The sequence below is a fragment of the Pseudomonas sp. HB05 genome (assembly GCF_016756915.1).
In the GTDB taxonomy this organism is placed as follows: domain Bacteria; phylum Pseudomonadota; class Gammaproteobacteria; order Pseudomonadales; family Pseudomonadaceae; genus Aquipseudomonas; species Aquipseudomonas alvandae.
On the sequence record NZ_JAESPG010000001.1, the window covers coordinates 56,309 to 169,562 of the forward strand.

Here is a 113,254-nt window from a genome sequence, read left to right on the forward strand (position 1 = left end):
TATCATTACCCTTACTTCAGTTGGACTCGGGCAGCAGCGTCAACGGACGGCCAGGATGGCGATGCGAAGTCGTGCTGCTGCCCCCGTATAACGTCACCCGAGCGCCCACGACGGCTCACTGGCAGGCGAAAAAAGGCGCAACTATTGCCACGCGAGGGGGGATCGTCTAATGCCGTAACCGCCTACCCCATGCCGAATCGGCATGAGATTTCCCAAGTGAAACGTGCGCCCCAATCGGTTCGAAAGCGCCACTTCAGCAGGCATAAACGCCGTCAGCCGGCCATTTCAGCGTGGCCGTGCGTTGCTCTGATTGCTGGAGCGTCGATGAAAGGATCGAGCGTTGGAGTCCACTCGGGAAGAGAAATGGCGGGCGCATTCTCCGATATACGGTCAGCGTTGGAACAGTGACATTCGTCCATCAGGACAATATGCCGCAGCGCCTGGCGGGTTCTGTCAGGAAAGACAGCCAGCCGCTCTAACGTGAGCATCAAGCTCTCCGCAAGTTCGCCAAGCCATCGAGACTTCGCGAACTTGCGTCGCAGCTTTTACCTGACCCGGCCCTTTCGCAGGCACCCCTTGTGCCCGTAGGTCACTCCGACCCTTTTTGGTCAGAGCGTCCCAGCCCCCTGGTCATGCTTCGGCCCTCCTCGGGCCTCGCAGAGAGAAAAGCAGGGCTGCCTTTCCCGTTCTCAAGTCTCAGTACCAATTCGGATCTTTTTTCAGCTGTTCCATTAACAGTTCTTGCATACCTTCGTCGGGATTACCGAGGAAGCGATAGTCCGCATGACGGGTTGGCGACTTGTCTGCCGGCAGCCCCGCGGGCACTTCGACCAACAAGGCATAGGCCTCGTCTTTGTCGAAACTGAACGCCACGAACAGGCGTTTGCTCCGGCAAGTTGCCTGGGTTTCGCACAGCGGTCCTACCAGATACTTGTCGCCATCCTCTTCGACGGCATTCATCTGTTCGGCATCGCCCGTCAGGTTCATCACCCATTCGGGCAGACGCTCTTCCTTTTTGACCACTTGCTGCCAGGTCTGGCGGTACTGCGGGTCGGCCTCAAGCAGTTGATTGACCCGCATCTGTCCGTCATTGGCAGCCAATGCCATGGCACTGCCGCCCAACAGCAGGGCGGCGGCCAGTCCTTTTAATGACGCGTTCATGGTCAGCCTCGGCCGCGACGACCAAAAAAGAACGAAGCGATGAACATCACCAGGAACACGACAAAGAGAATCTTGGCGATGCCCGTGGCGGTGCCTGCGATACCACCGAAGCCCAATACCGCGGCGATGATGGCAATGATCAGGAAGGTAATTGCCCAGCTCAACATGATGATTCTCCTTACGCTTTTCTACTTAGTTGGGGTGTAGCGGTGTTGGTTCCGGCTCGACGGACGACCGGTCCATCGGGTTTAGAACACCCAGCGCTCCTCACGAGGCATGTCGGTAAGGGGCTGCGTTTGGTCGACCTCCATCATTCGCATCGAGGCGGACGCCTCGGCGACGCTGCTGACCGCACTGAAATGCGTTTGGGGAGCTCGTTGAATCGACACCAGCGGCGCTTCCGGCTGTTGGCTTCCATGCCACAACATCAGTTGTTGGCCCGCCACAAGCGTGATCAGCAGTGCGACGACAGCCCACAGCCCTTGTTGGATGGACAGGGCAGTGATGCGAAATTGGGCGGCACGTTGACGATTCATCCTGGAATTCCTCCCCACCCTTGCGGTGATCTGGTTGAGGCGCTTTAACGCCATGTTGATCTGGATATTGCAGTCCGCATGCCAGAATTATAACCAGCTAAAAACCGTTCAAAATCAAATAGTTACCATGTGAAGCCAAAGCATGCGGGGCGCATCCTGCACGATGGGCCCGAGCGGAGTCGTGCGTAATGCACGAATCGGAGAAAGCGAAGCGCAAGATTCTTTTTTTGAATTGAAGGTGGGAAACGGCTGTCGGAATGAGCGAACCGAACCGAAGGCTACAGGCGGGGCGAAAAAAAAGATGAAAATCAGGCTTTTAGACGCCAGAGGTCCACAGAAGCCTGTTCGGTGAGTAATATTCGACCAGAATGAACCATGCAACTTGCCCGATTTTTCTGACACTAATCATCATCATTCATTAAGGAGCGTAGGAAAAATGGAATCCGCCACTGAGCATCAAGGCCGCATTCTGCTGGTGGACGATGAGTCCGCCATCCTGCGTACCTTCCGTTATTGCCTTGAAGACGAAGGCTATTCCGTCGCCACCGCCAACAGCGCCGCCCAGGCCGAAGCGCTGCTGCAACGCCAGGTGTTCGACCTGTGCTTTCTCGACCTGCGACTGGGCGAGGACAATGGTCTCGATGTACTGGCGCAGATGCGGATCCAGGCGCCGTGGATGCGGGTCGTGATCGTCACCGCCCATTCCGCCGTGGACACCGCTGTCGATGCGATCCAGGCCGGGGCCGCCGACTATCTGGTCAAGCCTTGCAGCCCGGATCAACTGCGCCTGGCGACGGCCAAGCAATTGGAGGTACGTCAGTTATCCGCCAGGCTCGAAGCCTTGGAAGGCGAGATCCGCAAGCCGAAGGACGGCCTCGACTCCCACAGTCCGGCCATGAAAGTCGTGCTTGAAACTGCCCGCCAGGTCGCCAGCACCGATGCCAACATTCTTATCCTGGGGGAATCCGGCACCGGTAAGGGTGAGCTGGCGCGGGCCATCCATGGCTGGAGCAAGCGCGCGAAGAAATCCTGCGTCACCATCAACTGCCCGTCGTTGACCACCGAGTTGATGGAGAGCGAGTTGTTCGGCCACAGCCGTGGCGCATTCACCGGGGCCAGCGAGAGCACACTGGGGCGGGTCAACCAAGCCGATGGCGGGACGTTGTTTCTTGACGAAATCGGCGATTTTCCCCTCGCGTTACAACCTAAGTTGCTGCGTTTTATTCAAGACAAGGAATACGAGCGGGTAGGCGACCCAGTCACCCGTCGCGCCGACGTACGGATCCTCGCAGCGACCAATCTCAATCTCGAAGACATGGTGCGCGATGGACGTTTCCGCGAAGACCTGCTGTATCGCCTGAACGTCATTACCTTGCACCTGCCGCCATTGCGCGAGCGGGCCGAGGACATCCTGACCCTCGCTGATCGCTTCCTGGCGCGCTTCGTCAAGGAATACGCCCGCCCAGCCCGGGGCTTCAGCGACGAAGCGCGCGAGGCACTGCTGGGTTATCGCTGGCCGGGCAACATTCGCGAACTGCGCAACGTGGTCGAGCGGGCCAGCATCATTTGTCCGCAGGAAAAAGTCGAAATCAGCCACTTGGGCATGGCCGAGCAACCGGTCAACAACGCCCCGCGAATCGGCGCCGCGCTGAGTCTCGACGAACTGGAGAAGGCCCACATAGGCGCGGTGTTGGCCACCGCCGATACCCTCGACCAAGCGGCAAAGACCCTGGGCATCGATGCGTCTACGCTGTACCGCAAACGCAAGCAATACAACCTGTGAGCGCCACCTTATGAAACTGGCGATGAAGCTGCGCACACGGCTGTTCCTCAGTATCTCGGCACTGATTACCGTGGCGCTGCTGGGGCTTTTGCTGGGCCTTGTCAGCGTCATGCAGATGGCCAATACCCAGGAAAAGTCCGTGCGCGACAACTTTATCCTGCTCGACCTGGGTCTCAAGTTGCGCCAGACGCTGGGCGATCAGTTGATGATCATGCTCGATGAAAAACCCGATCTGGCGGCGCTAGAAGAATCCAAGCGCCAATATTTCGAGTTGTTGGATGAGGGCATTGCCCATGAGCGAGAACAGGACGATTCAGCCGCCCGCTTCAGCCACGCCAAAGCCGATTACATCAGTTTTATCCAGGCTTTCGACGCGTCTCTCCAACAATCGACGCCACTGAGCAGCAATCAGGACCTCACAGAGAAGTTCAACGTGCTGCGCGGCGGCTTGATCGATGGCTATCGACACGCACTGAACAAAATCAGCGATACACAGGACCGCGCCCGTGAACGGGCTCTCCTGATTTCCAGCTTGCTGGGCCTGGTGGGCCTGGCGGTACTGATCATCGGGTTCGTGACCGCGCACGGCATAGCCAGGCGTTTCGGCGCGCCGATCGAGGCCCTGGCGGCCGCGGCGGACGATATCGGGCAGGGCAAGTTCGAGGTGACGCTGCCCATCTCCTCAGCGGCGGAACTGAACCTGCTGACGCGGCGTTTCGGCATCATGGCCCAGGCGTTGCGCGAACATCAGGCCACCAATGTCGATGAACTGCTCGCTGGCCAGCAACGCCTGCAAGCGGTGCTCGACAGCATTGACGACGGCCTGCTGATGATCGACCGCCAGGGCCGGCTGGAGCACCTCAATCCGGTGGCCCAACGGCAACTCGGCTGGGACCAGGAACGCCTGGGCCAAGGATTGGGCGAGGCGCTTGGACGTATCGAGCTGGATGACGAGCTGCAAGTGGTCCTGCGCGGCGGTTCCCAAGAGCGCGCGCCAGACGACCTGAGCATTGAGGTAGATGGCGAATCCCGCGTGCTGACGTACAGCCTGACGCCGGTCATCCATACCCAGGGCCAGATTCTCGGGGCTGTGATGGTATTGCATGACGTCACCGAACAGCGCGCCTTCGAGCGCGTACGCAGCGAATTCGTATTGCGGGCGTCTCATGAGCTGCGCACCCCCGTGACCGGCATGCACATGGCATTCGGGCTGCTGCAGGAGCGCGTGCATTTCCCCGAGGACTCTCGCGAGGCGGACCTGCTCAATACGGTCAATGAAGAAATGCAGCGGCTGATGCAGCTCATCAACGACCTGCTCAACTTTTCCCGCTATCAGAACGGCTTGCAGAAACTCACCCTGGCGCCTTGCTCCATCGAGCAAATGCTGGACGCGGCCCGGCTGCGGTTTGCCGAGCAGGCCGAAGCGAAGGGCGTCGAGCTGTTGGTGGAGATCCAGGGACCGTTGCCGCGCCTGCATGCCGACGCCGCGCAGTTGGACCGGGTCTTGGACAACTTGATCGACAATGCGATGCGTCATACCAACGATGACGGCCAGATCCGTTTGCAGGCCCGACGCCACGGCGAACGGGTGATTATCAGCGTTGAAGACAACGGCGAGGGTATCGCCTACGGCCAGCAGGGCCGGATCTTCGAACCCTTCGTCCAGGTCGGACGCAAAAAGGGCGGCGCGGGGCTCGGCCTGGCGCTGTGCAAGGAGATCGTCCAGCTGCATGGTGGACGCATGGGCGTGTATTCCAGGCCAGGGCAGGGCACCCAGTTTTATATGGCCCTGACGGTCTGAAACCGCCTCAAGCTTCGTCGTCCAGGCGTCGTCCGAGCAAGCGCCGACCGCGGGTGATCAACTCTATGAGCTGCACCGCACTGAGCGCGTGGGCGAACAGCCAACCCTGACCGAACTTAACGCCTTCGCTGCTCAGGTATGACGCCTGGGCCTCATGTTCGATGCCTTCGGCAATCACCTTTAGCTGTAACGCATGAGCCATGCGGATAATGTGCGGCGCCACGCCACTGCTGGCTGCATCATGGCCCAAGGCGTCGATGAAGGCCTTGTCGATCTTCAGGCAATCCACCGGCAGCGTCTGCAGGTAAGCCAGGCTGCAATAACCGGTGCCAAAATCGTCGATCAGGACCTGATGCCCCAGGTCGCGCAGCGATTGCAGGTTATCCCGGGCCACCAGCACATCAACCAACCCACGCTCGGTAACTTCGAACGCAATCTGGCGCGCCGACACTCGATGCCGCGCCAGCAGGCGGGTAATCACTTCCCCAATGCGCGGGACCATCACATCGCAGGCCGCGAGGTTCACCGAGATGTACAGGTGTGGGTTGGCGCGCAACAACTGGCCCAACTGGTCGAACAGCCGCTGCAGGACGAAGTCGGTAATCTGGCGAATCTGCCCGGTGTTCTCCGCCATGGGAATGAACAGGTCCGGGCTGGTCAGCGTACCGTCTGGTCGTCGCCAACGCAGCAACGCTTCGGCGCCGACACAGTTGCGGCTGCGCAGATCGAAAATCGGCTGATAGAGCACCTGTAGCTCGCCGCGCCGGATGGCCCCGTGCAGCTCGGCGTCCATGGATTGGCGCTGACGCGCCAGCAAAAACACTTGGAAGCCGATGCCAAGGCCCAGCATCAAGCTGATCGGCAGCATCCACCAGGCGTTGGCGGGAATGCGAAGGCCGTTGCGCGGCGCAATCAGCACCAGTTGATATTCCGGGTTGTCGGTCGGCATCCGATAGATCAGCCGGGTCTGGGTCACTTGCAAGGCGTCCCGGCTTTTTGGCGGCCACGGCTCCGCCGGCGGCCAGCGTTGCTCGGTGCCGAGGACTGGAATGGCCCGCTCGCCCTCGTCCAGGACCACAAGGAGGCTGCTGCCTGGGGGCAGGTCGACGACATCGGTCAGGTGACCGCGAGACGTAGCGACCCGGAAATTGCCGCGCCCCAACATCAGGGCGGCACGATTTTCGTCGGGCTCCGTGGTGGTGTTGAGCCAGTAACTGTAGGCCGGGCCTCGCAAGTCGGGTGGGCGGGCCAACGATAAGCCGCTCTGGCGCGGGCGATTGGAACATACGCCGTGACTATCGATGTAAGCGGCTTCATAGACAAAACGGTAATTGAAGCTCACCTGTTGCAGCGTCGCGATCATGTCGTCATCACAGCCGCGCAGAGGTTGGGCCTGAAGATCATCGAGGCTTTCGCGCAGTTGGCCGAAAAGCTGTTCCAGGCGCTGCAGGAAACGCTCGCCCTGGGCATTCATCTGGTCGCTTTCGCGCTGCTGGATCTGTTGCATCACCACGAACAGGCTTCCCGCGAGCAACAGCACGGTACTCAGGGCAGCCGCGACCATCGCCAGGAAAACAGGGCGATGGAGCCAGCTTTGCAGGGTTTCTCGGGCAGCCGTCATCGTTGGTAATCCGAAAGTTACCAATGAGTTATAGCTTCTGTTTTGGAATTGGCCCGCGCAGTCGGACGGGCGTCATTATTTTGTCTGGTTGAGGACCGTCAGGATCGCCGCACTTTGGGCGTCTGGCGCGCCATCGAACCGGGCCGGTCGATAGTGCATCTGGAACGCGGCCAGGACCTGATGAGTGGTGACGTCCCATTCGCCGGTGCGCGGCGTGGGGTAGCCAAGGCGCGCCAGCTCGGCCTGGAACCAACTGGCGCTGGGAAGCTGATCCACATAGGCGGCCTGCTGGCGAGCGACTGCCCGTTCGTCTGGCCAAACCCCCAAGCCGGCCTCGGCCAGGCGTTTCCAGGGAAACAACGGCCCGGGGTCCAGTTTGCGCATGGGCGCGATATCGCTGTGACCGATGATGTTCACCGGATTGATCGCGTTACGCCGGGTGATGTCCTTGAGCAGGACGATCAGGGACTGGACTTGAGCTTCGCTGTAGGGATACCAGAGACGTCCGGTGGGCGTATCGATATAGCCCGGGTTGACGATTTCGATACCGATCGAGCTGGAGTTGAGCCAGGTCCGGCCTTGCCATTCACTTTCGCCGGCATGCCAGGCACGTCGGCTTTCGTCCACCAGCTTGTAGATGGTTGCGTTCTTGTCATCGCCGATCAAGTAATGGGCACTGACTTCGCCATGGGTCAGCAGGGACAAGGAGCGTTCCAGGGACGCCGAGGTGTAATGCACGACAACGAACTGGATTCGACTGTCGTGGTTGACCGAGGGATGGCTGGTGTCGAGTCGGGGACCGCTCGCGCAACCGGCCAGGAGAAGCAACGAAGCAAGAAGCGGGGCAAATTTCATGGCGATAGGGTGTATGCAGAAAAATAATGCAACAGTGTAACGTATCGCCCAGCAATGATCCGATTGGACCGCGACATTAAATAATTTGGAACAATTGAAGCCTCAGCCTAGCTCCACGCGATTACGTCCTGCATTTTTAGCCCGATATAGCGCCTGATCGGCTCTTTTAAGCACCAGATCGCTATGTTCTCCCGGTTTGAATGCCGTCATGCCCATGGACACCGTGACCGTGACCGGTTCGCCTTTGAAGTGAAACGGACAGGATTCGATGGCCACGCGCAACGCCTCGGCCAGTTTTGCACCAGCGGCCAGGGGCGTATCGGGGACCAGCAGGACGAACTCCTCGCCGCCGAAGCGGGCAATGAAATCGCCACCGCGTATACGCTTGCGCAGCACCGAGGCGATGAGCTTCAGCACACGGTCGCCGGCCAAGTGGCCATAGTTGTCATTGATCCGCTTGAAATGATCCAGATCGAGCATAGCAATCAGCAAGCTGTTGCCATGCCGCTGCCATTGCTCGACTTCCCGTTCGAGACGTTCGCTCCAGGCGGCGCGGTTGGGCAAGCCGGTCAGCGGATCGACCAACGCCTTTTGCCGCTGCTCTTCCAGGTTCTCCCGAACGATCAGGGCGTCCTGCTCCATCAATGCAACGCGCTCGGCCAGGCTTTTCAGGCGAGCCGACACTTCCTGCTCGCGCAAATCCCGTTGTTTCTGGTGCTGATCCATCGTGCCGAGCAAACCTTCAAGGTGGTTTTCCAGCACGTGCTTGAGGCTCTCCAGGTCATCGGCCTGCTGCACGCTGTTTTGCAAGCCATCGACCTGCTCGCGGATCTGGGTGTCCATCTCCCTGGAGGCCGACGAATGATCGGCATGGTCTTCGCTGGCCGCCCGCAGGGTGTTTTGAAACGACTCCAGCCGATCGTTCAGCCGCTGAAGATAAGCTTCGAATTCGTGCTGGCCGCTGTCGGTGATCGCCAGCATGAGCACAGCCAGGTCGTCGAGAACCGGCAGCAACTCGTACCAGTTCAAGCCGTTTTTCAGCCGTTCCCGCATGGCCTCGGCTTGAGGACGATGCCGCTCCGGCAATGTCAGGTCGCCCAGCAACCCCAGCAAGGTGTCTTCGATGTGGCGAGCGACCGAGCTGTAGGACGGCTCCGGGGAATCAGGCAGATTATAGGGAGACTCATCCGGATCGATCGCCGCGGGAAGCTCGGCAGGTTCTTCCGGAACCGCTGTAGCCTCGAGGATGGGCTGGGGCGGTTCCTCTGGCGTCAGCTCGTCGGGATTCTCGGCAGCGGGGGCCGGCTCGGTGGGTTCATCGGGGGTCGGCGCCGACTCGATGCTCGGCTGGGCAGGCGACACGACGGGTGCTGGTGCTGGTGCTGGTGCTGGTGCTGGTGCTGGACCAGGCTCGTCCACTGTTTCAATGGATGCCACCGGCTCGGGCGTCATGTCCGGTGCGTGGACTTGTTCCGCTTTGGATAGCGGCGGCGCCGGTGCCGCGGCTGCAGTATCAATGGCTTGGGGTTGGGAGGGCAGCGGGGCCGCTTCGGCTTCAGCCGTCAGGGCGGGCGCGGGTGTCGCTTCCGAGTGATCGTGGCCGCCAAACAGTCGTTGAAGCAGGCCGGGACGGCTCGGCTCCTCCGGCGTGTCCAGTGCCCTGATCGCCTGCCCTTGCAATTGGCTCAGTTCACTGAGCAACAGCGGGATTTCCCGCGCCTGGTCGGCCCGGGCCTCCAGTTGCTTGGAGAATTTCTTCAGGGGCCGGCTGACTTCCTTCGGCAGCGGCAGGCTCTGCAACTGGGCGACCAGGGCCGTCAGCGCCGCGCTCACCTGTTCCGCGCGGGTCTCGCGACGCTGTTCGGAATCAAGTACGGCTTTCTCCAGGCGTGGAAGCAAGGCGGCGAGGGCGGCGTCCATGTTGTCGGTACGCACCACTTCGCGCATTTCCTTCATGCACTGGTCCACGGCCCGATCGGTACCCTCGGCGGCGAGGGTGCTGCGCACCAGGCCACGACGCAACAAGTCGAGCCGAGCGTCCCAGCGGCGCTCGAGCTTTTCCTGTTGTTCGATGCTCTTGAGGTATTTTTCTCTCCAGCGTTCGGCGTCGTCGCTCATTCATCGGATCCGCGAGGGGCAGGACTCAGCGCGGGGAATGCATCAGCCGTGAGCGAACCCGGCAAACGTATTTCGACCGCGACGGGCAGGTGATCGGAAATGGGCTGGGCCAGCACCTCGACCCGTTCGAGGGTCAGGGTCGGGCTCAGCAGGATATGGTCCAGGCAGCGTTGAGGACGCCAGCTGGGGAATGTCGCTTCAAGTTGCGGAGCCAGCAGACCAAGGTCGCGCAGGGGGGAGGTCTGCAACAGGTCGGTGGCATGGGTGTTCATGTCGCCCATCAGCACCTGATGCTTGTAGCCGCCAATCAGCTCGCGAATGTACGCCAATTGCATCGTGCGGGTACGCGCCCCGAGCGCCAGGTGCATCATGACCACGATCAGCGCCTCCGGACCTTCGCCGAAACGCGCGAGGATCGCGCCGCGGCCCTTGGGGCCCGGCAGCGGATGGTCTTCGATCGCCCACGGTCGCAAGCGGCTCAACACACCATTGCTGTGCTGGCCGAGACGTCCGAGGTTGCGATTGAGTTGCTGGTACCAATAGGGAAACGCGCCCAGTTGGGCAAGGTGCTCGACCTGGTTGACGTAGCCGGACCTCAGGCTTCCGCCGTCGGCTTCCTGCAAGGCCACCAGATCGAAATCCTTCAACAGGTCGCCGATCTTCTGCAGATTGCCGGCGCGTCCCGTATGGGGCAGCACATGTTGCCAACCCCGGGTCAGGTAATGCCGGTAACGTTCGGTGCTGATACCGACCTGGATATTGAAGCTGAGCAGCCGCAAACGACTGTCGGCAGGCAGGCCCGTGGACGCGACATGATGCTCGTTGACCCGTGCTTCATGCAGGCCAACAACGCGTTCGGTGCTCCAGCGGGCCATGGCAGGCGCTACGCTTAGTTGGCAGCGGTCTTGGTCGCCGCCCGCTCTTTGGCGATCAGCTTGTCGGCCAGTTGCAGTGCTTCGTTCGCGCCGCCAGCGGAGCCGATGTCAAAGCGGTATTTGCCATTGACGATCATGGTCGGTACGCCAGTGATTTCGTATTTCTTCGCCAGCTCACGAGCCTTTTTGATCTGCCCCTGGATAGCAAAGGAGTCAAACGTGGCCAGGAACTTGTCCTTGTCGACGCCCTGGGTCGCGAGGAACTCGGCCATGTCTTCTTTCTTGGTCAGCTTCTTGCCTTCTTTCTGGATCGCATTGAACACCGCTGCGTGAACCTGGTGCTCGACGCCCATGGCTTCGAGGGTCAGGAACATCTGGCCGTGGGCGTCCCATGGGCCGCCGAACATGGCCGGAATGCGCACGAAGTTCACGTCCGAAGGCAGTTTTTCAACCCATGGGTTGATGACTGGCTCGAACGCATAGCAATGCGGGCAACCGTACCAGAACAGTTCCACCACTTCGATCTTGCCAGGCACAGCCACCGGAACGGGGTTGGTCAACTCGACGTAAGGGGCCTTCGATTCCTCGGCGTTGGCTTGGGCAGCCATGCCGAACAGGCTGGCGGCGACGAGCGCGGCGCTGATGATCAGATTACGCATGCTTTACTCCTGGACAATGAGGTGGCCTCGCGAGACCTGTTTCTAAGACAGACCGTGGCGGGTTCAAGTTCGCTAGTGTAACGGCAGCGGCCACAAAAAAGGGCGGCCAAAGCCACCCTTTTGATGTTTGCATCGACAGATTAATCGAGTGTTAACGTTGCGGGGAATGCAAACCTCACAACGCCTGGCCAACGGTCTTAATGCAGACCCTGGATATAACTCGACACAGCGGCGATGTCTTCGTCGCTCAGCTTGCGCGCGATGGTGCGCATGGTCATCGCGTCGCCGTCGTTGGCACGACCACCTTCTTCCTTGCGGAAATCGGTCAATTGCTTGGTGACGTATTGCGCGTGCTGGCCGCCCAGGTGTGGGAAGCCTGCGGCGGCGTTGCCGCTGCCATTCGGCGAGTGGCAGCCGGTGCAGGCGGGCAGGCCCTTGTCCAGGTCGCCGCCGCGGAACAGCGCTTCACCGCGAGCCACGAGTTTTGGATCAGCGGCGCCGACGCTGCCCTTCTGGCTGGCGAAATAAGCGGCGATGTCCGACAGGTCCTGATCGCTCAGGTTGGTCAGCAGGCCGGTCATTTCCAGGACGACACGCTTGCCGTCCTTGATGTCATGCAATTGCTTGGTCAGATAACGCTCGCCCTGGCCCGCCAGTTTCGGAAAGTTGGGCGCCATGCTGTTGCCATCCGGGCCGTGGCAGGCCCCGCATACGGCCGCTTTTGCCTGGCCGGCGGCGGCATCGCCTGCGGCGTGGGCTACGCCGGACATCCCCAAGGTCAACAGCAGACTCACGATCAGTTTGTTCATCAGCTAATCCAACTACGGCTAAGGGTTAAAGAGTTATGGACCGGGTTTACTCGCTCATCCACTGGATGATGGCTTGGTAATCCTCGGCACTGCAGTCCATGCACAAACCACGCGGCGGCATCGCCTTGAAACCCTGGGTCACGTGTTGCACCAGCGTCCCCATACCTTTCGCCAACCTTGGCGTCCAAGCTTCCCGGTCACCCTTGCGGGGTGCCGTGGGCAGTTGGCCGGAATGACAAGCACCACAAACACGGTTGTACACAGCTTCCGGATCCTGTGTAGCCTGAGCGCTGTAAAGCGGCATCAAGACACCGGCAGCTAGCAGCCATTTCGTCATAAAACGACCTTTTCAGGGTTGAGAGCGAGCTGCGTTCTAGTGCGCAATTTCGGTCGGTCGCTCCCGTGAGCCTCATCCTACGCTGGGACAAAGCGCACACAAAATCTGCGGCATTATATACTGGCGTCACTGAAACGGAAACGACACAGCTTGCCGCGTCCATTCCCGACGCCGCCCACATCGGAAATCCCATGCAACTGAAGAACCCTATCCTCGGCCTGTGCCAACAGTCCACCTTCATGCTCAGCGCTGCCAAAGTCGATCAATGCCCTGACGACGAAGGCTTCGAAGTGGCTTTCGCCGGGCGTTCCAACGCCGGTAAGTCCAGCGCGCTGAACACCCTGACCCATGCGAGCCTGGCCCGTACTTCGAAAACTCCGGGCCGCACACAGCTCTTGAACTTCTTCAAGCTAGACGATGAACGCCGTTTGGTCGACCTGCCCGGCTACGGTTATGCCAAGGTGCCGATTCCGCTCAAGCAGCACTGGCAACGCCACCTGGAAGCCTACCTGGGCAGCCGAGAAAGCTTGAAGGGTTTGATTCTGATGATGGACATCCGCCATCCGATGACTGACTTCGACTTGCTGATGCTCGATTGGGCAGTCGCCAGCGGCATGCCGATGCACATTCTGCTGACCAAAGCCGACAAACTCACCTACGGCGCCGCGAAGAACACGCTGCTCAAGGTGCAGTCGGAGATTCGCAAGGGCTGGGGCGATACGATCACCATCCAGTTGTTCTCGGCCCCCAAGCGCATGGGGTTGGAAGAAGCCTACACGGTGCTGGCCGACTGGATGGAGCTGGCGGACAAGGGCAGCGACGCGGCTGAATAAGCCAAATCGCAGGCAAAAAAAACCCCGGACTTCGTATGGGGAGGGGGAAGTTCGGGGTCCAAGTTCCGGACCGCTAGGGCGGGGTCCAGATATCTGCCAACACTTAACACAACATAGGAGCATTGAAGGGCTTCACCAGCCATTCAGAATCTCTGAGTGGGATTTCACGGGTTTAGTTCAGATTTTTTTGGAAATAACTGTAGGAACTTTCAGAGCTGATGCTCCCGACGCTGCATTGCGGTGACTCCCTCGCCACAAGAGCACTCGACCTAGGTTTGCGATCAGTGCGCCTCATCCCAGTTATTGCCCACACCTACTTCTACCAACAGCGGCACGTCCAGCGTGGCGGCGGCGCTCATGTGCTGGCGGATTTCCCCGCTCACCTGATCGACCAGGTCTTCGCGCACTTCCAGGACCAGTTCGTCGTGGACCTGCAGGATCACCTTCGCATCCAGCCCTGAGGTCGCCAGCCAGCGATCCACGGCCACCATGGCTTTCTTGATGATGTCAGCCGCGGTGCCTTGCATCGGCGCGTTGATGGCGGTGCGCTCGGCGCCTTTGCGCAGGGCCGGGTTCTTCGCGTTGATGTCCGGCAGGTACAAGCGACGACCGAAAATGGTTTCGACGAAACCTTGCTCGGCCGCCTGGGCGCGGGTGCGCTCCATGTATTCCAGCACACCCGGGTAACGGGCGAAGTAGCGGTCGATGTAGGCCTGGGACTGCTTGCGATCAACGCCGATCTGCTTGGCCAGGCCAAACGCGCTCATGCCGTAGATCAAGCCGAAGTTGATCGCCTTGGCGCTGCGACGCTGATCATGGGTGACGGCTTGCAGTTCGACGCCGAACACTTCGGCGGCGGTGGCACGGTGCACATCCAGGTCGTTGCGGAACGCATGGAGCAGACCTTCATCCTTGGCCAGGTGCGCCATGATCCGCAGCTCGATCTGCGAATAGTCCGCCGCCAGCAGCTTGTAGCCTTTCGGCGCGACGAAGGCCTGGCGGATGCGCCGACCTTCGGCCGTGCGGATCGGAATGTTCTGCAGGTTCGGGTCGATGGACGACAGGCGTCCGGTCGCAGCGACGGCTTGCTGGTAGTTGGTATGGACGCGTCCGGTGCGGCTGTTGATCTGCTCCGGCAGGCGATCGGTGTAGGTGCTCTTGAGCTTGCTCAGCGAGCGGTACTGCATCAGCACCTTGGGCAGCGGGTAATCCTGTTCCGCCAGCTCGGCGAGCACCGCTTCGGCGGTGGACGCCTGGCCCTTGGCGGTTTTGCTGAGCACCGGCAGGCCAAGTTTTTCGTACAGGATGACGCCCAATTGCTTCGGCGAGCCCAGGTTGAATTCCTCGCCGGCAATGGCAAACGCCTCACGCTCCAACGCCACCAGTTTCTCGCCCAACTCGACACTCTGCGCGCCCAGCAGGTTGGCATCGACCAGCGCCCCTTGGCGCTCGATCCGCGCCAGGACCGGCATCAATGGCATTTCAATCTCGCTGAGTACCTTGCCCAGGCTCGGCGTGGCGGCCAGTTTTTCCTGCAAGGCCTGGTGCAGGCGGAAAGTTACGTCGGCGTCTTCGGCGGCATAAGGCCCCGCCAGCTCCAGGGATATCTGGTCGAAGGTCAGTTGCTTGACGCCTTTGCCCGCGATGTCCTGGAAGTCGGTCTTGCTTTGGCCCAGGTACTTGAGCGCCAGGCTGTCCATGTCGTGGCGAGTCGCGGTGGAATCCAGCACGTAGGATTCAAGCATGGTATCGAAGGCAATGCCTTGGACCAGGATGCCGTTGTCTTGGTCGCCACCGATGGCGCAGTTGGCCAGGATATTGGTTTCGAACTTGGCGTGCTGGCCGACCTTGAGCTTGTTCGGATCTTCCAGCAGCGGCTTGAGCGCCTTGAGCACCGTGTCGCGGTCCAACTGCTCGGGCACGCCCATGTAGGAATGCGTCAGCGGGATATACGCCGCTTCGAAAGGCGCCACGGCAAACGACAACCCAACGAGTTGCGAGTGCTGGGCATCGCCTCCGTTGGTTTCGGTGACGAAGGCAAACAGCGGCGCCTTGTCGAGTTTCGCCAGCCACGCGTCGAAGCGCGCCTGGTCAAGGATGACTTCGTACTTGGCCTCGGCAGCGCCGGGCTGTTCTTCGGCAACTTCGACGATCTCCTGGCCGGCACGCTTGGCGTCCCGCTGGTTTTCTTCAAACCAGCTCTTGAACTCCAGCAAGGTGTAAAGCTCGGCCAGTTTCTCGTGATCCGGCGCGCCCATCTGCAGGTCGTCGAGGCCGACATCCAGCGGCACGTCGGTCTTGATGGTCGCCAGCTCATAGGAGAGGAAGGCCATTTCCTTGTGCTCTTCGAGCTTGGCGGCCAGGGTCTTGGCACCGCGAATTGGCAGCGTGGCGACAATATCCAGCTGTGAATACAGTTCGGTCAGGCCGCCATTGACGCCCACCAGCAGGCCGGAAGCGGTCTTCGGCCCGATGCCCGGAACGCCCGGGATGTTGTCGGACGAATCGCCCATCAACGCCAGGTAATCGATGATCTGCTCCGGAGCGACGCCAAACTTCTCCTTCACGCCAGCCACGTCCAAGGCGCTACCGGTCATCGTGTTGACCAAGGTAATGTGCCCATCGACCAACTGCGCCATGTCCTTGTCGCCGGTGGAGATCACCACCGGACGGTCAGCCGCCGCGCTGCTGCGCGCCAGGGTGCCGATCACGTCATCGGCCTCGACGTTGTCCACGCACAGCAGCGGGAAGCCCAGGGCCTTGACGCTGGCGTGCAGCGGCTCGATCTGCACCCGCATGTCGTCGGGCATGCTCGGGCGATTAGCCTTGTATTCGGCGTACAGCGCATCGCGAAACGTCCCACCCTTGGCGTCGAACACCACGGCGAACGGACTGTCCGGGTACTGCTTGCGCAGACTCTTGAGCATGTTCAGCACGCCCTTGACCGCGCCTGTCGGCAGGCCTTTGGACGTGGTCAGCGGCGGCAGCGCGTGAAAGGCGCGGTACAGATAAGAAGAACCGTCCACCAGGACGAGGGGGGCTTGGCTCATGAGCAGGATCAACCTTTTCGGCGGGTCCAAGGCTAGAATAGCGGGACCGTTGACGACAAAGGGACAAGGTTATCATGCGTACACTAAATCGCCTGTTACTCGCTGGCTTGTTTGCATTCACCCCGATAGCCGTCATGGCGGCGGACGACGCACCCTCGGCGGACCCGGATGTCACCATCCGCACCGAAGGCGACAAAACCATCCAGGAATATCGGCAAAACGGCTTTCTGTACGCGATCAAGGTCACGCCCAAGAACGGCAAGCCTTATTTCCTGGTACGCGCCGACGGCACTGATGCAAACTTCATCCGCTCGGACCAGCCGGATATGCTGATCCCTTCGTGGAAAATCTTTGAGTGGTGATGCCGCTCCCGACTTCAACCGGCGCCCGCTGAAGGGCGCCCGTACTGGCAGTTTTAACCATGTCTGTGTTCACGCCCCTGGCTCGGCCCGAGCTGGAAACCTTTCTCGCCCCTTATGGGCTTGGCCGTCTACTTGATTTCCAGGGGATTGCTGCCGGCAGCGAAAACACCAATTTTTTCATCAGCCTGGAGCAGGGTGAATTCGTCCTGACCCTGGTCGAACGTGGCCCGGTGCAGGAAATGCCGTTCTTCATCGAACTGCTGGACGTTCTGCACGACGCCAATCTGCCGGTGCCTTACGCCTTGCGTACGACAGACGGCGTTGCGCTGCGGGAACTGGCGGGCAAACCGGCGCTGCTGCAACCGCGCCTGGCCGGCAAGCACATCAAGCAGGCCAACGCCCAGCACTGCGCCCAGGTCGGCGAATTGCTCGCGCATCTGCACTTGGCGACCAAGGACAACATGATCAAACGCAAGACCGATCGTGGCCTGGACTGGATGGAGGAGGAGGGCGGCAAACTGCTGTCGCACCTTGATACCGAGCCACGTCAGTTGCTGGAAGCTGCGCTGGAGGAAATTTCGCTGAAGAAAGTCGGCATCCTGGCGCTGCCCCGGGCCAACATCCATGCAGACCTGTTCCGTGACAACGCGATGTTCGAGGGCACGCACCTGACCGGACTGATCGACTTTTACAACGCCTGCTCCGGGCCGATGCTGTACGACGTCGCCATCGCATTGAATGACTGGTGTTCGGATGACGACGGTGTGCTCGATGGCCCACGGGCGAGGGCATTGCTGGGCGCCTATGCGGCGCTACGGCCGTTCACCGCCGCCGAGGCGCAATTGTGGCCGACCATGCTGCGTGTGGCATGCGTGCGGTTCTGGTTGTCGCGGCTGATCGCCGCCGAGTCGTTCGCTGGTCAGGATGTGTTGATCCACGATCCGATGGAATTCCAGCAGCGGTTGGCGCAGCGGCAGAAGGTCCACGCGTTGTTGCCTTTCGCCCTATAACAGCAGGCGACGCGAAGGCTTTTGTGGCGAGGGAGCTTGCTCCCGCTCGGTTGCGCAGCGACCGCAAGATTTTTAGGGCCGCTTCGCAGCCCAGCGGGAGCAAGCTCCCTCGCCACAGGTTCTGCGTTGACAGGCTATAGCGACTCCAAACACCCCGCCAAATCATTCCCCAACTTCTCCAACAACTGCTCATACCCCTGCGCCGTCGCCGGGGTGTAGCCACCCAGCGCGTCCAGCTCCGCCAGTTTCACCGGCAACCCGGCCACCAGGGTTTCGGCCAGGCGCGGGCGCAACGGTGGTTCGCTGAAGACGCAGGTCTTGCCCACCGCCTGCAAGCGCGTGCGCATGGCCGCCACGTGCTGGGCGCCGGGCTGGACTTCGGCGGCCACGGCGAACACCCCGGCGTGCTTGAGTCCATAGTTGTCTTCGAAATAATCGAATGCTTCATGGAAGACGAAATACGGCTTGCCCGCGATCCCGGCCAAGCGTGTCTTGAGGCGCGCGTCCAAGGCATCGAGGCGCTGGTTGAAACCCTTGAGGTTGCTTTGATAACGGGCAGAATTCGCCGGATCCGCTGCGCTCAGGTCAGCCGCCATCCTGGCGGCGATCACGCGCGCATTGTGCGGCGACAGCCACAGGTGGGCATCCACGGTGCCGGGGCGATGATCATGATCGTGCTCATCGCCGCCATCGTCATGATCTTCGTGGGACGCGCTGTCCTCGGCGAAATGACGCAACGTGAGCCCCGGTAGGTCCTGCACCGCAACCGATGGCAACGTACGACCGTTCAGCACACGCGGTAGGAAACCTTCCATGTCCGGCCCGATCCAGTACAGCAGGTCCACCGATTGCACCTTGCGCACATCGGAGGGCCGCAACGCGTAGTGATGGGGCGAAGCGCCCGGCGGCAGCAGCACTTCCGGAACGGCCACGCCGTCCTGCACGGCGGCGGCAATCAATTGCAACGGCTTGATGCTGGTGAGCACCTTGACGTCGGCCTGGGCCGAGCCAATCAGCAGGAAACTTGCGACAAAAGCGACAAAGAGCGAAAAAAATCGGGACACGATGACCACTCGAAGAGGCGAGACCGGGTAACATAATAACGTCTCTCACTGAACACGTCGCTGCCCATGCCTATTACACCCCTTGCCAGTCGTCCCCATGATCACTCCCACTGCGTGCACAGCGCGCTGTCCGAGGCCGATGCCATTTGCGCGCGCCAAGGGTTGCGCCTGACGGCCCTGCGTCGGCGGGTGCTGGAATTGGTCTGGCAAAGCCACAAACCGCTGGGCGCCTACGACATCCTCGCCGTGCTCAGCGAGCAGGATGGCCGTCGTGCCGCGCCGCCAACCGTCTACCGTGCCCTGGATTTCCTCCTGGAAAATGGCCTGGTGCATCGCATTTCGTCGCTGAACGCCTTCGTCGGCTGCAACCATCCGGAACACGCCCACCAAGGCCAGTTCCTGATCTGCCGCGATTGCCACGCCGCCATCGAGCTGGAACAGAAATCCATCAGCGATGCGATCGTCGCGAGCGCCAAGGACGTCGGCTTCGTGGTCGACACCCAGACCGTCGAAGTGGTCGGCCTCTGCTCCGGCTGCCAGGGGGCCTGATGAGCAACGCGCTGATCCGCCTCGAGCAGGTGGCCGTGACGTTCGCCGGGCAGAACGTGCTGGATAATATCCATTTAAGCGTCGAACCGGGGCAGATCGTGACGTTGATCGGCCCCAACGGTGCCGGCAAGACCACCCTGGTGCGCGCCGTGCTGGGGCTGCTCAAGCCGGACAGCGGTAGCGTGTGGCGCAAGCCTCGGTTGCGCGTCGGTTACATGCCGCAAAAACTCCATGTCGATCCAACGTTGCCGCTGTCAGTCCTGCGGTTCCTGCGTTTAGTGCCGGGCGTGGATCGTGAACGCGCCTTGGCAGCGCTGAAAGAAGTCGGCGCCGAGCAGGTGATCGACAGCCCGGTCCAGAGTGTTTCCGGCGGCGAGATGCAGCGGGTATTACTGGCCCGTGCCCTGTTGCGCGAGCCCGAACTGCTGGTGCTCGACGAGCCGGTGCAAGGGGTCGACGTAGCCGGACAGGCCGACCTGTACAGCTTGATTACCCGTTTGCGCGACCGCCATGGCTGCGGCGTGTTGATGGTGTCCCACGACCTTCACCTGGTCATGAGCACCACCGACCAGGTGGTCTGCCTGAACCGTCACGTCTGCTGTTCCGGGCATCCTGAACAGGTCAGCGGCGATCCGGCTTTCGTCGAGCTGTTCGGAAAGAACGCACAGAGCCTGGCGATTTATCATCACCACCATGACCATGCCCATGACCTGCACGGTTCGGTGGTCAACGCCCCTTCTGCTTCAAAACATGTTCATGGAGACGGCTGCAAGCATGGCTGATTTTCTGTTGTACGCCCTGCTTGCAGGCTTGGCGCTCGCGCTGGTGGCCGGTCCACTGGGGTCGTTCGTGGTCTGGCGGCGCATGGCCTATTTCGGCGACACCTTGTCCCACGCGGCGCTGCTTGGCGTGGCCATGGGTTTTCTGCTGGACGTCAGCCCGGCCATCGCGGTGACGGTTGGCTGCCTGCTGCTGGCGGTGGTGCTGGTGACCTTGCAACAACGCCAGCCGCTGGCGTCCGACACGCTGCTGGGCATCCTGGCGCCGAGCACGCTGTCGCTCGGGCTGGTAGTGCTGAGCTTCATGCGGGACGTGCGGATCGACCTGATGGCCTATCTGTTCGGCGACTTGCTGGCGATCAGTCCGACGGACCTTGCCTGGATCCTCGGCGGCAGCGCGGCGGTGCTGCTGTTGCTGGTGGCGCTGTGGCGTCCGTTGCTGGCGGTCACCGTCCATGAAGAGCTGGCGCGAGTCGAAGGTTTGCCCGTGGTGGGCCTGCGCTTGGCACTGATGCTGTTGATCGCGGTGGTCATCGCCGTGGCGATGAAAATCGTCGGTGTCTTGCTGATTACCTCATTGCTGATCATTCCTGCGGCTGCGGCACAGCGTCACGCCCGCTCACCCGAGCAGATGGCCTTGGGTGCGAGCCTGCTGGGCATGCTCGCGGTGTGTGGCGGGCTGGCGCTGTCCTGGTTCAAGGACACCCCGGCCGGCCCATCGATCGTGGTCAGCGCCGCTGCGTTGTTTCTGCTGAGTTTTGTCCTGCCCCGTCGAGGGGTGTAGACTTGCTCGCTTTTTGCGCAAATAGAGAGTCGCAGGAATGAAGCCGTTCGCCTCCCGTTATCTGCTCCTTGTCGCGTTTTCCCTGCTGCTGGGTGCCTGCCAGAGCACGCCGCCAGTCGTCGAGGCCCCTGATACAAGGGCTCCGGCCATCGCCCAGCTCGAACAAAGCCTGGCCAGCAATGAGCTGGCCACCGCTGAAGACCAATTGGCCGCTTTGCAAAGCCAGGCGCCCGAAGATCGCTCGCTGGAGCCCTACCAACGGCAACTGGCCGAGGCGTACCTGCGCCGCAGCCAGATCGATCTGCAAAAAGGCGATGTAAACGCCGCCGCCACTGCCCTGAGCCGTGCCCGGGCGTTGATGCCAAAGGCTCCAGCGCTGACCGGCGAAGTCAACAGTGCCATTGCCGAGGCCCGCAAGGCCGAGCTGGATAAAGCCGAAGCAGACCTCAAGGCTGCCGAAGCAAAACCCGTCGCCAAGGTGATCGACCCGAGCGCGCCGAGCACCACCGTTGCGCTTAACCTCGCTGATATACAGCAAATGCGTCGGCAATTAGACGCCATCGCCGCCGATGTGGTGAGTTATCAGTGTGACGTCAGCATCCAGGCGCCACGCACCAATGACTATCCATGGCTGGCGACGTTGCTGACAAAGCGGGTCAAGAAGCTTGATCCGGGGTTTGACTTGAAACTGCAGAAGCAGATTTTGCGCAGTGTGCCGGCACAGCTGGTGCTGACGCCGCGTAAGCCCTAAAAGCATCGCGAGCAAGCTCGCTCCCACAGTGGTTTGTGTCGATCACGAAACCCCATGTGGGAGCGAGCTTGCTCGCGATAGCGCCCTACCAGACAACAAATCTCTTTAGGCCGGAACCGCCTTGGCCTTCGGCTCCCGCGCCCAAACCCGATGCTGGGCAATCGCCGCAAAAAACCGCGAAAAACCGCTCGCATCCGCATCTTCGATCAACCCCGCATCCACCTCCAGCTTCAACTCCACCAACAGCTGCCGGGCCTCACCATGAAGCCCAATGGCTTTCAGATGCTTGTAGGCCTCCAGCACGTAATGCAACGCCACGCCGTCGCGACTCAAGGCCTTGATCGACTCCGCACCGCCCGGCACGAACACCGCGTCAAAGGCAATCGACGGCAGGCCTTCCATGGACGCATCCACCGCCAGCGTCTGCCCATCCGCCGTGGCGACCGGCGCCGAGGTCGGCCCCAGCACTTTGGCGTGGGCACCTTCGGCCTCCAGGGCTTGCTTGAGTGCATCAATGATCGACCCATCAACACCGTTGGCGACCAATACCGCCACTTTGCGCGTCTTGATGTCGCCAGAGAGCAGGTTCGCCTGGCTCAGGGCGGGGGATTGCTCCAGCGATGGCGTCGGAACATCAACCGTACCGGCGATCGGTGCCGGCAAGCCAAGGTTCTTGGCAACTCGCCCGGCCAGTTCCAGGTCGATGTTGGCGAGGATCTCGTTCACCTGCCGCGCCCGGATGAATTCACGCTCCACTTTTCCCAGTTCAAAGCTGTAGGCCGCAATGATGTGTTCTTTTTCGTGGGGGCTCATGCTTTTGTAAAACAGCCGTGCCTGGGAGAAATGATCGCCAAACGAATCGCTGCGCTGGCGAATCTTGTGAGCGTCGATACGCTCCGGATAGCTTTCAAAACCGCCATCCTGTGGGCCGGGCGGCGTCTCTTTTGGCCAACCGCCATCGATGGAGTTCGGCTCGTAGGACGCGCGTCCCTTGTCGATGGTTGTGCGGTGCATGGCATCCCGCTGGCCGTTGTGCACGGGCGTGATCGCGCGATTGATCGGCAACTCATGAAAATTCGGCCCACCGAGTCGGCTGATCTGCGTATCGGTGTAGGAAAACAGCCGGCCTTGCAGCAACGGATCATTGGTGAAATCAATGCCCGGCACGATATGCCCGGGGCAGAACGCAACCTGCTCGACTTCGGCGAAGAAATTATCCGGGTTACGGTTCAGCACCATCTTGCCCAGCGGCGTGATGGGCACCAGCTCTTCGGGAATAATCTTGGTCGGGTCGAGCAGGTCGAAGTCGAACTTGTGCTCGTCTTCCTCGGCAACGATTTGCACACCGAATTCCCATTCCGGGTAATCGCCCATCTCGATGGACTCCCAGAGGTCGCGACGGTGGTAGTCGGTATCCTTGCCTGCAAGCTTCTGGGCTTCGTCCCACACCAAGGAACAGGTCCCAGCCTTGGGTCGCCAGTGGAATTTGACGAAGCTGCTCAGGCCTTCGGCGTTGATCATGCGGAAGGTGTGCACGCCAAAACCCTGCATGGTGCGCAGGCTTTTTGGAATGGCCCGGTCAGACATCGCCCAAATCACCATGTGAGCCGATTCCGGCACCAGTGAGACAAAATCCCAGAACGTGTCGTGGGCCGAGCCGCCGGTGGGAATCTCGTTGTGGGGCTCGGGTTTAACCGCGTGGACGAAGTCTGGAAACTTCACCGCGTCCTGGATGAAAAACACCGGCATGTTATTGCCCACCAGGTCGAAGTTGCCTTCGTCGGTGAAGAACTTCACGGCAAAGCCACGCACGTCCCGCACGGTGTCACCGGAACCCCGCGGACCTTGCACAGTGGAAAAACGCACGAACACTGGCGTCTTTTTACTCGGGTCCTGTAGGAAACCGGCCTTGGTCAGGGCCGAATGCGCTTCATAGCTTTGGAAATAACCATGGGCGCCAGTCCCGCGGGCATGAACGATGCGCTCCGGGATGCGTTCGTGGTCAAAGTGCGTGATTTTCTCACGCATGATGAAATCTTCCAGCAGCGACGGCCCACGCGCACCCGCCCGGAGCGTGTTCTGGTTATCAGCGATTTTTACGCCCTGGTTGGTACGCAACGCCTGTTCGGTGGCGTCGGAGCGAAACTGCTCCAGGCTCTCGAGTTTGGCGTTGGTATTGCTGCGGTCCAGGGTATCGGTCCCGGCCAATTGGCTGGGGCCGGCAGGTTTGTTAATGCTCATCAGGCATGACTCCTCGTTGCGATCCCCGCCATGGCCAGGACCCATGAGTTCGATGCGCCAGGCACGGCACCTGGGCATGTTTTGAGTTGCTTAATGAGTGACCGATGGCGTTTCGCTGTGTTCCTTTTATCTGTCCTTTGATCGCCTTATTGCCAAATCACTGGTTCATTCTCAAATAAATGCTAAGAACCTCTATACGGACAGGCTAAAATGCGCGCCCGGCTAACCGCTGATCCTTTTTCAACGCGCCCCACAAGGTTCGCTACGTGATCGAGTTTCAAAATGTTCATAAAACCTACCGAGTCGCCGGTAGGGATATCCCCGCCCTGCATCCGACCAGTCTGACGATTGAGAACGGCCAGGTCTTCGGCCTGATTGGCCATTCCGGTGCAGGAAAAAGTACCCTGCTGCGCCTGATCAATCGCCTTGAAGATTCCACGGGCGGAAAGATCATCGTCGACGGTGAAGAAGTCACCGCCCTGGACGCCAGCGGCCTGCGCCGCTTCCGCCAGCAAGTAGGAATGATTTTCCAGCACTTCAACCTGCTGGCGTCCAAGACCGTGGCCGACAACGTCGCGCTGCCGCTGACGCTGGCTGGTGAATTGTCCCGCAGCGAAATAGACCAACGCGTCGCCGAGCTGCTGGCGCGGGTAGGGCTGTCCGACCACGCCCGCAAATACCCGGCGCAACTGTCCGGCGGCCAGAAGCAGCGCGTCGGCATCGCCCGCGCCTTGGCGACCAAACCCAAGATCCTGCTGTGCGACGAGGCCACCAGCGCCCTCGACCCGCAGACCACCGCTTCGGTGCTGCAACTGCTGGCGGAGATCAACCGCGAGCTGAAGCTGACCATCGTGCTGATCACCCATGAAATGGACGTGATCCGCCGCGTTTGCGACCAAGTGGCCGTGATGGATGCCGGCGTGATCGTCGAGCAAGGCCCGGTGGCCGAGGTGTTCCTGCATCCGAAGCACCCGACCACCAAGCGTTTTGTCCAGGAAGACGAGCAGATCGACGAAAGCGAACAGCGCGACGATTTCGCCCACGTCCCAGGGCGTATCGTGCGTCTGACGTTCCAGGGCGAAGCGACCTACGCGCCATTGCTCGGCACCGTCGCCCGGGAAACCGGTGTGGACTACAGCATCCTGGCCGGTCGCATCGACCGCATCAAAGACACCCCCTACGGGCAACTGACCCTCGCCATCACCGGCGGTGACATGGAGGCGGCATTCGCCCGCTTCACCGCGGCCGATGTCCACATGGAGGTGCTGCGCTGATGGAATTTTTTGCAAACGTCGACTGGCTGGAAATCTGGCTGGCAACCGGCGACACCTTCCTTATGCTGTTCGGCTCGCTGCTGTTCACCGTCCTGCTCGGCTTGCCCCTGGGCGTGTTGCTGTTCCTCTGCAGCCCGCGCCAACTGCTCGAAGCCCGCGGCGTCTATGCGCTGCTGTCGCTGATCGTGAACATCCTGCGCTCGCTGCCGTTCATCATCCTGTTGATCGTGATGATCCCGTTCACGGTGTTGATCACCGGCACCTCCCTAGGCGTGGCCGGCGCGATCCCACCGCTGGTGGTCGGCGCCACACCGTTCTTCGCCCGCCTGGTGGAAACCGCCTTGCGCGAAGTCGACCGCGGCATCATCGAAGCGACCCAAGCCATGGGCGCGACCACGCGGCAGATCATCGTCAACGCCTTGCTGCCGGAAGCCCGCCCGGGCATTTTTGCAGCGATTACGGTGACAGCGATTACGCTGGTGTCCTACACGGCCATGGCCGGTGTGGTCGGCGCCGGTGGTCTGGGCGACCTGGCAATCCGCTTCGGCTACCAGCGTTTCCAGACCGACGTCATGGTCGTCACCGTGGTGTTGCTGCTGGTGCTGGTTCAGGTCCTGCAAACCGTGGGCGACAAGCTGGTTGTGCATTTCTCTAGAAAATAAGGCCTCGCGCCCATAAACATGAGCCGGCCATTCGCTGGCAGGCGCCGAGAGCAGGCGCCTCAAAAGGAGTTAGCTGAATGAAAAAACTACTGGTTGCCTTCGCTGCCGCCGCCGCGTTCTCCGCCCACGCCGACACCCTGACCGTCGCGGCCACGCCCGTGCCCCACGCGGAAATCCTCGAATTCGTCAAACCGGCGTTGGCGAAGGAAGGCGTGGATTTGAAGGTCAAAGTCTTCACCGACTATATCCAGCCGAACGTGCAGGTCGCGGAAAAGCGCCTGGACGCCAACTTCTTCCAGCACCAGCCGTACCTGGATGAGTTCAACAAGGCCAAGGGCACGCATCTGGTGAGCGTGGCCGGCGTGCACCTGGAACCCCTGGGTGCTTATTCCAGCAAGTACAAGGCACTGACCGAATTGCCGGGCGGCGCTAACGTGGTGATCCCGAACGACGCTACCAATGGCGGTCGTGCGCTGTTGTTGCTGGCTAAGGCTGGGATTATCAAGCTGAAGGACTCGGGCAACATCCTGTCCACTACCAAGGACATCGTTGAGAACCCAAAGGATCTGAAATTCCGTGAGCTGGAAGCGGCGACTATCCCGCGGGTGCTGACCCAGGTGGATCTGGCGTTGATCAATACCAACTATGCGTTGGAGGCCAAGCTTGATCCTTCCAAGGATGCGTTGGTGATTGAAGGTAACGACTCGCCTTATGTGAACATCCTGGTGGCTCGTGAGGATGACAAGGACAGTGAGGCGATGAAGAAGCTGGTCGCCGCGCTGCATACGCCGGAAGTGAAGGCTTTTATTCTTGAGAAGTACAAAGGCGCGGTTTTGCCGGCGTTTTGAGCTGATTGGGTGTGAAAAGAACGGGGCTGCGTGGGAACGCAGGCCCGTTTTTTTTTGCAGCGTTTGTCCATCGTTCGGGCCGAATAAACCCTGGGATCTGCTTCATTGTTCCACAACCCTCATGATAAATTCGCGCCGCGACCTCTAATCAATAGAGGGCATTCAGGGAGAGAAGTAAGTGATCAAGTCTTTGTTGGTTGGGGCATTGCTGGCAATGGCATCCGCATCGGCGTCTGCGATGAGTTGCGACAACCCTAGGAACGCCTATGACAGAACCTATTGCGCGTCGCTGAAAATGGTTCAGTCGGATCAGGACATCAATGATCAATACAAGAAGACGATGAGTGCCCTGAACCCGGATCAAAAGAAAAAGGTGAAAGCCGCTCAAATCCAGTGGATCAAAAATCGTGACAGCGCCTGCTCCAACGATGGCCTGCTCTACCTGGACTGCGCCAATGAGAAGACCGAGGCGCGTATCGTCATACTCAAGGCTGTGGAGCGCGAGTGCCGTGCTGCCGGTTGCGACGACGCCAAGCTGTCGCAAGTCGAGTAATCCGATAAGCACGTCGAACTTGCAGTCGTACCCACGAAGAACCCGACGTAAAGCGTCGGGTTTTTCTTTTTTATCAGCGCTACGCGGCGCCACGCTCGACCATCGCGCGCCATGCCCGGACGCTGGGGCGCTCCTGCATCCTGGCGTGCCAGGCTCGAAGTGCTAGGCACTCTCCAGGCACGGGGAGCTGCACCAGCGAGGCGAAGATCATCCCGCCCAGTACCGCAATGTCTGCCATCGAGAATTTCTCGCCCGCCACAAAGGGCTGGTCTTTGAGCAGGCTGTCGAAATAGCGCATGCCTCTGATCGCCTTGTCGCGCATCCGGCCGCCCCACTCGGCGTTCTGGTACAGCTCGACATCTGGGCCGAGGCCCGGCGTGGCATGGTGGAAGTACACACTGACGGCGTCGAGAAATTCGAGCTCGGCACGCTTGGTCATCATGTGGATAAGGCCTTTTTCCAGAGGCGTTTCGCCCGTCAGCGTCGGTTCGCCGACGAGGCTATCCAGGTATTGGGTAATCGCCGTGCATTCGGCGATCAGCGTCCCATCGTTCAGCTCCAGCACGGGCAGTGTCCCGGAGTAATTGATGGCGAGGAATTCCGGTTTCTTGTGCTCACCGGTCCAGAGATTCACCGGAATGAATTCGATTTTCGGCAACAAGCCTTTTTCCGCCAGTGCAATGCGCACGCGGGCGGGGTAGGGGCCGTTGAACCAATCGTAGATTTTCATTTCAGGAACCGTTGAAACGTCAGCGCGCTGTTGTGAAGAAGACATGATTCGATCACCTGCCTGTCAATTGGTAGGTAAAAGATTGAGCTGATATTTTAACCGCGTCAATCCCCTACCTGACAATTGGCAGGTAAGCGGATCCGGGCGTAGAATCGCGTCCAACTGACGGAATCAAATCTCGAAACGAGGCGGTAACGTGAACGAAAATGCTCGAGAAGCCATCTTGGCGGCAGCGAAATCCGCTGCCCAACTGCACGGTTACAGTGGGATCAATTTCCGTAGCATTGCCGAAGCGGTGGGCATCAAGAACGCCAGCATTTACTACCACTTTCCGAGCAAGGCCGGGCTGGCTGCCGCGGTTGCCGAGCGCTACTGGCAAGACGTGCAGCAGGTGCTTGAAGGGATACGCGCCGCCAACCCCGAGCCGAAGGCGTGCGTTCAGTTGTATCCATCCATTTTTCGAAAGTCGCTTGAGGACGGGAACAGGCTATGTCTGTCCAGCTTCATGGCCGCCGAATACGAAGATCTTCCCGATGAAGTCTTGCGGGAGATCCGCGCGTTTGCGGACGTTAACGTGACATGGCTTGCCCAGGTGTTGGCCGATGTCGAAGTGGGCAGCGCGGCAGAATGTGAGCGCCGAGCCCGTGCCATCTACACCGCTGTTGCGGGTGCCCAGTTGATCGCGCGGACTCGGGCGGATGTCGGTCTGTACGATGATTTGATATTGAGTTACCGGGAGACAGGGTTGATTCCAGCCTGATCCTGGTTGTCGTCAGGAAGGAATGGTTGGGGCGTCTGACGTTTTGCTAAATCCCCTCGCCACAGTAATTCAGTTGTTTGCATTGGTGGCAGGGTGCCACAATCGCCGTTTTCGTTGCGTCACGATCAGGTGGATCAAATGGATGGCCCAAGATCTCGGAACGGCCAGGATTGCTTCATAGCCGAGCAAGTGCGAACTGACCGACTGCAACAACTGTTTCGCCAATCCGTTTCTGCGGTTTTCGGCAGTTACCTGGCTGCCATCATGCTGAGCTGGCTGTGTTGGGATCGGTTTGAGCACAGCGTTATTTTTTGGTGGCTGGCCATCCTGACCGCATCGACACTGTTGCGTATCGCAATGTTCGTTGCCTATTTCCGCAGCGACGAAAGTAAGCGCACGCCTCAACGTTGGGAGCGCAAATACTGGATCACACTGGTGTTATCCGCCGGTATCTGGGGCGGCGGCGCGTTTGTGATCATGCCGGCGGACGATCTGTTGTCCCAGGCATTGGTCATGCTCTTTACGGTCGGGATGTCCGTCAGCGCGGTGTCCTGCTACTCGGCCTACCGCGATATGACCCTGGTCTCCATTGGCCTGGTGCTGTTTCCCTGCACCGCCTGGCTGCTGTTTCAACCGTCCTCGATTCAAGTCGGCATGGCCCTTTCGATCCTGGTGTTTGCGGCCTTTGCGGCCCGCGCCACGCACAAGATGTCCCAGGCACTGGAAATCGCCTTTCGTCTTACTCGCGAAATGGAACAGGCGAACAGCATTTCGACCCGTGCCGCACAAACCGATGAACTGACCGGCCTGAAGAGTCGGCGGGCTTTTTTCGAGCATGCCCAGCAACTCTACAACGAGTGCAAGAGCAAACGATTGGGGTTGTGTGCGGTCATGTTGGACATGGATCACTTCAAGCACATCAACGACACCTACGGCCATCAGGTGGGGGATCAGGTTTTGCGCGAGGTGGGGGTGGTGATCAGTTCGTCGTTTCGGGCAACCGATATCCACGGGCGGCTCGGCGGGGAAGAGTTCGCCATTCTGCTTCCGGACACTTCCATCGAAGTCGCTACCCAGATTGCAGAACAGCTCATCGATACGATCGCGGGTTTGATGATCGAGCCTGTCCACGGCATATCGGCCAGCCTCGGCGTCGCATCGACGGGGGCCTGTAATAAGGATCTTCACAGCTTGATGAACGATGCGGATAAGGCCCTGTATCGAGCGAAGGCGTTGGGGCGTAATCGAGTGGCTGTCGCTTAGTCGGGTTGATTTGTATTAACAGTCGGAATTTGACTGGGCCTGCCTTTGTCGATGTCGGCTACGCGGATCGAGCTCCGGCTCCAGACAGGTCTACGGAAGCTCTGATGGCATCAATTGCGTCTTGAGCGAGCGCCATAACGATCGTTGTACTGGTTTCAATCCGACTGATGATGTCTTCTCTCGGACCCTGCTTCCAGGCAACGCTTGCGTAAAAAACTGCTTGAGATACCTGGCGATGGCTTTCGCTTTCATAGGAGCGAATCAGGTGATAGTTGTCACTATCATGTAATGAGCAGCCATAAGAAACGACATCCATGCCCGCCTCCAGGTGAAGCGGAACACTGACATTCTGCATTACTTTGTGAAAATCCAATCCCGATCCTGGCCTCAAGGTGTACGTCAGGATTTCAATAATTCGAGTCATTCCAAATCTTCCATGTGGCATTTCCACGGGAGCATCCGCGCAGCTCAGCTTACGCCATCAGGGCGAGTTGCGTTACGGCACGCGTTGGACGATCGAGAAGCCCATCATCGGTGCGAATTTCCCTCCCTTTGAGAGCCTGCAATTGCGCGGGTCCTGCTGATTCCCCAGGCGCGTCCTTCCCCTGGCCTCACCTCGCGGCTCACGCGGGCTGGCGATATTGCAAAGCCTAAAAATAAATTTCCTTTCATATCAACTGGTTAATTCAAAGACGAAAAATTTTTCAAAATTTATCTTGCGCGCTAATTATTCATCCGTTAACTTTATCGCAACTGGTTAGCGCGCAAACATTTAGCGCAAACCAAAACAACTCAAACCCATCAGCAAAAGAGGAAACACCATGAACGTTCTCTACACCGCAGTCGCAACCTCCACCGGTGGCCGTGATGGCCGTGCTGTTTCCAGCGACAAGATTCTCGACGTGAAACTGGCCACTCCAAAAGCCCTGGGCGGCGCCGGTGGTGAAGCCACCAACCCTGAGCAGTTGTTCGCCGCCGGCTACTCGGCCTGCTTCATCGGCGCGTTGAAATTTGTCGCCAGCCAGAGCAAACGTAGCATTCCGGCTGACGCCTCGATCACGGCCCACGTCGGCATCGGCCAGATCCCTGGTGGTTTCGGTCTGGACATCGACCTGCACATCAGCCTGCCAGGCCTGGATCAAGCCGATGCCCAAGCGCTGGTCGATGCGGCTCACCAGGTTTGCCCGTACTCCAACGCGACACGCGGCAACGTCGAAGTCCGTTTGCACGTCACCGTCTAACTCACTCTATCTACGAATAAAAAGGATCAGGACATGAACACTCTCGGCAAAACACTCATTGGCTCGCTTCTGGCACTGTCCCTCGGCAATGCGTTCGCGACTTCCTATGTTCAACCTACGTTCGCCGAGGGTGGCTCGGATCGACTGATCGAGAACCGTGTCGCTGAAGGCGGCTCGGATCGACTGATCGAAAACCGTGTAGCCGAAGGTGGCTCGGATCGACTGATCGAAAACCGCGTAGCCGAAGGTGGCTCGGATCGACTGATCGAAAGCCGTGTAGCCGAAGGTGGCTCGGATCGACTGATCGAAAATCGTGTAGCCGAAGGTGGCTCGGATCGACTGATCGAAAATCGCGTAGCCGAGGGCGGTTCGGACCGACTGATGGAAAATAGAGTGGGCTAAACAATCCCTCCACCGCCCCAAGAGCTGGTCGAATCAACCCATGTTGTTTCCAGCCACAAACGCCGCTTATCTCTCACGAGGAAGCGGCGTTTTTTTTTGCAACATGTTCCGGGGTCCTAAACGATGCTATCCACCACACCGCCATCGACACGCAGTGCCGCGCCAGTGGTGGCCGAGGCCTGTTCCGAGCTGGCGTAGATGATCATGTTGGCGACTTCCTCGACGCGCGCCGCGCGCTGGATGATCGAGGTGCTGCGATGCTCGTTGACGAAATCTGCCGCGACCTTTTCCAGGCTTTCCCCGCTGCGCTCGACGTCGGCCTGGAGCATCTGGGCAACGCCTTCGGAAAGCGTCGGCCCCGGCAACACCGAGTTCACCGTCACGCCCGTGCCAGCGAGGCGCTTGGCCAGGCCACGAGCGATTGAAAGTTGGGCGGTTTTGGTGAAGCCGTAGTGGATCATGTCGGCAGGAATGTTCACGCCCGATTCCGACGAGATAAACACAATCCGCCCCCAACCGCGCTCGACCATGCCCTGCGCATAGGCCCTGGAAACACGCACGCCGGACATTACGTTGGTTTCGAAGAAGCGCTGCCACTCACTGTCCGGCGTTTCGAAGAAGTCTTCCTGTTTGAAAATGCCCAAGTTGTTGATGACGATATCGAAGCTGGGGTGCTGGGCGATGAGTGCCTGGCAGCCAGGCGCGTGACTGAGATCACCGACAAAGCCAGTCGCCCTTGAAGCAAGGGCGCCCAAGCGCTGCAGCGCGTCCTCCACACTGCTCTCGCTGCGACCGTTGATAACCACTTGAGCGCCAGCTTCAAGGAAGCCTTTGGCAGTCGCGAAACCGATACCGCTGGTGGACCCGGTGACCAGGACATGACGTCCGGTGAAATCGATATTCATGAGGGGACTCCTTGATTAACGAACCAGAGGAAGTGCGATATTTCTGGCTGAACGGTCGTCCGACGGATCTAGAAAGGCTTTGCCGTCCAACGTCGCCGATATCGCAGGCCCTTAATCATGGACACGATTGAGGCTTTGCGCCTCTTTGTGACGGTCTTTTCCGCGGATGCCCGTTGCTACTTCCTTGGCAGGTTGGGGAACAAGCAAGGTTAGGGCATCAGCCGACATCGATGTGAAGTTGCCGGCCTCTTCGCGAGCAAGCTCGCTCCCACAGGGTTGGTGGGGGTTCTTGGTCATGGGGAGGGGCTGCTGCGCAGCCCAGCGGGAGCAAGCTCCCTCGCCACGGGGTTCGGTCGACCCAGCTTTCAGGCTTGCGCGCTGAATCGCTGCGCAGCACGCCGCTCAAGCATTGCGGCTTCCGTCTCTCGCGTCGCCCGTTCGCCTTTGTACGCCAGTTGGTTGAAAAACAACCCGTCCGAAAACTCCTGGGGAGGGACCGAGCCGGCGCGTTTGAGCATCGGCGCCAGATCGATGGTGCTGGCGAAGTTTTCCTGGGTCAGGTTGTAGCGGCCCAGGTAACTGCCGGACCAGGGCGAGTCGGCGTCGACCATGTCGATAGAGGCGTCACGGAACGCAACGGCGGCGGCTTTCAGGTCAGTGGACTCATTGAGCAGATCGGTCAGCCGCTGGGTGTCCGCGCTGCTGAGTTGGCCGGCCGTGTCGAGCACCTTCAGGCGGCCATCGGCCTCGACGGTGAAGCCATATTTCTTGCCGGCCAGGTCCGGATGGGTTGCCGACAGCATTGACTGGAACGTCTCGAAAGAGCTTCTCAGGGTGTTTTTCGCGCTCTCGGTAATCGCGGCGAATCGAGGGAAGTCTGGCGATTGGGAGCGACCGATCCAGGTTTCGATGATGACCGGCGATTGCACCATGGTCTGGGTTTCTTCACTGGGGTGAAAGATCGCTGCAGGGCCGGCACTTGTCAGCTGCTTTACGGCGTCCGCAGGAGGATTGGTTACCAGCTTCTGGTCGGAGCGGGTGAGGTTAGTGTTGGCGGGGGAGATAGCGGCAGAGCTAACAGAGAATTCCATTTCATCGGTCCATGATTGGCGGATACATCGGGTTATCGACAACCGGAGACCGAGCTTTAGGGGCGGGGGCTGCTGCGCAGCCCAGCGGGAGCAAGCTTCCTCGCCACAATCAGGATCCTTGCCGGATTTAATGCCCTGCCTTCAGTACCACCGCGCCTCGCCCGGCGGGCGTTTCTTGAAGCGTTTCATGCTCCACATGTACTGGCTCGGGTAGGCGCGTACGTAACGCTCGACCACCTTGCTCATGGCGGCGCAGGCGGTTTCGGTGTCGGTGCTGTACATCTCGTCCGGGGCGGCTTCGAGGATGACTTTGTAACCCGAGCCGTCCGGCAGGCGTAGGGCGTGGAGGAACACGCCGACTGCTTTACCGCCAGCGAGCATGTTCGGCACGAACTTGCTGGTCAGGGCCTGGGTGGCGAAGAAGGGCACGAAGATACCGGCGGATTCGGACGGTTCCGGGTCGGCGGGGATGCCCACTTGGCCGCCTTTGCGCACTTCCTTGATGACGCTGAGGATGCCTTCCTTGGTCGACGCCGCGACTTTGTTGCCCAACTGTACGCGTTGCTTTTGCAGCAGTTCATCTACCGCCTTGAGCTTGGGCGGACGGTAGAAAATGATCGGTTTGCACTGGCTGCAATAGAAGTGGTTGAGCACTTCCCAGTTGCCCAGGTGGCTGGTGATGCCGACCACGCCTTTGCCGGAGGCCAAGGCTTCTTTCAGCACCTCCAGGCCTTCGACTTCGCGCACCAGTTCGATGGAGCGCTGGGCCGGCCAGATCCAGGCGCAGGCGCTTTCGGTCAGGGATTTGCCGATGTCCTTGAGGCTCTGGCCTACCAGGCGCTCGCGCTCGGCCGGGTCCATCTCGGGAAAGCATTTGGCAAGGTTGATCCGCACCACGTCGCGGGAACGGTTGGGCAATTTCCACATGAGCCAGCCGATGGCCGAGCCCACCGCTTGCACCGCTCGCCAGGGCAGCAGCGCAAACAACCGCAGAGCGCCGACCAGCAAGGCGCCTTTCAACTTATCCACAGGTCACTCCTGAATGTATGGGCCGTGTTGCGAGCCGGCTATTCTAACCACCGTTTACCAACTCGGCGTAGCGGTCACAGTCCTGGGTGTGGTCCATGACCATGCCGGAGGCCTGCATCAAGGCGTAGCAGATGGTTGGCCCGACGAAGGTGAACCCGGCTTTCTTCAAGCCTTTGCTCATCGCCAGCGCCTCGGGCGTAATGGCCGGCACTTCGGTGCGATCCTTGAAATGATTGATGATGGGTTTATCGCCGACGAACGACCAGAGGAACGCCACCGGGTCTTCCAGCGCCAGCCAGGCCTGGGCATTGCGGCGGGCGGCCTTGAGCTTGAGACGGTTGCGGATGATGCCGGGGTCGAGCATCAGCTCATCGATTTCCGCGTCACTCATTTGCGCCACGCGCTGCACGTCGAAGCCGTACAACACTTCCCGGTAGCGCTCGCGTTTGCGCAAAACGGTGATCCAGGACAGCCCGGCCTGGAACCCTTCGAGCAAAAGCAACTCGAACAAACCCTGCGCATCGCGCAGCGGCGTGCCCCACTCCTGATCGTGATAAGCCATGTACAAAGGATCGTCAGAACACCAAAAGCAGCGTGGCATAAGGCTCCAGGGGGCGTGCGCACGAACGAATCGGGTATACTCCCGCTCTTTAAATCGCAGCCCAAGAAACAGGTGAATTTCGTGAGCCAGCCTACGCCAGCCGTGCGTACCTTCCAAGACTTGATCCTCGCCCTCCAGCAATACTGGGCCGAGCAAGGTTGCGTGGTACTTCAGCCCTACGATATGGAAGTAGGCGCCGGCACTTTCCACACTGCCACGTTTCTGCGTGCCATCGGCCCGGAAACCTGGAACGCCGCTTATGTGCAGCCCAGCCGCCGCCCGACTGACGGCCGCTACGGCGAAAACCCGAACCGCCTGCAGCACTACTACCAGTTCCAGGTGGTTCTGAAGCCGAACCCGGAAAACTTCCAGGAACTGTACCTGGGCTCCCTCAAGCATGTCGGCCTCGACCCGCTCGTGCACGACATTCGTTTTGTCGAAGACAACTGGGAATCGCCAACCCTGGGCGCCTGGGGCCTGGGCTGGGAAGTCTGGCTCAACGGCATGGAAGTGACCCAGTTCACCTACTTCCAGCAGGCGGGCGGCATCGAGTGCTACCCGGTCACCGGCGAGATCACCTATGGCCTGGAACGCCTGGCCATGTACCTGCAGGGCGTGGACTCGGTCTACGACCTGGTGTGGGCCGACGGCCCGTTCGGCAAAGTGACCTATGGCGACGTGTTCCACCAGAACGAAGTGGAGCAGTCGACCTACAACTTCGAACACGCCAACGTCGAGAAGCTGTTCGAACTGTTCGACTTCTATGAAAGCGAAGCCAAGCGCCTGATCGAACTGGACCAGCCGCTGCCGTTGCCGAGCTATGAAATGGTGTTGAAGGCGTCCCATACCTTCAACCTGCTGGATGCACGCCGGGCGATTTCCGTGACCGCGCGCCAGCAATACATCCTGCGTGTACGCACCCTGGCGCGCTCCGTTGCGCAAGCCTACCTGCTGGCCCGTGCCAAGCTGGGCTTCCCGATGGCGACCCCGGACCTGCGTGATGAAGTGTTGGCTAAGCTGGAGGCTGCACAATGAGTGCTCAAGATTTTCTGGTTGAACTGGGCACCGAAGAACTGCCACCCAAAGCCCTGAACACTCTGGCCGACGCGTTCCTGGCCGGTATCGACAAGGGCCTGCAAGCCGCCGGCCTGAGCTACGAAGCCAAACAGGTCTACGCCGCGCCGCGCCGCCTGGCCGTGCTGATCACCGCCCTGGCGACCCAACAGCCGGACCGCAGCATTAACCTCGATGGCCCGCCACGCCAGGCTGCGTTCGATGCCGACGGCAACCCGACCCAGGCCGCCCTGGGCTTCGCCAAGAAGTGTGGCGTGGACCTGAGCGAAATCGACCAGAGCGGTCCGAAGCTGCGCTACAGCCAGAGCATCAAGGGCAAGCCGACCGCCAGCCTGTTGCCGACCATCGTCGAAGACTCCCTCAATGACTTGCCGATCCCCAAGCGCATGCGCTGGGCGGCGCGCAAGGAAGAGTTCGTGCGTCCGACCCAATGGCTGGTGATGCTGCTCGGTGACCAGGTCATCGATTGCACGATCCTGGCCCAGACGGCCGGGCGTGATTCTCGCGGCCACCGCTTCCATCATCCGCAAAGCGTACGCATCACCTCGCCGGCCAACTACCTGGCCGACCTGCGTGCCGCCTACGTGCTGGCCGACGCCAACGAGCGCCGCGAGCTGATCAGCAAGCGAACCGAAGAGCTGGCCACCCTGCAGGAAGGCACCGCTATCGTGCCGGCCAACCTGCTGGACGAGGTGACCGCGCTGGTGGAATGGCCAGTGCCGCTGGTGTGCTCGTTCGAGGAACGTTTCCTTGAAGTGCCGCAGGAAGCGCTGATCACCACCATGCAGGACAACCAGAAGTACTTCTGCCTGCTGGACGCCGAAGGCAAGTTGCTGCCGCGCTTCATCACGGTCGCCAACATCGAAAGCAAGGACCCGCAGCAGATCATCGCCGGTAACGAAAAAGTCGTTCGCCCGCGCCTGACCGATGCCGAGTTCTTCTTCAAGCAAGACAAGAAACAGCCCCTGGAAAGCTTCAACGAGCGCCTGCGCAACGTGGTGTTCCAGGAGAAACTCGGCAGCGTCTACGACAAGGCCGAGCGCGTTTCGAAACTGGCGGCGTTCATCGCCCCACGCATCGGCGGCGATGCCCAGCGCGCAGCCCGTGCCGGCATCCTGTCCAAGTGCGACCTGTCGACCGAGATGGTCGGTGAGTTCCCGGAGATGCAAGGCGTCGCCGGTTACTACTACGCCCTCAACGATGGCGAGCCGCAAGACGTGGCCCTGGCCCTGAACGAGCAGTACATGCCCCGCGGTGCCGGCGCTGAACTGCCCACCACCCTGACCGGTGCGGCCGTGGCGATCGCCGACAAGCTCGACACCTTGGTCGGCATCTTCGGCATCGGCATGCTGCCCACCGGCAGCAAGGACCCGTATGCCTTGCGTCGCGCGGCGCTGGGTGTGTTGCGGATCCTAATCGACAAGCAATTGGACCTGGACCTGAACGACGCCGTGGCCTTCGCCGTCAATGCGTTCGGCAGCAAGGTCAAGGCTGCCGGCCTGGCCGATGCAGTGTTGGAGTTCATCTTCGACCGCCTGCGTGCGCGTTATGAAGACGAAGGCGTCGACGTTGCGACCTACTTGTCGGTGCGTGCCCTGAAACCGGGTTCGGCCCTGGACTTCGACCAGCGCGTACAAGCGGTGCAAGCATTCCGCAAATTGCCGGAAGCGGCAGCACTGGCGGCGGTGAACAAGCGGGTTTCGAACCTGCTGGGCAAGGCCGAAGGCAACATCGCGGCCACCGTCGAAGCCAAGTACTTCGACAATGCCAACGAGTTCTCCCTGTACTCGGCGATCCAGCAGGCGGACCAGGCGGTCCAGCCAATGGCGGCGGCGCGTCAGTACAGCGAAACCCTGGCGCGCCTGGCGGCGTTGCGTGAGCCGGTGGATGCGTTTTTCGAAGCGGTGATGGTCAACGCTGAAGATGCCAACGTTCGGGCCAACCGCTATGCACTGCTGGCGCGCCTGCGTGGGTTGTTCCTCGGTGTTGCCGATATTTCGCTGCTGGGGTAAATCTTGAAACTGCTGATTCTCGATCGGGATGGGGTGATCAATCACGACTCCGACGCTTACATCAAATCGGTGGAGGAGTGGTTGCCGATACCCGGTTCCATCGAGGCCATCGCGCAGTTGAGCAAGGCCGGCTGGACGGTGGCGGTGGCCACCAACCAGTCGGGCATTGCACGCGGTTACTATGAACTCGCCGTCCTCGATGCCATGCATCAGCGCTTGCGCGACCTGGTGGCAGAGCAGGGCGGGGAGGTCGGCTTGATCGTCTATTGCCCGCACGGGCCGGACGAGGGTTGCGATTGCCGCAAACCCAAGCCAGGCATGTTGAAAACCATCGCCGCTCATTACGGCATCGCGCTGTCGGGTGTGTGGTTTGTCGGCGACAGTCTCGGTGACCTGGAGGCGGCCAAGGCCGTCGATTGTCAGCCAGTTTTGGTAAAGACCGGGAAAGGCGAGAAGACTCTGGGCAAGACCCTACCGGTGGGCACCATGATTTTTGACGACCTGGCGGCGATTGCCGCTGAACTTATCCACAATTAGAGCTCCCAGACATCCTGATCAAGGATCGTTCGGGAAGCGCTTAAGCAGGCGGGCCTTGCCCGCAATGGTAAACGCCGCTATGTCGATACTGCAGGCCATCAGAACCTTTCTCTTTTACCTGCTGTTGGGCACCAGCTCCTTGCTGTGGTGCACCTTGAGTTTTTTTGTCGCGCCATTCATGTCGTTCAAGACGCGCTACCGCTTCATCAACGTTTACTGGTGCCGCTGCGCCTTGTGGTTAAGCAAGGTATTCCTGGGTATCAGTTACGAAGTGAAGGGTGCCGAGAACGTGCCTGACCGGCCCTGTGTCATCCAGTCCAACCACCAAAGCACTTGGGAAACATTCTTTCTCTCCGCCTACTTCGAGCCGTTGAGCCAGGTGCTCAAGCGTGAACTGTTGTTCGTGCCGTTCTTCGGCTGGGCCATGGCGATGCTGCGTCCGATTGCCATTGATCGCGACAATCCCAAGGTTGCACTCAAGCAGGTCGCGCAAAAAGGCGACGTGCTGCTCAAGGACAACGTTTGGGTGCTGATCTTTCCTGAGGGTACTCGTGTGCCTTATGGGACGATCGGCAAGTTTTCCCGCAGCGGTTCCGCATTGGCGGTAAACGCGTCCCTGCCGGTGCTGCCGATTGCACACAATGCGGGCAAATTCTGGCCAAAGGCTGGCTGGATCAGAAAACCGGGTGTCATCACAGTGGTTATCGGCCAACCCATGTACGCAGAGGGTACTGGGCCCCGCGCCATCGCTGAGCTCAACGATCGCGTACAGGCTTGGAATGAGCAGACGCAAAGGGAACTGGGTTCGCTTCCGCCAGCGCCTGCCGCACCCGCAGCACCGGACCAGCTCGCTGTTTGAGAACTGTGGATAACCTGTGTACCGTTTTATCCGATTTCGTTGCTTTTATTTTTTAACTCTTTGTTTTTAAAGCATATTTCTTAAGCACATAAAACAGCTAAAAAGGTGCATAAGTTTTTATACCCGCCAAATCGCAGCTTCGCCATTCCGTCGAAGACTGCGATTTTTCGCTCAGCTCAACAGTTGAAACCGCAAGCTGAACGTCGTTCCTTTCCCAACCTCACTATGACATCCGATCTGGCCATCATGACGATCCACGACCGCCTTGACCATGGACAGTCCAAGGCCGATGCCGTCTACGCCGTGGGCGGAGGAGAAGCGTCGATACTGGCTGAACAACTCCGGCAGTTCCTCAGCGCCAATGCCTTTGCCCTGGTCGACGACGTCGCACATCAACCATCCCTCCACGCAGCGAACGTTTAGCGAAACGCGCGTTTCGCGCGGGCTGTATTTGATTGCGTTCTCCAGCAAGTTGAATATCGCGCGGGTCAGCAGCGGCTGATCGGCGCTGACCATGGCTTCGTCATCTTCCAGTTCGTGTTCCAGCTGGATTTTTTTTGCCCGGGCAAGGGGCAATGCCTGATCGATCACGTCCAGGACCAGCATGGCAAACAAGGTCGGTCGGAATTGGTAGGCCTCTGACTCCGCCTTCGCCAGTTGCACGAAACCGTCGGTTAGATCCAACGCACGGCGCACCTGGTGCTCTATCTGATCGAACAATGGATTGTCCGCGCCAGCCTCATGTCGCTGCACGTCGAGCAGCGCGAGTATCGCCGAATGTGGCGCGCGCAGGTCATGCGACAAAAACCGGAGCATCACGCCGCGCTGTTCTTCTGCCTCGCGCTCGGCACTCAGGTCAGTCAGGCTCAGCAACCAGCCAATGGGCACGTCACCCTCGACCGGCAGCAGTGCCGCACGTTCGAGGCGCAGGCTGCGCTCTCGGATATCGCGAAACTCAGTCAACGGCAAGGTAGACAGGCGATGCACAGGGCTGTGGTCCAGTGGCGGATACCCCAGGCGGGCCAGTTCCTCGATCACGTCACCGCCTACCAAGGTGTGGCCGAACAACTCACGGGCCTTGCGGTTGCCAAGCAGTATCTTGCCTTGCGGATCACTGATCATGGTGGCCACCGGCAGGTACTCCAAGCCATCGGCGATAAAACGACGGGTATCACGCGTCCGGCCCATGGCTTGTTCCAGTGCCATGATTTGCCCCTGCAAACGGTCACTTCCGGTATAGGAGGCTCGGCGCCGCTCGGGGAATACTTTCGGCTCGGCATCCAGCCGGGCCAACTCCCAACCGAAATAAGCCAACACCACGCTCAATCGTCGCCAGTTCCAGATCAGGTAGCCACAGAGCATTCCCATCAAGCTGGCCACCGGCGACCACCACCATCCCTGAGCGCCCAACAGTGCGCTGGTCAACAGGGCCACGCTCATGCCCCCTAGCGTGACCCCCAGTGCAAGGCGGGGGCGCAACAAGAGCAAACCGAGCACGGCTCCAACCAGACACATAGACAGCAATGCGGCTTCTGGTCCATTGGGGGCCGTTTGCGTGCTGAACGAAATCAGCGCCGTCAGCGGTAACAGAAGCAGGCTTATCCAAAACCACTCCCGCATCAATTGCCGAAACAATTGTTGTACCTGAGTCGGTTCACGGCTTTCACGGCGACGCGGATTGCTCATAAGGGCCCTGGCGGAACATGAGGAAGAAAATTGCCAACACTCGGTCTTGGAATGCAAGCCCGAGGACCGAGACTATAACGGACTCGATGGACGGCGTGCGGCTGCCTTTCCCTGCGCGTTGCGAGCCGGTATTGTCTCAGCCAGCGATGGGAGGATGGACGATTCAGCTATCGGGTTGGGCGTTCATGTCCGCCTGGAAGATGTCCGTTATTTTTCGAGTTCAAGGAATCGCGTCATGCGTATCGCCATACTGGATGACGAACCGGCCGAGCTGCGCCGGGTGGAACAGACACTGCAGCAAATCCCCGGCAGGGGCGAACAAGCCTGGACCCTGCACAGTTTCGAACGCACCGAAGACCTGCTGCGCCAACTGCGGCGTGAAACCTTCGACCTGTTGATCCTCGATTGGCAGTTGCCTGATATCAGCGGACTTGCCTTGCTGCGCTGGACGCGCGAGCACATGGACTCGCCGCCAGCCGCCATCATGCTCACCAGCCGCGACGGCGAGCACGACATCGTCCAGGCCCTCAACGCCGGTGCGGACGATTACGTCAGCAAACCGTTCCGCCCCAACGAACTCAAGGCCCGGGTCACCGCCGTGCTGCGCCGCCACAACTTGCAACGCACTCCGGCCAGCGAGGTGCTGGTGTTCAATGACCTGGAATTCGACGATGCCGAACTGACCGTCACCCGTGCCGGCATTCCCATCAGCCTCACCGAGCGGGAGTACCGCCTGGCCCGCTGCTTGTTCGCCAACCTGGGCCGGCCGCTGTCGCGTGAATATTTTTATGAGCGCTTCTGGACCCACGAGGAAATGACCTCGTCCCGTCCGCTCGACACCCATATCTATCGCCTGCGCAACAAGCTCGGGCTGACGGCGGATCGGGGTTGGCAGTTGCTGACGATCTATGGCTATGGGTATCGATTGGAGAGTGTGGCGGCGGGGAGTGAGGCGTCTGTCGCGAGTTAGGGAATAGCTCGGTATATCCGTGGCGAGGAGTTTCGTCCGGCTTTAGCTGGCTGGCGCTACAGTGCGAAGCGTTCGCGAGAAAAGCGGGGCCGCTACGCAGCCCATTGGGAGCAAGCTCCTTCGCCGCGGATTCCCACAATAAGCTTCGTGGGGCAGCAGGACGAGATAAGTAAATAGAGGAAGGCCAACGCACGAGCGTTGGCCTTTTTCGTTGGGGCAGCGTGAACCGGATGCATATCCTTAACCAGCAATTTGAAAGGATTGGCGAAAGCGAAAATTCTCGCTTCCAAAATGATGGGTTCCACGTGGAACAAGCAAATGCAGCCATGATTGCCGGGGCGACGTGGATGACATTATCAATATGGAATGGAATGATGCATCTACCTGCTCCAGAATCAATGCGCCATCCTGAATATATATACACGCTGTTGTTGCATACAGGTATTGATTAATGACAAGATATATTTGAGTGAATCGTCGGGTATGTACTAGGCGACAATCGATCTGACATATATGGGGTATGTGTGGAAAGTCTACCGAACATGCTTGGTATCGTACTGGGCGTGGCACCAGCATTTATAATCCTGGGTGCAGTGAAAGGCATGCAGCCGTGGCGCATTTGGACATTGATAGCTGGACTTGCCTTGGTCATACACGCAACACTGATGGTAGGGATCATGACTGATTTCGTATCTCTCTTTGAAGCTTTGCAGGTGCAAGGCAAATTGACCGGAGAAATAGCATCGAACGCCCAAAAGCATCTTGCCCTCTGGACCATTATGTTCCCGGCAATTGTCGGTGCTATCGGTGCAAACTATCTAACGGCTTGGTTTCAATCAAACAAACCATAAGCGTTCCTGCCAAACCCGTGGATTAGCGCTCACGAGTGCTTGGATAGCTATATCTAGGCACTACCTAATCAAGGGCCGAAGGCGTTTACAACATTATCGACGAATCCACGGAAGGAAATGGATATGCAAAAAATATCAGAGCCGGAATTCAACCCACGCCTTTACATTGAGAGCTATTATTCTGCGCTAGAGATTGATAAGGATAATAATCCCTTTCCACGCCTGATGGCTTGGGAGTTTCTCTATGAATATATATGGGGTAAGGAGCGTCCTTGGAGTTCGCTGACCGATTCGACCAACCTCGACACTACCGCATTGCACGTGGGATTCTATCTGGCCAATTGGGGAATGTTTCGAGGCCGCTCGGAGCTGCTGCGCAACAGCAATCTCGACCTGATGAAGGAACTGGTAATGCGTCTTTTCCAAGGCCGGGGTCCTGAGCTATTTGACCTTAGCGCTAAGGACTTCATACCGGGAGCACCCAACCTTGAGCACAATCAGGCTCTACTGGACGAGGTGGTTCAGATCTTTCACGACATGCCTGGAAACGTGTCTTGGACCGACACCTTGATCAGTAAAATTTTACTAGGCGTCTGGGGTGAGTTCCCTGCACTCGACCGCTACTACAAACTTGGTATACGGTCATTCTACCCGCACCGCGGCCTAACCGAAGTCAGTGGTCGCTCACTCACGTCGTTGATGGAACTGGTCAAGACGGAGAAATTCGACCTTCCAACCATCGAAACCAAGAACTTACGACTTGCCTACCCAAAAGGACGCTTGTTAGATATGGCTTTTTTTCAAGCTGGCCTCAGAGGTAAAGGACACGCTTTTACGCTATGAGAATGGCGTCAACGTTGGATCTCGTCTTATACGCCGCCCTTTTATCACTTCGATCTAAAAATAATAAAAGCGTTATTCTTCATAGTGAATGAGGGCCGGCAAAAATTTGCTCGGGTAGCGAGATGGCAAATATGACTTATCCATATTCAATTCCGTCAGATTTTAAGCTGAATCTAACCTTCCATTTGCAAGGGTGTATGAGCCGATGAACGATGCCATAAAGCGTTACATAAGCAAAAAGACTCAAGATATGATTATGATGCCTCCTCTGAAGCGCGAGGCTTTTCGTCTGATAATTTGTTGCGCGTTTGCATTTAACTCAACGTGATTCTTTATACCGGTATTGAAACCGACGGCACTGTCAAGGGGTGGGCAGAAGGGCCATTGCAATTATTAGCCTCGACGACGATGCTCCTGTTTATGATTAAATTTTTCTTACCCGTGCTTGGTTGGACGATACTCAAAGCGGTACTTCTGAGTGCTAATAATACTTTCAGCGGAATTCTTAGCTTTCTGGCAAATCAATTTACCGGAGCGATGTATTGCGCAGGCCTTGTTCTAGGTTCAATCACACTAAAGCAGTACCTATTATCCAAATCGTTGGATGCAGAAATGGCCACCTTGTCAGCCTTCATGTTCCTGGCAGGTTTCATTTACTTCTATCTGTTTCAATGCGCGATCCAAAAAAACCCATTGCCTGCTCTTCTTAACCAGCCGATGCGCCGCCGATAGATCGACACTCTAATCGCCGTATGTACCAATTGAACTGGCTCGTTACTCTTAGCCCTGCGGCCTGTACCTCTGGATTTCTATCGAGCGATCGCAACGTCACATTCCTTTTGATCGGCGATGGCTCTGCTAGCTCTGGCTCGCATGCGTGAAGGCGAGCCTTGGCCCGCCAGCAGGTAATCAAGCAGCCTTTTCGGCACCTTTTCATCTCGCAGCTAAAGTCTCGGTGACAGATAGAGACATTTTGGTCGCAGGTTGAATGACATCGTCGACGGACGGAAGGGTGATCCAGTGAAGCACGAGGCCGGCCAATATGCTTGAGATAGTGTTGATTGAAAATGCGGCGATCGTATTACGCATTTTGAAGCGTCCATTTATTTTAGGTGGACCTCTATTAAATGCGCACAGGCGGTGTGGCACCACCACCTACAGAAAATTTCGTCGCACCCCAGAATGAGAACTCACAATCGGGAACCCACAACCGGATGAGGAGTGCATCCGCGACGAGGATTGCTCCAGCGCGCCAACAAAAAGGCCAACCCGCGCGGGTTGGCCTGTTCCTGGCGCAAAGCAGCATATTGGGAAATACACCAGCTTTTCTGGGATCCTACAACCGGATCAGAAATCCAGGTTAGACACCGCCAACGCATTGCTTTCGATGAAGTCACGACGTGGCTCGACCGCATCACCCATGAGGGTGTTGAAGATCTGGTCCGCGCCAATGGCGTCTTCGATGGTGACTTTCAGCATGCGACGCGAGCCCGGGTCCATGGTGGTTTCCCACAGCTGATCCGGGTTCATCTCACCCAGCCCTTTGTATCGCTGGATAGTGTGGCGCTTGGTGCTTTCGGCCATCAGCCATTCAAGGGCTTCCTTGAACTCGGTTACCGATTTCTTGCGCTCGCCACGTTGGATGTACGCACCTTCGTCCAACAGCGTGCTCAATTGCGCGCCGAGGGAAACGACAGTCTTGTAGTCGTTGCTGCCGAAGAAGTCGCGGTTGAAAGTGACGTAGTTCGACAGGCCGTGGGAGATCAGTTCGACCTCCGGCAGCCAGACGTTACGTTCACGGTCTTCGCGCAGGCTGGCCTTGTAGACCAGGCCGGATTTTTCCACGGTGCGCAGGCGTACTTCGTACTGGGCCAGCCAATCCTGCATCGCAGCGTGATCGGATAATTGCTCCAGGCTGACGGCCGGCAGGTAGATGAAGTGCTCGGTCAGTTCCTGTGGGTACAGGCGCGACAGGCGCTTGAGGGTCTTCATCACCAGGCGGAAGTCATTCACCAGGCGCTCAAGGGCTTCACCGGAAATGCCAGGGGCATCTTCGTTCAGGTGCAGGCTCGCGTCTTCCAGGGCCGACTGCGTCATGTACTCTTCCATGGCGTCGTCGTCTTTGATGTATTGCTCTTGCTTGCCTTTCTTGACCTTGTACAGCGGCGGCTGGGCGATGTAGATGTAGCCGCGCTCGATCAGCTCCGGCAACTGACGGAAGAAGAACGTCAGCAGCAGGGTACGGATGTGCGAACCGTCGACGTCGGCGTCGGTCATGATGATGATGTTGTGATAGCGCAGCTTGTCGATGTTGTACTCTTCGCGACCGATACCACAGCCCAGCGCAGTGATGAGCGTGCCGACCTCCTGGGAGGAAATCATCTTGTCGAAGCGTGCTTTCTCGACGTTGAGGATCTTGCCCTTCAACGGCAGGATGGCCTGGGTGCGGCGGTTGCGGCCCTGCTTGGCGGAACCGCCAGCGGAGTCACCTTCCACGAGGTACAGCTCGGACAGGGCAGGGTCCTTTTCCTGGCAGTCGGCCAATTTGCCCGGCAAGCCAGCGATGTCCAGCGCGCCTTTGCGGCGGGTCATCTCACGAGCCTTGCGCGCGGCTTCACGGGCACGTGCGGCGTCGATCATCTTGCCGACCACTAGCTTGGCTTCGTTCGGGTTCTCCAGCAGGAAGTCGGAGAAGTACTTGCCCATTTCCTGTTCGACAGCGGTCTTCACTTCGGAAGACACCAGCTTGTCCTTGGTCTGGGAGCTGAACTTCGGATCCGGCACCTTCACCGAAATGATCGCGGTCAGGCCTTCACGGGCATCGTCACCGGTAGTGGCGACTTTGTGCTTCTTCGCCAGGCCTTCCTGTTCGATGTAGTTGTTCAAGTTACGGGTCAGCGCCGAACGGAAGCCCACCAGGTGGGTACCGCCATCACGCTGTGGAATGTTGTTGGTGAAGCACAACAGGTTCTCGTTGAAGCTGTCGTTCCACTGCAGGGCGATTTCCACGCCGATGCCGTCTTCACGCTGGACGTTGAAGTGGAACACTTGGTTGACCGGGGTCTTGTTGGTGTTCAGGTACTCAACGAACGCACGCAGGCCACCTTCGTATTTGAATAGCTCCTCCTTGCCGCTGCGCTCGTCCTTGAGGACGATGCCGACACCGGAGTTGAGGAAGGACAGTTCACGAATCCGCTTGGCCAGGATGTCCCAGCTGAAGTGGATGTTCTTGAAGGTTTCGCTCGAAGCCTTGAAGTGGATCTGCGTGCCGGTGGTCTCGCTGTCGCCGACAATCGCCATCGGTGCCTGAGGCACGCCGTGGACATAGGTCTGTTCCCAGATCTTGCCGCTGCGGCGAACCGTCAGAACCAGTTCCTCGGACAGCGCGTTCACCACCGAGACACCTACGCCGTGCAAGCCGCCGGATACCTTGTAGGAGTTGTCGTCGAACTTACCGCCAGCGTGGAGGACGGTCATGATGACCTCGGCGGCGGAAACACCTTCCTCTTTATGCACATCTACCGGGATACCACGGCCGTTGTCGCGAACGGTGATGGATTCGTCCGGGTGGATGATGATGCTGATATCGTCGCAATAACCGGCGAGGGCTTCGTCGATGGAGTTGTCGACCACCTCGAACACCATGTGGTGCAGGCCGCTACCATCGTCGGTGTCGCCAATGTACATACCGGGACGTTTGCGTACGGCATCCAGGCCTTTCAGCACTTTAATGCTCGTTGAGTCGTACGTATTTTCTTCGCTCAATGCCTTCACTCCCGATGGTCGTGGGTCTGGGTGATACGGCCCTGTTCCACGTGGAACAGAGCGACTGGCGTTTCCGTCTGCCAGCCTTCCCTCAATAATTCGTGGTCTACACAGGTAATGAATACCTGGCAGCGTAAGTCTTCCAGCAAGCGGCACAGCGCACGGCGGTGGGCCTCGTCCAGCTCGGACGGCAAGTCATCCACCAGATAAATACACTGACCGCGACGGGCCTGGCTGACCAGATGCCCTTGGGCGATACGCAAGGCGCACACCACCAACTTCTGCTGACCCCGGGACAAAATGTCCGCGGCGTTATGTGCGCCCAATCTAAGACGCAAGTCAGCGCGTTGTGGTCCAGCCTGGGTGTGTCCCATCTGCTGGTCCCGCTGCAACGAGCCAGCCAGCACGGCACTCAATTCCCGGTCCTTGTCCCAGCCTCGGTAATAGCTGAGCGTCAGTCCCTCAAGCTCAACCAGTTCGCTCAAGGTCTGCTCGAAGACCGGTTTCAAGGCTTTGATATAAGCGCGGCGGTATTCATCGATTTCAGCGCTGGCCTGGCACAGTTCCCTGTCCCAAACCGCTTGCGAAACGGCGTCAAGTGTACCATGTCGCAGCCAAGAGTTACGCTGGCGCAGCGCCTTCTGCAGACGTTGCCAAGTCGCCATGAAACGCGGTTCCACGTGGAACACGCCCCAATCCAGGAACTGCCGACGGATCTTCGGTGCGCCTTCCAATAGACGGAAGCTATCCGGATTTATCAGCTGCAACGGCAGAATCTCTGCTAGCTGCGCAGCACTGCGGGCGTTCTGCCCGTCGATGCGAATCTGGAACTCGCCTTGGCGATCCCGGGAAATCCCCAGGGCGCTGTGGCCACCTTCCGCCAGTTCCACCTGCCCGAACACCGTGCACGCCAGTTGATCGTACTGGATGACCGGTAAGAGGCGGGTGCTGCGAAACGAACGGGCAAGCCCTAGCAGGTGCACGGCTTCCAGAACGCTGGTTTTGCCGCTGCCGTTGGCGCCGTAAAGGATATTGATGCGGGGGGAAGGGGAGAAGGTCACCGGGTGCAGATTGCGCACCGCGGTGACCGAGACGCGACTTAAGGACATCTAGCTGGTTACAGACGCATCGGCATGACAACGTAAGCCGAATCGTCGTTATCGGACTCCTGCACCAGCGCACTGCTGTTGGAGTCGGACAGGATCAGACGCACTTGCTCGGTGGTCATCACGCCCAGCACGTCCAGCAGGTAGCTGACGTTGAAGCCGATTTCCAGGGAGCCGCCGTTGTATTCAACGCCGACTTCTTCTTCCGCTTCTTCCTGCTCCGGGTTGTTCGCCTGGATCTTCAACTGACCGTTGGCCAGTTGCAGACGGATGCCGCGGTACTTCTCGTTGGAGAGAATTGCGGTACGGCTGAAGGCTTCGCGCAGCGCTTGGCGATCGCCCAGCACCAGCTTGTCGCCACCTTTTGGCAATACGCGTTCGTAGTCTGGGAACTTGCCGTCCACCAGTTTCGACGTGAAGGTGAACTCGCCGGTGGTGGCGCGGATGTGGTGTTGGCCCAACACGATGCTGACATTGCCATCCGGCTCGGTCAGCAGGCGGGCCAGCTCCAGGATGCCTTTACGCGGCACGATCACCTGGTGGCGATCCGGTTGACCGATATCGGCCTGCATCGAGCACATGGCCAGGCGGTGACCGTCGGTGGCGACGGCGCGGATAACGCCGGCAGACACTTCCAGGAGCATGCCGTTGAGGTAGTAACGCACATCCTGCTGGGCCATGGCGAAACTGGTGCGTTCGATCAGGCGACGCAATTTGCTCTGGTCCAGGCTGCAGGTCAGCGAACCCGGGCCTTCTTCCACAGTCGGGAAGTCATTGGCGGGCAATGTGGACAGGGTGAAGCGGCTGCGCCCGGCCTTGACCACGAGCTTCTGTTCATCGACCTTGATGTCGATCAGCGCATCGTTGGGCAAGCTCTTGCAGATGTCCATCAGCTTGCGCGCCGGCACGGTGATGGAACCCGGATCGGCCGGCTCTTCAAGTTGCACACGACCGACCAGCTCGACTTCCAGGTCGGTACCGGTCAGCGACAATTGCTGGCCTTCGACAACCAGCAGCACGTTGGAAAGTACCGGCAAGGTCTGGCGGCGTTCGACGACGCCCGCGACCAGTTGCAGGGGTTTCAACAGGGCTTCGCGTTGAATGGTGAAATGCATGGTCTAGTCCCTTGCCTTAATAAGCTGCGCTGGTGGTCATCAAGTGGTCAGTGTACGCAGCAGGTTCTTGTAGTCCTCGCGGATGTCCGCGTCGGATTCCTTAAGTTCGTTGATCTTGCGGCAGGCGTGCAGCACGGTGGTGTGGTCGCGTCCACCAAACACATCGCCGATTTCCGGCAGGCTGTGGTTGGTCAGTTCCTTGGACAAGGCCATGGCCACTTGGCGCGGACGTGCCACCGAACGCGAACGGCGTTTGGATAGCAGGTCGGAAATCTTGATCTTGTAGTATTCAGCAACAGTACGCTGAATGTTATCCACAGATACCAGCTTGTCCTGCAGCGCCAACAAGTCCTTCAAGGACTCACGGATAAGCTCGATAGTGATATCGCGCCCCATGAAGTGCGAGTGAGCGATCACCCGCTTGAGGGCACCTTCAAGCTCACGCACGTTCGAGCGAATACGCTGTGCAATAAAGAAAGCGGCGTCATGAGGCAGTTCGACCTTGGCCTGGTCGGCCTTCTTCATCAGGATCGCGACACGGGTTTCCAGCTCCGGCGGCTCGACGGCAACCGTCAGGCCCCAACCGAAGCGTGACTTGAGGCGTTCCTCGAGGCCTTCGATCTCTTTCGGGTAGCGGTCACTGGTAAGAATGACCTGCTGCCCGCCCTCAAGCAAGGCGTTGAAGGTGTGGAAAAACTCTTCTTGGGAACGTTCCTTGCGAGCGAAGAATTGAATGTCATCGATCAACAAGGCGTCCACCGAACGGTAGAAACGCTTGAACTCGTTGATCGCGTTCAGTTGCAACGCCTTGACCATATCGGCCACGAAACGCTCGGAATGCAGGTACACAACCTTGGCATTCGGGTTCTTCTTTAATAGATGGTTGCCCACCGCATGCATCAAGTGGGTCTTACCCAGGCCGACGCCGCCATACAGGAACAGCGGGTTGTAGCCGTGCTTGGGGTTGTCCGCCACCTGCCAGGCCGCCGCGCGAGCCAACTGGTTGGATTTACCTTCGACGAAATTCTCGAAGGTAAATGTCCGGTTCAGGTAGCTGGTGTGCTTGAGAGCGCCTTCGACCTGGACAGTGCGCTGTTCGGCCCGCACCGGTGCCTGCTGGGAGCTGGCGCCGGCCATTGGGTCGAAGCTGTCCCGGGAGGGCTCTTCGCTGACTTCGGCAACCTTTTGCGCGTTGCGTTTGCTCGGGGCGGGCGTGGGCGCCGTGGCGGTATGGTTGTTGACCTGTGCCGGGGCTGCCTGCTGGGCCTGGGAAGCTGCGGCAGCAGCCAGCGGCGCGTTGGGCGCGGCGCGAGGTGCCGAGCTGCGCTTGCTGCCTATTAATAAGGACAACGCAGGCGCCATGCCATTGCCATGCTCGTCGAGCAGTTCCATGACTCGGCCCAGGTACTTTTCATTGACCCAGTCTAGGACGAAACGGTTTGGCGCATAGACGCGCAATTCGTCGCCTTCGGCTTCGACCTGTAGCGGACGGATCCAAGTGTTGAATTGTTGGGCAGGCAGCTCATCGCGCAAAAGCTCCACGCACTGCTGCCAAAGTTCCACTGACACGGACATCCCCTAAGTTGAAAGCCGGTGAGGCAAAAACAAGCGGCCATTGTAGCGATCAGTCGCTCACTTATCCACATGCAGCTTGTCGGTCGCCCATGATTTATCAATGCGTTAAGTGAACGAAAGACGACGGGCGGTCAGTGGATAAGCCTTGTGGATAACCATGCCTGAGGTCGTTGCACAAGTGAGGGGGCAACTCGGTGGATAAACCCTCTGTGGATAACTGGCCATTCCACCCACAGCTTATCCGACAGTGCAGCACAGGCTGGACACTGCTTTCCCGCGTAGTTGTCATTCTCTGTACATGGCGGATTACAAGGCCTCAACGCTGTTATCCACAGATAGGTGGCAGCCTTGCTTTTATAAGCTTTACAGAAAAGCTTTAAATAATTCCTTCTTTATTTTTATATCTAGCGCTGTCTGACGAATCAGCCGAAAGCACCTGGACATCTATTTAAAGGAAACGCTGGTTGGAAATTGACCTAGAGGCTTGCTTTCTCTAGAATCCCCGGTCTCTTAAAACGGGGGCCATTCCGGCCCGTTGTGGACGAACCAGGTAACACGACATGAAACGTACTTTCCAACCAAGCACTATCAAACGCGCTCGTACCCACGGTTTCCGTGCTCGCATGGCTACCAAGAACGGTCGTGCCGTCCTGTCGCGTCGTCGCGCCAAAGGTCGTGCGCGTCTGGCAGTTTGATAATCCGGCACTGGAGGTGAGTCAGGACTTCAGTCGGGAAAAGCGTCTGCTTACACCCCGGCATTTCAAGGCAGTCTTTGACTCCCCTACCGGCAAGGTTCCGGGGAAAAATCTCCTGCTCCTTGCGCGCAGCAACGATCTCGATCACCCCCGACTCGGGCTGGTTATCGGGAAAAAGAGCGTAAAGCTCTCCGTTCAGCGCAATCGCCTCAAACGTCTGATGCGCGAATCGTTTCGCCTGAACCAGGATTCACTGGTCGGTTGGGACATCGTTATCGTCGCGCGCAAAGGTTTGGGTGACGTAGAAAACCCCGAATTGATTCAGCATTTCGGCAAGCTCTGGAAGCGACTGGCCCGTAACAAGCCGGTACCAGCAGTCAACACCGAAACTGTAGGGGTAGACAGTCACGATGCGTAAACTGGCGCTCGTTCCGATCCAGTTTTATCGCTACGCCATTAGTCCTTTGATGGCCAGTCACTGTCGTTTCTACCCCAGTTGTTCCTGCTACGCGTACGAAGCCATAGAAAATCATGGCCTCCTGCGCGGTGGCTGGCTGACCTTTCGTCGTTTAGGTCGCTGTCATCCGTGGAATCCCGGCGGTTATGACCCGGTTCCGCCTATCCCTACCTCCCGTTCTTCTTCGATGGCCGAGTAATCATGGATATCAAACGCACGATCCTGATCGTCGCCCTGGCAATCGTGTCCTACGTCATGGTCCTTAAATGGAACCAGGACTATGGCCAGGCTGCCCTGCCGACTCAGAATGTTGCAGCCAGCAATACCGCACCGAGCCTGCCGGATGCTCCAGTTGGCAACAACGCTGCCAGCAATGACGACATCCCACGTGCGGCAAGCGATACCAGCGCTCCTGCCGAAGCCCCAGTGGCCGTAAGCAAAGATCTCATCCAGATCAAGACGGACGTGCTCGAGCTGGCAATCGATCCACAAGGTGGTGACGTCGCCCAGCTGAAGCTGCCGCTGTACCCACGTCGCCAGGATCATCCGGAAATCCCGTTCCAGTTGTTCGACAACGGTAACGAGCGCACCTATCTGGCCCAAAGTGGCCTGATCGGTACCAACGGTCCGGATTCGAACCCGGCCGGTCGCCCGATCTACTCTGCCGAGAAGAAGACTTATCAACTGGCTGATGGTCAGGACCAACTGGTCGTGGACCTGAAGTTCAGCAAGGATGGCGTCAACTACATCAAGCGTTTCACAGTGAAACGTGGCATGTACGACGTAACCGTCTCTTACCTGATCGACAACCAGAGCGCCCAGCCTTGGTCCGGTGCGATGTTCGCGCAACTCAAGCGTGACGCCAGCGACGATCCTTCTTCCAGCACCGCCACCGGCACCGCGACTTACCTGGGCGCTGCCCTGTGGACAAGTTCGGAACCGTACAAAAAAGTGTCCATGAAGGACATGGACAAGGCTCAGCTGAAGGAAACCGTCCAAGGTGGCTGGGTTGCCTGGCTGCAGCACTATTTTGTAACAGCCTGGATCCCGCAGAAAGGCGACAGCAACGTCGTCCAGACACGTAAAGACAGCAAAGGCAACTTCATCATCGGTTACACCGGTCCGACATTGACTGCCGCCCCCGGTGCAAAAGCCGAAACGAGCGCCGTTCTGTATGCCGGTCCAAAAAGCCAAGCCGTGCTGAAAGAGCTGTCCCCAGGCCTGGAACTGACCGTTGACTATGGCTTCCTGTGGTTCATTGCACAGCCGATTTTCTGGCTGCTGCAACATATCCACAGCATCGTGGGTAACTGGGGTTGGTCGATCATTTTCCTGACCATGCTGATCAAGGGGATCTTCTTCCCGTTGTCGGCCGCCAGCTACAAGTCGATGGCGCGCATGCGTGCAGTGGCACCGAAACTGGCCGCTCTGAAAGAACAACATGGCGATGACCGGCAGAAAATGTCCCAGGCCATGATGGAGCTGTACAAGAAAGAGAAGATCAACCCGCTGGGTGGTTGCTTGCCGATTCTTGTACAGATGCCGGTTTTCCTCGCGCTTTACTGGGTTCTGCTGGAAAGTGTGGAGATGCGCCAGGCGCCGTTCATGCTGTGGATTACCGACCTGTCGATCAAGGATCCGTTCTTCATCCTGCCGATCATCATGGGCGCGACCATGTTCATCCAGCAGCAGCTGAACCCAACGCCTCCGGATCCGATGCAGGCGAAGGTCATGAAAATGATGCCAATCATCTTCACCTTCTTCTTCCTGTGGTTCCCGGCAGGTCTTGTGCTGTACTGGGTTGTGAACAACGTGTTGTCCATCACTCAGCAGTGGTACATCACGCGTAAGATCGAAGCGGCGACGAAAAAAGCCGAGGCGTAACTTGCTCTGTGGATAACCACACAAAACGCCCCCTAGTGGGGCGTTTTGCTATCTGCCACTTTTGTCTGGATACCGGTTTATGAGCACTCCGCGTGAAACCATCGCCGCTGTTGCCACCGCCCAAGGTCGCGGGGGGGTCGGCATCGTCCGTATTTCCGGGCCGTTGGCCAGTGTCGCGGCCCAGGCTATCAGCGGCCGCGTACTCAAACCGCGGTTCGCTCACTACGGGCCGTTCTTCGATGCGCAGCAGCAGGTGCTTGATGAAGGGCTCGCCTTGTATTTTCCAGGGCCCAACTCATTTACCGGTGAGGATGTGTTGGAGTTGCAGGGGCACGGCGGCCCAGTCGTCCTGGACATGCTGCTCAAGCGTTGCCTTGAACTGGGTTGCCGCCTGGCGCGACCGGGGGAGTTCAGCGAACGGGCGTTTCTGAATGACAAACTCGATTTGGCCCAAGCTGAGGCGATTGCCGATTTGATTGAAGCGAGCTCTGCGCAAGCGGCACGTAATGCGTTGCGCTCGTTGCAAGGGGCGTTTTCACAGCGTGTGCATAACCTCACGGAGCAACTGATCGGCCTGCGCATCTACGTCGAGGCAGCAATCGATTTCCCGGAAGAGGAAATCGACTTCCTCGCCGATGGCCACGTATTGAGCATGCTCGATAAGGTGCGCGAGGAGTTATCCACAGTATTGCGCGAAGCAGGGCAGGGCGCATTGTTGCGCGATGGGATGACCGTGGTGATTGCCGGCAGGCCGAATGCCGGCAAATCCAGCCTGCTTAACGCGCTGGCCGGGCGCGAGGCAGCGATCGTCACGGAAATCGCCGGCACTACTCGCGACATCCTGCGTGAACATATCCACATCGACGGCATGCCGCTGCACGTTGTGGACACCGCCGGTTTGCGCGACACCGAGGACCAGGTGGAAAAAATCGGCGTCGAGCGCGCTCTCAAGGCCATCAGCGAAGCCGACCGAGTGTTGCTGGTGGTGGATGCCACCGCGCCGGAAGCGGACGATCCCTTTGCCTTGTGGCCGGAATTCCTCGAGGTCCGCCCGGATCCGGCGAAAGTCACTCTGATTCGCAACAAGGCCGACCTGACCGGGGAAGCGATTGCCCTGGATGTCAGCGACGACGGCCACGTGACCATCAGCCTGAGCGCAAGGTCGGCGGGCGAGGGGCTGGAATTGCTGCGTGAGCATCTCAAGGCCTGCATGGGTTATGAACAGACTTCGGAGAGCAGCTTCAGCGCCCGCCGCAGGCACCTTGAGGCATTACGCCACGCCAGCGCGGCCCTGGAACACGGTCGTGCACAGTTGACCTTGGCGGGGGCCGGAGAACTGCTGGCCGAAGATCTTCGCCAAGCTCAGCATTTCCTCGGCGAAATTACCGGCGCCTTCAGCTCTGATGATTTGCTGGGACGGATCTTCTCCAGCTTCTGCATCGGTAAATAACCCCACCGGACTGACGACGAACCCGTGGCGAGGGAGCTTGTGCTCCCGCTCGGCTGCGAAGCAGTCGTAAACCGGCGGGTGCGGTGTGTCAGGTACTCCGCATTCGGCGGGTTTTGGGGCCGCTTCGCGACCCAGCGGGAGCAAGCTCCCTCGCCACAGGCCTATCGAGCGCAACACAAACCCGCTACCTCCTCTCTTTTTTGAACGGATTGCCCAAATGGTGGCGTGCCTGCGGGCGCTTCGGCGACCCCTTGTCGGCTGTTTCTGTGGATTAAGCTCTGTGAATAACTTCCATTGAGGTCGGTTGATAAACCACCTTCAAATCTGAAGATAACTGCCTCTGTGGATAACCACCTCATTAATCCACAGGCTTACACCGGTTATCCAAGCCCCTCAATGGCACATGACCACAGGGTTTTGAATCTCTGTACACGTTGAAAATAAAGGCCTTCGGAATGTTATCCACAGATAAGGTGCTCAGTAAGAATAAACATAAAAACAAAGATTTTATAAATTTCTTTCTTTTTTATTTTTTTAACCGCGAGTTCTCCACAGCTGGTTAAATTTTGTGCAAAGGGTTCTTTAGAAAGGGCGAAGTCCCTATACTTGCCGACCTGGCTCAAAAAACACCCAGGACCAGACTCAAAACCTATTTCCGAATTACCTGAATAAAGCAGGCACGAGGTGCGTGGTGGATTTCCCTTCCCGTTTTGAAGTGATCGTCATCGGCGGCGGTCATGCCGGTACCGAGGCAGCACTTGCATCAGCACGTATGGGGGCCAAAACCCTGTTGCTGACGCATAACGTGGAAACCCTCGGTGCCATGAGCTGCAACCCTGCCATTGGTGGGATCGGCAAAAGCCATCTGGTCAAGGAAATCGATGCCCTTGGCGGTGCGATGGCCATGGCCACGGATAAAGGCGGCATCCAGTTTCGTGTGTTGAACAGCCGCAAAGGTCCGGCCGTGCGCGCTACCCGCGCACAGGCTGACCGAGTGCTGTACAAGGCCGCGGTCCGCGAGATCCTGGAAAACCAACCGAACCTGTGGATATTTCAACAGGCGGCCGATGACCTGATCGTCGAACAGGACCAGGTGCGCGGTGTGGTCACGCAAATGGGCCTGCGTTTCTTCGCCGATTCCGTGGTGTTGACCACAGGGACCTTCCTCGGTGGACTTATCCACATCGGTTTGCAGAATTTTTCCGGCGGGCGCGCCGGGGATCCGCCGTCGATTGCTCTCGCTCACCGTCTGCGTGAGTTGCCATTGCGTGTCGGGCGCCTGAAAACCGGTACGCCACCTCGCATCGACGGCAAGTCCGTGGATTTCTCGGTGATGACCGAGCAGCCTGGCGATACTCCGATCCCGGTGATGTCGTTCATGGGCAACAAGGAACAGCATCCACGGCAAGTCAGTTGCTGGATCACCCATACCAACGCACGCACCCACGAAATCATCGCGGCGAACCTCGATCGTTCGCCGATGTATTCCGCTGCCGGTGAAATCGAAGGTGTCGGCCCGCGCTATTGCCCGTCGATCGAAGACAAGATCCATCGCTTTGCCGACAAGGAAAGCCATCAGGTGTTTATCGAACCGGAAGGTTTGACCACCCATGAGCTATATCCGAACGGGATATCCACAAGCCTGCCGTTCGATGTGCAACTGCAAATCGTGCAGTCGATCCGTGGCATGGAGAACGCGCACATCATGCGTCCGGGTTACGCGATCGAGTACGACTACTTCGATCCGCGAGATCTGAAGTACAGCCTGGAAACCAAGGCCATTGGCGGCCTGTTCTTCGCCGGGCAGATCAACGGCACCACCGGTTACGAAGAAGCCGGCGCCCAAGGCCTGTTGGCCGGTGCCAACGCGGCACTGCGTGCCCAGGGCAAAGACAGCTGGTGTCCGCGTCGCGATGAGGCGTACATCGGTGTGTTGGTGGATGATCTGATTACCCTGGGTACCCAGGAACCGTATCGGATGTTCACGTCCCGTGCCGAATACCGCCTGATCCTGCGTGAAGACAACGCCGACTTGCGCCTGACCGAGAAAGGTCGCGAGTTGGGTCTGGTGGATGACGTGCGCTGGGCTGCGTTCTGCAAGAAACGCGAAAATATCGAACTGGAAGAGCAACGCCTGAAAAGCACCTGGGTTCGTCCGGGTACCGAGCAGGGCGATGCCATTGCGGCGAAATTCGGCACGCCGCTGACCCACGAATATAACCTGCTCAACCTGTTGAGCCGGCCGGAAATCGATTACGTCGGGCTGGTGGAAGTGACCGGCCAGGGAGCGGATGATCCGCAAGTGGCCGAACAGGTCGAGATCAAGACCAAATACGCCGGTTACATCGACCGCCAGCAGGATGAAATCGCCCGCCTGCGTGCCAGCGAAGACACCAAGCTGCCTGTGGATATCGATTACACCGGCATTTCCGGGTTGTCGAAAGAAATCCAGAGCAAGCTCGGCGCAACGCGTCCAGAAACCCTGGGCCAGGCATCGCGCATCCCCGGTGTAACCCCGGCAGCGATTTCGCTGTTGATGATTCATTTGAAAAAACGCGGCGCGGGCCGCCAGTTGGAGCAAAGCGCTTGAGTTCGATGGTCACCTCGCAACACGCTGAAGAGTTATCCACAGGTGCCCGTCAGCTCGGCGTCAGCCTGAGCGAAGCCCAGCATGCTCAATTGCTGGGTTACCTGGCGCTGTTGATCAAGTGGAACAAGGCCTACAACCTGACCGCGGTGCGTGATCCGGATGAAATGGTTTCGCGGCATTTGCTCGACAGCCTCAGCGTGATGTCCTTCATCGAGAACGGACGTTGGCTGGACGTCGGCAGTGGCGGCGGCATGCCCGGTATCCCGTTGGCGATCCTGTTTCCCGACTCAAAAGTGACCTGTCTGGACAGCAACGGCAAGAAGACCCGCTTCCTGACCCAGGTCAAACTCGAACTCAAACTGGATAACCTGCAAGTTATCCACAGCCGCGTCGAAGCGTTCCAGCCGGCTGAGCCATTCAACGGGATCATCTCCCGGGCGTTCAGCAGCATGGAGAACTTCAGCAATTGGACTCGCCACTTGGGCGATGCCAATACGCGGTGGCTGGCAATGAAGGGCGTTCATCCGGCCGATGAGCTGGTAGCATTGCCGGCAGACTTCCACCTCGATAGCGAACACGCCTTGACCGTACCCGGTTGCCAAGGCCAACGCCATCTGCTGATACTGCGCCGCACGGCATGATTGGGAACACAAGCAAGAATGGCTAAGGTATTCGCGATAGCGAACCAGAAGGGTGGTGTGGGCAAGACCACCACCTGTATCAACCTCGCAGCATCCCTGGTCGCGACCAAGCGTCGGGTGCTGTTGATCGATCTCGATCCACAGGGCAACGCCACCATGGGTAGCGGTGTGGATAAACATGGCTTGGAAAACTCCATATACGATGTCCTGATCGGCGAGTGCGATCTGGGCCAGGCCATGCATTTCTCCGAGCATGGCGGTTATCAACTGCTGCCGGCCAACCGCGACCTGACGGCGGCCGAAGTGGTGCTGCTGGAAATGCAGATGAAGGAAAGCCGCCTGCGCAGCGCGCTGGCGCCGGTTCGCGAGAATTACGACTACATCCTGATCGACTGCCCGCCGTCGTTGTCGATGCTGACGCTCAACGCCTTGGTGGCCGCCGATGGGGTGATTATCCCCATGCAGTGCGAGTACTTTGCCCTCGAAGGGCTGAGCGACCTTGTGGATAACATCAAGCGCATTGCCGAGTTGTTGAACCCGGAGCTGAAAGTCGAAGGGTTGCTGCGGACCATGTATGACCCGCGCCTCAGCCTGATGAACGACGTATCGGCTCAGCTCAAGGAACATTTCGGCGAGCAGCTCTACGACACGGTCATTCCGCGGAACATTCGCCTGGCCGAAGCGCCGAGCTACGGCATGCCGGCGTTGGCCTACGATAAACAATCCCGTGGTGCGCTGGCCTACCTGGCCCTGGCGGGCGAGATGGTTCGCCGTCAGCGCCGCCAACCACGCATCGCTGCAGCCCAGCCAACTTAAGGAAACCCCATGGCCGTCAAGAAACGAGGTCTCGGACGTGGACTGGATGCGCTGCTCAGCGGTCCGACCGTCAGTTCACTGGAAGAGCAGGCCGTGCAGACGGATCAGCGCGAATTGCAACATTTGCCGCTGGACCTGATTCAGCGTGGCAAGTACCAGCCACGTCGGGACATGGACCCGCAAGCTTTGGAAGAACTGGCACAGTCGATCAAGAGCCAGGGCGTGATGCAGCCGATCGTGGTCCGGCCGATCGCCAATGGCCGCTTCGAGATCATCGCCGGCGAACGCCGCTGGCGCGCCAGCCAGCAGGCCGGCCAGGAAACCATCCCGGCGATGGTCCGCGATGTGCCGGACGAAGCGGCCATCGCCATGGCGCTGATCGAAAACATCCAGCGCGAGGACCTCAACCCGGTCGAAGAGGCCGTGGCCCTGCAGCGCTTGCAGCAGGAATTCCAACTGACCCAGCAGCAAGTGGCCGAAGCGGTGGGCAAGTCCCGGGTGACGGTGGCCAACCTGTTGCGGTTGATTGCCTTGCCTGAAGTCATCAAGACCATGCTGTCCCACGGCGACCTGGAGATGGGTCATGCCCGGGCATTGCTCGGTTTGCCGGAAAATCAACAAGTTGAAGGGGCGCGACATGTTGTCGCACGCGGTCTGACCGTGCGCCAAACCGAGGCACTGGTCCGTCAGTGGTTGAGTGGTAAACCGACCCCTGTCGAGGCGCCAAAACCTGACCCGGATATCGCTCGCCTGGAACAGCGCCTGGCCGAGCGCCTAGGCTCTGCGGTGCAGATTCGCCACGGAAAGAAGGGCAAGGGGCAGTTGGTGATCGGCTATAACTCTCTCGACGAGCTGCAAGGTGTCCTTGCACACATTCGCTGAAACAATTGCCCTTGTAGCGCGCAGTCGGAAATCACTACCTGAAGGTTGAATAGGGGCAGAACCGCCCCTATACTCTGCGCGCATTTTGTCGGCACAAATTATGCCAAGTTAGTGAATTCAGGCAGCCGACCATTGGAGAGCAAAAGCGATGGAAACACGCACGCCAAACCGCTTGCCGTTCCATCGTCTGGCAGTTTTCCCGGTTTTGATGGCCCAGTTTGTCGTTGTACTGATCGCCACGTTGGCGCTCTGGCAATGGAAAGGAGTCGTCGCCGGATACTCGGGTCTTTGCGGAGGCCTGATAGCCTTGCTTCCCAATATTTACTTTGCTCACAGGGCCTTTCGGTTTTCCGGCGCCCGAGCAGCCCAAGCCATCGTCCGGTCTTTTTATGCTGGCGAGGCGGGGAAATTGATTTTGACGGCAGTGCTGTTTGCACTGACGTTCGCAGGTGTGAAGCCACTGGCGCCGCTGGCGGTATTCGGCGTGTTCCTGCTGACCCAGATGGTCAGCTGGTTCGCTCCCCTGCTAATGAGAACAAGACTTTCGAGACCTTAGGGCGTTTGAGGCAACCATGGCAGAAACAACCGCTTCGGGCTATATCCAGCACCACTTGCAGAACCTGACCTTCGGGCAGCTACCTAACGGCAGCTGGGGTTTTGCCCACTCCGCAGCAGAAGCCAAGGAAATGGGCTTCTGGGCTTTCCACGTCGATACCCTCGGCTGGTCGGTCGCACTGGGCCTGATCTTCGTTTTCCTTTTCCGCATGGCGGCGAAGAAAGCGACCTCCGGTCAGCCAGGTGCACTGCAGAACTTCGTTGAAGTCCTGGTCGAATTCGTCGATGGCAGCGTGAAAGACAGCTTCCACGGCCGCAGCCCGGTGATTGCACCGTTGGCACTGACCATCTTCGTCTGGGTGTTCCTGATGAACGCCGTCGACCTGGTACCGGTCGACTGGATTCCTCAGCTGGCCATCCTGATCTCCGGCGACCACCATATCCCTTTCCGCGCCGTGTCGACCACCGACCCGAACGCGACCCTGGGCATGGCGTTCTCGGTTTTCGCACTGATCATTTTCTATAGCATCAAGGTCAAGGGCATCGGCGGTTTCATCGGCGAACTGACCCTGCACCCGTTCGGCAGCAAGAACATCCTGGTTCAGGCCCTGCTGATCCCGGTGAACTTCCTGTTGGAATTCGTGACCCTGATCGCCAAGCCAATCTCTCTGGCACTGCGTCTGTTCGGCAACATGTATGCCGGCGAGCTGGTGTTCATCCTGATCGCTGTGATGTTCGGCAGCGGCCTGCTCTGGCTCAGCGGCCTGGGTGTGGTGCTGCAATGGGCGTGGGCTGTGTTCCACATCCTGATCATCACCTTGCAGGCGTTCATCTTCATGATGCTGACCATCGTCTACCTGTCGATGGCGCACGAAGAAAACCATTAAGGCCAGTCTCGACTAGTCTGATGTCCTTCCCGGTCACACGGGAAGGAGCCCGGTACGGGCTGGGAAACGATTTGTTTTACCGCTTTAAAATCTAAAAAACCTAAACCATACGACGTAAAAGTCGGGAGGAAAGATGGAAACTGTAGTTGGTCTAACCGCTATCGCTGTTGCACTGTTGATCGGCCTGGGCGCACTGGGTACCGCAATTGGTTTCGGCCTGCTGGGCGGCAAGTTCCTGGAAGGCGCAGCGCGTCAGCCAGAAATGGTCCCAATGCTGCAAGTCAAGATGTTCATCGTTGCCGGTCTGCTCGACGCCGTAACCATGATCGGTGTTGGTATCGCTCTGTTCTTCACCTTTGCGAACCCGTTCGTTGGTCAAATCGCTGGCTAATTACTCGGATGTCTCGAGTAGATTGGTGTGATGGACAACGTAACTGCGAGGTGTTGGCGTGAACATTAATGCGACCCTGATTGGCCAGTCCGTTGCGTTCCTGATTTTTGTACTGTTCTGCATGAAGTTCGTATGGCCTCCGGTCATTGCGGCATTGCACGAACGTCAAAAGAAGATCGCTGATGGTCTGGACGCTGCCAGCCGTGCAGCTCGCGACCTGGAGTTGGCCCATGAGAAAGTGGGTCAGCAACTGCGCGAAGCGAAAGCTCAGGCAGCTGAAATCATCGAGCAAGCCAAGAAACGCGGTACCCAGATTGTCGACGAAGCCCGTGAACAGGCTCGCGTCGAAGCTGACCGTGTGAAGGCTCAGGCTCAAGCCGAGATCGAACAGGAACTCAACAGTGTCAAAGACGCGCTGCGTGCCCAAGTGGGTAGCCTGGCCGTTGGCGGTGCTTCGAAGATCCTGGGTGCCACAATCGATCAAAACGCGCACGCAGAGCTGGTAAACCAACTGGCTGCTGAAATCTAAGCGAGGGCGATCATGGCAGAACTGACCACGTTGGCCCGACCTTACGCTAAGGCGGCCTTCGAGCACGCTCAGGCCCACCAGCAACTGGCCAATTGGTCAGCCATGCTCGGCCTGGCAGCAGCGGTGTCGCAAGACGACACCATGCAGCGCGTGCTCAAGGCCCCGCGACTGACGAGCGCAGAAAAGGCCGCCACGTTCATTGACGTGTGCGGCGACAAGTTCGATGCCAAGGCACAGAATTTCATTCACGTCGTTGCCGAAAACGACCGTCTCCCGCTTCTGCCGGAGATTGCCGCTCTGTTCGACCTGTACAAGGCCGAGCAAGAGAAGTCGGTAGACGTGGAAGTGACCAGTGCTTTTGCATTGAACCAAGAACAGCAAGACAAACTCGCCAAGGTTCTCAGTGCACGACTCAACCGGGAAGTGCGCCTGCAAGTCGAGGAAGACAAGTCCCTCATAGGGGGCGTTGTAATCCGCGCCGGCGACCTGGTTATCGATGGCTCGATTCGCGGCAAAATCGCGAAACTTGCCGAAGCATTGAAATCTTGAGTTTGAAGGGGCAGCAGAGCAATGCAGCAACTCAATCCTTCCGAAATAAGTGAAATTATCAAGGGCCGCATCGAAAAGCTCGATGTGACCTCCCAAGCCCGTAACGAAGGCACTGTCGTCAGCGTATCTGACGGCATCGTGCGGATTCACGGTCTGGCCGACGTCATGTACGGCGAGATGATCGAGTTTCCGGGCGGCGTCTACGGTATGGCCCTCAACCTGGAGCAAGACTCTGTAGGTGCCGTGGTATTGGGCGCGTACACGACTCTGGCTGAAGGCATGAGCGCCAAGTGCACCGGCCGCATCCTCGAAGTTCCAGTCGGTAAGGAACTGCTGGGTCGCGTGGTCGACGCACTGGGTAACCCAGTTGACGGCAAAGGTCCGCTGAACAACACCGAGACCGATGCGGTCGAGAAAGTTGCTCCTGGCGTGATCTGGCGTAAGTCGGTAGACCAGCCTGTACAGACTGGCTACAAGGCTGTCGATGCCATGATCCCTGTCGGCCGTGGCCAGCGTGAGCTGATCATCGGTGACCGTCAGATCGGTAAGACCGCTCTGGCGATCGACGCGATCATCAACCAGAAGAACAGCGGTATCTTCTGCGTCTACGTGGCAATCGGTCAGAAGCAATCGACCATCGCCAACGTGGTTCGCAAGCTGGAAGAAAACGGTGCACTGGCCAACACCATCATCGTTGCCGCCAGCGCCTCCGAATCGGCTGCCCTGCAGTTCCTGGCACCGTACTCCGGTTGCACCATGGGCGAATACTTCCGCGACCGCGGTGAAGACGCGCTGATCGTTTATGACGATCTGTCCAAGCAAGCAGTGGCCTACCGCCAGATTTCCCTGCTGCTGCGCCGTCCACCAGGCCGTGAAGCCTACCCAGGCGACGTGTTCTATCTCCACTCCCGTCTGCTGGAGCGCGCATCCCGCGTTTCGGAAGAGTACGTAGAGAAGTTCACCAACGGCGCCGTGACTGGCAAGACCGGTTCCCTGACCGCCCTGCCGATCATCGAAACCCAGGCTGGCGACGTTTCCGCGTTCGTTCCGACCAACGTGATTTCCATCACCGACGGTCAGATCTTCCTGGAATCGGCCATGTTCAACTCGGGCATCCGCCCTGCAGTTAACGCCGGTGTTTCGGTATCCCGTGTGGGTGGTGCCGCTCAGACCAAGATCATCAAGAAGCTGTCCGGTGGTATCCGTACCGCCCTGGCCCAGTACCGTGAACTGGCGGCATTCGCCCAGTTCGCTTCTGACCTGGACGAAGCGACCCGTAAGCAACTTGAGCATGGTCAGCGCGTTACCGAGCTGATGAAGCAGAAGCAATACGCACCGATGTCGATCGCTGACATGGCGCTGTCGCTGTATGCCGCTGAGCGTGGGTTCCTGACTGACATTGAAATCGCCAAGATCGGCAGCTTCGAACAAGCGCTGATTGCTTTCTTCAACCGCGATCACGCCGATTTGATGGCGAAGATCAACGTTAAAGGTGACTTCAATGACGAAATCGACGCTGGCCTCAAAGCCGGTATCGAGAAGTTCAAGGCCACCCAAACCTGGTAAGCCGCAGCGGGAGCCGCAAGGCTCCCGCTTGCTAACCTGATAGGTGTTACATGGCAGGCGCAAAAGAGATTCGCAGTAAGATTGCGAGCATCAAAAGCACGCAAAAGATTACCAGCGCCATGGAAAAAGTGGCGGTCAGCAAAATGCGCAAGGCACAAATGCGCATGGCTGCTAGCCGTCCTTATGCGGAGCGCATCCGCCAGGTGATTGGTCATCTGGCCAACGCCAACCCGGAATACCGCCACCCTTTCATGATCGACCGCGCCGTCAAGCGCGTCGGTTACGTTGTGGTGAGCAGTGACCGTGGTCTGTGCGGTGGCTTGAACACCAACCTGTTCAAGGCCCTGGTCAAGGACATGGCGGTAAACCGCGAACAAGGCGTCGAGATCGATCTGTGCGTGGTCGGTAGCAAGGGTGCGGCTTTCTTCCGCAACTTCGGCGGTAACGTCGTCGCTGCTATCAGCCACCTGGGTGAAGAGCCGTCGATCAATGATCTGATCGGCAGCGTCAAGGTGATGCTGGATGCTTACCTGGAAGGCCGGATCGACCGCCTGTCCGTGGTATCCAACAAGTTCATCAACACCATGACGCAACAGCCGACCGTGGAGCAGTTGATTCCACTGGTGGCGACCCCGGAACAGGAACTCAAGCACCACTGGGACTATCTCTACGAACCGGATGCCAAGGAGCTGCTCGACGGCTTGATGGTCCGCTACGTGGAGTCGCAGGTCTACCAGGCGGTGGTCGAGAACAACGCAGCTGAACAAGCGGCGCGGATGATCGCGATGAAGAACGCTACCGACAACGCCGGTGATTTGATCAGCGATTTGCAGCTGATCTACAACAAGGCGCGTCAGGCTGCGATCACCCAAGAGATCTCGGAAATCGTCGGCGGCGCTGCCGCGGTTTAACGGTTCAAATATTCAGAGGATCCAGCTATGAGTAGCGGACGTATCGTTCAAATCATCGGCGCCGTTATCGACGTGGAATTCCCACGCGACAGCGTACCGAGCATCTACGACGCCTTGAAGGTTCAAGGCGCCGAAACCACCCTGGAAGTTCAGCAGCAGCTGGGCGACGGCGTGGTTCGTACCATTGCGATGGGCTCCACCGAAGGCTTGAAGCGCGGTCTGGACGTCAACAACACTGGCGCAGCCATCTCCGTACCGGTCGGTAAAGCGACCCTGGGCCGGATCATGGACGTACTGGGCAACCCGATCGACGAAGCTGGCCCGATCGACACCGAAGAGCGCTGGGGCATTCACCGTCCTGCGCCAACCTTCGCTGAACAGGCCGGTGGCAACGAGCTGCTGGAAACTGGCATCAAGGTTATCGACCTGGTTTGCCCGTTCGCCAAGGGCGGTAAAGTCGGTCTGTTCGGTGGCGCCGGTGTTGGCAAGACCGTAAACATGATGGAACTGATCCGTAACATCGCCATCGAGCACAGCGGTTATTCCGTGTTCGCCGGTGTGGGTGAGCGTACTCGTGAGGGTAACGACTTCTACCACGAGATGAAGGATTCCAACGTTCTGGACAAAGTGGCACTGGTCTACGGCCAGATGAACGAGCCGCCGGGAAACCGTCTGCGCGTAGCCCTGACCGGCCTGACCATGGCCGAGAAGTTCCGTGACGAAGGTAACGACGTTCTGCTGTTCGTCGACAACATCTACCGTTACACCCTGGCCGGTACCGAAGTATCCGCACTGCTGGGCCGTATGCCTTCGGCAGTAGGTTACCAGCCGACCCTGGCTGAAGAGATGGGCGTGCTGCAAGAGCGCATCACTTCGACCAAGCAAGGCTCGATCACTTCGATCCAAGCGGTATACGTACCAGCGGACGACTTGACCGACCCGTCGCCAGCGACCACCTTCGCCCACTTGGACGCCACCGTCGTTCTGTCCCGTGACATCGCTTCCCTGGGTATCTACCCAGCGGTAGACCCACTGGACTCGACTTCGCGCCAGCTGGACCCGAACGTGATCGGCCAGGAGCACTACGACACCGCTCGCGGCGTCCAGTACGTGCTGCAGCGCTACAAAGAGCTGAAGGACATCATCGCGATCCTGGGTATGGACGAGCTGTCGGAAGCCGACAAGCAGTTGGTAAACCGTGCTCGTAAGATCCAGCGCTTCTTGTCGCAGCCGTTCTTCGTGGCTGAAGTCTTCACCGGTGCCTCGGGTAAATACGTTTCCCTGAAAGACACCATTGCTGGCTTCAAAGGCATCCTCAACGGTGACTACGACCACCTGCCAGAACAAGCGTTCTACATGGTCGGCGGCATCGAAGAAGCGATCGAGAAAGCCAAGAAACTGTAATCCCGGCGCCCGGCAACGGGCGCTAATTTAGGTTGAGGCAATCAGATGGCTATGACAGTCCATTGCGATATCGTCAGTGCGGAAGGGGAAATCTTCTCCGGTCTGGTCGAGTTTGTGGTTGCGCACGGTGAGCTGGGTGATCTTGGTATCGCCCTGGGTCACGCACCGCTGATCACCAGCTTGAAGCCAGGTCCGATTACTCTGACCAAGCAGGGCGGGGACAGGGAGGTGTTCTACATCTCCGGTGGTTTCCTCGAGGTTCAGCCGAACATGGTCAAGGTTCTTGCCGACACCGTGCAGCGTGCTGCCGACCTGGACGAAGCCTCTGCTCAGGAGGCCGTCAAGGCCGCCGAGAAGGCTCTGCATGAAAAAGGCGCGGACTTCGATTACGGTTCTGCTGCCGCACGTCTGGCCGAGGCCGCAGCCCAGCTGCGTACCGTCCAGCAGATCCGCAAGAAGTTCGGCGGCTAAGCCGTCTGCTTTCTGTGCGATTGATTAAAAAGGGTAGCCTCGGCTACCCTTTTTCTTTTTCCGATACTCATCATCTGGTCGCAGCCGCTGACCACCCAGGATTGGTAGCCAGTCATGTCTCTCGAAATCGTTATTCTCGCGGCCGGTCAGGGCACCCGCATGCGTTCGGCGCTGCCCAAGGTGTTGCATCCGGTCGCAGGCAATTCCATGCTCGGTCATGTTATCCACAGCGCGCGGCAACTTGATCCACAGCGCATCCATGTGGTGATCGGCCATGGTGCCGATGCGGTGCGTGAGCGCCTGGCGGCGGATGACCTGAATTTTGTGCTGCAAGACAAGCAACTAGGCACCGGCCATGCGGTGGCCCAGGCTGTACCGTTCATAACGGCTGACACGGTATTGATTCTCTACGGTGACGTGCCGCTGATCGAGGTCGAAACGTTGCAGCGCTTGCTCAAGCATGTCGCGCCACGGCAGCTAGGTCTGTTGACAGTCGAGCTGGATGATCCGACCGGCTACGGCCGCATCGTGCGCAACGCAGAAGGCCAGGTCACGGCGATCGTCGAGCAGAAGGACGCCAACGAAGCCCAGCGCGCCATCACCGAAGGCAACACCGGGATTCTCGCCGTGCCGGCTGAGCGGCTGGGTGACTGGATGAGTCGCTTGTCGAACAACAATGCCCAAGGCGAGTACTACCTGACCGACGTGATCGCCATGGCCGTTGCCGATGGACTGGTGGTCGCCACCGAGCAGCCGCTCGATGCCATGGAAGTACAAGGCGCCAATGACCGCCGGCAACTGGCCGAGCTGGAGCGCCACTATCAATTGCGTGCTGCCCGTCGCCTGATGACCCAAGGCGTGACCCTGCGTGATCCGTCCCGTTTTGACGTACGTGGTGAAGTCAGCGCGGGACGCGACGTGGTCATCGACATCAATGTCATTCTCGAAGGCAAGGTCGTCATCGAAGACGACGTGGTCATCGGCCCGAACTGCGTCATCAAGGACAGCACCCTGCGCAAAGGCGTGGTGGTCAAGGCCAACAGCCACCTTGACGGCGCGGTCATGGGAGAGGGCAGCGATGCTGGTCCGTTTGCCCGCCTGCGTCCCGGTACCGTGTTGGAAGCCCGGGCGCATGTGGGTAACTTCGTCGAGCTGAAGAATGCGCACCTGGGCGAAGGCGCCAAGGCCGGCCACCTGACCTACCTGGGTGACGCGGAAGTCGGCGCCCGCACCAACATTGGCGCGGGGACCATCACTTGCAATTACGACGGCGCCAACAAGTGGAAAACCGTTTTGGGTGAAGATGTGTTCATTGGTTCCAACAACTCCCTGGTGGCGCCTGTGGATATCTCCAGCGGTGCAACCACGGCAGCCGGTTCGACCTTGACCCAAAATGTGGATAAAGGCCAATTGGCAGTCGGACGCGCCCGTCAGCGCAACATCGACGGCTGGAAGCGGCCGGAAAAGATCAAGAAGTCTTAAAAGTTATCCACAATCCCTGTGGGAGCGGGCTTGCTCGCGATAGCGGTGTATCAGGTAAAGCAGCTTTGCTTGACCTGGCCCCTTCGCGAGCAAGCTCGCTCCCACAGTGATTTAGGGAGTTTCTGAATTTTTCTCCGGGTGCCTTGACGATACCGCTTCAATAGGTTTTGATTGCTTACGTTATCTTTCGAATCGAAACTTAAGCCGCCATGTCAAAGCGCAACACACCACAGCGTCGCCACAACATCCTCGCCTTGCTTCAGGAGCAGGGCGAAGTCAGCGTGGATGAACTGGCCAAGCGCTTCGAAACCTCCGAAGTTACGATTCGCAAGGATCTGGCCGCCCTGGAAACCAACGGCCTGCTGCTGCGTCGCTACGGTGGCGCGGTGCCGATGCCCCAGGAGTTGGTGGCCGATAGCGCCCAGACCGTGTCCAAATACAAACAAGCCATCGCCCGGGCCGCGGTCAAGCGGATCCGCGAGCATGCGCGCATCATCATCGACAGTGGCAGCACCACTGCCGCCATGATCCCTCAGCTTGGCAATCAGCCGGGGCTGGTGGTGATGACCAATTCCCTGCATGTCGCCAATGCCTTGAGCGAACTGGAGCACGAGCCGGTGCTGCTGATGACAGGTGGCACCTGGGATCCGCATTCGGAATCGTTCCAAGGCCAAGTCGCTGAGCAAGTGCTGCGCTCCTATGACTTCGACCAGTTGTTCATCGGTGCCGACGGCATCGATCTGGCGCGCGGCACAACCACCTTCAACGAACTGCTGGGCCTGAGCCGTGTAATGGCTGAGGTCGCGCGCGAAGTGATCGTGATGGTGGAGGCCGACAAGATCGGCCGCAAGATCCCCAATCTGGAACTGCCGTGGAGCAGCGTCCATACCTTAATTACCGATGATCGCCTGCCCGTGGAGGCACGCGATCAGATCCAGGCCCGCGGCATCAATGTCATCTGCGCGTCTGTCAGCCAGGAGAAATAGCATGTGTGGAATTGTCGGCGCCGTTGCTGAACGCAACATCACGGCCATCCTGCTTGAAGGCCTCAAGCGTCTCGAATATCGCGGCTACGACAGTGCCGGCGTGGCGGTGTTCACCAATGATGAGACGCTCGAGCGTGTGCGTCGTCCGGGCAAGGTGAGTGAGCTGGAACGAGCGTTGGATGCCGAGCCGTTGATCGGTCGCCTGGGCATCGCCCACACCCGCTGGGCCACCCATGGCGCGCCGTGCGAGCGTAACGCCCATCCGCATTTTTCCGGCGACCTAGCGGTGGTGCACAACGGCATCATCGAGAATTATGAAGCCTTGCGCGAACAGCTCAAGGCGCTCGGCTATGTGTTCACCTCGGACACCGACACCGAAGTCATCGCCCATTTGCTCACCCACAAGCTCAAGGATCTGGCGGACCTGGCCGTGGCGCTCAAGGCCACGGTCAAGGAACTCCATGGTGCTTATGGCCTGGCGGTGATCAGCGCAAAACAACCGGATCGCCTGGTCGCGGCCCGCAGCGGCAGCCCGCTGGTCATCGGCCTGGGCCTTGGCGAAAACTTCCTGGCCTCCGACCAACTGGCGCTGCGCCAGGTCACTGACCGCTTCATGTACTTGGAAGAAGGCGATATCGCCGAGATTCGCCGCGACAGCGTGCAGATCTGGGACCTGAATGGCAAAAACGTCGAGCGTGAAACCGTCCAGTACCGCGACGGCGCCGAAGCCGCCGACAAGGGCGAGTTCCGCCATTACATGCTCAAGGAAATCCATGAGCAGCCGGCCGTTGTGCAGCGCACCCTCGAAGGTCGCCTGAGCCAGGATCAAGTGCTGGTCCAGGCCTTCGGCCCGCAGGCTGCCGAGCTGTTCGCCAAGGTCCGCAACGTGCAGATCGTTGCCTGCGGCACCAGCTATCACGCCGGCATGGTCGCGCGTTACTGGCTCGAAGAACTGGCGGGTATCCCGTGCCAGGTCGAAGTCGCCAGTGAGTTCCGCTACCGCAAGGTGGTGGTGCAGCCCGATACCCTGTTCGTGACCATTTCCCAGTCCGGCGAAACCGCCGACACCCTGGCTGCCCTGCGCAACGCCAAGGAATTGGGTTTCCTCGCCAGCCTCGCAATCTGCAATGTCGGCATCAGCTCGCTGGTGCGTGAGTCCGACCTGACGCTGCTGACCCAGGCCGGTCGTGAGATTGGCGTGGCGTCGACCAAGGCGTTCACCACGCAATTGGTGGGCCTGCTGTTGCTGACCCTTTCCCTGGGCCAGGTACGCGGCACGCTGGCGGAGGGCGTCGAGGCCAAGCTGGTAGAAGAACTGCGCCGCTTGCCGGCTCGCCTGGGCGAAGCCTTGGCGATGGACAGCACCGTGGAGAAGATCGCCGAGCTGTTCGCCGAGAAGAATCACACCCTGTTCCTGGGCCGTGGCGCGCAATTCCCAGTGGCGATGGAAGGGGCGTTGAAGCTCAAGGAAATCTCCTACATTCACGCCGAGGCCTACCCGGCCGGTGAACTCAAGCACGGCCCGCTCGCGCTTGTGGATAACGACATGCCGGTCGTCACCGTGGCGCCGAACAACGAGCTGTTGGAAAAGCTCAAGTCCAACCTGCAGGAAGTGCGCGCCCGTGGCGGCCAATTGGTGGTTTTCGCGGACGAGAAGGCGGGCATGACCAATGGCGAGGGAACCCATGTGGTGCACATGCCACATATCCACGACATCCTGTCGCCGATTCTTTACACGATCCCGCTGCAGTTGTTGTCCTACTACGTGGCTGTGCTCAAGGGCACCGACGTGGACCAGCCGCGTAACCTGGCAAAATCGGTAACGGTTGAATAACGGCGTCGCGCGCGGGCACAGACGCTCAACCTGACGGTTGGAACCTGGCCCACTGATCGAACTAACCCCCTGAATCCAGGGGGTTTTTTTATGGCCTCAACTCAACGGGTTCGCCGTTTGGATCAGCAAGGAAATACGAATTCGAGCTTTTTACTCAACCCTGTTCGTCGTATTCACGGTGAGTCGCCGAACAACTGCGTTGACAACATGGGGTAGAGGTGATGATATCCAGTCATACGACAACGTATGACATAAAATAATAAAAACTAAAGGTGCAGCCATGTCTCCTGCATTTGCCACCCAGAGAGTATGCAGTCCTCCGGTCCCACGCTTTAACGCCGTGCGCCGAGTACCTTCTTTCTTATCCGAGGAGTCCCGAGCGGGCTCACAGCTTCTACCGAACGCCTCGCTTTCCACACCCAAGCACTTTCGCCTGTCCCATCAGGCGTTACCACCGGGCGTGTCCGTTTCTCGTTCAGCTTCAATCCCCCAATGAATGGCAGCACCCGGAGAACAATAATGAAGAAAACACTCTGCGCCTCTTTGATCGCCTCGTTTCTGAGCCTCACCGCCGGCACCGCAATGGCCGCCGACGCCAGCAACTGGCCAAGCCGTCCGGTGCAAGTGGTGGTGATCGCCAACGCCGGCGGTGACACCGATTTCAACGCACGGATGATGGCCAAGTACTTCACCAAGGTCACCGGCAAGACCATGGTCGTCACCAACATGGCCGGCGGGGGCGGGACGATTGCCGCCGATGCGGTCAAGAGCGCGGCGCCGGACGGCAATACCATTCTGTTTACTCACACCGGCCAATTGATCGTCAACGAGGTCGCGGGGCTGTCCGAAGACCGTTTCGATGCGTTCGATATCTCCTGCATCGCCGGCGTCGACAAAGGTGCGGTGTTCGTCTCGGCGAAAAGCTCGGGTATCGACACCCTCGACCAATTGGTCGAGAAGGCCAAGGCCAAGCCCGGCACCATTACCTACGGCACCGAGATGGGCAACTTCTCGCACCTGCAAGGCTTGATGTTCGAGAAGCTCGCCGGGGTGAAACTGAAAATGGTCGACAGCGGCACCGTGTCCGAAAAAATCGTCGCCTTGCTGGGCAAGCGCATCGATCTGGGCGCCATCAGCTACGGCTCGGTCCAGGACTACATTTCCAGCGGCAAGATGAGCGCCCTGGGCCAGCCCAACGCCGAACGCAACGCGCTGCTGGGCGACGTCAAGACCTTCAAGGAGCAAGGCGTCGACCTGGTCCTGGACAAGCCTTACGTCGTCGCTTTCCCGAAAGGCACCGACCCGGCCATCGTCAAGAAAATGGCCGATACCATGAAAAAAATCACCGAAGAGCCGGAATACGCCGAGGAGCTGAAGAAGTCGTTCAAGCAGCCGGTCAGCTTCCAGGGCACTGAAGAAGCCATCGCCACGTTGAACAAAACCCGCGACAACTTCATGCAGTTCAAGGACGAGATGCGTAAAGCCAAATAATTTTGCGTAACGGTTCGGGCGCGTGCCGCGCAGGCAAGCGTCCGAACCCCGTCCTTACCCGCTAAAGGAGCCTGTATGGATTCCTACAAAAGAAACGAGCTGATCGCCGGCCTGGCCATGCTCGGCGCCGGCGTGGCGTATCTGGTCCTGACCATGAACCTGCCGCGTCGTGGAACGATCGATGCCGCGTTTGTGCCTTGGGTGCTCGCCGTCTCGTTGTGCCTGTTGGGCGCATTGCAATTGTGGATGTGGCGAAAGCTGCCGGATAAACGCGCCGAACCCGCAGAAAAGCCAGAGGCGATTGATTACCCAACCGTGTTCAAAACCCTGGCATTGGTGCTGCTTTACACGGCGCTGATGGAGCCGGTGGGTTTCGTGATCACGACTGTGCTTTATCTGTATGCCCAGTTCATCGTGCTGACTCCCGGGGAACAGAAGGTCAAGCACTTGCAATACGCGCTGATCGCAATCGTCTCGGCGGTCCTGATCTTTTACATCTTTCGCCATGGTTTCGACTTGCTCCTGCCGGTCGGCCTATTGGATTTCTAGGGGACGGCCATGATTGAACTCATGCAGACAGGCTTCGCAGCCGTACTTACACCCTACGCTTTCCTGATAATCACCCTCGGCGTAGTGGTAGGGATTATCTTTGGTGCGATACCTGGACTTTCGGCCACGATGGCGATCGCTCTGTTTCTACCGCTGACTTACTCGATGGGGCCTGGTACTGGCCTGGCACTGCTGGTGGCGCTGTTCGTCGGCGCGACCTCGGGAGGGCTGATATCGGCGATATTGCTCAACATACCGGGTACGCCGGCCTCCATCGCGACGACGTTCGATGGCTGGCCGCTGATGAAACAAGGCCATGGCGTCAAGGCCCTTGGGATTGGCGTGGTGTTCTCGTTCCTCGGCACGATCTTCAGTATCGCCGCGCTGATGTTCATCGCCCCGATCCTGGCGGAACTGGCCCTGAGCTTCGGTCCGCACGAATACTTCTCCATCGCGATTTTCTCGCTGACGTTGATCGCTACGTTGTCCACCGGCTCGCTGGTCAAAGGCTTGTTTGCCGGTGCCCTGGGTTTTGCCTTCTCCACCGTGGGTATCGCCCCGGTCGAAGCGATCCGCCGTTTTACCTTTGACCTGCCAAGCCTCAACGGCGGCTTCGCCATGCTGACGGTGATGATCGGTATGTTCGCCGTCGCCGAAGTATTGAAGTTCGCTGAGAGCGCACGCCTGAGCCACCGGGCCAAACCCCAGCACGTCAGCATGAAAGGCGTGAAAGGCTTTGGTTTCTCGATGAAGGAATTTGTCGGCCAGTTGCCCAATGCCACCCGTTCTTCGTTGATTGGCCTGGGCATCGGCATCTTGCCTGGCATCGGTGCCGGTACGTCGAATATCGTCTCTTACATCGTGGCGAAGAAACGCTCCAAGACACCGGAGGAGTTCGGCAAAGGCAAGATCGACGGCGTGGTCGCCAGCGAGACGGCAAACAACGCTGGCATCGGCGGCGCGATGATTCCTCTGCTGACGCTCGGCATTCCCGGCGATACCACCACGGCGGTCATGCTCGGTGGCTTCATGATCCACGGCATCCAGCCCGGCCCCCTGCTGTTCATCAGCCAGGCGCCACTGGTCTACACGATCTTCGCCGCGCTGATCCTCGCTTCCGTGCTGATGCTGGTGCTGGAGTTCTACGGCCTGCGCATGTTCATCAAGTTGCTCGCGGTGCCCAAGCACATCTTGCTGCCAATTATCCTGGTGCTTTGCGTGGTCGGCGCCTTTGGCCTGAACAGCCGGATCTTCGATGTCTGGGCGGTGCTGCTGTTTGGCTTGCTGGGGTATGGGTTCGTCAAAAGCGGTCTGCCGATCGCACCGTTCATCATCGGTTTCATTCTCGGCCCGATGGCTGAAACCAACTTGCGCCGAGGCCTGATGCTGTCCGATGGCAACTTCGGCGGCTTCCTGACCAACCCCATCTCGGCGGGCTTCCTCATCCTGGCCGCCGCGTCCATTTCCTGGCATCTGGTGACGGTCATTCGCAACCGCAAGAGTGCTGCGATTGAACTGATGCGCAGCTAGCCCACCGCATTGGCTGCTGCAACGCGCGCCCGTGTTGCAGCCTTGGCCTTGGGCTGTCAGTGAGCGAGCTGGACGCCCGGCCAGCCAGGGTTCGGGCGGCTTCTGTAACGGTTGAGGAGAGAGGGATGTCTTCGTTGAACGATGAAGTGTTCCAGCGCATCGAGCGGGTGGTCGGGCAGGCAGGATGGGTGCGCGACCCCCAGCTGATGCAAGGCTATCTGACGGACTGGCGTAACGCCTATCAAGGCCAGGCCGCCTTGGTGGTGCGCCCGGCCACCACCGAAGAAGTGGCCGAGGTTGTTCGGATCTGCCACGACGCCCAGATTGCCTTGGTACCGCAGGGCGGCAACACCGGGCTATGTGGCGGCTCGATCCCCGATGCCTCTGGCAACCAAGTGGTGTTGTCCTTGACCCGGATGAAGCGCATCCGCGACATCGACCTGGCCAATGAAACCATTACGGTAGAGGCGGGGGTGATCCTGCGGCAGCTACAGGACGCCGCCAGCCAGGCCGGACGTTTGTTTCCGCTGTCGTTGGGGGCGGAGGGCAGTTGCACGGTGGGCGGCAATCTGGCGACCAACGCCGGCGGCACGGCTGTGCTGCGTTACGGCAACATGCGTGAGCTGACCCTAGGCCTGGAAGTGGTGCTGCCGGACGGTCGCGTCTGGAACGGTTTGCGGGGCTTGCGCAAAGACAACACCGGCTACGATCTCAAGCATTTGTTCATTGGCTCGGAGGGCACGCTGGGTATCATCACCGCTGCGGTATTGAAATTGTTCCCGGCGACCCACAGCACGGCGACCGCCTGGGTCGCGCTGCCTTCGCCTCAAGCGGCGGTGGACTTGATCGGCCATGTGCGCAGCCTGTGCGCTGATCGCCTGACAGGCTTCGAGATGATGTCGCGCCAGAGCCTGGATTTCGTCCTGGACCATGTGGCCGGCTGCACTGACCCTCTGGAAGCGAAACATCCTTGGTACGCCTTGATTGAACTGCGCGACACGGTCCCCGACGCCTCCTTGGCTCCGTTGCTGGAAAATGGCCTGGCCCATGCTTTCGAGCTTGGTTGGGTCATCGACGCGGTATTGGCCGGCAGCCAGGCACAGGCCGCGGCGCTGTGGGCGCTGCGCGAAGGCATTTCCGAAGCACAGAACCATGAAGGCCCCAGCCTCAAGCATGACATCAGCGTGCCCGTGAGCCGCATACCGGAGTTCATCGAGCGCACCGACCGCGCGCTGCAACAGGACTTTCCGGGCGTGCGCATCGTTTCTTATGGCCACATGGGCGACGGCAATCTGCACTACAACATCAGCAAGCCGATCGGCGACGCGGACGCCTCGTTCAAGGCGCGGGAACAGGCGATCATGCAGGTCATCTACCGGATGACGAGCACCTTCAACGGCAGCATCAGCGCCGAGCATGGCCTTGGGCAAGCCAAGCCTGAGGCGGCGGTTCGCTTCAAGGACCCGCTGGAGATCGAGTTGATGCGTGCTATCAAGCGCACGCTGGACCCGGCGGGGCTGATGAATCCGGGTAAGGTCTTTACTGCCGGGCTGGAGTGACTGAAGGTATTTCTCGATTATTCCCGCAATTATTAAAAAATAGTTTCATATGCTGCTGTGGATCAGCAGCAACGCAAACCACGAAGAAACTGGCGCAGTATTCACGCTTGCGCGCTAAGCGCTACTCCAGAAAACACCGGTCAAAAAGGTAAACGCTGGCCGGCTTGAGATTCTCCACCGTGCGTTGCGGGCGGCCGCCTTCGCCGGCTTTTTTGCGGCCGGTTTCCTGCAGATAACCCGCCTCGGTCATTTTCAGCAGACGCTGGCGCATGCTGGTCTTGAGCACCGGACGACCGAGTACCACGGAGAAAATATCCACCGCTTCCGGCGCGCTGAATTCCGGGCCCAGGAACATCAACGGCAGGCTGCTGTAGAGGGCTTTGGACAGCAACCGTTCCTGGACCGCCGCCACCAGGCTGTTGTGGTCGAAAGGGAGTTTGATCGAGGCGTCTGCGACATCCTTGAGGGGAAAGAATCCCTGGTGTTCGGCGAGCTGGACCGTGTCGCTGAGAATCGCCAGGTAGAACGTCGAGGACGACCAGCAGCGCGGATCGCGGAACGCGTCGCCGACGGTGCCGACCTGTTCGATCCAGGCCAGCGGCATGCCGACCTTGCTTGAATTGCGCAGGCGCTCCACAGCGTCGTTCAGCGTGAGATCTTCGACGTCCCCATTGACCACGATCCCGGGCAACGCCCAATGGCCGGCGAACGGCTCGGCTTCCCGTCGGTTCAGGAGGATTTCCAGCGCCTGGGTCTCCCGGCAGAAGCGCAGCACACAAAGGTCGATGGTGTGCAGATAACCGCGCGCGGCGGCTGGGCTAGTGGGCATGTCGATTTCCGTGGGTAGCGTAAAGGTCATAGTTTAGCGGGTTCATGCCCGGAGCCATCCAGTGGGTGGGCAGCGGCTTGCCCAAGGCCAGTCGTTCGCGAACCACCGTGCTGCGCACGTGGATCTTTTCCTCCACGCGAAGAATGGAAAAGCGCTCCAGCAATTCCTCACCTCGATAGAACGTCGGCAGCAAATCGGCGACATCCTGGCCCACCACCAACGCGATCCGCTTGCCGTCCAGAGCCAGGCTGTCGGCGAGGTGGGCGAGCAGGGTGTAGCTGTAGATGGCGCCTTCAACGCCACGGGCCACGACCTGTTCCACCCGGCTTGCGCGCACTTCGGCGCGGCACAGTGGTTGCACCTTTTCGACGATCGACTCCAGCCAGTTCAGGCGAACCTCGTAGTTGACCATTTGCTTGCCGTGGGGATGCCGGAAGCTGGGGACCACCAGCACGCGTCTGGCAAAGCGTGAGGCCTCGATCATTACTTGAGCGTGGCCGGCATGAGGGGGATTGAAGGCGCCGCCATACAGGGCAATCTCGAACATGGCTTATCCTCGATTGGTACATGACATGTACTCTATAGGCAAAATCCTTTTTATGTAAACCTGATTCTTCTAGTTGCTTTGCTTAAGCATGGAAGCTTGGCCAAAAATATTTTTCGTGCCTGGCTTGTCATGAAAGTACATCACATATACTCTCGTGACCATGAAGAGGAGAAACCCAGCATGAACAGCCTGATCCGGAAAACCGCTTCCTTCGATGTCGATGCGCAAAAGAGCTTCACACCGCTGTGCCCTGACGAGCTTCCGGTGCCGGGCGGTGACCAGATTGCCGGTGAGCTGAATTTCATCGCGTCCCTGGCCAGCCTCCGCGTCGGCAGCAAGGACGCCCATTCGCCCCTGGCCCCATGGGTGGTCGCCGATCACGCACAGATGTTCGTGCCAACCGGGCTCGAGCACGCCGACATCACTTGGGTCAGCCACTGCGTTCCCGGTACTGAGGGTTTCGCCCTGCTGGATCAACTGCCGACGCCATATGACTACGACTATTTCGTCTGGAAGGGGGTAGAGCCGGATTTGCACCCGTACGGCGCCTGCTACCACGACCTGCACGGCAAGTTGTCCACCGGGGTGATCGAGTACCTCAAGGCCCAGCGTGTGGAGCAAGTCATAGTCGGCGGGCTGGCGCTGGATTTCTGCGTCAAGACCACCGCCCTGCAACTGGCCGCCGCTGGCTTCAAGGTGATCGTTCACCTCCCGGCCTGCCGGGCCATCAGTGAGGAGGGCGCCATTCAAGCCATCCAGGACATGCATCAAGCAGGCATCGCGGTGGCCGCGACGCGCGAAGAAACCCTCCGCCAGGCAAACGCATAAGGAAGAGACATGGACAGTGCATTCGATACAACCAGCGGCACCATCCAGAGTCTTCTGGACACCGACTACTACACCTTCACCATGATGCAGGCGGTCTTGCACCAGCACCCGAATGTCGAGGTGGAATACCAGTTCATCGTCCGCTCCAAGGAGCGGCTCGGTCACCTGATCCCGGATATTCGTGTCGAACTGGAGAAACTCGCCGGGTTGCAACTGCGCGAGGGGGAGCAGCGGTTTCTGTTCAACAAGCGTTTCCGTGAGTACCTGACACCGGACTTCGAACAGTTTCTCGGGCTGTTTCGCTTCAATCTGCGCTACATCCACGTTTCGGAGGTCGACGGCCAACTGCACATCCGCGTCCGTGGTCCGATGCTGCACTGCATCATGTTCGAGCAGCCGGTATTGGCGATGGTCAGCGAACTGCGCAATCGTGAGAAGTATCCCGAAGTCGAGTTGGCCGACGTCACCCGCAAGCTGTACCAGAAATTCGAATGGCTGGAGAAAAATGCCAGCCGTGAAGAACTCGCCGAGTTTCGCGTTTCAGACTTTTCCACCCGTCGTCGGCTGTCGTTCCGGGCCCAGCGGGAAGTGGTAAATGTCATGCGCAGCGATTTTCCTGGGGTCTTTGTCGGCACCAGTAACGCGCACTTGGCTTACGAATTCGATCTGCCCCTGATCGGCACCATGGCTCACCAGTGGCTGATGGTGCACCAGCAACTCGGACGCTTGCGCGAGAGCCAGAACGCGGCGTTGGAAAACTGGGTGCACGAGTATCGCGGCCGCCTCGGTATCGCCCTGACGGACTGCATCAGCACCGACTTTTTCCTCAAGGATTTCGACCTGTATTTTGCCAAGCTCTATGACGGCCTGCGCCAGGATTCCGGTGACCCGATCGTCTGGGCTGACAAGGTGCTGGGGCGTTACCAGGAACTGGGTATCGACCCGCGAACCAAGGACCTGATGTTTTCCGATGGCCTCAATTTCGAAAAATGCCTGCCGATCCTGCGTCACGTTCGCGGCAACGCCAAGTTCGGTTTTGGCATGGGCACCAGCCTGGCCTGCGATGTCGACGGTGTCGAACCGCTGAGCATCGTCATGAAGCTGGTGCGGGTCCACGGCGAGCCGGTGGTGAAGTTCTCCGATGATCCGATCAAGAACGTCTGCGAGGATGCCTCGTTTCTGCGGTACGCCGCCCAAGTGTTCAACGTTGCCCTGATCAATCCACAGTTGGGAGCTTGATATGACATCGTTCCTGCAAGAACGCATTGCCCAGGAACTGGGCATCGACCGTCAACTCACTCAGGGCGGCGAAGCCAGCGAGATCGCCCGCCGCGTCGAGTTCATCAAGCAGGTCCTGCGAGAATCCGGTTGCCAGTCCCTGGTCCTGGGGATCAGTGGCGGCGTCGACTCGCTCACCGCCGGCCGCCTATGCCAATTGGCGGTGGAGCAACTGCGCAATGAAGACTACGCGGCGCGATTCATCGCCGTCCGGCTACCGTACAAGGCCCAGGCTGACGAGCAGGACGCCCAGGCGTCCCTGGACTTCATCCGGCCGGACTTGATCACCATCAGCAATATTGCCGCGTGCGTTGACAGCTTGATGGGCAGCATTGCCATCGATGGCTTGCAGCCTTCGGCCGAACTCACCGACTTTGCCAAAGGCAACGCCAAGGCCCGCGCCCGGATGCTGGCGCAATACGCCATTGCCAATCTGAGCACCGGATTGGTGGTCGGCACCGATCATGGGGCGGAGGCGGTGATGGGCTTTTTTACCAAGTTTGGCGACGGCGCATGCGACCTGGCACCGCTGTCCGGGCTGACCAAGACCCAGGTGAGACTGCTGGCCGACGCGATGGGCGCCCCGGCGCACCTGGTGCGCAAGGCGCCGACCGCTGATTTGGAAGACCTGGCGCCCGGTAAGTTGGATGAAGTGGCGTATGGCTGCAGCTACGAGGAAATCGATGCGTACCTGATGGGCGAAGAGGTGTCGCCCAAAGCGCGACAAATCATTGACCGCGCTTACCTCAAGACAGCCCACAAGCGAGCACTGCCTCGCGTTCCGGTATCGTTGTAATAGGTTTAAATAGGGGCTTTGGTCTCGAACGGAGTGGAAAATGACCCAGGCAAGCAGCATCAAGGACCGCGTACGTATCAAGCAGGTCGAGGTCCTCTCGGACAATTGGTACATCCTGCGCAAGACCACTTATGACTACCTCGGCCGCAACGGCCAATGGCGCGAGCTGACCCGCGAGACCTATGACCGCGGCAACGGCGCCACCATCCTGCTTTACAGCAAAGCCAAGCAGACCGTGGTGTTGACCCGGCAATTCCGCTTCCCGGCGTTCGTCAACGGGCACGACGGCCTGTTGATCGAAACCTGCGCCGGCCTGCTGGACAACGATGATCCGCAGACCTGCATCCGCAAGGAAACCCAGGAAGAAACCGGCTATGTCGTCCAAGACGTGCGCAAGGTATTCGAGGCGTTCATGAGCCCGGGCTCGGTGACCGAGCGGATCCATTTTTTTGTCGGTGAATACTTCGACGAAGACAAGCAGCACGAAGGTGGCGGGCTTGAGGCCGAAGGGGAAGAGATCGAAGTGCTGGAGATGCCGCTCGACCAGGCCCTGGGCATGATCGAGACCGGCGAAATCTGTGACGGCAAGACCATCATGTTGTTGCAGTACGCCAAGTTGCATCGGTTGCTGGATTAGCAGTTGGCTGCCCAGGCCGCTTGCTTGCTGATTTCATCGCTGCCAAATCTCTCACGGTAGGCCGAGGGAGCCAGGCCCACCGCGTTGCGAAAGGCTGCGCGGAAACTTTCCACTGACCGATACCCACAGGCGTGTGCGATACCGGCGGTGTTTTGATCGGTGCTTTCCAGCAGCTCGCGAGCGCGGTTCAGTCGTTCCTGCTGAAGCCAGGCCTTGGGCGACAGTCCCGTGGTTTCAATGAAACGCCTCAAAAAGGTTCGTTCGCTCATGGCCACGCGAGCCGCCATGTCAGCCACGCTCAACGGTTGGTCCAGGTGCTCGCGGATCCATTGCAACACGCGCGTCAGCTCGTTGCGTGGTGACTTGCACACCGGGGCGACGATGAATTGCGACTGGCCGCCGGTTCTCTGTGGCGCCATTACCAAGCGTCGGGCCACCGAGTTGGCGATGTGCGTGCCGAAATCACGAGCGATCAAATGCAGGCAGGCGTCGATACCGGCGGCACTTCCGGCTGAGGTGATCACCTGGCCGGAATCGACGTAGAGCACATTAGGGTCAACCTTGATGTTGGGGAATCGTTCGGCCAGCTCCTTGGAAAATTGCCAATGCGTGGTAGCGGTTTCTCCATCGAGCAGCCCTGTGGCGGCGAGCACGAACACCCCCGAGCAGATGGACAGCAGGCGTGCGCCGCGGGCATGAGCTCTTGCAAGGGCTTGCAATAGCGCTTCGGGGGGCCGCTCATAACGGTTGCGCCAACCGGGGACGATGATGGTCTGTGCGGTTTCAAGCTCTTCCAGACCCGCGTCGACGGAGATTTGCAATCCTCCCAGCGCACGCATCGGCCCCTCGTCGACGGCAACGATGCGGTGGGTATACCAAGGGACGTCCAGTTCTGGGCGGGGTAGCCCGAAGATCTCGAGGGCGATGCCGAATTCGAATACGCAAAGGCCCTCATAGACGAGGATGGCCACTGTTCCAGGAAGAGCATTCATTTGGCGTAAATTCACCGTTTATTGTCGTCTGCTGCACTGTAGCGGACAGTCCCCTGCCCCTACAATCGCTGCCAGGCAATCAGGAAAACCAAGACGGCTGCACCCCACAAAGGTGATCGCCGCATTACCGGTACCCCACCCCATCGCACCGGTAGAGGATTGTCACTTCCAGATTTATTCCTGCTTCAACAGAATTCGATTCGTACGGATAGGCCAAGTGTGCGCATCTTATTGGGTTCTGTTACGGACGCTGTTAACGGATAACGGCGTTGAAGGAGTTGTGAGTTGTAACCGGATTAACCTGGACGTTGTAAGGGAAAGGACTATGTTGCTGATCCAGATAGTGTTTGTCATGTTGTCAGCAAAACTCCTGGGTGCTGCGTTCAATCGCTTGGGGCAGCCACAGGTTGTTGGAGAAATGATTGCCGGTTTCATGTTGGGCCCCGTTGTACTGGGCCAGTTGTTTCCCGCCTTCCATCAGCAACTATTCGATAGCAGCGCTATCACCCAGCTCAAAGTCCTGAGCGAGTTGGGCATATTGTTGTTCATGTTCGTCATTGGTGCCGAGTTTCGTTTCCCATTGAAACAGAGCAAGACCGGCTTCCATGCCATGGTCATCGGCGCCTTCAGCATTGTCATCCCTTTTTCCCTCGGCGCCGCGATAGCTCCCTGGCTGTACGAACATTTCGCCAGCACCGGGACGTCTCGGTTGGCCTTTGTCTTGTTCATAGGCACCGTGTTTTCCGTCACCGCTTTTCCGGTACTGGCGCGGATCCTCAAGGAACGCGGCATGCTCGGTACGCAGACCGGTGCGATCGCCTTGCTGGCCGCCGCCATGAGCGATGTGGTCGCCTGGATGTTGATTGCCGCTGTCGCGATGGTGAACGGTCAGGACAGTGACTGGATGGCCCTGGTCGTCCGGGGTGGTTGCCTGTTACTGCTGGTGGCCTTTTCGTTCCTGGTGCTCAAGCCCCTCTTGAACCGTTGGCTCGCCGCCGAAGGAAAGCTTGCGCAACCGATGGTGCTCGTGGCGTTGCTGGCTGGTGTGATGATCTATGGCAGCCTGACCCACGCGCTGCAAGTGCACGCCGTATTTGGTGCCTTCCTGTTCGGCCTGTGCTTGCCGCGTGACCAGCGTTTGCTGGACATGATCATCGAACGGCTGGAGCACGTATCGCTGATCATACTGATGCCCTGTTTCTTTGCCCTGGCCGGCTTGAGCACCACCTCGTCGGCGTTCACCGGGCTTGGGGCCTGGGTGCTGCTGGTGATCCTGCTCGTGGCTGTCACTGCGAAGATATTCGGCAGCGCGCTGGGCGCTCGGCTTGTGGGTTGCTCCTGGTCGACGTCGCTGAGCATCGGTGCACTGATGAACACCCGCGGCCTGATGGAACTGGTCGTGCTCAAGATCGGCCTGGACATGGGCATCATCGGCAGCGAGCTGTTTACCGCCCTGGTGGTCATGACCATCGTCACGACGCTGATGACCGGTCCGCTGATGAATCTGCAAGAAAAGAAAATCTTTCCGGTACGCAACTCGTCGACTCCGAGTGCGTTGCCTCCCGTGGATTTGTAACACCGACCGATAACAATGGAATGGAGCGATAAATGAGCGAACAAACGTCCAGCTTGGTTATTGAAGTAATGGAGCAGCAACTGGCCAAGCATTTCCAGGCTCTTTTGCAGGATGAAAACCGGATGAAGCAGATTCGTAATGAATTTCGCCGCGACGGTTACTTCAACTTCAAAAACTTTTCCTTTCTGCCGAAAAGGATTTTGGAAAATGTTCATGCCGAAGTTCATGCGTTATTGGACGAGTATTCGGTGCGCCGCGATGTGACGGTTCCATCCACCGGTAATACCTACCGCAAAATGTATAACGTCAACCAACCGGAGATCGCCGAGGGCGGGACGTTCATTCCCGCGCTTTATCAATCCGAGTCGCTGCGTAAGTTCTTGGGCAATATTGCCGGCGACGACTTGGCGTCCTGCTGGGAGCAGGAGCAATACCTGATCACCAAACTGAGCCACCCGGGCGATACCCATGGCTGGCATTGGGGTGATTACCCGTACACCATGATCTGGATCATCGAGGCGCCCGAGGACCCGGCGATCGGTGGCGTGCTCCAGTGCGTGCCGCACAGCGAGTGGGACAAGCAGAACCCGCAGATCTGGCAGTACATCCTCAACAACCCGATCAAGTCGTATCACCACCTCAAGGGTGATGTGTATTTCCTCAAGTCGGATACCACGTTGCACCACGTGGTACCGATCCAGCAGGAAACCACTCGGATCATTCTCAACACATGCTGGGCCAGTGCCCATGACCGGCGAACCGATGTCGCCCACGAAAGTATCGAAGTGATCTGGGATACCAAGGCCAGGACCACCGAAGAGGCCTGACGGCGAGCGGCCGGGCGGATGGGTGTCCGCCCGGTTTCATATTTGGAAAATCAACGTTGCCCCCGGGGCTCAAGGAAGCAGGCCATGTCCATCACTCAAGAAACGTTTCAATCCGAAACCGCCTATGTCGTACGCAACGAAGGCGTCGATCTGGAGCTCAAGTTGTTCATGGATGAGCAGATCGAATACATCCTCAAGCATCGCGCGACCGAGCACCCATTTCTGAACGCCTATGCCGAGCACGGTCTGCCGCCGGAGCAAAGCCAGGTGCTGTACCTGGAAACCCTGCACTACTTCAAATACCTGCCGTTCTATGTTTGTGGGATTTCCACCATCACCCGTGACGAGGCAGTCCTTCGCACCATCGCCTTCAACGCTCGCGATGAACTGGGGGAAACCCATTCCCATTCCGACTTGTACCGCAAGTTCCTGCACGACAAGGGCATCAGCGAGGAGCAGATCGAGGCCTACAAGTGCCTGCCCAGCACTCAGGCGTTGAACGACGGCATTTGCGCGCTCTACAGCAAACCGCCATTGCAAAAGGCACTGGGTGGCTTGTTCGCCGACGAGGCGATGTCCGCATCGATGGTTTCCAAATACAACGATGGCTTGATCAAGGAAGGCGTCAGCGAACGCGGCCGGTTCTTCTGGACGCTGCACATGGAAGTCGAAGTCGGCCACTCCAACGCAGTGTTCAACGTCATGGAAAAACACCTGCAGACGCCGCAAGAGCGTCGTCTGTTCGCCGAAGGCATTGAACAGTACCTGCACCTGATGGAAGTGTACTGGGATGGCATCGAGCGCAAACTCAACGCTGGAGGACGCCAATGACTGCCCAGAACGAATCCGGACAAGGCGTCGCCTTCGGGCTCGGCGCCACGCTGCTCTGGGGCTCGTACCCGCTCTGGTACAAGCCGTTGGCCGGGCTCGATGCCTATCATCTGCTGTCCTGGCGGGTGGTGTTCGCCGAGTTGTTTCTCCTGGCACTGGTGTTGTTGACCGCGCGGGTCGGGACGTTGCGCGCTACGCTCAAGACCGTCCGCCCGGCCAATGTGCTCACGGTGTCCGCGGTGTTGGGGCTTTGGTGGCTGATGTACATCTACGGGATCATGACCGGGCGCGTACTGGAGGTGGCCTTCGGCTATTTCCTCAGCCCGATCATGAGCATGGTGGTGTCGCGGGTGATCTTCAAGGAGCGTCTCACGGCCCTGCAAACCTGGGCGATCTTCCTCGCCGTCACAGGCGTGACATTGATGGCGTTCGAGCTGCTGAACCTGCATTCATTCCCATGGATCGCGCTGGTGATCGGCTTCTGCTATTCGTTCTACGGCATCTTCAAGAAAAAGGTACCGGGTGATCCGGTGGTCATCCAGACGCTGGAAATTGCCGTGCTGCTGCCGTTCGCGGCGCTGTTCCTGGTGTGGGCTCAGGCCCAGGGCCAAGGGCACCAGTTCCTGCAGTCGGGTACTCGCGATCTGCTGTTGGTCGCGACGGGTCTGATCACGGTGTTGCCTTTGTGGTGGTACAGTCTGGCGGCCAAGCAGCTGTCGATGATCACGCTGGGCTTCTTGCAGTTCGTCCCGCCAATTTGCAACTTCCTGTTGGCGGCATTCGTTTATGGTGAACCGGTCTCGTCGTTGAAACTGGCGGCGTTCTCGTTCATCTGGCTGGCGCTTGCGTTGTTTACCTTGAACTCCATCCGGGTCCAGCGTGCAGCGGCGGCCGCCAGGTTGTCCGTGCAAATGCGTACGGCATGACATACCCGCCTGCGCCGTCTCGAGGCGGCGCGGGTTTTTTCAGGATAAGGGAATCGAAATGAAGAAAGTCGCCGTGGTGGGTTGCACCGGTGCAGTGGGCATGACCATGCTGCAATTGCTTGAAGATACCGACTACGAGGTGGTCTGCATGGCCTCTGAACGTTCGGCCGGCAAGCGCTTGAAGGCTGGTAGCACCGAGCACCTGATCGAGCCTTTTTCGGTCGAAGGCTGCGCCTCGTGCGATATCGTCTTCCTGTGTGTTTCCGGGGCGTTTGCCCTGGAATATGGTGAGCGACTGGCTGAAAATTCCTACGTTATCGATAACTCCTCGGCTTTTCGCTATCACCCGAATATCCCGCTGCTTGTACCGCCGATCAACGGTCAACGCTACAAGGGCGAAAAACTGATTGCCAATCCCAACTGTTCTTCGGCCATCGCACTCATGGTGCTGGGACCGCTGCACGACGCATACGAGCTTGAAAGCGCGATCATTTCCACTTACCAGGCCGCCAGCGGTGCGGGCCAACCGGCCATGCTGGAGCTGCGTGAAAAGGCCAAGGCGTTCAGCGACTATGGCGATCAGGACGGCAGCGAAAACTTCGCCCACAACCTGGCGTTCAACGTGATCCCTCAAGTCGATTCGTTTGAAGACAACGGTTATACCCGCGAAGAGATGAAAGTGGTCTGGGAACTGCGCAAGGTCCTGGACGAGCCGGAGCTGGCCATCAGCACGACGGCGGTTCGGGTACCGACCCTGCGTTCCCACGCCGAGAGCCTGAGCCTGCGCTTCAGGAAGCCGGTGCAATCACTGGCCCAGGTGCGTGAACTCCTGGCGGCTGCGCCAGGTGTCGAGGTGGTGGATGAACCCAAGCAAGGCGTTTATCCGATGCCCATGACCTCGACCTATAAGCACGCCGTGGAAGTAGGACGGATTCGCTACAATCTGATCTACGGCGATCACGGGCTGGATCTGTTTATCAGCGGCGACCAGTTGCTGCGAGGCGCGGCACTGAACGCGTTCGAAATCATGCAATTGGTCAATGACTGATCACCAAGGGGTTGAATGATAAACGCGCAACCGCTTTACAGCGGCTGCGCGTTTTTTCATTCAGCTGGACTGAGGCTCGCTGTCGTCCTGCAAATCGTCCAGGTATTCCGGTTGGTCCAGCTGTTCCGGCAGTTCAGTCACGACACTGAAGTCGCTGATCTCGATGGCGCCCGTCCCGTGGCCGAGCAAGTGGAAGGAGAACGCCTTGCGCGGCTGCGGGTTATCGAAATGGATATCCATCACCAGCGGCTGATCGGTGGTCACCGCGACGTCGGTGGGCAAATCCATCGGCACGTCCTGTTCGAACTCCTTGGCCTTGAGGGATATGTACGCGGCGTGGTCCGCGTCCACGGCTCGGATGCTCAAGCTGACGCGCGTGCGGGTGCCCTTGGGCATTTCCAGGTACTGGGCGCCGATCAGATTGTCGGTCCAGTCGTTGGACACCTGGGCCGGCAGCGGGATCTTTTCCGCGCTACCGAATTGGTAGTGTTGGTTCAAGGGCGTGGTGAACAACGTCTGGTCCAGTGCCGTGGCTCGGGCACTGACTTGTCTTGCGCGTTGGCCGCTGTATTGCCCCAGGTAGGTGGCGCTGTCGGCGATGAAGCCTTCGCTCCTGTAGTCGAGGCAATGTTGCTGGAAATCGCATTCGGTGAAGGTGCCCTTGCCATCGTGGTAGCGCAGCTTGCCGTTGGTGAACGACATGATTTCCCGGCCCGTCGCATAGTCCCTGAACATCGAGCGACCGGACAGCGAAGTCGGCACTTTGAAACCGAAGTAGTCGAGTACCGAAGCGGTCAGGTCGACATGGCCATGAACCCCTTGCTTGAGGCGCGGCAATGGCTCGGGCGCCAACATGAGGTTGAAGCCCCAGGACGAGGCCAGGCGCACATCGTCGATGCCGTGGGATTCATCCGAAGTGATGATCACCAGGGTATTGTCCAGGATGCCCTGGCGTTCCAGGCCGGCGAGGAAGCTGTCCAGCGCATCGTCCAGGTAACCCACGGCGGCCTGCTTGGCGGTGTCGTAGCGCTCCAGGTAATCCTCTGGCGCTGAATAGGGTTGATGTGTGCCCACTGTCAGCAGTGTGAGCATCCAGGGTTTATCCGCCTGTTGCAGGTGCCCGACGTAATCCAGCGCGCCTTCGAAGAAAGTCTTGTCATCCTTGCCCCAGGGAAACTCCAGATAGGCGGGGCGGGTGAACCATTCCATGCCCAGGGTCGTGTCGAAGCCGATGTGCGGCATGATCCGGTCCTTGGCCATGAACCGCAGGCCGGCGCCCTGCAGGAAGTGGGTCGAGAATCCGTTCTGGCGCAATTGGGCAGGCAAGCAGGCCTGGTTGCGCTGGCTCTGGTTGAGCATTTCGACGCCCTTGGGCGTGCCATTGTCGAGCTTGTCGTAGTCGCCGCACAGCATGGCGTACAGGCCTCGAATGGTCTGGTGGCTGTGCAACACGTAGTCGGGTGTGTTCATTCCGCGCTCGGCCCAGGCGCTGAGGCGCGGCATGAGGTTTTCCTGATAACTGCTTTTCAAGGCCTGGCGATTGGTTTCCAGGTAGGCGCCGGGAATGCCTTCCAGGGCGATGATCAGGACGTTGCGCGCGCGGCCCGGCGCGGCGAGCAGCTTTTTCCCTTCGAGATCCAGCCGGGTCAGCCCTTCCATGGGGGGAAGCGGTTCCTCGGTATCCCCGGCGACCCACTCTTGAATGTGCACCTGGCCGGCGGCGAGGCCTGCCGTCATGAGCTGGTGGGGCAGGTTGAACAGGTTCCACTGGTCCGCTTCGCTGGGCCGCCAGGTTTGCACCGTGCCGTGAACCAGCAAAAGCGCCGCCGGCAGCGCCCAGGCATGGCGCGGCAAGCCGGGTGCCCGGCGGCTCCGATTGATCCAGTGGACCGCCAGACAGAGCGCCAAGGCGACCAGCTGGACGGCGGCGAGCCAGGGATGAGCGAAGCCGCCACTGGTGGAGTTCTCGACAAATTGCGGGTCGGTCAAATATTGGAGGTCCGACGGCGTTGGCATCCGTCCGACCGCACTGACCAGTTCGCTGCTGGCCAACATCAGCGCGGCCCAGGCCAGCAATACCGATAACGCCAGCCACCCGGGGCGTCGATGCAACAACACGATCAATAAGCTGCCGATGGCGAAGTCGGACAGATAGCCCAGCAGGTCGGACCAGCCAAGAACCAGGCGCAGCCCCATCGGGACGAAGAGCACGCATCCGGCCAGCGCGAGAAGGCTCGCGAGTGGATGAGTCAGCGCTCGATAAAAAACATTCACGGAAACGGGCCTTTTGTTCAAACCAATCCAGCAAACACACAACCCTGTAGGATTCTGCATTTGGTCATTAAACAGTCACAAGACTGTGCAGGATGGTACCAAGCGCAGCAGCCATTTTTGGTCCACAACCTCGCGGCTGGCTGCGGTTCGCGGGTCAATCCCTCTACAATGGCGACACGGCGTGGCTTTCAGGCGTGTTTAATCTTGTTTCAAGATTTCTCATCGGAGGATGGATGGACAGGTTCCAGGAGATGCAGGTGTTTGTCGCCGTGGCCCAGGATTCTGGATTTTCGGCCGCCGCGCGACGCTTGGGCCTGTCGGCCGCCAGCGTGACGCGGGCGGTGGCGGCGCTGGAACAACGCATCGGTACGCCGTTGCTGGTGCGGACCACGCGCAACGTCTACCTGAGCGAAGCCGGCCAACGCTTTCTCGATGACTGTCGGCGGATCCTCGGCGATTTGCAGGAAGCCGAGGACTCGGCGGCCGGCAGTCACGCCCAGCCTCGGGGACAACTGACCATCACCGCGCCGGTGCTGTTCGGGCAATTGTTCGTCACGCCAGTACTGGTGGATTACCTGGGGCGTTTTTCCGAGGTTTGCGTCAACGCCTTGCTGCTGGATCGCACCGTCAGCATGGTGGAAGAGGGCATCGACGTTGCCGTGCGCATCGGTGAGTTGCCCGATAGCAGCCTGCACGCCGTCCGTGTCGGCGAGGTGCGGCGGGTGGTGTGTGGCTCCCCCGGGTTCTTCGCCCGCCATGGCCGGCCTGAACACCCGCAGGACCTGGAGCGGATGCCCGTGGTGTCGTCCTCGGCCATTGGCCAGGTCAGGAACTGGACCTTTGTCGAGGCGGGCCAGCCGCTCTCGGTCCGGCCTGCGCCTCGGCTGGTGGTGACGGCCAACCAGGCTGCCATCGGCGCGGCGTGCCAGGGGTTGGGGATGACGCGGGTCCTGTCCTATCAGGTGGCGAGCTGCATTGCCGCCGGCGAGTTGGAAATCGTCCTGGCCGACTTTGAGCTGCCGCCCCTGCCGATCCATGTGGTGTACCAGGGCGGGCGCAATGCGCCGGCGCGGGTTCGCAGTTTCGTGGACTTCATAGTGAGTGCGCTGCGGGAACACCCGGCCCTGTAGCGCTGAGGCATTGTTTCGCTGATAGAAATAAAGGATTGCGTTTGCAGGTGATTCTATAGCTCCAGGCATGAGCAGAAGATGACCCCATCGACGCCGCATAACGAGGGCGTCATTTCCCAGCGGAGTCGACCATGAACCCAATCAAGCTCTATCACTTCCCACTGTCCGGCCACGCACACCGTGTCCAATTGATGCTTTCGTTGCTCGAACTGCCGGTCGAGATTATTTTCGTCGACTTGGCCAAGGGGGCGCACAAACAGCCGGAATTCCTCGCGATCAACGCGTTCGGCCAGGTGCCGGTCCTGGACGATAACGGCGTGGTGCTGGCGGATTCCAACGCCATCCTGGTGTACCTGGCAAGCAAATACGGCCACGGTCACTGGCTGCCGACGGACCCGGTCGGCGCCGCTCGCGTCCAGCGCTGGTTGTCGGTCGCCGCCGGTCCTTTGCATGCCGGTCCGGCCACGGCGCGCTTGATCACGGTATTCGGTGCGTCGCACAACGCCGAGGATGTGATTGCCCGGTCCCATACTCTGCTCAAAGTCATCGACCAGGAATTGAGCAACAGCACCTATCTGGCGGGTGACGCGCCGACCATTGCCGACATCGCGGGCTACACCTATATCGCCCATGCGCCCGAGGGCAATGTTTCGCTGCAGGACTACGCCAACGTACGAGCATGGCTGGCGCGGATCGAGGCCTTGCCAGGGTTCGTGGGCATGCCACGGACCGCAGTGGGCTTGCAGAAAGACGCTTGAGCATCGGCCCGGTTGCGGCGAGGGTGCAATCGTCCTCGCCGCTGGTTTCTGTAAGACCACGGAAGCGTTAATCTGCCAGCCTTTCCCGGGGTGGCTACGTTTCATGACTTTTATCCACAGGCTCTCGCTGGCACTGGCCGCGTTGTTTTTGAGCGGCTGTGACCAGCCCGCGCCAACCGTCCTCGATCAACAACTCTATGTCTGGCAACGCCAATGGACGCCGGCCCATGAAGGCGCGTTGCGGCAAAGCCGTGGCGACTTTTCCAGCTTGCGGGTGCTGGCGTTGCAGGCGTTTCCCGGCGCCGGCTGGAATCGCGCGCGTATCGATGCGGCGCTGCTCAAGGCTGACGGTCGACCGCTCATTGCGGTGATTCGCCTGGACGGCCAGCTCAAATCCCTCGACCAAGACGACGTGATCGCACAAATCCAGCAATTGCTTGGCGACTGGCAAGCCCAGGGCCTGGCGCCCGTGGGGGTTGAAATCGACCACGACGCCGGCAACGCACGGCTGCCAGCCTATCGGACCTTCCTCGCCCGACTCCGGCAAACCTTGCCGGCGACCTTGCAACTGAGCATCACGGCGTTGCCGGCCTGGCTCAGCAGCCTTGAATTGCCCGAACTGTTGAAGACCGTCGACAGCAGTGTCCTGCAGGTGCATGCGGTCAGCGACCCGCGCCAAGGCTTGTTCGACGCTGAACAGGCCAGGCGCTGGGCCGAGCGCTGGGGCGAGGTCACTGCGCGGCCGTTCTACCTGGCGCTGCCAGCCTACGGTGTGGCGCTGCTGACCCAGGAAAGCGGTGCGCCGATGGTGGAGAGTGAAGTGCCCATCGACCGGGGCGGCGAGCGTCGGGAGTTGCTGGCCGATCCGCAGCAAGTGGCCGGGCTTGTGATGAAGCTTCGCGCCGAACCGCCCAGGCATTTGAGCGGGTTGATCTGGTTTCGCCTGCCGCTGGTGGGGGATCGGCGCGTCTGGAGCCTGGCGACCCTTGGCGCGGTGGCCCGTGGCGAAAGCCTGGAAAGCCGCCTGGTTGTGCAAATGGAAGAGCGGGACGGCCTCTACGATATCCGCCTGGTCAACCAGGGCAACCTCGACCTGCCTTGGCCCCAGCGCCTGACGCTGGCGGTGAGCGCGTGTGACGGGGTCGATGCCCTGGCCGGTTATACGTTGCAACAAACCCCCGGACTGCTTACCTTCACCCGCATTCAGGAAGGCCGCTTGGCTGCCGGTGCCCAGCGGGCGATCGGCTGGGCGCGCTGTACGAAAATTGACCAAGGAGGATTCAATGTCTACCCGTAAGTGGCCTCGTCGCCTGCTGTGCCTGAGCCTCAGTTTGCCGCTGGCTCACGCGTGGGCCTGCGGACCGGATTTCCCATTGCGCCTGCTGGATAACCGCGCCCAATCCCTGGCGGAGTTGCCCGAAGGCAGCTTTCGTTTCGAGATCAGCCGTCTCGGCCAGGCCATTGCCGGGTTGAAGCCGACGACGGAGGCGACGCGCAATCCTGATTACAGCTACGACGACGTTTCTTCTTACGTGGAACAGCGCACCAAGGCTGAACAGCTTGGCCTGACGCCGCCGCAACAAGCCGTGGTGGAGCGTTTGCGAGCGTTGAGCGATGTCGAACAGGTCGCCACCGAAGCGGCGAACCTGCCCGCCGAGCTGCGCTTGTACGCGGTTGGCGCGGCGGCCTTCAACGCCGGCAACCATCAGCGTGCGGTCGAGGCGTTCCAGCAATTGCTGGCATTACCGGCCGACGAGCGTCGCCTGCGCAGCACCTGGGCGGCGTATTCCTTGGGCCGTGCGTTGTTTGCCATGAGTGCCGAGGCCGGCAGCGGTGAACCCGCCGTGTTGCTGGATCAGTCGCGGCAAGCGTTTCGCCAGGTCCGCGAGCTGAGCATTGCCGGGTTCAGCGACCCGCTGGAGTTGGGCGTCGCCAGCCTCGGCGAGGAAGCCAGGGTGGCCTATACCGCTGATGATTGGGACAGCGCCATCGGGCTGTACGCGACACAAAATCTGCAAGGCTCGCCGGTGGGCTACAGTTCGTTGCTGCAGTTGGCGGGCGGCTTGAGCGTCGAGCCGGAAGAACGCTTGCGCACGTTGCTCAAGGCCAAGGCGGTCCAGCGCCTGGTGACGGCTTATCTGCTCAGTCGCGTTGGCTGGTGGGACGGTGAAGAGCCGTCCGGGGAGAAAACCCTCGTCAAGCTGTTGCAAGCCAGTGCCCAAGGCAACCTGGAGGATGCCGACCGCTTGGCCGCCGTGAGTTATCAACACGGTGACTACACCAGCGCCAGAGCCTTCGTGGACAAGGCCGCCGACACCGGGCTGGCCTGGTGGGTACGGGCCAAGCTGGCGCTGCGCGACGGTGACAAGGCCGGCGCGGCGGCGGCTTATGCCAACGCCGCCCAGGCATTCCCCAAAGACGAATCGTGGGGCGGTCGACGCACGCCGGACTGGGACTACGAGACAGTACAACCCAAGTGCCGGGTCGATGGCGAAAGCGCGATCCTGGCGCTGCAACGGGGCGACTACCTGCAAGCTTTCGATCAGCTCTATCGCGGCCAGTACAATTACTGGTATGACGCGGCGACCGTCGCCGAGCGTGTGCTGACCGTCGATGAGCTCAAGCAATATGTCGATGCCCAGGTCCCCGCACCACCGCCGTTGAGCCAGCAAGATCGAGACAACTATGTACCGTTGTCGGTGGCGGCGAATCTGCGCAACCTCTTGGGTCGTCGTTTGCTGCGCGAAGGTCGCTACGATGAAGCCCCGGACTATTTCGACAATCCCGAGCTGCAGGCCAAGGCCCGCGCCTACGGACAACTGCGTGAGGATGCCGAGTCCAAATGGTTGCCGACCAGCCGAGCCGAGGCGTATTTCAATGCGTCCGTCATCGCGCGCCGGTCCGGCATGCAGCTGCTGGGCTACGAAATGGCGCCGGACTACGCCAGCCTGGAAGGCAACTACAGTTTTGAACCGGTGGAGCTCAAGGTCGGTCCGCTGGTGGCGGAAAGCGAAGTGCAACGGCAACAGGCCAGCGCCGCCCAACCGGACGTGCGCTACCACTACCGTTTCGTCGCCACGGCGCTGGCGAGCCAGGCCGCCGATCACTTGCCGCACACCAGCCAGGCGTTCGCGGCGGTGTTGTGCAGGGCAGTGGGGTATAACTCCAGCCTCGAAGAACAAAGCGCGCTGTACCAGCGTTATGTGAAGGAGGGGCCTTACGTGGAGTGGGCGTGGGATTTCGGCCACCAATGCCCGGAACCGGCGTTCGACCAGGCTAACAAGCGCTACGTGACCCAGGCCTTGGCGCCCGTTCGCTCGGCGCTGCGACCATTCAAGACCTGGTTGGAAGTGGGCGGCGCGGTGCTGGTGGTCGCCGTTGCGTTGGCGTTGATCAGCCGGCGCAAGCGCAAGGCCCGGATGGCGGGGTAACGCCGCTCATTGAATTAAAAACGCAGGACATGTGGCGAGGGAGCAAGCTGCCTCGCCACGGGATTGTCGCCTGCTAAATCTGCGTCGCCATCCCCTCTACGTTCATCGCCGCCTGGCGCAACGCCTCCGAGCGAGTGGGGTGGGGATGGCAGATCAGCGCGATGTCTTCGGCCGAGGCGCCGAATTCCATGGCCACGCAGTACTCGCCGATCATTTCGCTGACACTCGGGCCGACCAGGTGCACACCGAGAATTTCGTCGGTGTGTTCATCGGCCAGGACCTTGGCGAACCCCTCGGTCTCATGGTTGATCTTCGCCCGGCTGTTGGCCGTGAACGGGAATTTCCCGACCTTGTAGGCTCGGCCTTCGGCCTTGAGCTGCTCTTCGGTCCTGCCGACGCTGGCCAGTTCCGGACGGGTGTAGATGACGCTAGGGATCAGGTCGTAATTGACCTCACCGGCCTTGCCGACGATCTGTTCGAGGCAGGCCATGGCCTCATCCTCGGCCTTGTGGGCCAGCATCGGCCCGGAAGTCACGTCCCCGATGACCCAAACGCCAGGGGCTTCGGTGCGGTGGCGCTGGTTGGCGAGCATGCCGCGTTTATCCGTCTCCAGCCTGACGTTTTCCAGGCCCAGCCCTTGGGTGTAAGGCCGACGACCGATGGCGACCAGCACGTAGTCGGCATCCAGGGTCTGTGCCTCGCCGCCTGACGCCGGTTCGACCTGCAATTGCACATCCTTTTGGGAAGACTCCGCGCGGGTGACCTTGGTGCTCAACTTGAACTCGATCCCCTGTTTGGCCAAGGCCCGTTGCAGGGTCTTGGCGGTCTCGCCATCCGCCCCCGGGCAGATGCGATCAAGGTATTCCACCACGGTCACTTGGGCCCCCAGGCGTCGCCAGACTGAACCCAGCTCAAGGCCGATGACGCCTGCGCCAATCACCACCAGATGCCGGGGCACTTCGCCCAAGGACAGCGCGCCGGTGGAGTCCAGGATGCGCCGGTTATCGATGTCCACGCCGGGCAGTGGCGTCGGTTCCGAGCCGGTGGCGATGATGATGTCCTTGGCGCTCAGTTCAACCTGGGTGCCGTCTTCGCCGGTGACGGTCACTTTGCCGGGCCCATCGATATGGCCCCAGCCCTTTATCCAGTCGACCTTGTTCTTGCGAAACAGAAACTCGATGCCCTTGGTCAGGCCCGCGACGCTTTCGTTCTTCTGCTTCATCATCTGCGCGAGGTCGAGGGTAGGGCTGACGTTGATGCCCAGGTGGGCGAATTCCGAGCCTTTGGCCGCTTCGTAGAGTTCAGACGCGTGAAGCAGCGCCTTGGAGGGCATGCAGCCGACGTTCAGGCAGGTGCCGCCCAGGGTGGCGCGGCCTTCGACGCAGGCGGCTTTCAACCCAAGTTGTCCGGCTCGAATGGCTGCGTTATAGCCGCCGGGTCCACCGCCCAGAATGATCACGTCGTAATTGCTCATCACCGATCTCCCGCATGGCTGAAAAAATTATGATCATAATATGAGCGCGTCGAACGATCACGGTCAAGGCTCAAGGCCTATCGTGAAGAATTCAAAACAGAAATTTCACAGCAATAGTTATAAGGTAACGACGCGTAACGGAACGGCAGTGGCGTAGACCACAAGTCCGGATTTTGATCGCCACGAGCTGGGGTGGTATGCAAGTCGATCTTGAGGTTGAAGACGCACAGGTGGCCGAATGGCCGCGCTTCCAGCAGGCCGCCTTCCAAGGGCGCCGCTTGAAGCGGATGGCGGTTGCGTTGGGCGGTCTGGCGGGTTTCGGACTGGTGCTGGCGTTTTTCATCGGCGTGTTCTCACCACAATCGGTGTGGCCGGCCTTGTTGGTCGGTCAAACCGCCGGCCTATGGGTACTGGTGGCGGGCCTGCAATCGGCGTGGTGGGTGACGCAGTGGCGCCGCACGACGTTGCAGCCGGCTGTGGATATCTCGCCTATATCCCGCGAGCCTGTAGATAACCTGGGCGCTTACGAGCGACTGCTTGAGCGAATCAGCACCCGGTGGAGCGGTTTGTTGAAGCAAATTGGCGCGCCTGTCTTATGGCTTGGCGGCTGGGCGCTGTTGATCCTGCTGAGTCTGGAGCAAGTCTGGAACCTGGCTTTACCGGCGGCTTCCCTCGGTGTGGCGGCCAGTGTTGGCGCGGTGGTGTCGTTGTCAATGGCGTTTGGCTTGTTGGTGTTTGAACGTCACTTGGCGCAACAACCCGCGATCGAGTGGCCAGAAGCACGGTCGCTGGCGCAACTGACGCGAGTGGCGATCATCGTCCTAGTGCTTGGCGCCTTCTGCCTGCTCTTTGCCGGAGACACGTCGGTCTGGTCGGCGCGCCTTGCGGTGTTGATCGGCGTATTGCCGGGGCTGGTGGCGGTGGAATTGTTGCTTCGTGCAGTGCTGGCGTTGTTCAGCCCGCGGCGCGAGACGTTGGAGCCAACACTGTTGGGGCGAAGTGTGCTCGCCGACCTGCTGCGCTGGCCACCGCAGCCGCTGTTGGCCCTGCAGCATGAGTTACACAATCGCTTTGGCATCGACCTGCGCCAGATCTGGGCGTTCAGCTACATGCGCCGGGCGTTCTGGCCGGTAGTGGCGGTGGTGTCGCTGGTGGGTTGGTTGCTGACGGGCGTTCACGAAGTACCGCTGCAAGCGCGCGGCATTTATGAGCGCTTCGGCGAACCGGCGAAGGTGTTCGGCCCGGGTCTGCACGTCGGATTGCCTTGGCCGTGGGGCAGGGTGCTGAGCGTCGAGAACGGCGTCGTGCATGAGCTGGCAACCAGTGTCGGCGACGCTCGCGTCCCTGCCGAGGCCGAACCGGCGGAAGGACCGGCTCCCGCCATGGCCAATCGGTTATGGGACGCCAGTCACGTCAATGACAAGTCCCAGGTCATTGCCAGCCAGCGCGCCGATCAACAGAGCTTCCAGATCGTCAACATGGACGTGCGTTTCGTCTACCGCATAGGCCTGACGGATGCAGCGGCGTTGGCGGCGACTTACAACAGCACGGATGTGCCTTCGCTGATCCGCAGCACCGCCAGCCGCATCCTGGTCCACGAATTTGCGTCGCGCACATTGGACGGATTGTTGGGTGCCGATCGGGTCAGCCTGGCCGAGGAAATCGGCAAGGCCGTGCAGGCTGACTTGCAGTCACTCGACAGTGGCGTGGAAATCCTGGCAACCGTGGTCGAGGCGATTCATCCCCCGGCTGGCGCGGCCAATGCCTACCACGGCGTACAAGCTGCGCAGATCGGTGCCCAGGCACTGATCGCCCGGGAGCGTGGCGCCGCTGCGGAGCAAACCAACCAGGCGCAACTGCAGGCCAGCAATGCACACGACCAGGCCGAGGCTTCGGCCCGGGAAATCAACGCCACCGCGCAGGCCGCGAACTTGCGCTTTGAAGCCGAACGCAAAGCCTACGCGACAGCCGGCCATGCCTTTGTGCTCGAGCAATACCTCGGGCAACTGAGCCAAGGGCTGGGCAAGGCGAACCTGCTAATCCTCGACCACCGCCTCGGCGACAGCGGCAGCCCGCCTACCATCGATCTGCGAACTTTCATCTTGCCGACAGACCCCGTATCGCCACGTAACCCTGTCCAGCCAGGAGCTGCCCATTGAGCCAGTCTTCTTCACACGGCCATCACGACCATACCGATCATGCCCATGCCGGCCATCATCACGGCCACCACCACGGGCATCATCACCCTCATCATGGCGATCCGCAGCCCGCCGGGCCATTTCCTTGGCGGCGGATGGGTTGGGCGGCGCTGCTGGTGGCGTTTGCCATCGCGGCGGCGAGCCTGGTGCAAGTGCGCTCGGGCGAGGCCACGGTCATTACGCGTTTCGGCAACCCCGCGCGGGTGTTGCTGCAACCGGGCCTGGGCTGGCGCTGGCCGGCACCGTTCGAGGCAGCGATCCCGGTGGATTTACGGCTGCGTACCACCTCCAGCGGCTTGCAGGATGTGGGCACGCGGGACGGTCTTCGGATCATCATCCAGGCCTATGTGACGTGGCAGGTACAGGGCGACCCGGACAATGTGCAGCGGTTCATGCGTGCGGTGCAGAATCAGCCGGATGAAGCCGCGCGGCAGATACGTACGTTTGTCGGCTCGGCCCTGGAAACCACGGCTGCCAGTTTTGATTTGGCGAACCTGGTCAATACCGATGCGGCCAACGTCCGCATAGCCGATTTCGAAACCCAACTGCGCCAGCAGATCGAACAGCAATTGCTTACGACCTATGGCGTGCGGGTGTTGCAGGTTGGCGTCGAGCGGCTGACCTTGCCCTCGGTGACGCTCAACGCGACGGTGGACCGTATGCGCGCCGAGCGTGAGACCATCGCCACGGAGCGCACGGCCATCGGTAAACGCGAAGCGGCGCAGATTCGTTCAGCGGCTGAACGTGACGCGCGGGTCCTGCAGGCTGATGCCACGGTCAAGGCTGCTGCCATCGAGGCGCAATCGCGAGTGGAAGCTGCCGAAATTTACGGCAAGGCCTACGCTGGATCCCCGCAGCTATACAATCTGCTGCGCTCCTTGGACACCTTGGGCACGATCGTCAGCCCGAGTAGCAAGTTGATCCTGCGCACCGACGCTGCGCCATTCCGCGTCTTGGTGGACGGTCCTCCCACCGAGGAACTGAAGGACGGTAAGCGACCATGAGTTTGGTTCCACGTGGAACAAATGAGTTGTCGAGTCCATGGATTCAGGCGGGGCGGCTGGCTTATCTGGCGCTTTATGCCGTTACGGTGTTGGCCGCGTTGGCCTGGGTCTTTTCGAATGTTCGGCAAATCGACCCGCAGGATCGTGCGGTGGTCCTGCATTTCGGTGCGCTCGATCGAATCCAGAATGCGGGACTCTTACTGGCCTGGCCGCGGCCCGTGGAACAAGTGATCTTGCTCCCGGCGGCGGATCGAGTCCTGGAACGCAGGGTGGAGAATCTGCTGCGTTCGGATGCGGCGCTGCAAGCGGACCGTGTGGCCAGTTTTGCCTCTCCGGTCAGCGATGCCCTGGCAGGTTCCGGTTATTTGTTGACCGGCGACTCGGGCGTGGTGCAACTGGATGTACGGGTGTTCTACAAGGTCACCGACCCTTACGCCTTCGTTCTGCAAGGCGAGCATGTCTTGCCGGCACTCGACCGCCTGGCAACTCGCAGTGCCGTGGCGCTTGCCGCTGCTCGGGACTTGGACACGATCCTGGTGGCTCGCCCCGAGCTGATGGGCAGCGACAGCCAGGCCGCCGAACGTCGTGAACGCTTGCGTGGTGATTTGGTACAAGGCATCAACCGACGGTTGGCTGAACTCGCCGCGACAGGGCAGGGCCTGGGCATCGAAGTGGTACGGGTCGATGTGCAATCGAGCCTGCCGGGGCCGGCGGTCAATGCCTTCAACGCCGTGCTCACCGCCAGTCAGCAGGCCGACAAGGTGGTCGCCAATGCCCGCACCGAAGCCGAGAAGCAAAGCCAGGCAGCCCGCCAAGAGGCCGATCGTGCGGTGCAAGTCGCCCATGCCCAGGCCAGCGAACGGCTCGCCAAGGCGTCGGCCGATACAGCCTCGGTGTCCGGATTGGCGAAGGCCCAAGGCAGCGATCCGCAAATGCTCCTGCGCCTGTACCGTGAACGCATGCCGGGCATTCTTCGTCAGGCCGGTTCAGTAACCACGGTCGATCCAAAGGACGATTCCCGTCTGATCATCCAGGGAGCCGGACAATGACCGCTCAAGCTGCTGCTTCACCCATGTTGTCTTCCGCCGAGCAGCGTTCAGCCGCTCGGCAACTGACCCTGGCGATGCTCGCCCTTGGTTTGCTGGCGTTGGGCCTGGCATGGCGTGGCTGGTCGCCGCAGCAGAGCGGCGTCAGTCAATTGCTGTTGGGAGCAGCCTCGCTGTTGGTGGCAGTGCCGGTGATGCGGTCCGCCTGGTACAGCCTGCGTTATCCGAGCCTGCATGGCATCACCGATCAGTTGATCGCCCTGGCGATGCTCGGTGCCTGGGCCACCGGCGATCTGCTGACGGCTGCGTTGTTGCCGATCATCATGATCTTCGGCCATGTGTTGGAGGAGCGCAGCGTCATCGGCTCCCAGGAAGCGATTCACGCCCTCGGCCAACTGACCCGCAGCCAAGGCCGCAAAGTGCAGGCGGACGGCTCGATCATCGAAGTCGATAACGGCACGTTGCGGCCCGGCGATGTGGTGGAAGTGCGCGCCGGTGATCGAGTGCCTGCGGACGGTCGAGTCTTGTCCGGCCAGGCGAGCTTCGACACTGCGCCCATCACCGGCGAGTCGGTGCCCCTGGAGGCGGGTGTCGGGGTCGAGGTCTTTGGTGGCGCGATCAATCTCGACGGTGTGTTGCGCCTGGAGGTTACTCGCATCGGTGATGAGTCGACGTTGGGCAAGGTCATCGCGCTGATGCAAAACGCAGAACGCTCGAAGCCGCCGATCACTCGCCTGCTGGAGCGCTACGCCGGCAGTTATCTGGTGCTGGTGTTGTTATTGGCGGCGGTGACGTGGTTTGTCACCAATGATGCCCAGGCGATGCTCGCGGTTCTGGTGGCGGCGTGCCCCTGCGCCTTGGTGCTGTCGGCGCCGGCCACGGCGATTGCCGGTATTGCGGTTGCAGCGCGTCATGGAATTCTGATCCGCAGCTCGGCTTTCCTTGAAGAGTTGGCAGACCTGACTTCGCTGGTGATCGATAAGACCGGCACCCTGACTTACGGCACCTTGCGCTTGCAATCGATCGAAGGGAGCCAGGACGACCTGGCGATAGTGTTGCCTTTGGCCGCCAGCCTAGGATCGGCCAGCAGCCATCCGGTCAGCCGCGCGCTGGCCGGCCTGGTGGAGCAACATCAATATTTGCCGCTCACCGACATTCATGAGCGCCAGGGTCTGGGCGTGGTCGCCATGACCGGGGAGGGCGAAGCTGCGCTCGGCCGTCCTGAGTTGTTCGCCCGGCTGGGCATCCAGACCACGGCCGTACCCAACCATGACGGTCCGATTGCTGGCTTGGCCCTGGATGGACAATTCCTCGCTTGGCTGTTGCTGGCCGACAGCGTCAAACCAGAAGCGCGGCTGGCGATGACTGAATTGCGCACGCTTGGCCTCGGACGCCAATTGCTGTTGACGGGTGATCGCCAGAGCGTGGCCAACGCCTTGGCCCAGGAGGTCGGTATTCATGAGTTGCAGGCGCAGGCCTTGCCGGAAGATAAACTCCAACGGGTCATGGCCGAGATCGACCACGGCTTCCGGCCCATGGTGGTGGGGGACGGCATCAACGACTCACTGGCGCTCAAGGCTGGCGTGGTCGGCGTGGCGATGGGCGCGGGTGGCGCGGATATCGCGTTGGCGTCGGCGGACATCGTGTTGATCGGCAGCGACCTGCGACGCCTCGGGACCTGCGTACGATTGAGCCGGCAGTGTCGGCGGACGCTGCAGGTCAACGTGATCATCGGTCTGGGCTGGACGCTGGCCATCGTCGCGTTCGCCGCATTCGGCTGGCTTGGCGCCGCGGGGGCGATGATCGCGGCATTGCTGCATAACTTGAGTACGCTGTTGGTACTGGGCAATGCCGGAAGACTGCTACGCTTCCAGGAGCCGCTGCCAAAGATCTAGGCCGTCCGTGAACGAACTGTTGAAGGCGCGTGCAGTCAGTTACGAGAGGTAGCACCACTTCAGGCAGTTACTGCTCAAAACAGTAGATTTAGAAGAACGATAGAAAAAGGCTATAAATTCGATAGCCAGCTATTTTTCTACGATGGGCTACCCTCATTTCAGACGTCTGAAACAAGGGGGATTTTTCATGCTCGCTCAACTTCCACCGGCCTTACAGAATCTGCATCTACCGCTTCGTCTGCGGCTCTGGGATGGCCATGAATTCGCGCTGGGTGACGATCCCAGCGTGACGATTGTGGTCAAGGACCCACAAATGGTTGCGCAATTTACCCATCCCAGCCTGGATGCATTGGGTGCGGCGTTCGTCGAAGGCAAACTCGAACTCGAGGGCTCGATCCATGAAGTCATTCGAGTCTGTGACGAGCTGAGCCAGGCCCTGGTGGACGAAGACGACAATAACCTGCCGGTGCGCACGGTCCACGACAAGGAAACCGACGCCAAGGCGATCTCCTACCATTACGACTTATCCAACGCGTTCTACCAGCTCTGGCTCGACAGCGACATGGCGTACTCATGCGCTTATTTCGAGACCGGCAGCGAAACCCTTGAACAGGCGCAGCAGGCCAAGTTTCGCCATCTCTGTCGCAAGCTGCGCCTGCAACCCGGCGACTACCTGCTGGACGTTGGTTGCGGGTGGGGTGGGTTGGCGCGTTACGCGGCGCGAGAGTTCGGTGCGAAAGTGTTCGGCATTACCCTGAGCCAGGCTCAGCTGGACCTGGCTCGCGAGCGAGTCAAGGCTGAAGGCCTGGAAAACCAGGTTGAGCTTCAGCTGTTGGATTACCGGGATTTGCCCCAGGACGGTCGATTCGACAAAGTCGTCAGCGTCGGGATGTTCGAGCACGTGGGGCACGCCAACCTGACGCAGTACTGCAAGACGCTGTTCGGAGCCGTGCGCGAAGGTGGCTTGGTGATGAACCACGGGATTACCGCCAAGCACACCGATGGCCGCCCGGTAGGCCGCGGCGCTGGCGACTTCATCGAGAAATATGTCTTCCCCAACGGCGAGCTGCCGCACCTGTCGATGATCTCTGCCGAGATCAGTGAAGCAGGACTGGAGATCGTTGATGTGGAAAGTCTACGCATGCATTACGCACGGACCCTCGATCATTGGAGCGAGCGCCTGGAAGACAACCTCGAAGCCGCTTCCAAGGAAGTACCGGAACAGGCCCTGCGAATCTGGCGGCTTTATCTGGCCGGTTGTGCGTACGCCTTTGCCAAGGGCTGGATAAACCTGCACCAGATCCTCGCGGTCAAGGCCCATGCCGACGGTAGCCATGACTTGCCCTGGACCCGTGACGATATCTACACGCCTTAAAGAATCGGGGAAATAAGCCGGGCGATCCGCATACCTATCTTCTGCAGGCGGTGGGTCTCCCGGCTTTCTTGCTTGGCGACTTCGTGGGCCTGGGCGAAATCCTGCTCGAGCATCTGCTGCACTTCGCTGGCAAAGCCGATGTCGACGGTCAGTAACATCACTTCGAAATTCAATCGGAACGAGCGGTTATCCAGGTTCGCGCTGCCGATGGCGCTTATCTCCTGGTCGATCAGCACGACTTTCTGGTGCAGGAATCCCGGCTCATAACGAAACACCCGCACGCCGGCCCGAACGGCTTCGAACGCATACAGGCTCGATGCTGCGTAGACAATCTTGTGATCGGGTCGTGACGGCAGCAGGATGCGCACATCCACTCCGCGCAGCACGGCCAGGCGCAGCGCAGCGAATACCGCCTCATCGGGAATGAAGTACGGTGAGGTAATCCAGATTCGTTCGTTGGCCGCGTGGATGGCCTCGACGAAAAACAGCGAGCAGGTTTCGTAGGCGTCGGCGGGGCCGCTGGCAAGTAATTGGCAGAGCACGCCGCCGTCCGGGTAGGTGTCGGGCAGGATCAGGGGTGGCAGTGAACGGGCGGCCCAGAACCAGTCTTCGGCGAACGATTCTTGCATGCTTGCCACTACCGGACCGCGTACTTCGACATGGGTATCGCGCCAAGGAGCCAAGGGCGGTTGTTCACCCAGATATTCATCGCCTACATTGTGGCCGCCAACGAATCCCAGCACGCCGTCCACGGCGACGATCTTGCGATGGTTGCGAAAGTTGACTTGGAAGCGGTTGAGCCAGCCGCTGCGGGTGGCGAAAGCCTTGACGTGGACGCCGCCGTCGCGCAGTGCCTGGACATAACGGTGGGGCAGGGAATGACTGCCGATACGGTCATAGAGCAGATACACCGCCACGCCTTCGGCGGCCTTCTTCAGGAGCAACGCTTGCAAGCGCTGCCCGAGTCGGTCGTCATGGACGATAAAGAACTGCACCAGGACCGCTTCCCGAGCGTTATCGATGGCCTGGAAAATCGCCTCGAACGTGGCTTGCCCATTCACCAGCAGGCGCACCTGATTGTTCGCCAGGCACGGTGCTCGCCCCAGTTTTGGCATGGCCCTGAGTGACGCGTAGGCCTGGGAGGCGCGCGCAGTGAGTGCCTCTTCAACCCATGGCCGCCAGTTCAATTCGGAGATTGCCTTGCGCATTTCTTCGTTGGCCTGCCGACGTGCCTTGATGTAGCCGTCGAAGGTGCTGCGACCAAATACCAGGTACGGAATCAGTGTCAGGTAGGGAATGAACACCAGCGAAAGGGCCCAGGCGATCGAGCCTTGGGCGGTTCGCACCGTCAGCACCGCATGAACGGCGGCGATGGAACCCAGGGTGTGGAGCAGCGCGATCAGGTAACCGAAAACATGCGGGCCGAAATAATCCATGGGGCAGCCGTGCTCCTGAAGTTTCAATGCTTAACAGACCATGTTCCACGACGAATGTCGCTATTTAATTCGCTCGCCGCAGGCCTGAACCGAAGCCTGCGGACGGCGTCTAACGGCCACTTGTCCTCTGGAGTGTTTGCAATGAATGTTCGTCTGCTGGGTTTGGCCTTGGCGGTTGGCTTGTCGGTTCCTCTGGCGGCTCAGGCGCAAATGCTTCAACCGGGACTGTGGGAACTGACTACCAGCAATATGAAAGTCGATAACCAGAACCTGCCGGATCTGCAATTGATCCTCGGACAGCTACAAACCCAGATGCCCCCCGAGCAACGGGCGATGCTCGAGAAGCAAGGCATTACCATGGGCGGAAAAGGCATTCGGGTCTGCCTGACACCTGCGCAAGTGCAGACTAATGATATTCCGCTGCAGGATCCGCAATCAGGGTGCAAGCAACAGATCACCGAGCGCACCGGCAATCAATGGAAGTTTCGCTTCAGCTGTCCGAAGGCCCAGGGCAATGGTATTGCGACCTTCCAGAGCGATCGGGAATTTACCACCAAGGTCAACGGCACGTTCAACGCTACGGGCATTCAGCAGAACGGTAGCCTGGACACCCGCGCCGTTTGGCTGGGGCAGGATTGCGGGACGGTCAAGCCGAGGGCCTGACCTGGGCTGGATGTGATGGATTCGTGGCGAGGGAGCTTGCTTCCGCTGGGCGTTTAGCGGTTCAAAACCTCTGAGCGCTCACGGCCGACTCAACGCCTCGTACAGCGTGTTGAGGTTGTACTCGAACAGCCCGGTAAATGTGCTGGCGGGGCCGCTCGCGGCCAGGGCGTCCGAGTACAACGTGCCGCCGATGTGCGCGCCGCTTTCATCGGCGATCTGTTTGAGCAGGCGCGCATCCTTGATGTTCTCCATGAATACTGCTTTGACTTTCGCTTGGCGGATCTGGGTAATCAGCGCGGCGACTTCTGCCGCCGAGGGCTCACGTTCGGTGGACAGGCCCTGCGGCGCCATGAACTCGATGCCATAGGCCTGGCCCAGGTAACCGAACGCATCGTGGGACGTAACGATCTTGCGATTACCTGGCGGCAGCGCGCCGAACTTGGCCTTGGCTTCGGCAAGCAGCGCGTAGATCGTTTTCAGGTACGCCTGGCTGTTACGTTCGTAGTCGGCCTTGTTGTCCGGATCCGCCGCTTCGAGCGCCTTGGTGATATTGCTGACGTACAGTTGCGCGTTGGCGAGGTTATGCCAGGCGTGCGGATCGGGGACCGTCTCGCCATCTTCATTCAGCGATCGCGGAATCACGCCTCGACTGGCGCTGATCACCGCTGCCTGGGTTTCCGTGCTGGTCACCAGGCGATCTAGCCACGGCTCGAAGCCCAGCCCGTTCTTGATAATCAACCTGGCCCCGAGCAGCGCCTTGGCGTCGTCCGGCGTGGGTTCGTAGGTGTGCGCGTCGGCGTCCGGTCCAACCATGTTAATGATCTGGACGTGTTCGCCGCCGACTTGTTGGATCATGTCGGCAAGGATGCTGAAGCTGGTCACTACCTTGAGCTTTTCGGCGGCGGACAGGGACACGGACAGCATCAAGCTGAAGATCAGGAGCAGGGCGCGCATCAAGAAATACCTCATGGGGATGTGAGCAAGGGCGGGCGGCGCAGGAGACCGTGCACCGGACCGAATACCACGGACAACAGATAGGACGCGCCCGCCACCAGGACGATGGCCGGCCCGCTGGGAAGCGAGAAATTGAACGACAACAGCAACCCCAGCCACACCGAGATGCAACCGAGCAGTGCCGCGATCATCATCAGAATGGGCAGGCGTCGACTCCAGAACCGTGAAGCGGCCGCCGGTAGCATCATCAGGCCGACCACCATCAGCGCGCCGATGGCCTGGAAACCGATCACCAGGTTCAACACCACCAAGGTCAGAAACACACCATGGGCCAACGGACCCAGGCGACTGACTGTTTGCAGGAACAGGGGATCCAGGGTGTCGAGCAGCAGCGGTCGATAAATCAAGGCTATCGCTACAAGACTGATTCCACAGACCCACAGCATGCCGCTCAGGGTCGGGCCGTCCACCGCCAATGCAGAACCGAACAACAAGTGCAGCAGGTCCAGGCGTTTACCGGCCAAGCCAAGAATCAACACGCCGGCGGCCAGGGAAATCGGATAAATCGCTGCAAGGCTGGCGTCTTCCCGCAGACCGGTCCGGCGAGTAATCCAAGCGGCGAGCCCTGCCATGCTCAAACCCGCGCCCAAGCCGCCTAACGTCAAAGCCGGCAGGCTCAGCCCTGCGATCCAGAAGCCCAGCGCGGCGCCGGGCAAGATGCCGTGAGCCACCGCGTCACCGATCAGACTCATGCGCCGCAGAATCAGGAACACGCCCAGCGGCGCGGTACTGCACGCCAACACCAGGCCGCCGAGCAAGGCCCGGCGCATGAATACGAATTCCTGGAAGGGTTGCCAAAAATGAGTGACCGCAAGCATCAGGCCACCCAAGCGCGGGGTTGCTGCGCAATCAAGTCGACACTTCGGCCCAGTACGCAGCGTGAATTGCTCACCAGCAGGGTATGCGGAATATGTTCGCGCACGGCGCCCAGGTCATGACACACCACCACGACGGTTTTGCCCTCGGCATGCCAACGGTGAAGGTGTTTCCACAGCAGCACTTGGCCCTGTTCGTCGAGGGCGGCGTGAGGTTCATCCAGCAACAGCAGCGGTGCGTCAGCCAGACTCAATCGGGCGAGCAGGGCGCGCTGCAATTCGCCTCCAGACAATGCCATCAAGGGGCGTTGCTCGAGTCCGCTCAGGGCCCAGTCCTCCAGCACCGTCTTCAACCGAAGACGCCGCATCGCCGGTGTGTATGAACTCCTCCAAGCACCAGCGGCAACCAACTCCTGCAGGCTGATGGGGAATTGACGATCCAGGTGTTGCTGTTGCGGCAGGAATGAAATGCCGCCGGGCTTGGGTACGTTGACGGTGGCTTTGCCGGCCAGAGGTTTTTGCAGGCCTGCGAATACTTTCAAGAGACTGGTTTTGCCTGAACCGTTTGCCCCGATGATGGCTGTGAGACTTCCTGCTGGCCGCTCCATCGTGAGTGGCGGTGTCAGCGGTTGTCCGGGAGCGCCCCAGCGCAGGGCGTGGCAGTTGATCATGATGCGCCTCGCGTCCAGCTGCTTTCGGCCACCGCGTCATGGGCGTGCAGGCTTTCGGCGTGAACGACCCTGACACTCAGCGCGTTGATGAGAGAGGGTTTTGCCAAGGCTGTGGTCAGCCGCCTTGCAGCGTCTTCGCAGAACATCAGGTTTTGGCCGTTGGCCAGCGCAAATGCCTGTTCGTCCGCGCGCTTGACGGCGGTTTGCACCGCGGTACCGAGGGCTTCTTCAGCAGCATCGATGAATGATTGGAACGGTAAGTCCTCAATCTCTTTGTTCAACCGCAGGGTCAGCATTGCCGTGCTGCGCTGGCTATGGGGGGTGGCGACGATGCCATTTGGCGAGCCCAGCCAGGCGAGGATCTCGGCGTGCTCCAGCGTCTTGTTCGCAAAGTCGTTGACGAATTGTTGCTGGATCAGTTGTCGAGCGAGTGCTGCGGAGCAAGGGCAGGTGGAGGAATAGGGAATCTGGATTCGAAGTTCCACGTGGAACATCGCGTTTTTAAGGCTAGCTTCGATGCTCACCGGATAGCGCTTCCAGCCGGCCAAGGGGCTGATGAGTGCCGGGCGCTTTAGCAGAAGATCGGTATGGACCGTCAATGAAGCCGCGTGGGAGGAACCGTCATGACTATCCAGGAACCGCTGCAAAATTCGATGCAATAACCTCGGCGAGAGCTCCGTCGTTTCTAGTGTTTCCAACGCCAAATACAAGCGTGACATATGGATCCCGCGGGCTTCAGGGTCATCCAGGCTGACGCCTGCATCGGCCATGGCCTGGAGACGGTGGCCGCCTAACAGCACGGGTAAGGCGATTCCACACATGCCGACCCAGTCGAGGGGAAGCGCTTGGCGTGAAATCTGCGCAGCGACGTCGGGCAGCGTTAACGCATTCATGAGAGGTCCGCAAAGAATCCAAAATTAGACGTTATAGTATAACGTCATGCTTGTGAATAGCGTTCCCATGAAAGGAGTTTTACTTATCCGTCGGGCTGTTCCACGTGAAACGTCAGCGGGGGGGCGAGTCCTGACAGCCATTGAGGCGACTACATATGAACCCACCCCTGCTCCCGCCAGAGCTTGAAAAACGATTGATCGTTGTCCAGCCAACTCGTCGGTTATACCCAACCCAACTTTCTCCATCCGATGCCAGGCCCGTAAAAAATGTGAGCAGGCCATAACGGCTGGTCGTTTGCGCCCAATAGCGGTGGCTCACAGCCTCGAACCCGCGGGTATAGATGACATTTCCACTCGTCTGAACGCTGTAGGCATTGCCGTATCCATCGACACACGCCAGCAAATTCGCACTGCGGGTGCAATTCGCCAAGAGCGGGTTTTGAGCTGACGCGTAGACCGTCCAAAGCAATAGCGCCCCCGCCGTCATTAATTTCACAGAGCTGCGCATGGATCGTTCTCGGCAATAAGGTTTGCAGATGGTGACGAAATTATTGTTATAGTATAACGTAAATTAGCCTGCCTATACATATCGAGCCGGAACGGCCACCGATGAGGATATACCTGATGCCCGATCGCCTTCCCGTAACCGTCCTTTCCGGCTTCCTCGGTGCCGGTAAGAGCACGTTGCTCAACCACATCCTGCGCAATCGAGAAAACCTGCGTGTCGCGGTGATCGTCAACGATATGAGTGAGATCAACATCGATGGCACCGGAGTCCAGCGAGATGTCTCCCTGAATCGTGCCGAAGAGAAACTGGTGGAAATGAGCAACGGCTGCATCTGTTGCACGTTGCGCGAGGACTTGCTTGAAGAAGTCGGGCAACTTGCCAGGGAAGGGCGTTTTGATTATTTGTTGATCGAATCCACAGGCATATCCGAGCCGCTGCCCGTGGCGGAAACCTTCACGTTTCGCGATGAGGAAGGCCGGAGTCTTGCCGATGTCGCGCGCCTCGACACGATGGTGACAGTGGTCGACGGCGTAAATTTTCTGTTGGATTATCACGCGGCCGAGAGCCTTGCGTCCCGGGGCGAAACCTTGGGTGAGGAAGACGAGCGCTCAATCACTGAGCTGCTGATTGAGCAGATCGAATTTGCCGACGTCATACTGATCAGCAAGATCGACTTGATCAGCCAACGGGAGCGAGAGGAGCTCATCGCGATCCTGGAGCGTCTCAACACCCACGCGCGGATTGTTCCCATGGTCATGGGCCAGGTGCCGCTGGCCAGCATTCTCGACACCGGCCTTTTCGATTTTCAACGCGCCGCCCAAGCACCTGGTTGGCTGCAAGCTTTGCGAGGCGAGCCTGTACCGGAGACCGAGGAGTATGGCATCGCCTCGACGGCCTACCGGGCACGTCGGCCGTTTCATCCCGAGCGCTTTTTTACGTTCATCGACCGTCCTTGGCCCAATGGCAGGCTCCTGCGTTCGAAGGGTTTTTTCTGGTTGGCTAGCAAGCCTGAAGAAGCAGGAAGCTGGTCCCAGGCCGGCGGATTGATGCGTTATGGGTTCGCCGGACGTTGGTGGCGGTTCGTGCCGAAACACCAATGGCCGCAGGATGAGGACAGTAGCGCCACGATCATGAAAAACTGGCTGGCGGCGACAGGCGATTGCCGTCAGGAGCTGGTGTTCATCGGCCAGAACATGGATTTCGATCAACTCACCGAAGAACTGAACGCCTGCCTGCTGACCGACGCGGAGATGGCCCTGGGCATGGAAGCCTGGCGGCTGTTACCGGACCCGTTCGGCCCGTGGCATGACGAGGTCGCGGCTTGATTCGTCGCTTCCCTGGGCGCGCTCCCAGGGGAACATCAAGTGTCGTCAGATTGGATCGCTTGGCTCAAGGCTTGAGCCAGGTGCCCTGGCTTTTCCCTTCGCAAAACGGCTTGAGATAAGCCGCGTCGGTAGCCACGCCGTAATAGTGAATATCCTGGTGATAAGGCATATTGGCGACTTGGGCGTTGCTGCAGATGCCAAACGCGCCGCCAGGGCACTGATCCACGTATTGCACGTCGACTTTTTGCCCGGGCAGGCTCGGCTGGCAGAAACCGTCGGCAAACAGCTTTTGCGGAATGTTGCGGTTCTGCTGGCAGACCTTGACGTCGAGTCGTTCCGCCTGGCTGTGTACGATACAGGCCTGGGCCATGGCCTGGCTCGAAGTCAAAG

Annotated in this window: 109 protein-coding genes (2 of these 109 cut by a window edge); 71 read left to right on the plus strand and 38 right to left on the minus strand. The window is 59.5% G+C overall.

The window, feature by feature from the left end; translation table 11 throughout:
* The 5 genes from gltP to JMN22_RS00275 form a co-directional block, all read right to left on the minus strand.
* On the minus strand, position 1 holds a 1-nt sliver of the coding sequence (gltP, locus tag JMN22_RS00255) for a glutamate/aspartate:proton symporter GltP (RefSeq protein WP_030138979.1). Its footprint begins 1,331 nt before the window's first position; just 1 of its 1,332 coding nucleotides falls inside the window; the start codon is cut by the window's left edge — 1 of its three bases falls inside, at position 1; its stop codon lies beyond the left edge, outside the window.
* A gap of 271 nt (positions 2-272) precedes the next feature.
* Positions 273-488 carry a hypothetical protein gene (locus JMN22_RS00260; protein WP_030138980.1) on the minus strand — a complete coding sequence of 72 codons (216 nt, stop codon included), beginning with the start codon at positions 486-488 and terminating at the stop codon, positions 273-275.
* A gap of 208 nt (positions 489-696) precedes the next feature.
* Positions 697-1,161, minus strand: coding sequence for an inhibitor of vertebrate lysozyme family protein (locus JMN22_RS00265; RefSeq protein WP_198796119.1), 465 nt, complete (start codon positions 1,159-1,161; stop codon positions 697-699).
* 2 nt (positions 1,162-1,163) lie between these two features.
* Complete coding sequence (locus JMN22_RS00270; RefSeq protein WP_003177151.1) at positions 1,164-1,328, minus strand: DUF1328 domain-containing protein; 165 nt, start codon at positions 1,326-1,328, stop codon at positions 1,164-1,166.
* Between the two features lie 81 nt (positions 1,329-1,409).
* On the minus strand, positions 1,410-1,697 hold the full coding sequence (locus JMN22_RS00275; protein ID WP_198796120.1) for a hypothetical protein: 288 nt from the start codon (positions 1,695-1,697) through the stop codon (positions 1,410-1,412).
* Between the two features lie 436 nt (positions 1,698-2,133).
* On the opposite strand from JMN22_RS00275, the gene algB reads away from it, so the two are divergent.
* Entirely contained in the window at positions 2,134-3,480 is a 1,347-nt protein-coding gene (algB, locus tag JMN22_RS00280; RefSeq protein ID WP_030138983.1) for a sigma-54-dependent response regulator transcription factor AlgB, read from the plus strand.
* Between the two features lie 10 nt (positions 3,481-3,490).
* Complete coding sequence (locus tag JMN22_RS00285; RefSeq protein ID WP_030138984.1) at positions 3,491-5,281, plus strand: KinB sensor domain-containing domain; 1,791 nt, start codon at positions 3,491-3,493, stop codon at positions 5,279-5,281.
* A 7-nt stretch (positions 5,282-5,288) separates the two neighbouring features.
* On the opposite strand, the gene JMN22_RS00290 is transcribed toward JMN22_RS00285, so the two are convergent.
* The 7 genes from JMN22_RS00290 to JMN22_RS00320 all read right to left on the minus strand — a co-directional run bounded on the left by JMN22_RS00290 (position 5,289) and on the right by JMN22_RS00320 (position 12,555).
* On the minus strand, positions 5,289-6,902 hold the full coding sequence (locus tag JMN22_RS00290; RefSeq protein WP_030138985.1) for an EAL domain-containing protein: 1,614 nt from the start codon (positions 6,900-6,902) through the stop codon (positions 5,289-5,291).
* A gap of 75 nt (positions 6,903-6,977) precedes the next feature.
* Complete coding sequence (locus tag JMN22_RS00295; protein WP_198796121.1) at positions 6,978-7,757, minus strand: N-acetylmuramoyl-L-alanine amidase; 780 nt, start codon at positions 7,755-7,757, stop codon at positions 6,978-6,980.
* A 102-nt stretch (positions 7,758-7,859) separates the two neighbouring features.
* Positions 7,860-9,875 carry a diguanylate cyclase gene (locus JMN22_RS00300; RefSeq protein ID WP_198796122.1) on the minus strand — a complete coding sequence of 672 codons (2,016 nt, stop codon included), beginning with the start codon at positions 9,873-9,875 and terminating at the stop codon, positions 7,860-7,862.
* A complete protein-coding gene (locus JMN22_RS00305) occupies positions 9,872-10,750 on the minus strand; it encodes an endonuclease/exonuclease/phosphatase family protein (RefSeq protein WP_030138988.1) in 879 nt (292 codons plus the stop codon). The genes JMN22_RS00300 and JMN22_RS00305 overlap by 4 nt, the downstream gene beginning before the upstream one ends.
* 14 nt (positions 10,751-10,764) lie before the next feature.
* On the minus strand, positions 10,765-11,409 hold the full coding sequence (locus tag JMN22_RS00310; RefSeq protein WP_030138989.1) for a thiol:disulfide interchange protein DsbA/DsbL: 645 nt from the start codon (positions 11,407-11,409) through the stop codon (positions 10,765-10,767).
* A gap of 197 nt (positions 11,410-11,606) precedes the next feature.
* Positions 11,607-12,218: a c-type cytochrome gene (locus JMN22_RS00315; RefSeq protein ID WP_030138990.1), complete on the minus strand. Its 612-nt coding sequence runs from the start codon at positions 12,216-12,218 to the stop codon at positions 11,607-11,609.
* 46 nt (positions 12,219-12,264) lie between these two features.
* Positions 12,265-12,555 (minus strand): c-type cytochrome, encoded by a 291-nt coding sequence (locus JMN22_RS00320; protein ID WP_030138991.1) that lies wholly within the window; start codon positions 12,553-12,555, stop codon positions 12,265-12,267.
* A 191-nt stretch (positions 12,556-12,746) separates the two neighbouring features.
* Here JMN22_RS00320 and yihA point away from each other — a divergent pair, with 191 nt between their 5' ends.
* On the plus strand, positions 12,747-13,388 hold the full coding sequence (gene yihA, locus JMN22_RS00325) for a ribosome biogenesis GTP-binding protein YihA/YsxC (RefSeq protein WP_030138992.1): 642 nt from the start codon (positions 12,747-12,749) through the stop codon (positions 13,386-13,388).
* 281 nt (positions 13,389-13,669) lie between these two features.
* On the opposite strand, the gene polA is transcribed toward yihA, so the two are convergent.
* The gene (gene polA, locus JMN22_RS00330) at positions 13,670-16,438 is read right to left on the minus strand and encodes a DNA polymerase I (protein WP_198796123.1); all 2,769 of its coding nucleotides are present in this window, start codon (positions 16,436-16,438) and stop codon (positions 13,670-13,672) included.
* Between the two features lie 74 nt (positions 16,439-16,512).
* On the opposite strand from polA, the gene JMN22_RS00335 reads away from it, so the two are divergent.
* Together JMN22_RS00335 and JMN22_RS00340 are read left to right on the plus strand one after the other, a co-directional pair.
* Complete coding sequence (locus JMN22_RS00335; protein ID WP_030138994.1) at positions 16,513-16,800, plus strand: DUF2782 domain-containing protein; 288 nt, start codon at positions 16,513-16,515, stop codon at positions 16,798-16,800.
* 59 nt (positions 16,801-16,859) lie between these two features.
* Positions 16,860-17,810, plus strand: a complete 951-nt coding sequence (locus JMN22_RS00340; RefSeq protein WP_198796124.1) for a homoserine kinase — start codon at positions 16,860-16,862, stop codon at positions 17,808-17,810.
* Between the two features lie 134 nt (positions 17,811-17,944).
* Here JMN22_RS00340 and znuA read toward each other — a convergent pair whose 3' ends face one another.
* Entirely contained in the window at positions 17,945-18,874 is a 930-nt protein-coding gene (znuA, locus tag JMN22_RS00345; protein WP_198796125.1) for a zinc ABC transporter substrate-binding protein ZnuA, read from the minus strand.
* A 66-nt stretch (positions 18,875-18,940) separates the two neighbouring features.
* Between znuA and zur the strand changes: the two genes are divergently transcribed.
* From zur to JMN22_RS00365, 4 genes are read left to right on the plus strand one after another with little or no spacing between them, the layout of a single operon-like run.
* A complete protein-coding gene (gene zur / locus JMN22_RS00350; protein ID WP_198796126.1) occupies positions 18,941-19,423 on the plus strand; it encodes a zinc uptake transcriptional repressor Zur in 483 nt (160 codons plus the stop codon).
* Positions 19,423-20,205: a zinc ABC transporter ATP-binding protein ZnuC gene (znuC, locus tag JMN22_RS00355; RefSeq protein WP_198796127.1), complete on the plus strand. Its 783-nt coding sequence runs from the start codon at positions 19,423-19,425 to the stop codon at positions 20,203-20,205. Before zur ends, znuC begins: the two co-directional genes overlap by 1 nt.
* A complete protein-coding gene (gene znuB, locus JMN22_RS00360; RefSeq protein WP_030138998.1) occupies positions 20,198-20,986 on the plus strand; it encodes a zinc ABC transporter permease subunit ZnuB in 789 nt (262 codons plus the stop codon). Before znuC ends, znuB begins: the two co-directional genes overlap by 8 nt.
* Before the next feature lie 37 nt (positions 20,987-21,023).
* A complete protein-coding gene (locus JMN22_RS00365; protein WP_030138999.1) occupies positions 21,024-21,737 on the plus strand; it encodes a PA5502 family lipoprotein in 714 nt (237 codons plus the stop codon).
* Positions 21,738-21,842: 105 nt separating this feature from the next.
* On the opposite strand, the gene katE is transcribed toward JMN22_RS00365, so the two are convergent.
* Positions 21,843-23,978 (minus strand): catalase HPII, encoded by a 2,136-nt coding sequence (gene katE / locus JMN22_RS00370; protein ID WP_198796128.1) that lies wholly within the window; start codon positions 23,976-23,978, stop codon positions 21,843-21,845.
* A 266-nt stretch (positions 23,979-24,244) separates the two neighbouring features.
* Between katE and JMN22_RS00375 the strand changes: the two genes are divergently transcribed.
* From JMN22_RS00375 to JMN22_RS00390, 4 genes are all read left to right on the plus strand, one after another.
* A complete protein-coding gene (locus JMN22_RS00375; RefSeq protein ID WP_198796129.1) occupies positions 24,245-25,252 on the plus strand; it encodes a methionine ABC transporter ATP-binding protein in 1,008 nt (335 codons plus the stop codon).
* Positions 25,252-25,914, plus strand: a complete 663-nt coding sequence (locus JMN22_RS00380; protein WP_030139002.1) for a methionine ABC transporter permease — start codon at positions 25,252-25,254, stop codon at positions 25,912-25,914. The genes JMN22_RS00375 and JMN22_RS00380 overlap by 1 nt, the downstream gene beginning before the upstream one ends.
* Before the next feature lie 77 nt (positions 25,915-25,991).
* Positions 25,992-26,762, plus strand: a complete 771-nt coding sequence (locus JMN22_RS00385) for a MetQ/NlpA family ABC transporter substrate-binding protein (protein ID WP_030139003.1) — start codon at positions 25,992-25,994, stop codon at positions 26,760-26,762.
* Between the two features lie 178 nt (positions 26,763-26,940).
* Complete coding sequence (locus JMN22_RS00390; protein ID WP_033062452.1) at positions 26,941-27,315, plus strand: lysozyme inhibitor LprI family protein; 375 nt, start codon at positions 26,941-26,943, stop codon at positions 27,313-27,315.
* Positions 27,316-27,394: 79 nt separating this feature from the next.
* Here JMN22_RS00390 and JMN22_RS00395 read toward each other — a convergent pair whose 3' ends face one another.
* Positions 27,395-28,045 carry a glutathione S-transferase gene (locus tag JMN22_RS00395; protein ID WP_030139005.1) on the minus strand — a complete coding sequence of 217 codons (651 nt, stop codon included), beginning with the start codon at positions 28,043-28,045 and terminating at the stop codon, positions 27,395-27,397.
* A 196-nt stretch (positions 28,046-28,241) separates the two neighbouring features.
* On the opposite strand from JMN22_RS00395, the gene JMN22_RS00400 reads away from it, so the two are divergent.
* Positions 28,242-28,805, plus strand: a complete 564-nt coding sequence (locus JMN22_RS00400) for a TetR/AcrR family transcriptional regulator (protein WP_030139006.1) — start codon at positions 28,242-28,244, stop codon at positions 28,803-28,805.
* Between the two features lie 138 nt (positions 28,806-28,943).
* A complete protein-coding gene (locus JMN22_RS00405; RefSeq protein WP_198796225.1) occupies positions 28,944-30,068 on the plus strand; it encodes a GGDEF domain-containing protein in 1,125 nt (374 codons plus the stop codon).
* A 58-nt stretch (positions 30,069-30,126) separates the two neighbouring features.
* On the opposite strand, the gene JMN22_RS00410 is transcribed toward JMN22_RS00405, so the two are convergent.
* The gene (locus JMN22_RS00410) at positions 30,127-30,492 is read right to left on the minus strand and encodes an NIPSNAP family protein (RefSeq protein ID WP_198796130.1); all 366 of its coding nucleotides are present in this window, start codon (positions 30,490-30,492) and stop codon (positions 30,127-30,129) included.
* A 397-nt stretch (positions 30,493-30,889) separates the two neighbouring features.
* On the opposite strand from JMN22_RS00410, the gene JMN22_RS00415 reads away from it, so the two are divergent.
* Positions 30,890-31,309 carry an organic hydroperoxide resistance protein gene (locus JMN22_RS00415; RefSeq protein WP_198796131.1) on the plus strand — a complete coding sequence of 140 codons (420 nt, stop codon included), beginning with the start codon at positions 30,890-30,892 and terminating at the stop codon, positions 31,307-31,309.
* A gap of 33 nt (positions 31,310-31,342) precedes the next feature.
* Complete coding sequence (locus JMN22_RS00420) at positions 31,343-31,711, plus strand: hypothetical protein (RefSeq protein WP_030139010.1); 369 nt, start codon at positions 31,343-31,345, stop codon at positions 31,709-31,711.
* 116 nt (positions 31,712-31,827) lie between these two features.
* Here the strand turns inward: JMN22_RS00420 and JMN22_RS00425 are convergent, their stop codons facing one another.
* The 4 genes from JMN22_RS00425 to JMN22_RS00440 all read right to left on the minus strand — a co-directional run bounded on the left by JMN22_RS00425 (position 31,828) and on the right by JMN22_RS00440 (position 35,337).
* Complete coding sequence (locus JMN22_RS00425) at positions 31,828-32,616, minus strand: SDR family NAD(P)-dependent oxidoreductase (RefSeq protein WP_030139011.1); 789 nt, start codon at positions 32,614-32,616, stop codon at positions 31,828-31,830.
* A gap of 365 nt (positions 32,617-32,981) precedes the next feature.
* The gene (locus tag JMN22_RS00430; protein WP_198796132.1) at positions 32,982-33,707 is read right to left on the minus strand and encodes a hypothetical protein; all 726 of its coding nucleotides are present in this window, start codon (positions 33,705-33,707) and stop codon (positions 32,982-32,984) included.
* A 141-nt stretch (positions 33,708-33,848) separates the two neighbouring features.
* Positions 33,849-34,736: a lysophospholipid acyltransferase gene (locus JMN22_RS00435; protein ID WP_198796133.1), complete on the minus strand. Its 888-nt coding sequence runs from the start codon at positions 34,734-34,736 to the stop codon at positions 33,849-33,851.
* A 43-nt stretch (positions 34,737-34,779) separates the two neighbouring features.
* Entirely contained in the window at positions 34,780-35,337 is a 558-nt protein-coding gene (locus tag JMN22_RS00440; protein WP_030139014.1) for a DNA-3-methyladenine glycosylase I, read from the minus strand.
* Positions 35,338-35,418: 81 nt separating this feature from the next.
* Here JMN22_RS00440 and glyQ point away from each other — a divergent pair, with 81 nt between their 5' ends.
* The 4 genes from glyQ to JMN22_RS00460 all read left to right on the plus strand — a co-directional run bounded on the left by glyQ (position 35,419) and on the right by JMN22_RS00460 (position 39,819).
* Positions 35,419-36,372, plus strand: a complete 954-nt coding sequence (gene glyQ, locus JMN22_RS00445) for a glycine--tRNA ligase subunit alpha (protein ID WP_003177094.1) — start codon at positions 35,419-35,421, stop codon at positions 36,370-36,372.
* Entirely contained in the window at positions 36,369-38,423 is a 2,055-nt protein-coding gene (gene glyS / locus JMN22_RS00450; protein ID WP_198796134.1) for a glycine--tRNA ligase subunit beta, read from the plus strand. The genes glyQ and glyS overlap by 4 nt, the downstream gene beginning before the upstream one ends.
* A 3-nt stretch (positions 38,424-38,426) precedes the next feature.
* A complete protein-coding gene (gene gmhB / locus JMN22_RS00455) occupies positions 38,427-38,960 on the plus strand; it encodes a D-glycero-beta-D-manno-heptose 1,7-bisphosphate 7-phosphatase (RefSeq protein WP_198796135.1) in 534 nt (177 codons plus the stop codon).
* Positions 38,961-39,039: 79 nt separating this feature from the next.
* Entirely contained in the window at positions 39,040-39,819 is a 780-nt protein-coding gene (locus JMN22_RS00460) for a lysophospholipid acyltransferase family protein (protein WP_198796226.1), read from the plus strand.
* A gap of 171 nt (positions 39,820-39,990) precedes the next feature.
* Here JMN22_RS00460 and JMN22_RS00465 read toward each other — a convergent pair whose 3' ends face one another.
* Positions 39,991-41,505, minus strand: a complete 1,515-nt coding sequence (locus tag JMN22_RS00465) for a PAS domain-containing sensor histidine kinase (protein ID WP_198796136.1) — start codon at positions 41,503-41,505, stop codon at positions 39,991-39,993.
* A 235-nt stretch (positions 41,506-41,740) separates the two neighbouring features.
* Between JMN22_RS00465 and JMN22_RS00470 the strand changes: the two genes are divergently transcribed.
* The 5 genes from JMN22_RS00470 (at position 41,741) to JMN22_RS00490 (ending at position 44,901) form a co-directional block, all read left to right on the plus strand.
* Positions 41,741-42,475 carry a response regulator transcription factor gene (locus tag JMN22_RS00470; RefSeq protein ID WP_030139019.1) on the plus strand — a complete coding sequence of 245 codons (735 nt, stop codon included), beginning with the start codon at positions 41,741-41,743 and terminating at the stop codon, positions 42,473-42,475.
* Between the two features lie 230 nt (positions 42,476-42,705).
* Positions 42,706-42,927, plus strand: a complete 222-nt coding sequence (locus JMN22_RS00475) for a hypothetical protein (RefSeq protein WP_198796137.1) — start codon at positions 42,706-42,708, stop codon at positions 42,925-42,927.
* 90 nt (positions 42,928-43,017) lie between these two features.
* Positions 43,018-43,326: a hypothetical protein gene (locus JMN22_RS00480; RefSeq protein ID WP_198796138.1), complete on the plus strand. Its 309-nt coding sequence runs from the start codon at positions 43,018-43,020 to the stop codon at positions 43,324-43,326.
* A 117-nt stretch (positions 43,327-43,443) separates the two neighbouring features.
* Positions 43,444-44,169 carry a hypothetical protein gene (locus JMN22_RS00485; RefSeq protein ID WP_236010278.1) on the plus strand — a complete coding sequence of 242 codons (726 nt, stop codon included), beginning with the start codon at positions 43,444-43,446 and terminating at the stop codon, positions 44,167-44,169.
* A gap of 324 nt (positions 44,170-44,493) precedes the next feature.
* A complete protein-coding gene (locus JMN22_RS00490; protein ID WP_236010280.1) occupies positions 44,494-44,901 on the plus strand; it encodes a hypothetical protein in 408 nt (135 codons plus the stop codon).
* A 615-nt stretch (positions 44,902-45,516) separates the two neighbouring features.
* Here JMN22_RS00490 and gyrB read toward each other — a convergent pair.
* Genes gyrB through dnaA form a run of 4 tightly spaced genes read right to left on the minus strand, consistent with a single transcriptional unit; the run spans position 45,517 to position 51,724 of the window.
* Complete coding sequence (gyrB, locus tag JMN22_RS00495) at positions 45,517-47,934, minus strand: DNA topoisomerase (ATP-hydrolyzing) subunit B (protein WP_030139021.1); 2,418 nt, start codon at positions 47,932-47,934, stop codon at positions 45,517-45,519.
* Positions 47,935-47,939: 5 nt separating this feature from the next.
* On the minus strand, positions 47,940-49,043 hold the full coding sequence (recF, locus tag JMN22_RS00500) for a DNA replication/repair protein RecF (RefSeq protein WP_030139022.1): 1,104 nt from the start codon (positions 49,041-49,043) through the stop codon (positions 47,940-47,942).
* Between the two features lie 8 nt (positions 49,044-49,051).
* Complete coding sequence (gene dnaN, locus JMN22_RS00505; RefSeq protein WP_003196145.1) at positions 49,052-50,155, minus strand: DNA polymerase III subunit beta; 1,104 nt, start codon at positions 50,153-50,155, stop codon at positions 49,052-49,054.
* A 39-nt stretch (positions 50,156-50,194) separates the two neighbouring features.
* Positions 50,195-51,724: a chromosomal replication initiator protein DnaA gene (gene dnaA, locus JMN22_RS00510; protein ID WP_030139023.1), complete on the minus strand. Its 1,530-nt coding sequence runs from the start codon at positions 51,722-51,724 to the stop codon at positions 50,195-50,197.
* A 566-nt stretch (positions 51,725-52,290) separates the two neighbouring features.
* Between dnaA and rpmH the strand changes: the two genes are divergently transcribed.
* The 25 genes from rpmH to JMN22_RS00635 all read left to right on the plus strand — a co-directional run bounded on the left by rpmH (position 52,291) and on the right by JMN22_RS00635 (position 77,839).
* Positions 52,291-52,425 carry a 50S ribosomal protein L34 gene (rpmH, locus tag JMN22_RS00515; protein WP_003213577.1) on the plus strand — a complete coding sequence of 45 codons (135 nt, stop codon included), beginning with the start codon at positions 52,291-52,293 and terminating at the stop codon, positions 52,423-52,425.
* Positions 52,426-52,441: 16 nt separating this feature from the next.
* A complete protein-coding gene (gene rnpA, locus JMN22_RS00520) occupies positions 52,442-52,843 on the plus strand; it encodes a ribonuclease P protein component (protein WP_030139024.1) in 402 nt (133 codons plus the stop codon).
* A complete protein-coding gene (gene yidD / locus JMN22_RS00525; RefSeq protein WP_010465488.1) occupies positions 52,836-53,081 on the plus strand; it encodes a membrane protein insertion efficiency factor YidD in 246 nt (81 codons plus the stop codon). The genes rnpA and yidD overlap by 8 nt, the downstream gene beginning before the upstream one ends.
* A gap of 2 nt (positions 53,082-53,083) precedes the next feature.
* Positions 53,084-54,766, plus strand: coding sequence for a membrane protein insertase YidC (gene yidC / locus JMN22_RS00530; RefSeq protein ID WP_030139025.1), 1,683 nt, complete (start codon positions 53,084-53,086; stop codon positions 54,764-54,766).
* 79 nt (positions 54,767-54,845) lie between these two features.
* Complete coding sequence (gene mnmE, locus JMN22_RS00535; RefSeq protein WP_030139026.1) at positions 54,846-56,216, plus strand: tRNA uridine-5-carboxymethylaminomethyl(34) synthesis GTPase MnmE; 1,371 nt, start codon at positions 54,846-54,848, stop codon at positions 56,214-56,216.
* A gap of 691 nt (positions 56,217-56,907) precedes the next feature.
* A complete protein-coding gene (mnmG, locus tag JMN22_RS00540) occupies positions 56,908-58,806 on the plus strand; it encodes a tRNA uridine-5-carboxymethylaminomethyl(34) synthesis enzyme MnmG (protein WP_030139027.1) in 1,899 nt (632 codons plus the stop codon).
* A gap of 5 nt (positions 58,807-58,811) precedes the next feature.
* Positions 58,812-59,447 carry a 16S rRNA (guanine(527)-N(7))-methyltransferase RsmG gene (gene rsmG, locus JMN22_RS00545; RefSeq protein WP_187293307.1) on the plus strand — a complete coding sequence of 212 codons (636 nt, stop codon included), beginning with the start codon at positions 58,812-58,814 and terminating at the stop codon, positions 59,445-59,447.
* An 18-nt stretch (positions 59,448-59,465) separates the two neighbouring features.
* Positions 59,466-60,263, plus strand: coding sequence for a ParA family protein (locus tag JMN22_RS00550; protein WP_030139029.1), 798 nt, complete (start codon positions 59,466-59,468; stop codon positions 60,261-60,263).
* A 9-nt stretch (positions 60,264-60,272) separates the two neighbouring features.
* Positions 60,273-61,145: a ParB/RepB/Spo0J family partition protein gene (locus tag JMN22_RS00555; protein WP_030139030.1), complete on the plus strand. Its 873-nt coding sequence runs from the start codon at positions 60,273-60,275 to the stop codon at positions 61,143-61,145.
* 148 nt (positions 61,146-61,293) lie between these two features.
* Positions 61,294-61,701 carry a F0F1 ATP synthase subunit I gene (locus JMN22_RS00560; RefSeq protein WP_030139031.1) on the plus strand — a complete coding sequence of 136 codons (408 nt, stop codon included), beginning with the start codon at positions 61,294-61,296 and terminating at the stop codon, positions 61,699-61,701.
* Positions 61,702-61,717: 16 nt separating this feature from the next.
* Positions 61,718-62,587, plus strand: coding sequence for a F0F1 ATP synthase subunit A (gene atpB, locus JMN22_RS00565; RefSeq protein ID WP_030139032.1), 870 nt, complete (start codon positions 61,718-61,720; stop codon positions 62,585-62,587).
* 133 nt (positions 62,588-62,720) lie between these two features.
* Positions 62,721-62,978 (plus strand): F0F1 ATP synthase subunit C, encoded by a 258-nt coding sequence (atpE, locus tag JMN22_RS00570; RefSeq protein ID WP_003097235.1) that lies wholly within the window; start codon positions 62,721-62,723, stop codon positions 62,976-62,978.
* Between the two features lie 58 nt (positions 62,979-63,036).
* Positions 63,037-63,507 carry a F0F1 ATP synthase subunit B gene (locus tag JMN22_RS00575; protein ID WP_030139033.1) on the plus strand — a complete coding sequence of 157 codons (471 nt, stop codon included), beginning with the start codon at positions 63,037-63,039 and terminating at the stop codon, positions 63,505-63,507.
* A gap of 12 nt (positions 63,508-63,519) precedes the next feature.
* The gene (locus tag JMN22_RS00580) at positions 63,520-64,056 is read left to right on the plus strand and encodes a F0F1 ATP synthase subunit delta (RefSeq protein ID WP_003187192.1); all 537 of its coding nucleotides are present in this window, start codon (positions 63,520-63,522) and stop codon (positions 64,054-64,056) included.
* Between the two features lie 21 nt (positions 64,057-64,077).
* Entirely contained in the window at positions 64,078-65,622 is a 1,545-nt protein-coding gene (gene atpA, locus JMN22_RS00585) for a F0F1 ATP synthase subunit alpha (protein WP_024777788.1), read from the plus strand.
* Between the two features lie 50 nt (positions 65,623-65,672).
* The gene (atpG, locus tag JMN22_RS00590) at positions 65,673-66,533 is read left to right on the plus strand and encodes a F0F1 ATP synthase subunit gamma (protein ID WP_030139034.1); all 861 of its coding nucleotides are present in this window, start codon (positions 65,673-65,675) and stop codon (positions 66,531-66,533) included.
* Between the two features lie 27 nt (positions 66,534-66,560).
* Complete coding sequence (gene atpD / locus JMN22_RS00595) at positions 66,561-67,937, plus strand: F0F1 ATP synthase subunit beta (protein ID WP_003187186.1); 1,377 nt, start codon at positions 66,561-66,563, stop codon at positions 67,935-67,937.
* A gap of 45 nt (positions 67,938-67,982) precedes the next feature.
* Positions 67,983-68,408: a F0F1 ATP synthase subunit epsilon gene (locus JMN22_RS00600; protein ID WP_030139035.1), complete on the plus strand. Its 426-nt coding sequence runs from the start codon at positions 67,983-67,985 to the stop codon at positions 68,406-68,408.
* A 114-nt stretch (positions 68,409-68,522) separates the two neighbouring features.
* Entirely contained in the window at positions 68,523-69,890 is a 1,368-nt protein-coding gene (gene glmU / locus JMN22_RS00605; RefSeq protein ID WP_198796139.1) for a bifunctional UDP-N-acetylglucosamine diphosphorylase/glucosamine-1-phosphate N-acetyltransferase GlmU, read from the plus strand.
* A 209-nt stretch (positions 69,891-70,099) separates the two neighbouring features.
* Positions 70,100-70,876: a DeoR/GlpR family DNA-binding transcription regulator gene (locus tag JMN22_RS00610; RefSeq protein ID WP_030139037.1), complete on the plus strand. Its 777-nt coding sequence runs from the start codon at positions 70,100-70,102 to the stop codon at positions 70,874-70,876.
* Between the two features lies 1 nt (position 70,877).
* Positions 70,878-72,710 (plus strand): glutamine--fructose-6-phosphate transaminase (isomerizing), encoded by a 1,833-nt coding sequence (gene glmS / locus JMN22_RS00615; RefSeq protein WP_198796140.1) that lies wholly within the window; start codon positions 70,878-70,880, stop codon positions 72,708-72,710.
* Between the two features lie 519 nt (positions 72,711-73,229).
* A complete protein-coding gene (locus JMN22_RS00620; protein ID WP_030139039.1) occupies positions 73,230-74,201 on the plus strand; it encodes a tripartite tricarboxylate transporter substrate binding protein in 972 nt (323 codons plus the stop codon).
* A gap of 75 nt (positions 74,202-74,276) precedes the next feature.
* The gene (locus tag JMN22_RS00625; protein WP_198796141.1) at positions 74,277-74,750 is read left to right on the plus strand and encodes a tripartite tricarboxylate transporter TctB family protein; all 474 of its coding nucleotides are present in this window, start codon (positions 74,277-74,279) and stop codon (positions 74,748-74,750) included.
* Between the two features lie 9 nt (positions 74,751-74,759).
* Positions 74,760-76,280 (plus strand): tripartite tricarboxylate transporter permease, encoded by a 1,521-nt coding sequence (locus tag JMN22_RS00630; protein WP_198796142.1) that lies wholly within the window; start codon positions 74,760-74,762, stop codon positions 76,278-76,280.
* Positions 76,281-76,405: 125 nt separating this feature from the next.
* Complete coding sequence (locus tag JMN22_RS00635; RefSeq protein WP_198796143.1) at positions 76,406-77,839, plus strand: FAD-binding oxidoreductase; 1,434 nt, start codon at positions 76,406-76,408, stop codon at positions 77,837-77,839.
* 121 nt (positions 77,840-77,960) lie between these two features.
* Here JMN22_RS00635 and JMN22_RS00640 read toward each other — a convergent pair whose 3' ends face one another.
* Both JMN22_RS00640 and JMN22_RS00645 read right to left on the minus strand, forming a co-directional pair.
* Complete coding sequence (locus JMN22_RS00640) at positions 77,961-78,668, minus strand: NUDIX hydrolase (protein ID WP_030139046.1); 708 nt, start codon at positions 78,666-78,668, stop codon at positions 77,961-77,963.
* Positions 78,658-79,215: an adenylyltransferase/cytidyltransferase family protein gene (locus tag JMN22_RS00645; RefSeq protein ID WP_030139047.1), complete on the minus strand. Its 558-nt coding sequence runs from the start codon at positions 79,213-79,215 to the stop codon at positions 78,658-78,660. The genes JMN22_RS00640 and JMN22_RS00645 overlap by 11 nt, the downstream gene beginning before the upstream one ends.
* Before the next feature lie 180 nt (positions 79,216-79,395).
* On the opposite strand from JMN22_RS00645, the gene JMN22_RS00650 reads away from it, so the two are divergent.
* From JMN22_RS00650 to nudK, 4 genes are read left to right on the plus strand one after another with little or no spacing between them, the layout of a single operon-like run.
* A complete protein-coding gene (locus JMN22_RS00650) occupies positions 79,396-80,043 on the plus strand; it encodes a nicotinamidase (RefSeq protein ID WP_030139048.1) in 648 nt (215 codons plus the stop codon).
* Positions 80,044-80,052: 9 nt separating this feature from the next.
* Positions 80,053-81,282 carry a nicotinate phosphoribosyltransferase gene (pncB, locus tag JMN22_RS00655; protein WP_198796144.1) on the plus strand — a complete coding sequence of 410 codons (1,230 nt, stop codon included), beginning with the start codon at positions 80,053-80,055 and terminating at the stop codon, positions 81,280-81,282.
* A gap of 1 nt (position 81,283) precedes the next feature.
* Complete coding sequence (gene nadE, locus JMN22_RS00660) at positions 81,284-82,117, plus strand: ammonia-dependent NAD(+) synthetase (protein ID WP_198796145.1); 834 nt, start codon at positions 81,284-81,286, stop codon at positions 82,115-82,117.
* Positions 82,118-82,157: 40 nt separating this feature from the next.
* Positions 82,158-82,754, plus strand: coding sequence for a GDP-mannose pyrophosphatase NudK (nudK, locus tag JMN22_RS00665; RefSeq protein WP_198796146.1), 597 nt, complete (start codon positions 82,158-82,160; stop codon positions 82,752-82,754).
* Here nudK and ftrA read toward each other — a convergent pair.
* Entirely contained in the window at positions 82,751-83,746 is a 996-nt protein-coding gene (ftrA, locus tag JMN22_RS00670; RefSeq protein ID WP_198796147.1) for a transcriptional regulator FtrA, read from the minus strand. The genes nudK and ftrA overlap by 4 nt on opposite strands.
* Positions 83,747-84,098: 352 nt before the next feature.
* Between ftrA and JMN22_RS00675 the strand changes: the two genes are divergently transcribed.
* The 5 genes from JMN22_RS00675 (at position 84,099) to JMN22_RS00695 (ending at position 88,954) form a co-directional block, all read left to right on the plus strand.
* On the plus strand, positions 84,099-85,322 hold the full coding sequence (locus JMN22_RS00675) for a cation:proton antiporter domain-containing protein (RefSeq protein ID WP_236010285.1): 1,224 nt from the start codon (positions 84,099-84,101) through the stop codon (positions 85,320-85,322).
* Positions 85,323-85,354: 32 nt separating this feature from the next.
* Positions 85,355-86,149 carry a HalD/BesD family halogenase gene (locus JMN22_RS00680; protein WP_030139054.1) on the plus strand — a complete coding sequence of 265 codons (795 nt, stop codon included), beginning with the start codon at positions 85,355-85,357 and terminating at the stop codon, positions 86,147-86,149.
* An 84-nt stretch (positions 86,150-86,233) separates the two neighbouring features.
* Positions 86,234-86,980, plus strand: coding sequence for an iron-containing redox enzyme family protein (locus JMN22_RS00685; protein WP_198796149.1), 747 nt, complete (start codon positions 86,234-86,236; stop codon positions 86,978-86,980).
* On the plus strand, positions 86,977-87,906 hold the full coding sequence (rarD, locus tag JMN22_RS00690) for an EamA family transporter RarD (protein WP_198796150.1): 930 nt from the start codon (positions 86,977-86,979) through the stop codon (positions 87,904-87,906). Before JMN22_RS00685 ends, rarD begins: the two co-directional genes overlap by 4 nt.
* 58 nt (positions 87,907-87,964) lie before the next feature.
* Positions 87,965-88,954: an aspartate-semialdehyde dehydrogenase gene (locus JMN22_RS00695; RefSeq protein WP_030139057.1), complete on the plus strand. Its 990-nt coding sequence runs from the start codon at positions 87,965-87,967 to the stop codon at positions 88,952-88,954.
* Positions 88,955-89,014: 60 nt separating this feature from the next.
* Here JMN22_RS00695 and JMN22_RS00700 read toward each other — a convergent pair whose 3' ends face one another.
* On the minus strand, positions 89,015-91,228 hold the full coding sequence (locus JMN22_RS00700) for a sulfatase-like hydrolase/transferase (RefSeq protein ID WP_198796151.1): 2,214 nt from the start codon (positions 91,226-91,228) through the stop codon (positions 89,015-89,017).
* A 233-nt stretch (positions 91,229-91,461) separates the two neighbouring features.
* On the opposite strand from JMN22_RS00700, the gene JMN22_RS00705 reads away from it, so the two are divergent.
* The 4 genes from JMN22_RS00705 to JMN22_RS00720 all read left to right on the plus strand — a co-directional run bounded on the left by JMN22_RS00705 (position 91,462) and on the right by JMN22_RS00720 (position 96,547).
* A complete protein-coding gene (locus JMN22_RS00705) occupies positions 91,462-92,358 on the plus strand; it encodes a LysR family transcriptional regulator (RefSeq protein ID WP_030139059.1) in 897 nt (298 codons plus the stop codon).
* A gap of 131 nt (positions 92,359-92,489) precedes the next feature.
* Entirely contained in the window at positions 92,490-93,116 is a 627-nt protein-coding gene (locus JMN22_RS00710) for a glutathione S-transferase family protein (RefSeq protein ID WP_198796152.1), read from the plus strand.
* Positions 93,117-93,219: 103 nt separating this feature from the next.
* Positions 93,220-94,413 (plus strand): DUF3142 domain-containing protein, encoded by a 1,194-nt coding sequence (locus JMN22_RS00715; protein WP_198796153.1) that lies wholly within the window; start codon positions 93,220-93,222, stop codon positions 94,411-94,413.
* Positions 94,400-96,547 carry a hypothetical protein gene (locus JMN22_RS00720; RefSeq protein ID WP_198796154.1) on the plus strand — a complete coding sequence of 716 codons (2,148 nt, stop codon included), beginning with the start codon at positions 94,400-94,402 and terminating at the stop codon, positions 96,545-96,547. The genes JMN22_RS00715 and JMN22_RS00720 overlap by 14 nt, the downstream gene beginning before the upstream one ends.
* 73 nt (positions 96,548-96,620) lie before the next feature.
* On the opposite strand, the gene lpdA is transcribed toward JMN22_RS00720, so the two are convergent.
* On the minus strand, positions 96,621-98,021 hold the full coding sequence (lpdA, locus tag JMN22_RS00725) for a dihydrolipoyl dehydrogenase (RefSeq protein WP_198796155.1): 1,401 nt from the start codon (positions 98,019-98,021) through the stop codon (positions 96,621-96,623).
* A 197-nt stretch (positions 98,022-98,218) separates the two neighbouring features.
* Here lpdA and JMN22_RS00730 point away from each other — a divergent pair, with 197 nt between their 5' ends.
* The 5 genes from JMN22_RS00730 to cfaB all read left to right on the plus strand — a co-directional run bounded on the left by JMN22_RS00730 (position 98,219) and on the right by cfaB (position 105,539).
* Positions 98,219-100,180 (plus strand): protease modulator HflK, encoded by a 1,962-nt coding sequence (locus tag JMN22_RS00730; RefSeq protein WP_198796156.1) that lies wholly within the window; start codon positions 98,219-98,221, stop codon positions 100,178-100,180.
* On the plus strand, positions 100,177-101,223 hold the full coding sequence (gene hflC, locus JMN22_RS00735; RefSeq protein ID WP_198796157.1) for a protease modulator HflC: 1,047 nt from the start codon (positions 100,177-100,179) through the stop codon (positions 101,221-101,223). The genes JMN22_RS00730 and hflC overlap by 4 nt, the downstream gene beginning before the upstream one ends.
* Positions 101,220-102,272, plus strand: coding sequence for a protease modulator HflK (hflK, locus tag JMN22_RS00740; RefSeq protein WP_030139066.1), 1,053 nt, complete (start codon positions 101,220-101,222; stop codon positions 102,270-102,272). The genes hflC and hflK overlap by 4 nt, the downstream gene beginning before the upstream one ends.
* Positions 102,269-104,164 carry a cation-translocating P-type ATPase gene (locus tag JMN22_RS00745; RefSeq protein WP_198796158.1) on the plus strand — a complete coding sequence of 632 codons (1,896 nt, stop codon included), beginning with the start codon at positions 102,269-102,271 and terminating at the stop codon, positions 104,162-104,164. The genes hflK and JMN22_RS00745 overlap by 4 nt, the downstream gene beginning before the upstream one ends.
* A 187-nt stretch (positions 104,165-104,351) precedes the next feature.
* Positions 104,352-105,539 (plus strand): C17 cyclopropane fatty acid synthase CfaB, encoded by a 1,188-nt coding sequence (gene cfaB / locus JMN22_RS00750; protein ID WP_198796159.1) that lies wholly within the window; start codon positions 104,352-104,354, stop codon positions 105,537-105,539.
* On the opposite strand, the gene cls is transcribed toward cfaB, so the two are convergent.
* Positions 105,536-106,975 (minus strand): cardiolipin synthase, encoded by a 1,440-nt coding sequence (gene cls, locus JMN22_RS00755; RefSeq protein ID WP_198796160.1) that lies wholly within the window; start codon positions 106,973-106,975, stop codon positions 105,536-105,538. The genes cfaB and cls overlap by 4 nt on opposite strands.
* 141 nt (positions 106,976-107,116) lie before the next feature.
* On the opposite strand from cls, the gene JMN22_RS00760 reads away from it, so the two are divergent.
* The gene (locus JMN22_RS00760) at positions 107,117-107,638 is read left to right on the plus strand and encodes a DUF3617 domain-containing protein (RefSeq protein WP_198796161.1); all 522 of its coding nucleotides are present in this window, start codon (positions 107,117-107,119) and stop codon (positions 107,636-107,638) included.
* A gap of 78 nt (positions 107,639-107,716) precedes the next feature.
* Here JMN22_RS00760 and JMN22_RS00765 read toward each other — a convergent pair whose 3' ends face one another.
* From JMN22_RS00765 to JMN22_RS26450, 5 genes are all read right to left on the minus strand, one after another.
* Positions 107,717-108,592: a metal ABC transporter substrate-binding protein gene (locus JMN22_RS00765; RefSeq protein ID WP_198796162.1), complete on the minus strand. Its 876-nt coding sequence runs from the start codon at positions 108,590-108,592 to the stop codon at positions 107,717-107,719.
* An 11-nt stretch (positions 108,593-108,603) separates the two neighbouring features.
* A complete protein-coding gene (locus JMN22_RS00770; RefSeq protein ID WP_198796163.1) occupies positions 108,604-109,470 on the minus strand; it encodes a metal ABC transporter permease in 867 nt (288 codons plus the stop codon).
* Positions 109,470-110,138, minus strand: a complete 669-nt coding sequence (locus tag JMN22_RS00775) for a metal ABC transporter ATP-binding protein (protein WP_030139073.1) — start codon at positions 110,136-110,138, stop codon at positions 109,470-109,472. The genes JMN22_RS00770 and JMN22_RS00775 overlap by 1 nt, the downstream gene beginning before the upstream one ends.
* Positions 110,135-111,031, minus strand: a complete 897-nt coding sequence (gene folE2, locus JMN22_RS00780; protein ID WP_198796164.1) for a GTP cyclohydrolase FolE2 — start codon at positions 111,029-111,031, stop codon at positions 110,135-110,137. The genes JMN22_RS00775 and folE2 overlap by 4 nt, the downstream gene beginning before the upstream one ends.
* Positions 111,032-111,143: 112 nt before the next feature.
* Positions 111,144-111,539: a glutamine synthetase gene (locus JMN22_RS26450; protein ID WP_437127680.1), complete on the minus strand. Its 396-nt coding sequence runs from the start codon at positions 111,537-111,539 to the stop codon at positions 111,144-111,146.
* Between the two features lie 116 nt (positions 111,540-111,655).
* Here JMN22_RS26450 and zigA point away from each other — a divergent pair, with 116 nt between their 5' ends.
* Positions 111,656-112,864: a zinc metallochaperone GTPase ZigA gene (zigA, locus tag JMN22_RS00785; RefSeq protein ID WP_198796165.1), complete on the plus strand. Its 1,209-nt coding sequence runs from the start codon at positions 111,656-111,658 to the stop codon at positions 112,862-112,864.
* Between the two features lie 64 nt (positions 112,865-112,928).
* On the opposite strand, the gene JMN22_RS00790 is transcribed toward zigA, so the two are convergent.
* Positions 112,929-113,254: the 3' portion of an NADH:ubiquinone oxidoreductase gene (locus JMN22_RS00790; protein WP_198796166.1), read on the minus strand. The gene runs 28 nt beyond the window's last position; the window shows 326 of its 354 coding nt (coding positions 29-354); the start codon falls outside the window, past its right edge — the gene reads right to left on this strand; its stop codon occupies positions 112,929-112,931.

Excerpts from the sequence above, each read along its gene's own strand:
- JMN22_RS00260 (WP_030138980.1), bottom strand. The coding sequence starts at position 488 with ATGCTCACGTTAGAGCGGCTGGCTGTCTTTCCTGACAGAACCCGCCAG.
- JMN22_RS00265 (WP_198796119.1), bottom strand. The coding sequence starts at position 1,161 with ATGAACGCGTCATTAAAAGGACTGGCCGCCGCCCTGCTGTTGGGCGGC.
- JMN22_RS00270 (WP_003177151.1), bottom strand. The coding sequence starts at position 1,328 with ATGTTGAGCTGGGCAATTACCTTCCTGATCATTGCCATCATCGCCGCG.
- JMN22_RS00275 (WP_198796120.1), bottom strand. The coding sequence starts at position 1,697 with ATGAATCGTCAACGTGCCGCCCAATTTCGCATCACTGCCCTGTCCATC.
- algB (WP_030138983.1), top strand. The coding sequence starts at position 2,134 with ATGGAATCCGCCACTGAGCATCAAGGCCGCATTCTGCTGGTGGACGAT.
- JMN22_RS00285 (WP_030138984.1), top strand. The coding sequence starts at position 3,491 with ATGAAACTGGCGATGAAGCTGCGCACACGGCTGTTCCTCAGTATCTCG.
- JMN22_RS00290 (WP_030138985.1), bottom strand. The coding sequence starts at position 6,902 with ATGACGGCTGCCCGAGAAACCCTGCAAAGCTGGCTCCATCGCCCTGTT.
- JMN22_RS00295 (WP_198796121.1), bottom strand. The coding sequence starts at position 7,757 with ATGAAATTTGCCCCGCTTCTTGCTTCGTTGCTTCTCCTGGCCGGTTGC.
- JMN22_RS00300 (WP_198796122.1), bottom strand. The coding sequence starts at position 9,875 with ATGAGCGACGACGCCGAACGCTGGAGAGAAAAATACCTCAAGAGCATC.
- JMN22_RS00305 (WP_030138988.1), bottom strand. The coding sequence starts at position 10,750 with ATGGCCCGCTGGAGCACCGAACGCGTTGTTGGCCTGCATGAAGCACGG.
- JMN22_RS00310 (WP_030138989.1), bottom strand. The coding sequence starts at position 11,409 with ATGCGTAATCTGATCATCAGCGCCGCGCTCGTCGCCGCCAGCCTGTTC.
- JMN22_RS00315 (WP_030138990.1), bottom strand. The coding sequence starts at position 12,218 with ATGAACAAACTGATCGTGAGTCTGCTGTTGACCTTGGGGATGTCCGGC.
- JMN22_RS00320 (WP_030138991.1), bottom strand. The coding sequence starts at position 12,555 with ATGACGAAATGGCTGCTAGCTGCCGGTGTCTTGATGCCGCTTTACAGC.
- yihA (WP_030138992.1), top strand. The coding sequence starts at position 12,747 with ATGCAACTGAAGAACCCTATCCTCGGCCTGTGCCAACAGTCCACCTTC.
- polA (WP_198796123.1), bottom strand. The coding sequence starts at position 16,438 with ATGAGCCAAGCCCCCCTCGTCCTGGTGGACGGTTCTTCTTATCTGTAC.
- JMN22_RS00335 (WP_030138994.1), top strand. The coding sequence starts at position 16,513 with ATGCGTACACTAAATCGCCTGTTACTCGCTGGCTTGTTTGCATTCACC.
- JMN22_RS00340 (WP_198796124.1), top strand. The coding sequence starts at position 16,860 with ATGTCTGTGTTCACGCCCCTGGCTCGGCCCGAGCTGGAAACCTTTCTC.
- zur (WP_198796126.1), top strand. The coding sequence starts at position 18,941 with ATGCCTATTACACCCCTTGCCAGTCGTCCCCATGATCACTCCCACTGC.
- znuC (WP_198796127.1), top strand. The coding sequence starts at position 19,423 with ATGAGCAACGCGCTGATCCGCCTCGAGCAGGTGGCCGTGACGTTCGCC.
- znuB (WP_030138998.1), top strand. The coding sequence starts at position 20,198 with ATGGCTGATTTTCTGTTGTACGCCCTGCTTGCAGGCTTGGCGCTCGCG.
- JMN22_RS00365 (WP_030138999.1), top strand. The coding sequence starts at position 21,024 with ATGAAGCCGTTCGCCTCCCGTTATCTGCTCCTTGTCGCGTTTTCCCTG.
- katE (WP_198796128.1), bottom strand. The coding sequence starts at position 23,978 with ATGAGCATTAACAAACCTGCCGGCCCCAGCCAATTGGCCGGGACCGAT.
- JMN22_RS00380 (WP_030139002.1), top strand. The coding sequence starts at position 25,252 with ATGGAATTTTTTGCAAACGTCGACTGGCTGGAAATCTGGCTGGCAACC.
- JMN22_RS00385 (WP_030139003.1), top strand. The coding sequence starts at position 25,992 with ATGAAAAAACTACTGGTTGCCTTCGCTGCCGCCGCCGCGTTCTCCGCC.
- JMN22_RS00395 (WP_030139005.1), bottom strand. The coding sequence starts at position 28,045 with ATGAAAATCTACGATTGGTTCAACGGCCCCTACCCCGCCCGCGTGCGC.
- JMN22_RS00405 (WP_198796225.1), top strand. The coding sequence starts at position 28,944 with ATGGATGGCCCAAGATCTCGGAACGGCCAGGATTGCTTCATAGCCGAG.
- JMN22_RS00410 (WP_198796130.1), bottom strand. The coding sequence starts at position 30,492 with ATGACTCGAATTATTGAAATCCTGACGTACACCTTGAGGCCAGGATCG.
- JMN22_RS00415 (WP_198796131.1), top strand. The coding sequence starts at position 30,890 with ATGAACGTTCTCTACACCGCAGTCGCAACCTCCACCGGTGGCCGTGAT.
- JMN22_RS00420 (WP_030139010.1), top strand. The coding sequence starts at position 31,343 with ATGAACACTCTCGGCAAAACACTCATTGGCTCGCTTCTGGCACTGTCC.
- JMN22_RS00425 (WP_030139011.1), bottom strand. The coding sequence starts at position 32,616 with ATGAATATCGATTTCACCGGACGTCATGTCCTGGTCACCGGGTCCACC.
- JMN22_RS00430 (WP_198796132.1), bottom strand. The coding sequence starts at position 33,707 with ATGGAATTCTCTGTTAGCTCTGCCGCTATCTCCCCCGCCAACACTAAC.
- JMN22_RS00440 (WP_030139014.1), bottom strand. The coding sequence starts at position 35,337 with ATGCCACGCTGCTTTTGGTGTTCTGACGATCCTTTGTACATGGCTTAT.
- glyS (WP_198796134.1), top strand. The coding sequence starts at position 36,369 with ATGAGTGCTCAAGATTTTCTGGTTGAACTGGGCACCGAAGAACTGCCA.
- JMN22_RS00460 (WP_198796226.1), top strand. The coding sequence starts at position 39,040 with ATGTCGATACTGCAGGCCATCAGAACCTTTCTCTTTTACCTGCTGTTG.
- JMN22_RS00465 (WP_198796136.1), bottom strand. The coding sequence starts at position 41,505 with ATGAGCAATCCGCGTCGCCGTGAAAGCCGTGAACCGACTCAGGTACAA.
- JMN22_RS00470 (WP_030139019.1), top strand. The coding sequence starts at position 41,741 with ATGCGTATCGCCATACTGGATGACGAACCGGCCGAGCTGCGCCGGGTG.
- JMN22_RS00475 (WP_198796137.1), top strand. The coding sequence starts at position 42,706 with ATGCATATCCTTAACCAGCAATTTGAAAGGATTGGCGAAAGCGAAAAT.
- JMN22_RS00480 (WP_198796138.1), top strand. The coding sequence starts at position 43,018 with ATGCTTGGTATCGTACTGGGCGTGGCACCAGCATTTATAATCCTGGGT.
- JMN22_RS00485 (WP_236010278.1), top strand. The coding sequence starts at position 43,444 with ATGGATATGCAAAAAATATCAGAGCCGGAATTCAACCCACGCCTTTAC.
- recF (WP_030139022.1), bottom strand. The coding sequence starts at position 49,043 with ATGTCCTTAAGTCGCGTCTCGGTCACCGCGGTGCGCAATCTGCACCCG.
- dnaN (WP_003196145.1), bottom strand. The coding sequence starts at position 50,155 with ATGCATTTCACCATTCAACGCGAAGCCCTGTTGAAACCCCTGCAACTG.
- rpmH (WP_003213577.1), top strand. The coding sequence starts at position 52,291 with ATGAAACGTACTTTCCAACCAAGCACTATCAAACGCGCTCGTACCCAC.
- yidD (WP_010465488.1), top strand. The coding sequence starts at position 52,836 with ATGCGTAAACTGGCGCTCGTTCCGATCCAGTTTTATCGCTACGCCATT.
- yidC (WP_030139025.1), top strand. The coding sequence starts at position 53,084 with ATGGATATCAAACGCACGATCCTGATCGTCGCCCTGGCAATCGTGTCC.
- mnmE (WP_030139026.1), top strand. The coding sequence starts at position 54,846 with ATGAGCACTCCGCGTGAAACCATCGCCGCTGTTGCCACCGCCCAAGGT.
- rsmG (WP_187293307.1), top strand. The coding sequence starts at position 58,812 with ATGGTCACCTCGCAACACGCTGAAGAGTTATCCACAGGTGCCCGTCAG.
- JMN22_RS00550 (WP_030139029.1), top strand. The coding sequence starts at position 59,466 with ATGGCTAAGGTATTCGCGATAGCGAACCAGAAGGGTGGTGTGGGCAAG.
- JMN22_RS00555 (WP_030139030.1), top strand. The coding sequence starts at position 60,273 with ATGGCCGTCAAGAAACGAGGTCTCGGACGTGGACTGGATGCGCTGCTC.
- JMN22_RS00560 (WP_030139031.1), top strand. The coding sequence starts at position 61,294 with ATGGAAACACGCACGCCAAACCGCTTGCCGTTCCATCGTCTGGCAGTT.
- atpB (WP_030139032.1), top strand. The coding sequence starts at position 61,718 with ATGGCAGAAACAACCGCTTCGGGCTATATCCAGCACCACTTGCAGAAC.
- atpE (WP_003097235.1), top strand. The coding sequence starts at position 62,721 with ATGGAAACTGTAGTTGGTCTAACCGCTATCGCTGTTGCACTGTTGATC.
- JMN22_RS00580 (WP_003187192.1), top strand. The coding sequence starts at position 63,520 with ATGGCAGAACTGACCACGTTGGCCCGACCTTACGCTAAGGCGGCCTTC.
- atpA (WP_024777788.1), top strand. The coding sequence starts at position 64,078 with ATGCAGCAACTCAATCCTTCCGAAATAAGTGAAATTATCAAGGGCCGC.
- atpG (WP_030139034.1), top strand. The coding sequence starts at position 65,673 with ATGGCAGGCGCAAAAGAGATTCGCAGTAAGATTGCGAGCATCAAAAGC.
- atpD (WP_003187186.1), top strand. The coding sequence starts at position 66,561 with ATGAGTAGCGGACGTATCGTTCAAATCATCGGCGCCGTTATCGACGTG.
- JMN22_RS00600 (WP_030139035.1), top strand. The coding sequence starts at position 67,983 with ATGGCTATGACAGTCCATTGCGATATCGTCAGTGCGGAAGGGGAAATC.
- glmU (WP_198796139.1), top strand. The coding sequence starts at position 68,523 with ATGTCTCTCGAAATCGTTATTCTCGCGGCCGGTCAGGGCACCCGCATG.
- JMN22_RS00610 (WP_030139037.1), top strand. The coding sequence starts at position 70,100 with ATGTCAAAGCGCAACACACCACAGCGTCGCCACAACATCCTCGCCTTG.
- glmS (WP_198796140.1), top strand. The coding sequence starts at position 70,878 with ATGTGTGGAATTGTCGGCGCCGTTGCTGAACGCAACATCACGGCCATC.
- JMN22_RS00620 (WP_030139039.1), top strand. The coding sequence starts at position 73,230 with ATGAAGAAAACACTCTGCGCCTCTTTGATCGCCTCGTTTCTGAGCCTC.
- JMN22_RS00625 (WP_198796141.1), top strand. The coding sequence starts at position 74,277 with ATGGATTCCTACAAAAGAAACGAGCTGATCGCCGGCCTGGCCATGCTC.
- JMN22_RS00630 (WP_198796142.1), top strand. The coding sequence starts at position 74,760 with ATGATTGAACTCATGCAGACAGGCTTCGCAGCCGTACTTACACCCTAC.
- JMN22_RS00635 (WP_198796143.1), top strand. The coding sequence starts at position 76,406 with ATGTCTTCGTTGAACGATGAAGTGTTCCAGCGCATCGAGCGGGTGGTC.
- JMN22_RS00640 (WP_030139046.1), bottom strand. The coding sequence starts at position 78,668 with ATGCCCACTAGCCCAGCCGCCGCGCGCGGTTATCTGCACACCATCGAC.
- JMN22_RS00645 (WP_030139047.1), bottom strand. The coding sequence starts at position 79,215 with ATGTTCGAGATTGCCCTGTATGGCGGCGCCTTCAATCCCCCTCATGCC.
- JMN22_RS00650 (WP_030139048.1), top strand. The coding sequence starts at position 79,396 with ATGAACAGCCTGATCCGGAAAACCGCTTCCTTCGATGTCGATGCGCAA.
- pncB (WP_198796144.1), top strand. The coding sequence starts at position 80,053 with ATGGACAGTGCATTCGATACAACCAGCGGCACCATCCAGAGTCTTCTG.
- nadE (WP_198796145.1), top strand. The coding sequence starts at position 81,284 with ATGACATCGTTCCTGCAAGAACGCATTGCCCAGGAACTGGGCATCGAC.
- nudK (WP_198796146.1), top strand. The coding sequence starts at position 82,158 with ATGACCCAGGCAAGCAGCATCAAGGACCGCGTACGTATCAAGCAGGTC.
- ftrA (WP_198796147.1), bottom strand. The coding sequence starts at position 83,746 with ATGAATGCTCTTCCTGGAACAGTGGCCATCCTCGTCTATGAGGGCCTT.
- JMN22_RS00675 (WP_236010285.1), top strand. The coding sequence starts at position 84,099 with ATGTTGTCAGCAAAACTCCTGGGTGCTGCGTTCAATCGCTTGGGGCAG.
- JMN22_RS00680 (WP_030139054.1), top strand. The coding sequence starts at position 85,355 with ATGAGCGAACAAACGTCCAGCTTGGTTATTGAAGTAATGGAGCAGCAA.
- JMN22_RS00685 (WP_198796149.1), top strand. The coding sequence starts at position 86,234 with ATGTCCATCACTCAAGAAACGTTTCAATCCGAAACCGCCTATGTCGTA.
- rarD (WP_198796150.1), top strand. The coding sequence starts at position 86,977 with ATGACTGCCCAGAACGAATCCGGACAAGGCGTCGCCTTCGGGCTCGGC.
- JMN22_RS00695 (WP_030139057.1), top strand. The coding sequence starts at position 87,965 with ATGAAGAAAGTCGCCGTGGTGGGTTGCACCGGTGCAGTGGGCATGACC.
- JMN22_RS00705 (WP_030139059.1), top strand. The coding sequence starts at position 91,462 with ATGGACAGGTTCCAGGAGATGCAGGTGTTTGTCGCCGTGGCCCAGGAT.
- JMN22_RS00710 (WP_198796152.1), top strand. The coding sequence starts at position 92,490 with ATGAACCCAATCAAGCTCTATCACTTCCCACTGTCCGGCCACGCACAC.
- JMN22_RS00715 (WP_198796153.1), top strand. The coding sequence starts at position 93,220 with ATGACTTTTATCCACAGGCTCTCGCTGGCACTGGCCGCGTTGTTTTTG.
- JMN22_RS00720 (WP_198796154.1), top strand. The coding sequence starts at position 94,400 with ATGTCTACCCGTAAGTGGCCTCGTCGCCTGCTGTGCCTGAGCCTCAGT.
- lpdA (WP_198796155.1), bottom strand. The coding sequence starts at position 98,021 with ATGAGCAATTACGACGTGATCATTCTGGGCGGTGGACCCGGCGGCTAT.
- JMN22_RS00730 (WP_198796156.1), top strand. The coding sequence starts at position 98,219 with ATGCAAGTCGATCTTGAGGTTGAAGACGCACAGGTGGCCGAATGGCCG.
- hflK (WP_030139066.1), top strand. The coding sequence starts at position 101,220 with ATGAGTTTGGTTCCACGTGGAACAAATGAGTTGTCGAGTCCATGGATT.
- JMN22_RS00745 (WP_198796158.1), top strand. The coding sequence starts at position 102,269 with ATGACCGCTCAAGCTGCTGCTTCACCCATGTTGTCTTCCGCCGAGCAG.
- cfaB (WP_198796159.1), top strand. The coding sequence starts at position 104,352 with ATGCTCGCTCAACTTCCACCGGCCTTACAGAATCTGCATCTACCGCTT.
- cls (WP_198796160.1), bottom strand. The coding sequence starts at position 106,975 with ATGGATTATTTCGGCCCGCATGTTTTCGGTTACCTGATCGCGCTGCTC.
- JMN22_RS00760 (WP_198796161.1), top strand. The coding sequence starts at position 107,117 with ATGAATGTTCGTCTGCTGGGTTTGGCCTTGGCGGTTGGCTTGTCGGTT.
- JMN22_RS00765 (WP_198796162.1), bottom strand. The coding sequence starts at position 108,592 with ATGCGCGCCCTGCTCCTGATCTTCAGCTTGATGCTGTCCGTGTCCCTG.
- JMN22_RS00770 (WP_198796163.1), bottom strand. The coding sequence starts at position 109,470 with ATGCTTGCGGTCACTCATTTTTGGCAACCCTTCCAGGAATTCGTATTC.
- JMN22_RS00775 (WP_030139073.1), bottom strand. The coding sequence starts at position 110,138 with ATGATCAACTGCCACGCCCTGCGCTGGGGCGCTCCCGGACAACCGCTG.
- folE2 (WP_198796164.1), bottom strand. The coding sequence starts at position 111,031 with ATGAATGCGTTAACGCTGCCCGACGTCGCTGCGCAGATTTCACGCCAA.
- JMN22_RS26450 (WP_437127680.1), bottom strand. The coding sequence starts at position 111,539 with ATGCGCAGCTCTGTGAAATTAATGACGGCGGGGGCGCTATTGCTTTGG.
- zigA (WP_198796165.1), top strand. The coding sequence starts at position 111,656 with ATGCCCGATCGCCTTCCCGTAACCGTCCTTTCCGGCTTCCTCGGTGCC.